The following is a 94,749-nucleotide window of genomic DNA, read 5'->3' on the forward strand; positions in this document are numbered from 1 at the left end:
GTCCTAAAATTACATGATCTGTGAGAAATGGGCGTCGAACCCGCTCGCTTTGGTCGTAACCAATCAGACAAACCATTGAAATAGAACGATAATTTCAGATGAAATCATCCTTCGCATGGTGACTGCGGGTTCACTCTGCGGGCAAACCCGTGGGGCAGTCAAGTTATCAGTAAAATAGTGGGCAATCTGTTAATTGATTTGAATCACAGGTTCTCTGGGGTGAGGAAAATAAGCAAGAGAATTTACAATTAGAAGTGTCTACCGAAAAATTATTGACTTTTCTTAAATCATAAAAAGATAATAAATTTTATAAATTATGGTGTGGAAATGCGCTCATTCTCGTTTCTATTGAGTATTCTTATCTCTTTTTCTTTTTTTACGCCAGCTTTCGCGGTCGGTTTAGTGTGTGCTTACGGTGGAAATAGAATTGAACGATTTGCGATAAGAGAAGATGATAAAGGAAAAACACTAGTACTATTGTATCAAAAGAATAGTAATAAAATGGAAGACTTTTTTGCAGCAACTACTGAGCCTTATCGTATCGTGGTTGGTTTAAATGATAATTCTCCTGCCGACATAAAAAAACATCGCACTTTGATTGCTGTTTCAAAAGATATTGCAGACGAAAACCCATCTTCGGAAAATATTATATTTGAGGAAGATACAGGTAATTTTAGAGATATAGCTATAACAGCCACTGAAATCACAAAAGATGAAAAAGGAAAATGTGAGATAGATGAAAATATAAAATGAAAAATCAACATTTTTATTTTGATCTGTCTTTTTGGGGGTCAAGGGGGGAGATTTCTCCCCCTTGTCAGCTGTCGAATGCTACTTTGGGTAGCCATTCGACACTGCTGGCTCCCTTTAAAACGGTATCTTTTTGAAGGCTGTTTCGGAGTAGCTTATTGCCTCTATGGTTTGTTGCAGATTGGCAGTTGAAATGCCGGTCAGATAGGTAGTCGTTCCTTGGCTCTTATGGGTTGCTTCATGACCAAGTAGGCGGTCAATCCACACCTCTCGGATATCTGTATGGGCGTTTCTGAGTTGTGTCGAAACAGTATGCCGGAACGAGTGGAATGTGATTTCAGCAGGCAGACCAATACGGGTCTTGAGCAATGAGAAAGCCCGTCCCAATACTGCGCCCCTTGTACCCTGTTTCGAGGTTTCCAGACCGGAAATGAGGTAAGGGTCATTCGTGGTCTCTTTCAGCACCAGCACACCAGCTTCAATCAGTTTTGAATGGACTGGTACCACACGATTGCCAGCTTCCGTTTTGGGTGCCCAGCCGGTTTCGGTATGGGGGCGGATAAGAAAGCAGGGGATACCGTCAACGCTCTGGAGGTCTTCTTTCCTCAAGGTGCAGATTTCGCCCAGCCTCATCCCCGAATAGGCTGCAATCAATGTGACCAGCCTGAAGGTCTCTTCTGGCACCGAAGTGCTATGCCATGAGGCAGAAGCCAGCAAAGCCAGTTCTTTGGTCGTCCAGCTTCTTCTGACGGTCTTCTGTCCGTTCTCGAAATTCCAGCCTGTCCACGGATTGCGTGTGACCAATTCCCTTTGGTGTAACTGGTTCCAGAGAGCAGAGAGGCGCATCATATGATTTTTAACACTCTTGCCACTCAAGGTTGGCAGACCTTCCTCTCTGGCCCTCTATGCTTCTTCCTCAAGGGTAAGGCTGCTTTTACGTTTGCCCAGTGATGCTGGAAGGGAAAACAGGAGGTCACGGAACGCCCCAGCCTTTTCTCCACCAATAATGGACACAGGAGCATCGCCAAATGCTTGCAGAAAAAGATCTATGGCCCGCTGGGTCGCCTTTTTGGTGTCGGCGCTGGCATGGGGATTATCCAGCACGAAGCGTTTTAAGGCACCCGAAAGCATAAGGGGAGTAGCCTTGGCGGGTTTGGTTGCCTTCTTCACTGTTAGGGGTTTGGGCACCAGTGCTGAAACTGGCAAGGACCCCGTTTCCTGAGCAGATGAAGGCAGGTTCACGCTCTGCAAATCCCGCAGTGAAACCCGCACTCCCTCAAGCCTACTTAAAGCATCTGGTTCCAAGAGGGCCAGATGGGTCTGAGAGAATAATTCTGTTGTTCTGGCATGAAGCAAAGAAGCGCGTTTGCGGGCTTCATTTTGATAGCTAGTTTTTAAAGAAACCCAGATTTCCCGCCGGTTCAAGGCTGCTCGCAGGGCAGGGGGAACGATACGGCGGAAGTGGTAAGTGGTGCCTCTAACTCGGAGCATAAAATCTTCCCTCAGTGGGGAAGGACGATGGAGCAAAGACAGCCTTTGCCCCTCATTCAGCCGAAAAATCGTGCTATTTCAGGTGTATGTGGTGCGAACTGCGGGACTCGAACCCTGAGAAGAGGGTGAGTTGCGTTCGAAACCTTCATGATTTCATCAAGAAAAACGCTAAAAGGCGTCCTTCCCGGTAACGATTTATGAGAAGAACTTTGGAGAAGAAATAAGGTCTCGTCAAGAGACTTCCCAAAACGTTCAAAACGGTGAAGGGGTGGAAGAGAGCTTTCGGTTTAACTGCGGGTTCGGTGCGGGTTTTTGCCGGATTGTGGCTTCTGTTTCAGGCCTGAAAAACTCCTTTCTGGGGTCGGTTGTTTTATAGGCCTGCGCCCTGAGAATCATGAGAGCCTGTTCAAGCTGCCCGGCATGTTGAGCCCGGAAGAAGGCTTTTCGTGTGGCCTCATCAAGGTCTTTGTGCTGGCCAGGCAGTTGCTTGAGCTGGCGTAAGCGGTTTTGAGCGGCTTCGAGGGTTGGCTTATAGGCAGTTTCAGCCTTGCTTTGCTCTTCTTGCCGTCGGGTCATGGATTTCCGGTAAAGGACGCGGAGCAGGTCAAGTCTTCTCTCTTTATCGAGAAGCACCGCCACGTATGTTCTATTCTGTTTGTAATAGTTTTTTAACGAGCGTTCCCGTTCTGTCGGCACCGGCAAGGTGAGGGGCGGGGGTGGTTCTGCCCGCAGGCCGAACAGATAGAGCAGGGTCTCAATCAGATGGAAGAGGATTTCAGCAAGGACAAGCATGGCCTTTTCACAAGCCTCATCTGCTCTGTTCCGTCGTTCGGTCAGGCCCCCGAACAGGGACGCATAGGCTGCCTTGCGTTCCTGATGCGCCAGGTCGAGAGTTTCCTTGGCGCTTTTAAGCTGTAAGCGGAGTGGCCCTGTTTCTTTCAGGACGTTTTGGAAGACCTGGTCGCGTGTTGGTACTGGCCCATAAACGGACAGAGGGTTCTGGCGGATAATCTGTTCACAGCGCGCCACCTCTTTTTTCCAGTCTGCCAGGTAGTGGGCAAAGCCGGGGTTAAGGTGGTGGGTCTGGTTGAGTGAGGTCACTGTAGGACGATGCCTCTGCCTTGTACGCAATGGCATGATCATCGCTTCCGGTGGAAGGACGCGGAGCGGTCTGGCGCTAAGAGGGCTTACCCGGCGGGCACGGGCGGCAACCGGGCGCACACGGCGGGGCTCTTCTGCTGGCAGGGCTTCCTGCATCAGAAGCGCACGGAAGTCTTTCATGCGTGTTTTTGTCAGCCGGGTAAAAGAGCCAATCAGGGTGCCGTCTGCTGTCTCGATAATATGCGCCCCTGGTCTGGTGGCCTGTCTGTCGCCTTCACGCATGACCAGCCCCTGCTCCTGTAACAGACGGCGGAAGGCCGGGAGCTTCTCGTCGGAACGCTGCCAGAGCGCGATAATCTCTTTCTTCAAAGCCGGTAAATCCACTGCCTGCCGTTCTGTCATGCGGCGTGCCTGTGAGGTGTATGCTGCACGGGGGAGGGAGGCATCCCCTGGTATGAGGGCTTCCACCAGTTCGGCTTCGCTCTGTTTACCCTCTTTGCGCAAGGCATTGGCAATGGCTGCATCATGACGCCCTGCCGTTAACGGGTGTCCGAGCCGGATTTCTTCTAAGCGGGCGACCTTCTCCAGTCGCATATAGGAGAAGCGGCTACTCAGCACATGGTCATGCTGCCATTCCGGCAGAATAAGATGCCCGTGCCTCTTGCCGTCTTTCTGGTGAAGGATAAGGGTGCGAGAGGCTTTATTCGCTCCAAGTTCCTCACAAAGCCGGTCAGCAAAGCCTGACAGTTCAGGGTCTGTCATGACCTGTTCGGGATTGAAGGCGATATGACGGAGGCCATAGGTCAGGCCTTCACGTTTGGCTTCCTTCACCCAGTCTTTAAGCCAGTATTCGCTGCCTTCAAACAACAGAATGGCTTCGTTCTTCTCCCCCCGCAAGACATGGGCGGCAAGGGCTTTATGGCCGCTGCCCGTCTTGATGCGGGTTTCCTTGACAATCATGGCCACACATCTGTGAGGGCAGGGTCAATGTATCGTTTGCCGGGAGGCAGGACGGATACGGCTCAACAGCCTGTCCGTCCGGTCTTTCAGGGCGTCGATGTCGTCCAGGGTGGCGGCACAGGCGACAGCCTCATCACGGTTGGCGGCATGGGCTAACTGGTTGAGGTTGTTACCAATGCGGGCAAGGTCACCCCGTAGGCCTCTGAGTTCAGCAAGGAGCCGGTCGCCTTCCTCGCCTGCGAACTCGGCATCATGCAACAAAGCGCGTATCCACGCGGCGGTAGTATGGTGCCCGGCCCGTCTGGCGACGACTTGCCATCGGTCGAGTTCGTCAGGTCTGGCCCTGACGGAGAGGCGGGACGTTCGGATTTCAGGCATGGTTTCAGTCTCCATAGTGTGGGGGTCAACGGGGGAGGCACTCCCCCTTGCCAGCTTGTCCAAGGCACCCAACGGGTAGCCATTGGACACTGCTGGCTCCTGACCAGAACCCCATGGAGGCTAAGGTAATCTATTTTCATGCGAGGAACGAAAAAAGAACACGCTTTTAACAAGCAGAAAGATAATGCCCTGACATAGGTAGACCTGCTGTGTTTAGGGTTCATCCATAAAAAATAAGAAGGGTTTCCAGACGAAGGAGGAGATTTCCTAAACTGAACCTAAGACAAACTCGCTTTGTTGCAGATAGACATGAGGTAAAGGGTTTCTTACCGCGCTATCGTCGATTTCATCTGCACGGACAAAGTCTATGTCTTCGAGGTTGTCATTCATTGCTTATTTTCTTCGCAAGGTTAAATATCCAAAGAGTGAGTTTCAACGTTCACATCAAAGGATATGACTCCAAGTGATGTTTGAACTCATTTAGGAATAATGCGCCTAAACATCCATGATGTAATTCTGCTGGAAAGCACATACGGTGTTTGGACGATAATAAAACTTTTCCCTATCCAACTTATTATTCAATTAACCAGAATGAACCAACTTATAAAGGGATAGAGAAAGCTTATTAGGCTTTGAGCGTCGGACGTTGACCGAGTAAATCAACTGATAATGGGTCTGAACCCACTGACATACAGGCATCTCTACCTCGTGCCGTTCGCATGCGTCGTAGGACATCACAACATAAGGAGGCTGACGCTGAAGATCATCCATATAATGAAGTCCTGCGTTCCGACCGTAAAGAACATCAATGTGGTCTCTGAATAGATAAATATCAAATGGCTTGAGGTCAGACAGATAAAATACCGTCTGGTAAGCTCTAATATTTAGAACCTTTCTCTGCCCGACTTCCTTGCTAATCGCGGCATAATCGACTTGGCTATGATAGAATCTATCTTTGAAATTGTTTAAGGTGTTATGAGTTATAGAAAAAGACGCTACCATAAAGAACGGAATAAAAGCGTATCGTGTAAAAACGACATCCTGCTTCAATAGAATGGCCCACATGATGACTGCAGGAGCAAAGCATAGCTGAAAATAATGGTCAAATGGATGGCCAGACAATAATGTCGCAGGTATAGATGATAAAAACCACAATGGCAGAACAAAATTTTTTCTGCTGGTTTGTGTCCAACCTAACATAGGGAAGCGCCGATACCATGCGGCCAATACTGGCCACATTAGAAAAACATAGAAGCCCACCAAAAGCAGGCAGCGAATACGCTCACGTGTCGTCCCACTATAGTGACGTAAGAATTCGTGCTGCATAGAAAAATATGCATATAAAGACCCGTTCTCCGGCATCAAATAAGGCGAGAACAGTAGCCCTAAGCCTACCAAGCCACCGATCACAACTGAAAAGCTACGAGAAATACGAAACCATCCAGGAGATAAGAGCAAAAAAGCCACTGGCCCTAAAAGACAGACAGCCGCAAGATAATTTACATTAATTATAAACGAAGCGACAATACCAGCTAGGAAAAAAAGTGAATTTCTGTTTTTTTGTATGCCTCTAAGCATTAAGGATAGGCATAAAGCCTCTCCTGTAACCACAACAAGCTCCGAATTGCCGGACATTACGTCAAAAATGGAACCGCCGATTGTCAGCAGGATAAAGGCCGTCCATTGGGAAAAGTTACCAAAGATGCGGCATAAACCGACAAAAATCGCGCTCAGGGTAATAGCTAAAAGGGTAAATTTACCTGAATAAAAAGGTATAAGGCAGTCCCATATCCCATAGAATATGTAATTACCAAGCGGTTTATGATCAAACGCATAATGATACGGAAGGATATGGTCTCGTACCAACCCGCGTCCCACAATAGAGTAAAAGGCGGGATCCCCGTTGCTAAATGGCACAAGGGCATAGCTTAAAACATAAATAAAAATAGCTGGTGTTATTATATATTTTAAGGTAAAATCGCTATTTTTCTTATGAAAAAAAAGAAATTCCCATTTAATATAGGGGGTATGAATATTATTCTTTTCTTGTGGCACGATTTATATTCCTGGATTTTTCAAGATGCATTCTCTAATGATAATTTCAGAATGCAGTAATTCATTAATATATATTAGGCGCTAAAATGAAGCGGCCAATATACTTTCTCATCCTATTTAGAGTAGGTGAAGCACTAATGCTCCACCTACGCCGCTTTTGATGCTCCCACACTGTTAAAATTGCCATCGTTATTGGGAAGGTTTTGGATCGATGCGGCTACGAGTGCGCTGAAGTAATCTTGCTCTTTGTGGTCGTGAATATAGGATGGACTTATCAGATTAACGCGCTCTTTGGTACGAACTGATGCATACCAGTGTACAATACAAGTCTCAGGATAAATAATATCATAGGGATTGACTATTTTAGTCTTTTCAAAAATGTGTTCTGATATTTCAGGAGGAACTGGATAAAATACCGAGGGATTATAAATTTTCAGATTTTTTGCGTCTAAGGCTACTCTATGCATCAAGTGAGTTCCTAGAGCAAAACGCTTGAACTTTTTTTCATCTGGTAGATTAACCATTTCCTGAAGGCAGTCACCATGCCATTGATCATTTGGCGGTGCGCCAATGACGGCGTTATTCAGGCCCAATGGAAAGAAGACTTCAAGCGGGCGAAAGCCTTTCCATCCTTTGGGGATATGCCGGAAGATTTTCCTGATCAAAGATAGAGTTCTATGACGAGCAATTACTCTAATTGATTTGGATTCTTTTACCCCTGGCGGCCAGACAATACGCTCCGCGCCAATAAATGGAGTCCCATCAGCTAAAAGTGGACGGAGAGAGGCCGTTGTTATAGTGTCTGTATCTAGATAGATGCCACCATAGCGATAGAGAATGGCTATACGGAGGATATTGGCGCGCTGAACAGGTGTTGTTGTCGTATTGTAAATATCAAGTATTCTTCCAGACGAAATTCCTAGCAGGTTTTCTATTATCGTGAGCTCATATTCTGGGTTCAAACGAGATAAAATGATTTTCGGATTGCTCGTGAGTGCTCGTTTTTGTGGACCGTCTTCTAGTTCGTCGGTGCAATGGAAATAAATACGTTCCATTCCCCCGGTGTCAGCGGCTGACAATGCGGCATAGACATATGCCCACGGCAACTTTGAGCCGATCCAACAAAAATGGACATATGCGGGAATCATGGTAACTCATCCGTAATCTGTTCTCTCATTGTGTCTCTTTTGATACATGTTCTTCAATAGGTCTAGGCCCTATTAGTGCTTTAAATTCTTCCTGTATCGTAGAGGTGGTGGAAGGAGGCACTTTCACGAATGAGGCGTGGATGATCTGGGAAGCTTTGGTCGAGGCGGCTCGTCCTCGAAGCAAGCTGGAGGGTTCTAGAAACCCTCTTTTCCCCCTGTATAAAAATCGTAATCCGTTGATATTGCTACTATTAGAAAAATCAAAATAGGGGTTTTTAGAACCCTCCAGCTTATTGGTATTTTGCTTCGCTACGCGGCCAGACACCAACTTCCTCTTAAATAGTCATAGACTCCGTCTCAAGCTGAGTGTCGGATAGCTTATAGCTTCCACGGTCTGCTTGAGATTTTCCGTTGCAATGCCTGAGAGGTAAGTTGTGGCCCCCTGGCTCTTATGGCTGGCTTCATGACCAAGCAGGGCATCAATCCAGAGTTCTCTGAGGTCTCCTGTCTGATTACGAAGACGGGTGGATACCGTGTGCCGGAAACTATGGAACGTAATGGCAGCCGGAAGACCTATGGTCATTTTGAATTTGGAGAAGTTCCGGCCAAAGTCAGTGCCACGCGGGCCGCTTTTGGGTGTTTTCAGCTCCGGGAACAGAAATTTCTCGCCGTTTTTCCTGAAATCCAGAATACCCCAGTCCAGCAAGGCACTATGGATGGGCACGTTACGGGTGCCCGCTTCCGTCTTGGGAGCCCACTTGTCTTCGGGGTGAGGACGGATAAGGAAACAGGGGATACCGTCAACCTCCTGAACATCCTCATTGCGCAGGTTGCAGATTTCTCCCAGCCTCATACCGCTATAGGCGGCGACCAGTGTAATGCCTGCAAAGGTGGCTTGCGAGATGGTGCTGCACGTCCATGGTGAAGAGGAAAGCAGGGCCAGTTCGTCATCAGTCCATGCCCTGCGTGGATTGCGCCTGGTCAGGTCAAAGTCCCAGTTGCTCCACGGGTTCTTGTCTGCAATCTCGCGGCGGAGTAGCTGGTTCCAGAGGGCTGAGAGGCGCATGAAGTGGTTTTTCACGCTCTTGCCACTGAGTGTGGGGAGGTCAAGTTCCTGTGCCCGTTCAACTTCTGCGTTTAAATCCAGGTCCTGCTTGCTCTTGGCGTAGGAGGAGGGGAGAGAGAACAGCAGGTCCCGAAATTCCCCGACAACCCGCCCGGTAATTTCTTTAACCGGCTTATCGCCAAAAGCCTGAACAAACAGCGCCACCGTGCGGGCGGTCTCTTTCTTGGTGGCCTCACTCTTCTGACTATCCGCCAGCACGGCAAGCTGAAGGGCTTCTGTCAGGCGGGGAGAGGATGGGGCAGTCGGCGTGGGGGTGGGTGAGGCTAACTGGTGGGACGGCGGCACAGCGCCGGGGGCCTGAGACAAAGCCGGGCCAGTCTGGAACAGTTTGACCAGGGTCGCATGAAGCCGGTCTATTTCTTCGGTCTTGCGGGCAAGGCTGGCTTTGTCCTGCGCTGTGCCCGTTATCATGTCCTGTCGCAGCCTGGTCATGTTCTGATTGAGCTGTTCCAGGGCCTCTGAGGAATAGGTGATGAAGGCTCTTGTCTTGAGAAGGTCTTCATAGCGGGTCATGCTGGCCCGGTAGCGCTCAAGTTTGAGCTGTTCTGCGGCATGCCGCTCGTTGGTCTCTATGACCTCTTTCTGCTTTTTGATGATGTCTTGATACAGCGCCAGAAGGTCGTCTTTGGTGATGGGTTTCTTCTGGGTTGGGTCAGTCATAAGGCGGGCCGTCCTGAAAAGCGCGCTGGTCTGGGCATGAAGAGCCATGGCCGAGAGGCGGGCTTCTGGTTTGCTTCCCGTTTTGAGGGAAATCCAGAATTCAGTTTTGCCGAAGAGGGGGCGCAAGGCAACGGGGACGACGCGGCGGAAATGGTAGTGGGTGCCCACGAGAGCCAGCATTGAGAACTTCTCCAGTTTGGAGAAGGACTGTGGAGAAGCGGGTTTACACTTCACCGCTTTCAGGTTTTCTCAATGAAATCAATGCCTTAATGTATGCGAACTGCGGGACTCGAACCCGCACGCCCTTACGGGCTGGAGATTTTAAGTCTCCTGCGTCTACCATTCCGCCAAGTTCGCTTAGAGGGCTGGGGCCGTTGGAAGTGTGTCGGGCCCGCCCGGCATGAGGCGTTGTTGAGTTGGGTTTTTAGCATGATGCGGCGCGGCGGCAAGGGGTGGTTTTCAGCGGGCGCTCAACAACTGGTTGCCGTGTTGTTTCAGCCACGCTTCGGCCTGTCGTCGGTGGGGGGTTAATGTGTCCACCAAAGTCCAGAAAGCAGGACTGTGATTCATGTGTTTCAGGTGTGCGAGTTCATGCGCAATAAGGTAGTGCTGCACTGGATGCGCCGCCATGACCAGCCGCCAGGAGAGCATGATGCGTCCTGAACTGCTGCAACTGCCCCATCGGCTGGAAGTGTCTCTTATATCCAGTCGGGACGGATGAAGTTCAGATCTTTGTGCAAGAGTGCGCAGTTCCTGCCCTAAAATAGTGTGTGCATGTTTTTTCAGAAAATCCGCCACGCGTCGGCCGATAAAATCTTCCTCCCCGGTCACAACAAGCGTTGTGTTCTCCAACCACGCCCCTCCTCGTGCGTGAGGATGGTGGACGATGGTATGAGGGATACCGCAAATGGGAATGATGCTGTTCGGCGCAAACAGAGGGGCTTGGGTCAGAAGTGTCAGCCGGGAGGTGATCCAGTGAGATTGGTTCTGTAAGAACAGAAGAGCGCGCTGTTTGGGAAAAGCAGGAGGATAGCTGACAATCACTGCCTGCCGTTTGGGATCAATACGGACAGAGAGGCGGCGTGCGCGTGAGGAAGGCCGCCAGAGGATGGGGACAGCAGTGTTTCCGAGCAGAACAGTTTCGGTGTGTGTAGAAGTTGTACGGGGAGCTGCCATATTAGAGCGACGCTCCGTCCCGATGAGAGCAGAGAAAACTAGCTTTTTCTGGTGGAGACACGGCGCACGGCTGGGCGCTGGTGTCCTGTAACCGGTTGAGCAGGTTCTCCCGGCCACGTAACCACGTAGTCTTCCAGATTTCCAGCCTTGCGTTCACTGACACATCGCCCCGCTGCTGATGCTCCTGCTTCTATCACAGTTTCGGCCCTACCGGTCAGTAATGGATGCCACGCAGGCAGAGAGCGTCCTTCAGACAGGCGGCGGTAAGCGCAATCAGGAGGAAGCCAGTCCAGCCCTGCAACCATCTCCGGCGTGAGGGTGATGCAGTCCTGCACTTTGCGGTGACGGTGTGCGTAGTCTGTGCACCGACACGTGGAAACATCAAGCAGGCGGCAGGCAACAGAGGTACAATGAATTTCGTCCGTGTCTTCATCACGGAGTTTATGCAGGCAGCATCGTCCACAGCCATCACAGAGGGATTCCCACTGTGATGTGGTCATGTCTTGCAGAGCGGTGGTTTCCCAGAATGGCGCGGGAGCCGGAGAACGTGTCATTTCCCTAGAATAAACTGCCTTGGCTGCTCAGGGAAGAGAAGCCTTCAAGAGACAGACCGCGCCCGTCAGCCCGAGAACAAAAGCAAGAAGCAAACTGAGCAGGAGAGGCTTCCTGAGTAGTGGCAGCCATAGAAAGCGAAGGCGCATCTGGCCATTTGCGCCAAGCTCTTGCGCGGTAAGCGTCCATGTTGAGGGAATGTTTATCAACCGGACAAGTGGCGTCACTGCAAGAAGCGGACTGAGGAGGGTTCCCTGCACAGCAGAGCCCCAGAAGGAAGGGAGCTGTCTGGGCACCAGAAACGGCAGAAACACGGCAGCTGCCGTGGCGGGGAGGACAATCAGCAGCAGGAGCACATATGTTCTTTGCTCTTGCTTGATGATCAGCGCCACGCCGGACAGGAGCGCTGCCAGACACAGGCCAACCGAGGCCGTGCAAAGGGTATGGGCAAACAGAGAAGGAAAAGACAGCAAACGGAAAAACTTTATGGTTAGGGTTCTTGGGCCCAATGCTCAAAGCGAGCGGAGATGGTGGCCAGATGGGCGCTCCAGAATGCATCGTCAACCGGGATGGCCGTTGGGAGGTGCTGCAACTCCGGTGAGCCCGAATTGATTTCCGTAAGAGAGGGGAGTGAGGGCCAGGCGTTGGCAAAAGCCTGTTTCTGGGTTGGGTGCTCAAGCCAGGATGTAAACGCCAGAGCCGTGTTGTCCTGAGCGGAGCTTTTGGGAACGCCCCATGCGTAATTGACTTGCAGGCGCTGTGACCAGAAAACGCCAAACCGTAAGCGTTCAGCGGGGGCTGCGCTGAGAATTTCGCCTGTGGGCACACAGCCCATAAGAGCACCACCGCTTTTCAGAATATGCGCGGCTTCCGCAGGGGTGGACCACCAAACAATATAAGGGCGGATCTGCTCCAACTTGTGAAAGGCGCGGTCCAGCCCTTCATTACTGTTCAGCACACGGTAAAGGGCTTCGGGCTGCACACCATCCGCCAGGAGTGCAATTTCCAGAGTGGTGCGGGGGTCTCGTCGGAGGCTGCGGCGTCCGGGGTGGCGGGCAACATCCCAGAAATCGGCCCATGTGGGGGTGGTCTCAAAGCGGGAGCGGTCCCACGTCATGGCAAAATCAATGGCGGCGGAAGGTTGTCCACAGCTATTGTTAGAGCTGTCCGTGGGGTCTCGCGCCAGCAGGCCGAGAGAGCAGCTGATTTGTAGGCTGCTGTCTTCCATCATCACTGCGGCCCAGCGATGGGGGGCAACGGTTTCCTGTTTGCGCAGGGCGTCAATTTCGCCGTCCCACGAGGTTGTGGTTATGGGGCGTTTGAGAAGCTGAGCATAAGGTTTGAACAGAATTTTCTGCTGCGTTGCTGAAATTGTTCCGCCAAATGTCAGAACGCGCAGAGGAGGCGTTACCGACCGGGTGGTGCGACGGGAGAAATGCGTGCTGGCCTGTGCTCCACTGTGTAATAACGCCAACCCCATGACAAACGCCCCCAAACTGCGCCGCAGAAGCGGGGCAGGTGCAACCTGGCGGGGGCGGTCCAGAACGGAAGACCGACGATGTCTGGGGCGACGGAAAGAAAAAAACAGGGTGACCTCACGCGGTTACGGCTGGGCTCTAATTTACTTTAGCCTGATTTCTGGTCCATCGGGAAGGCGGTTGCGTTTGCTGTTTGCCACGCCAGCAATGCCACGCGGCCCGGTTCAAGGTCCTTGAGCGTATGAACGGGTGGGCGATGGGCAATAAGCTCTCCCCCGTCCTGCATGCGGAAGCGAATATGGATAATTGTGCCCAGATGGCGTGCCGAGACCAGTGTGCCGATGACCATGCCCTCGGTGTCTTCTTTTGAAAGAGTGGCAGTGCGGGGGAACATCACAGACAGCCGATCTGGTGGGACGCAGATGGCGGCCAGACCATGCTCTTCCAGTTCAGGGGAGGCCATGGCTTCTACAGTCTCGCCGGAGGGCAGGCGGAGTTCGGCGCAGTCATCATCCGCATAAAGCACTTTCCCTGTCAGTACATTGGCCTCTCCAAAAGCGACGGCAACGCTTTCACAGGCTGGCCGCTGTAGCAGTGTAGGGGCATTGCCAAGCTGGAGAAGGTGACCGTTTTCCACCACGCCAATGAGGTCACCGAGTAAAAGGGCTTCCGTGCGATTGTGGGTGAGCAGAAGCAGGCTGAGACCAATGGCCCGCTGGAGTTTTTCAAGCAGCGTAATCAGGCGAAGGATACCGGCATGATCCAGCCCGGTGAACGGATGGTCCAGCACAATAGCTTCAGGGCGGAGAATAAGGGCGCGGGCCAGTTGGGTGCGAAAAACCTGCTCTGCGGTCAGTTTTTCGGGCAATAGGGTGCGCACTGCGTCCAGCCCCGTCAGGGCAAGCGTTTCCGCTACCCGATGCTGCATGGCGCTGGCGGATAGCTGATTGCTGGCCTTGAGTGGGAAAAGGCAGTTCTCCGCCACCGAAAGGTGGGGGAAGAGGGGCGTATGTTGGCCAAGGGTGGCCAGCTTGCGGTGGCCCGCTGGTTTGGAGGTGACATCTTCCCCGCTCACGTGCAGCGTTCCGGTCCGTGCGGGGGTATGCCCCGCAAGGGCGAGAGAAAGAGACGCAAGATCCTGAGATCTTTCGCCGATTCCCAAAAGAGCGACGCACCGTCCCGCCTGGACAGAAAAAGTCAGCCCCGGCGCGGTTGGATGATACGTAAAGTTGAAAAGCGCCATTGGCGGTGGCGAGCCATGCGTTGTATGCATGCAACGATGTCCTTACCGATCCGTTAAAAGGATATCTTCAATAGTTCTAGAGCGAATAGGGTTTTCCATGTCTTCTGATAAACTCAAGGATGTAAAGGCTGCAGGTGAAAATGCAGCAGAAACGGCCCGCGACGAAATTGAAGCGGTAAAGGCGCATGTTGAACGTCTGATCACCAAACATATTGTGCCTGCGCTGACGAACGCTGGTGGCAAAGCCGAGAATTTGACTGAGCAGGCGGTTGCCAATGCGCGTGAACTGGCCAATCATGCGCGCAATGATATTTCCAAGCAGACGCGTGGTCCGTCCTCTCTGGTCTCTATCGCCATTTCTGGTGTTGTGGGCTTTATCCTCGGTCGGTTGTCACGCTGAAGCGTAACGTGATCTGAACGAAGGTAGTCTCGGAGTCCATGCGTATCTTTGAACTTGGCAGGTCAGCCCTGCATGCCCAATCAAGCCTCATGCAGCAGATGGCCATCCGGCTAGGTCGTCAGGCTGCGTTCCTGGTGGTTGCCGCTGTATTTGGCTTTTTTGCGCTGGTCTCGGGGCATGGACTCCTGTGGGCCCTTTTCCTCTTTACCTTCCACTGGGGTCCGGTAAGCGCCGCTTTTGCGGTGTTTGCACTTGATCTGCTGGTTGCCCTGATCTGTGTGCTGTTTGGCCGTCGTTCCTATCTGACAACGGCGGAAGTGGATGCACGCATTGCCCGTAACCGCTGCATGACCCAGATGAAGGAATCTGTGACCATGGCGGCTGTTACCGCCACAGTGGCCAGTTCTCTGGGCCGCCACGGCACCCGCAAGGTGTGGGATGTGGTGCGCCGCAAGAAAAACTAAGCGTTTTTCTTTTTCTCTCCGCCTTTGCCCATAGGTTCCATTCCAATTTTGCATTGGCGGGGAAGTATCTTTTCTGGGAATGATGAGCCCTACATTTTGTAAGTGTGCAAACAGTTTGTATGCTTGCTAGTATGGGCACCTTATGGAACCTGACCACGATTCCGCTAACAGTCATGAGATCCGCCGGTCCTTCGGGTATCGGTTGGCTCGTCTTGCGTCCGTCTGGCGGCGCGAGATTGACGCTGATTTGCGGGAATTCGGGCTGACGGACGCAACGTGGCGGCCCATTTATTATCTCAATTTTTCATCGGCACCGGTCAGGCAGACTGATCTGGCCCGCTCCCTCTCTCTGGAAGCGCCTTCGCTTGTGAGGCTTCTGGACGTGCTGGAGAAACGCGGCTTTATTGTGCGTGAAATTGATGAGGATGACCGCCGTTCCAAACTTGTCAGTATTACGGAAGAAGGGCGGGATGTTGCCGCTCTGGTCAGCCGCGCGGCTGACGAGGTGACAAACCGTCTGACAGCGGATGTCTCTTCCGCCGAACTGGAGCAATGCTGCCATATTTTTGACCGTGTGGAACAGGCCGCCGTTGGACAGAAAGAGCCACCGGCAAGTGAGAGAGAACACGCACGGTGATGGTTGGAATGAGAATGGCGTCATGCTGACGGAATTCAATCTCTTCGGCGTTTTTATGGCGCCGGTTGTTGTCTATGCGCTGGCGGCGTTGCCGCTCACGATGTTCGTACGCTTTGCGCTGTGGTGGAGCGGCCTGCTGGGCTGGTTCTGGCATATCGCTCTGTTCGAAGTCTCTCTTTACGTGTGTATTTTCTGCTTGCTGATCCTGTACGTCTGATCCCCCCGATAAAGGCTTTTGAGTCCCCGCAATGCCCCTTCTGCGCACCCTGATACGAGTTATTCTGACCTTAGCGGTCGTCTCACTGGCTATTGTTCTGGGGATAACCCTCTGGAACGTGTACATGATTGCACCTTGGACCCGTGACGGGCGTGTGCGTGTGTACGTGGTTAACGTTGCGCCTGAAGTGGCAGGAACGGTGGTTCAGATCCCTGTGGTGGACAACCAGTTTGTCCATAAGGGTGACCCTTTGTTCGTGCTGGACCCCGTGCGTTTCCGTCTGGCGATTCGGGAAGCGCAGGCCCGGCTGGATGGGGCATTGGAAGACCTGAAGCTCAAGCGTAATGACGCACGCCGCCGTATGGGGCTAGGTGGCATTGTGTCAGCGGAAGAGCAGGAAGTCTTCAACTCCAACGTGGCAACCCAGATTGCCGCAGTGGATGCCGCCCGCGCGGCTCTGGATCTGGCAAAGCTGAACCTCCAGCGTTCCGTGTTGTATTCACCCGTTAATGGTTACGTGACCAACCTGAACGTGCGGGTAGGGGATTACGCTTCTGCCGGGCAGGCCCGTATGGCCGTGATCGATTCGGACTCCTACTGGGTTTACGGGTATTTTGAAGAAACCAAGATGTGGGGCGTGCATGTGGGTGATGAAGCCCGCGTGAAGCTGATGGGGTATAAACCTATCCTGACAGGCCATGTTGTCAGTATTGCCCGTGGTATCAGTGACACCAACGGCACCCCCGACAAACTCGGTCTTCAGGATGTGAACCCCATCTTTACATGGGTGCGTCTGGCCCAGCGTATTCCGGTACGTATCCATCTGGATCATGTTCCGGATAGTGTCACGCTGGCAGCAGGGATGACGGCCACCGTCAGTGTTGGGCCGGAGCCACGTGGACGGCGCGGTAAGCTGACGTCCTGGCTACAAGATCATCTCTGAGCGCGACGGGAAACGGGAAATGAAGCTTCGTCGTCGCCTCGGCCTGTTCATGGCGTCTTCCATGCTGCTTTCGGCCTGCACAGTTGGGCCCAACTATCAGCCTGACCGCATGAAAGTGCCAGCGCAGTTCAAGGAAGCGGCGGAGGAACACGCCGCCACTCCGGAAGAAATTGCGCATACCAACCAGGAAATGACCGAGTGGTGGTCTTCCTTCAATGACCCCATGCTGACCAGTCTGGTGCAGCAGGCGATTGAAGGGAACTTTGATCTCCAGATTGCGGGCCAGCGGATTCTGGCGGAACGGGCTATTCGTGATCGGTCAGCTTCTCAATGGTATCCGCAGATGGATGCCAACATGGGTGGTGGCGATGTTCGGTACTCTCTGAACATTGATAACTGGCCCATTCGGCCAGGTAACCCGCAGAACCGGCCTGAAGCCTCCATGTTGACATATGGCGCTATGGCCACATGGGAGATGGACGTATTCGGCCGTATCCGCCGGGATGTGGAAGCGCATGAGCGCGCAGTGGAGGCCTCCATTGAAGGCCGTCGCGCTTTGCTGATGACGCTGCTTTCCGAACTGGCATCTGATTACATGCTGCTGCGGGTAACGCAGTTGCAGATCCATATTGCCACGGACAATATCCGGGTGGCGAAGGATGCGGTGGATCTGACCAACAAGCTGTATCTGGAAGGCGTGGGCAACACCTTGCAGATTGCACAGGCGCAGGCAGAACTCGATTCCCAGATAGCTGCCCGTGAACCCTTGAAAACCCGTGTCTCTCAGATTACGCATGCCATTGCTGTGCTGCTGGGGAAAATGCCGGGCGAACTGGAAGATCAGCTTAAGGTCGTTCGGCCCTTGCCTGCGGTGCCAGCGTTCCCCGCTACCATGCCGTCTATCGTGATGGCGAACCGTCCGGATATTCGGATGGCGGAACGCAAATATGCGCTGGCAACGGCGCAGATTGGGGTGGCTGTGGCCAACCTGTATCCGCACTTTGTTATTCCGTTGACCTTCAATCCGAACGCATCGGCCATGTACCAGCTCTTTCAGGTGAACGCCATGAGCTGGCAGTTCCTGATGATGGCCAGCTTGCCGCTGATGCACGGTGGTAAAATGACGGCGGAAGTTCGCGCCGCTCAGGCATCGGCTGAAGCGGCACGGCTGGAGTATCGGCAGGCGGTGTTGACCGGCTTCAAGGAAGTTGAAGACGCCATGGCTGCCTGGCATGATGACATTGAATATGCCGAGCAACTGCATAAGGCTGCGGAAGATAGCGCAACGGCCAGTGAGCGGGCACGCAAGCTCTACGGTGCAGGGTTGGTGGGCTTTCTGGAAGTGCTGACTACGGAACGCACCACCTTGAACGCCCAGAATCAGGAAGCGCTCGCCAAGTTGGAACGTCTGCGTGATGCCGTGAACCTTTACACGGCTCTGGGCGCTGGGTGGAAAGGCGTGCCGCTCACCAACACCACTCTTCCTGTTTCTCTTGAAACCCAGAATGTGTTAGCGCGGGCCTTCAAACAGTAATTGCAGGAGGCCGCGATGCGTAGCCAGTCCTCATCTTATGTGCGTCGGCTTCTGCTGATTTCCTTCTGTTTTCTGGGAGGGTTTACGCTTCTGTGTATCAGCGGCTGGGTCATGGTGGTCAGGAGCAGCCCGCAGGATACGACACTGGTTACGGTGTTTCGCTGGGTGCCTGTCATTTTGGGAGCGTTGACCGTTCTGTTCGGGTTCTATCTGCTTAATCTGCCCGTGCCAGAAGATCCGGAAGATTTTTTTCTGGGTGACGATGCAGATGGAACGGTTGAACGGATGGATGGAAAGTAACCGGCTGTTTGAGACGCTTTCCCGGCCAGTTTGGCAGGATTTTTGACTCAGATTGCCTTGGCTGCTTCCGTTGCGTCGGTATTACGAAAGCAAGAGAATAAAAAACCATCCCCCGCTTTTTATGAGCGGGGGATTTTTTCTTGAAAGACCTCGAACCTTAAAGTTTGAGGTCTTTTTCAAGCGACTGCCTTATTTTTTGGGCGCGCGTACAGCCGTCACTTCAATTTCGATCAGCCAGCCGGGGTTGGCGAGTTGTGCCACGGCGAAAGCAGAGCGAACCGGCAGATTGGGCTGTTTCGCTGTGCCGAAATACTGGGTGTAGGCTTTCATCATGCCCGCAAAATCAAGCTGTTTTGTGCGTGGGTCGGCCACCATGTAGATATGCATCTGCACAACGTCCCCCATGGTCAGGTTCAGCTTTTTCAGCTCAGCTTCAATGCGCTGAAGAGAGGCAAGCGTCTGGGTCTGCGTGTCACCATAGGCTTCAAGGCTTTTGGGCGGAGCAGTTTTATCCTGCACCGGGGCCCCCATGCCGCTCAGGTAGATTGTGCTCGCTCCAGCCGGAACCTCAATGGAGGTCGAGATCGGAAAATCGCCTTCGGCATGACGCACAATGCCCGTTTCAGCCTTGGCCACCAGCGGCATGGCCGTTGTGGCGGCAACCAGCGCCAGCGTACCAGCGGAAAGAAGAGTTTTGGAAAGGCGCACGTTATTCATCCTCTACAGTCAGGTGAGGCCGCATGGCGGCGACGTCTTCAGGCTTGAGCGTGTCAGTATAATGGTTGCCAAAGTGCGTGCGAACGTAATTCACAACATTGGCCACCTGCTGGTCATTCAGCGCCACACCAAACCATGGCATGCCACCAAATCCGTTCAGCACCACATAGGCCGGGTATTCGGCACTTTGTAGCTTGGGGTTTCCTGCCAGCGCGGGAAAGCGGGCTCCAGCGCCTTCCGCGCCTTTGCCGTCCGGCATATGGCACCCTTGGCAGACATGTTTGTAAACCGCAGCACCATCGGGCAGCGTCTGCACTTTGCCTTCAACTGAGCTGGCGCTGTCAGCATAGGCGACAACCGGCATAAGGGCGGAGGAGAGCATAAGGGCGGAGAGAAGGAGAATGTGACGCATCAGGCGGCTCCCAGTGCGCGTTTGTGCAGACGGGTGACGGCATCCAGCGCGGAGAGGATGGCTCCTTCCTGCCAGCAACCAATGTAGGACGCGTGTTCACCAGCCAGAACAACCCGGTTATCGACACTGCACAGTGTTTTGTAGTGGGTTTTGCGGGCCTCTTCCGTCCACATGGAGCAGCAGCCGAGAGTCCAGGGCACGCGGCTCCAGGCAAAGCTGACGCCGTTTGAAAACTCCTTGCGGTATTGCGGGTGAATGGCTGTACCTTGGGCCAGGGCGCGTTCAAGCCGTTCCTTGGGGGGCATGCCTGCAAAATCATACGCGGCGGGGCCAAACATGTAGCCCCCCAGCAGAACCGCCGGTCCTTTGGAGAAAATACCGTGGCTGGGGTAGGAGATCTGGCTGATCTGCTGGTCAGTAAAGCTGATGCCGCCATAAATCTGATCATCTTCCTCCCAGAAGCGGCGTTTGAATTCCATGCCCATCTTGACCGAGGACGCATAGGGCACGGCCAGAATGGCGGCTTTCATGGCGTCACTCACCTGCACATCCAGCTGGGACAGAACGGAGAGAGGAATGGTGCAGACGCAGTAATCGGCCTGGGCCTGGCGCACCGCCCCACCGTTGGCCATATCATTATAGGTAACGGTCACGCCTTTCTGGTCCTGATGCAGCGCTATGACCTTGCAGTTGAACGTGATCAGATCCTTCACCTGCCGGGTGAAGCCCTTGCCAATCTGGTCCATGCCGCCAACTGGCTGGAACATGGTGGTCTGCATATCCAGCCGTTCATGAAAGGCCATCCAGTTCCATAGGCCGGACTTCATGACATCGTCCCGTGCGAACAGATCGGAGGGAATGGGCGCGCCATCAATGCCGCCTCCTTGCGGGCGGGCGAAGCCACGGCGAAGGGAACTGATGTTTCCTTTCTTGTAGGTGTAGTCTTTTCCCAACCCACCCCAAGATTTCATGGCCGTGCGCAGATGGTCGCGTTCGTCCTCGCTGACAAGATCGTCCAGCTTGTGCTGATCAATGGCTTTGGCAATCAGTTCGGCCGTGAAGCCAGTGAAATCCGATGCAAATTCCCGATAACGGACGGCCTTGCCGCCAAAGGCTCCCGTGGAATGCAGCCACGAGTTATGATTGAGCTCGATAAACGGTTCGAGCTGGATGCCAAATTCCCGACAATAATGAAGGAGCCCCTGATGATGATAGGGGATACGCCACGGGCCGGGGTTGATGTAATTGCCCGGCGCAAACCCCACTTTTTGCGTGGCTCCGCCCAGTTCTGTTACGGTATCGCCACCGCGCAGGCTGATGTTGCGGCCACCACTGCGGCTCTGAAATTCAAGAATCTGAACATCGTAGCCGGCTTTTCGTAATTCATAGGCGGAGAGCATGCCCGAAAGGCCAGACCCCAGCACGAGAACCTTGGTTCCTTTTTTGGCTCCGCCAAGGGCTGGCGGCCCTTTGAAATCCGTTCCCTGAGCATGGCCAAGACTGGTCATGGCCTGATAAAGGGCGGCGCTTCCTGCCAAAGTGCCAATGCGCGTCAGCAACTGCCTGCGGGTGGGAGGAGAAGAATGAGCTGATGGCATCAATTAACCCCAAGATATCCTAAAAAGCGTTACATCAGAAGCGATCACGGCGGAGGAGTGTCTGGTGGAGCGTGACGGTGCTGTCAAAATGTTCCCCATTGGGAACATTACGTTATCAATTTGAGAGTGACAACAGGTCTGATGAGAGGCAATGAGGGTTTGGGGGCGGCAGGGGCAACTGCCGCTTGAGATGCTCTGAAAAAACCGGGCTTAACGCGTCCAGCTCCAGTTCCGTATTTCCGGCATATCCTCTCCATATTCGCACACATAGCGTTGGTGCTCAGCCAGTTTGTCCAGCACGGCCTGATGGGCGTAAGCCGCTTTCGAGGCCAGTCTGGGTACGCGCCGGATGACGTTGGACACCAGATGGAAGCGATCCAGATGGTTGCGCACTGTCATGTCAAACGGGGTGGTGGTTGTGCCTTCCTCACGGAACCCGTGCACATGGAAGTTGATGGCGTTCCGGCGCTTGTAAATAAGCTGATGCACCAGAGCAGGATAGCCGTGGAATGCGAAAATAACCGGCTTGTCGGTTGTGAACAGGGTATCAAACGTGGCGTCTGGCAGGCCGTGCGGGTGCTGGTCTGGCGTTTGCAGCGTCATGAGATCAACCACGTTGACCACACGGATTTTCAGGTCCGGAATATGTTTGTTGAGAATGCTGACAGCCGCCAGTGCTTCCAGTGTCGGCACATCCCCCGCGCAACCGATAATCACGTCCGGTTCTGAGCCTTTATCGTTACTGGCCCATTCCCAGATGCCAATGCCCTGCTGGCAATGGGTGAGTGCGGCATTCATGTCCAGCCATTGAAGTTCCGGCTGTTTGCCCGCCACAATCACGTTGATACGGTTGCGGCTGCGCAGGCAATGGTCTGTTATACACAGCAGCGTGTTGGCATCCGGCGGCAGATAGATCCGCACCGTTTCGGCTTTTTTGGTCACCATGTGGTTGAGAAAGCCGGGGTCCTGATGGCTGAACCCGTTATGGTCCTGCCGCCAGACGTGAGAGGTCAGCAGATAATTCAGCGAGGCAATAGGTTGCCGCCACTCGGTTTCAGAAGCTGTTTTCAACCATTTTGCATGCTGGTTAACCATGGAATCCACAATGTGGATGAACGCTTCATAACAGGACATGAAGCCATGACGGCCCGTCAGAAGATAGCCTTCCAGCCAGCCCTGGCACGTATGTTCGCTTAGAATTTCCATCACGTGGCCATCAGGGGAGAGATGGTCATCATAGGAATAGGTTTCCGCGTTCCACGCACGGTTGGTCACATCCAGAACGGCGTTCAGGCGGTTCGAGTTGTTTTCGTCCGGGGCCACAATCCGGAAGTTCCGTTTATCCGCATTGGCGGCCATGACATCTTTCAACCACGAGCCCAGAATGCGTGTGGTTTCCGCTACGGTCTGGCCTGGGGCTGTGATCTGCACCGCATGGGTGCGGAAGTCGGGCAGACGCAGGGGCCGCAGATGGGTGCCGCCATTGGCATAGGGCGTGGCGCTCATGCGTTTGTCGCCCTTGGGCGCAAGGGCAGCAAGTTCCGGTTTTAATGCGCCTTCGGGTGTGAACAGATCATCCGGTTTGTAGGACCGCATCCATTCTTCAAGCATCGCCAGATGGCCGGGCTTGCTCATATTGTCCACCGGCACCTGATGGGAGCGCCAGTACCCTTCCGTGCGCAGACCATCAACCGTTTTGGGGCCGGTCCAGCCTTTGGGGCTGCGCAGCACGATCATGGGCCATGCGGGGCGGGTGGTGTCTCCCTGTGTGCGGGCCTTTTCCTGAATGGCGCTGATGCTGGCAAACGCCTGATCCATGGCTGTGGCCATGGCCTGATGCATGGGATCAGGTTCATGTCCTTCCACAAAAATGGGGTCATACCCGCAGCCTTTCAGGAAATCTCTCAGCTCGGGCTTGGGAATGCGGGCCAGAATGGTGGGGTTGGCAATCTTGTAGCCATTTAGGTGCAGAATGGGCAGCACTGCCCCGTCTGTCCTGGGGTCAAGAAACTTGTTGGAATGCCAGGATGTGGCCAGTGGACCCGTTTCTGCTTCTCCATCACCGATCACGCAGGCTACAACCAGATCAGGATGGTCAAAAGCCGCGCCATAAGCGTGGGAGAGGCTGTAGCCCAGTTCTCCGCCTTCATGAATGGAGCCAGGCGTGGTTGCCGCGGCATGGCTGGGGATGCCGCCCGGGAACGAGAACTGGCGGAAGAGGCGGGTCATACCCTCTTCATCCTGCGTTACGTCCGGAAAATATTCTGTGTAAGTGCCTTCCATCCATGTGGAGGCAATCAGCCCCGGAGCGCCATGACCCGGCCCCGCGATGAACAGGATGTTGCGGTCCTGCGCGCGGATAATACGGTTAAGGTGGAGCCAGATGAAGTTCAGGCCGGGCGTTGTGCCCCAATGCCCCAGCAGGCGTTTCTTGATGTCCTCCAGCTTCAGTGGCTCACGCAGTAAAGCATTTTTCAGCAGGTAGATCTGACCAACCGAGAGATAATTGGCAGCGTGCCACCACCTGTTGAACAGGGCCAGATCTGCGGCTGAAAGCGGTGCTGAGGGAGTTTGCGTGCTCATGGAGTGTCCTTTTTCAGGAAAGAGGCCGGAAGCAGGAGGCGCAAGGATCAGGCCGGAGAGGCTTTGGCCAGCAGATCCAGCGTTGAGATGACATCCTTGCAGATCATCAGTTCTTCATTTGTTGGCTCCACGCGGATGATGACGGAACTGTCGGGCGTGCTGATAATGGGGGCATGGCGCTGGTTGGCTTCCGCATCCAGGCGCACACCAACCCAGTGCAGGGCAGTGCACACCTCTGCACGGAGGGCGGCATCATTCTCGCCAATGCCTGCGGTGAAGATAAGCCCATCCAACCCTTGCAGGATGGCCGTAAGGGCACCGATTTCCTGCACCACGCGATAGGCGAACAGATTGAGGGCTTCCCGCGCATTGGCGGCTTGTGGAGTGGACGCCTTTGCCTGCTCGCGGAGGGAGCGCACATCTGCCGCAAGACCGGACACGCCCAGCAGGCCGGATTGATGGTAGAGGACATCAACAATGGTATGCCATCCCGCGCCTTCTTCCTGCATCATGTAGAGCAGGACCCCTGGGTCCAGCGCTCCGCAGCGCGTGCCCATCATCAGTCCGTCCAGCGCGGAGAACCCCATGGTGGTTTCAATGCTCTGGCCGTTTTTCAGGGCGCACAGGCTGGCCCCGCTGCCCAGATGCGCAACAATGGTTCGGCCCTGCGCAAGTTTGGGATCAATCTCGCGCAGGTGGGAGGAGATATAGGCGTAGGAAAGGCCATGAAAACCGTAGCGCCGTATGCCTGCCTGATCGTATCGGCGGGGAAGGGGTAGCAGTTTGGCCAGCGGGGGCATGGTGTGGTGGAAGCCTGTATCAAAACAGGCAATCTGCGGAAGATCAGGGCGTTCGCGCGCAATCACTTTGATCGGGGCGAGTGTAACGGTCTGATGCAGGGGGGCGAAGGGCGTCAGCTTTTCCAGTTGCGCCAGAATATCCGGCGTAATGCGAACCGGAGCGATAAAATCAGGGCCGCCATGAACCACACGGTGGCCCACAGCCACCACTTTTCCACCGTCAAGATGGCTTTCTATCCATTTGAAAAGCGGACCAAGCGAAAACGGGGCCGTTTTATCCGTATGGTCTGGCTGACTCCAGGTACAATCCGCCAGAACGGTGCCTGTGTTGTCCACAGCATGAAAGCGCGGGGAGTCGGGCGTTGTTTCAACTGCGCCATGTGCCAGCACGGCTGGAGCAGCGTGTGCCTGCAAACGGAACAACGTGAATTTCAGGCTGGATGATCCGCAATTGAAGGCCAGTATGACGTCTGACAACCCAGGGGCTCCCGTTGCTTGATAGTGGAGAAGGCGTTTGCGAGCATAACGTTAAACGGGTGATGCCCGTATTGATACGCCTCATGCCGAGCACTTTTTCAGGAATTTGTAACAGACAAAAGCCGGTCGTCGTTCCCCGAGGCACAGGGATAGCAAGCAAATCTGCCGTGTGCTGAAGAGTGTGAAAATGCTGGCTGCCGCAATAAGGGAAGGCTGCCTTGCCTGAATAGAATGATTTTTTGGCTGATATCGTGGGGTAAGGCGCGTCTTGCCAGCGCCCAAAAATGTCCGGCTTTTCCGAGGGAATAATGCAGACGGGGCGTTAATGCTGAAAAAGGGACCGTTGAGCCGTGTTCTCTCACGACGGAGCGAAAAAGGGGCAGAGCAATAAGGGGAGGTGGAAAATGGCTCAGACGGCGTGAGCTTTCCGGCTGAGCTTGTTTTTAAAGAGGCTGTTCAGGAAGCCAAACGCGCAAAGGCCGGTTGGGCGCGCTGGTGGTTCAGAAAAGTCTGCATGGCCGAGCGAGCCATTCCTGCGTCCCGGCCCAGGGCAATAAGCCCCGGAATTTGGCCGGGATGGCGCAGAAGGGACTTTGTAAGCGCCCCAACCTTCAGGCCGCCATCGGGTGACAGCACTGTGCCTGCAATGGAAGGAAGAGAACGGGTTGCGGGATCACATACCACCCGCAGTACGGCGAATGGTAGCCCAGCCTCATCAGCAGCACGGGCCAGAAAACCACTTTCCATATCCAGCGCGGCACAATGAGAAGACGCGAACAGACGCGCCTTTTCATCCGCGTTCAACACAACGTCGTCACTGTGGAGCAACGATCCGCTTAGGACACCAGACTGCCCGGCCCCCAGAATGTGGCGCAAGGTAGCGTCTGCCGTGTAAGAGCTGCCCCATGCCGAGACTTTTTCTGGCACGATAATGCTGCCCGCAGGCAAATCCGGGTCGAGGCCAGCGGCAAGCCCGAAGGAGAGAAGGCAATCTGCACCACAGGCCGCAAGGCGAGCGGCTTCCCGCAGGGCGCCCGCACGGCAGGCCCCGCTGGCGGCGATGGCCGCATGCGGAAAAACCTGCCGGATAAAGCGGGCTTCGGCCTTAAGCCCGACCAGAATACCCGGCCGGGATGGGGATGGCTGAGCAGATTGCGCCATGGAGCCTCAGAACCCGAATGCGACGCGGCGGGTGTTGCTGCTTTCCAGATTACGGTAGCGGGCTAGCGCCATCAGCGGGAAGAACTGCTTGTAACCGTGGTAGCGCAGGTAGAACACCTTCGGGAAGCCAACGGCATTGTAGGGATCTTCATGCCATTCGCCGTTTTCATCCTGCTGTTCGGCCAGCCATGCCATGCCCTTTGCTACGGCGGGATCATCCCGGCGGCCAGCGGCCATCAGGCCCAGCGTAGCCCATGCGGTCTGGGACGGCAGGCTCTCGCCATAGGTGCCGTGTGCGCCGCCTTCATAGGATTCGCAGCCTTCACCCCAGCCACCATCGGCACCTTGAACGGAGCGCAGCCATTCCACGGCTTTCACCACAGCCGGATCATCATGTGAGATACCCGCCGCGTTGAAGGCGCACAGAACAGACCATGTGCCATAAATGTAGTTGGTGCCCCAACGGCCAAACCAGGAACCGTCTTCCTCTTGATCCTTGCGCAGATATTCTATGGCACGGTCAATAACTGCCTGATCTTCCACATGACCAAGCTGGGCCAGGAAGGAGATGCAGCGTGCCGTAACGTCCGCTGTCGGCGGGTCAAGCAGCGCGCCATGGTCTGCAAACGGAATGTGGTTGAGCAGATCCTTGTTGTTATCGATATCAAAGGCGCCCCAACCCCCGTTGGTGCTCTGCATACCGATAATCCACTGGCGGGCGCGTTCCAGAGCCTCGGCATTGGCCGGGTCACCTTCACGATGCAGCAGCATGCCAACAACAGCGGTATCATCCACATCTGGATAATAATCATTGCCGTACTGGAAGGCCCAGCCGCCGGGGGCAAGGTCAGGCTTGTTGATGGCCCAGTCGCCCTTCACGTCCAGAATCTGCTTGTCGCGCAGCCATGCACTGGCTTTGCGAAGCTCCGTGAGCGTTTCTTCCGGAGCCACGCCATTGGGGCCGGAGGCGGCTTCAAGCATGGCGTGGCCAGACAGGCCGGTATCCCAAATGGGGGAGACGCAGGGTTGGCAGTAGGCTTCATCATCCTTGATGACCAGCAGCTTCTGCACCGCTTTCCATGCCGTTACCGCGCGGGGATCTTCATCTGGCACACCAAGAGCCCGGTACATCATGACCACGTTGGCCATGGCCGGATAAATGGCACCCAGTCCATCTTCTCCGTTCAGGCGGGGTTCAATGAAGTCCACTGCCGCCTTGATGGCTTTGTCATGCGTTTGGGTCGGAATAAACGGCAGAACCGGGCGCAGAACCGTATCCAGCCCCTTGAAGACCCGGCCCCAGACGGAACGGTAAGGACCACGGATCCAGTCTTTCACCACTTCCGGGGGGGTTACAAACAGTTCGCGCACGTGAATCTGGCGCGGGTTGATGGCAATCGGTTTGAGGGCCGCAAGAACCAGCAGGGGCGCCACCACCGTGCGGGACCAGTAAGACATGTTCCATACGGAGAAGAATGCCTTGCGGGGCAGCAGCATCAGTTCCACCGGCATGACCGGTGTGGCGCGCCAGGGGGCATCTCCAAACAGGGCCAACTGGCACCGGGTGAACACGTTGGTGCGCTCTGCGCCACCGTGATCCAGAATGGCTTCCCGCGCCCGGCGCATGTGCGGGGCGTTTATATCATCCCCAACGGCTTTAAGCGCGAAATAGGCTTTTACCGAAGCGGAGAGATCAAACTTGCCGTTGTGATACAGTGGCCAGCCACCGTGATCCTTGCTCTGGATACGGCGCAGGTAGTTCCCTATTTTCTGTTCAAGCGCATCATCAATACGGTCCAGATAGTGCTCAAGCAGCACATATTCCGCCGGGATGGTGGCGTCAGCTTCAAGTTCGTAAACCCAGTGGCCATCAGCCTGCTGGCGCTTGCCCAATGCGGCATGAGCGTTTGTGACTGCGCGATCCAGTGTTTCTTTGGAAACGGGGGCGTCGGAAAAAGCGCTGCCGTCAGCGGCCATGTCGATTGTTCCTTCTAGCTTTTAGCGTTGAATTGGAAAAAGCCCGACATGATGGGATCATGACGGAGAGCGAAGCCCAAGCGTATAAACAGCCCTTACACCTGAGCGCATTGCGCCTTCCAGTGTGGCGGGCAATCCGGTTGCCGTCCAGTCACCAGCCAGCGCCAGATTGACCAGCGCCGTTGCTGGGCCGGGCCGCAGGCGGTTCTGTTCTGGGGTGGCGGCAAAGGTGGCCCGTTTCTCCCACACCACCCGTTGCTGGGGCGGGGTGTCTGGCAGGGCTTCCATCAGAACCGGGTCACACGCATGGCGGACATCCTGCCAGATGGTGCGGGCCAGTTCATCCGGGTCCTGTTCCGTAAAGCGGTTTGCGGCGCTGACCGTTACGGAGAGGATGTCATCCCGCAGGAAAACCCACTCCGCAATGCTGCCCACCAACCCCATGAATCCACTTTTGGCGAATGTGCCAAGCGGGCGCGGGGGGGCTGCCAGACGGAAATGCAGGTTCAGAATGCTCTCAAACGCATCAGGTGCGGTAAAGCCCTGCACGCGGCCATCCAGCAGGCTGGCGGCAACCGGGGCAGGCACGGCAAGAATAACAAAATCTTCGTCCGTCAGCGGAATACTGCCTTCTGGGCCGTGCAGGGCAGTAATGCGGCCACGCTCAATATCCAGGCCCCCAATGCGGCTTTGGGTCCGGATTTCCGCCTGCATCACACGCAGATGCGCCAGCGCAGGGTCCACTAGTGTCTCGGACAATCCATCCCGTGCATACCATGGCACGCAGGCTTCCCCGCCCAGAGAGAGGGATTCCCGAATGACCGCGCCAAGGAGGGCAGCGCTCCCTGTCTCGCAGGGGGTGTTGAGTGCGGAAATAGCGAAGGGCTCAAGCAGACGGCGGGAAAAGGCACCCGGCAGCAGGCACTCGGCCACGGTCTGATCTTCCTTGGCGGACATCAGCTTTTGCAGGCTGCGCAGTTCCACCAGTCGCATATCCGGCACCCGGCGATGCGGCTGGAAGACCCACCACGGAACCCGCCCGCGGGAGAGATCAAGCGTCCAGCGTGCATCTTCGGTCAGATCGACAAACGGAAACAGGGGTTCCCGCGGGCCTGTTAACGTATCCAGACCGCCGGTCATGGCCAGATAGCGGAACACGGTCTTGTTGGCGGAAAGAAGCAGATGGTTCCCGTTATCAATCCGGCACCCGATCTGACGATCTTCATAGGAACGGGCACGACCGCCACAGGCGCGTCCGGCTTCGTGCAGCACAATATGCTTGCCAGCGCCAGCCGCTTCTACTGCTGCGGCCAGTCCGGCCATGCCGCCGCCAATAACGTGCAGGGTGCCTGCCATTCTGTGTGCTCTTTCCGCTCTCAGCTTACGGGAGGTAGGAGGCGGTCAGCCAGAAGGCCTTGCCCAGAGTGGAGGTGTGAGGCCGGTCCAGCAAGACGGCGCTGTTCCAGCCGCGCTTCCGCATGGCCACCAGCACAGCCTCATAGCTTGCCCCCATGATGCGCGCTGGCAGCATGGCCTTGGGGCGGCAGTGGCGCATGGTGGCAAAAGCGGCGCGGAAATGATCCTCCGCACGGGCGGCCAGAATGTTGGCCACATCCTGCAAGCCGGGAGCCGAGAGCGCCTTGATGGGATCATGCGGCACATTGAAGCGTGTCAGAAGATCGCCCGGCAGATAAAGCCGACCACGGGCGGCATCTTCTGCAATGTCACGCAGGATGTTGGTCAACTGTAAAGCGCGGCCGAGGTGATGCGCCACTTTGTCCGCTTCCTGTGTGCTGTCCCCAAAAATACGGACAGAAAGGCGACCAACGGCGGAGGCTACGCGATCACAATACAGATCAAGCGTTTTTTCATCCGGGGCAACAATGGTGTTTTCGGCATCCATGATCATGCCGTCAATCACCGCATCAAAATCTTCCTGCCGAAGGGAGAAGAAACGGATGGTAGCCATCAGAACGCGGTCAAGCGGGTCAATCGCTTTGCCATCATAGAGATCAGCAATGTGCTGATGCCATGCGTCCAGACGGGCCTTGCGCTCTTCCATGGGTTCATACCCATCGGCAATGTCATCCACCACGCGGCAGAAGGCATAGATGGCGTACATGCCGTAGCGGCGCATGGGGGGCAGAATGCGCATACCGGCGGCAAAGGATGTGCCAGCCTGTTTTACAGTGCTTTCTACCCACGCCAGATCAGCAGGATCACACCCAAGCGGGGTTGGCTTGTCATGCGTCTGGATGTCTTCGGCTGTCACGCGCTTTCCACCTGTTGGTTCATGGTTGTTCGAAACACGGTCTTTTTACAGAACTTCCGGCAGAGGGAAAGCTCAAGACCATCCCCGCAGGGCCGCAAGGGCTGCATGCATGGCATCAGTCCGTTTCAGGGCAACCCGCCCAGCCAGAGGATCTTCCCGGCGCAGGCGCAGGGTCAGCCGCTTGGCCAGTTCCACAATGGCGGCACATTCCATACGGAAACGGCGGTCTCTAATGTGGGAGGGCAGCGTGGCGGCCTGACGGTTGAGATCGTCCACACCATCCAGCAGGGTATTGAAGACGCGGCGCAGGCGCGGGCTGGTGCGTCCGGCCAGAATGTCCTCTTGCGATGCTCCGGCCAGTGCCAGCATGTCTGACGGCAGGTAGCAGCGTTTCAGCCGGATCAGGTCCCCCTGACAGTCCTGTAGATGGTTCAGAATCTGGAGAGAGGTGCACAGAGCATCAGATGCCGGAAAAGCATTGAGGCTTTCACGGTGCAACTGAATAAGGAAGCGCCCGACAGGATTGGCGGAATATTTGCAGTAGCGCAGCAGGTCATCCCACGTTTTGTATTCCACCCCGCGAGAATCATCCCGGAAAGCGATGATCAGATCTGTTGCGGTTTCAAAGGGAACCCCAGTGCGGGTGAGAGAGGCCCGGAGCACGGCGGCACTCATGGAGTCCTGTCGTGTAATGGCTTCCCGCTTGCCCAGAAGAACGTCTTCCATGGCGTTCAGGCGGGCCAGCTTTTCCTCTGGTGTCAGGGTTTCACAGTCCGCAATGTCATCAATCACGCGGGCGTAGGCGTAATAGGCATGCACATGCGGGCGCAGCGCCTTGCTGATCAGCAGGGAGCCAACAGGAAAATTCTCGTCAGACGCACCCTTGCCGGAGGAAACGTCTGCCGTGCCCCATACAGATGATGTCTCGGTCATGCTCGGCTCTGCGCGGTTGGCTATCATGAAGCGGACCTTTACACCCTCTGTTCAGGCGTGCCTACTCCTTGCGCGTGCAGACAGATTTTCTGGCCGGGTACCGGGTTGAAGCAGGACCGGGTTTTCGCCTGCCCTGTGGTGTTGGGGTATTGCTCCGCCTGTTCTGCTTGGGGTGGGGTTACCGGCCGGGGCCGGCACCCCGCTGGGCGGAGCGAATCGGTTCTTCCTGCTGCGCAGGGGCAGGGCTAATGCGGCCATCATTGGGAATAGCTTCCCGATAGGCGCGATTTTTCCACACCACACCATGCCCACAGTAATGATTGACAGCAGAACCGATGGTGGCCGCTGTATAGAAAAGCGCCACAAACGGCAGGGTTAGTGCCCACAAGGGGGAGAGACGGAAACGCCGCAGGGTTGGCACGAAGGAGCCGATGGAGACCAACCATGTGGCCGCCCCGACCCAGCGGGCCAGACCGTGACCAAACAGCGCAATAACACCCGGTGCCACCCACACCACGCACATGGCGAGAACCGTGAGCACCAGCAACACGGGCGAAAAACGAAGCTGTACATAAGCGGTGCGGGCAATCATGCGCCAGACATCAGCCACATACGGATAAGGGCGGATGGATTTGGCGAGGCATGAATGACCCAGATACAGCCGTCCTCCGGCCTGTTTGACGCACGTGGCCAATGTACAGTCATCAATCAACGCACCTTTCAGTGCGGCAATTCCGCCGATTTCGGCCAATGTGTCGCGCCGGATCAGAATGGTGCCCCCAGCAGCGCCAGCGGTGCGGCTTTCAGGGTCATTGACCTTGGCGAAGGGGTAGAGCAGCGCGAAAAAGAAGACAAAGGCCGGAACCAGAGCGCGTTCTGGCAGGCTTTCACACTGTAGCTCCACCATTTCAGAAACCATGTGCAAGGCATCTGTCTGGGCTTTGGCGACCAGAGTGGAAACATGGGCCGGTGCGTGGACGATATCCGCGTCTGTCAGCAGGATATAGCCGGTGTCCTGTTCCTGTTGTCGGCGGGCTTCCGCCACACCTTGCGCCACGGCCCAGAGCTTGCCGCTCCAACCGGGAGACGGATCTGCACCATCAAGAACTGTAAGGCGCCCCATGGGGTCCGGAAGGTTGCGGGCAAGAGCCCCCGTATCGTCCTCGCTGCGATCATTGACCAGAATGAGGGAGAGCTTGCCGGGATAATCCTGCTGCAACAGGGAACCCAGCGCAGCTTCAATGCCTTCGGCCTCGTCACGCGCTGGAATGACCACTGTGACACTGGGGGCAATATCCGCAGGGGTATGAGAAGGGTTGGCAGGGCGGAGAATGGGGCCGCCCTGCCAGAATTTACCGTGGAAAAAGATGAGCCCGAACCAGATGAGCGCGGAGAGAACAGCCAGGCCGAAAACCATCCCTCAGCCTCCTTATTTCAGCATTCCATTATTACGGAACCAGGTAATGGCGTCTTCCACTGCCTTGCGGGCAGGGCGGGGGGAATAGCCCAGTTCCTTGATGGCTTTTTCTGATGAAAAGAACATTTTCTTGCGGGACATGGCCAGCATCTCACGCGTAACGCGCGGAGAGAACCCAAAAGAACGGGAAAGCCATTCTGAAACAATGGCAACAGGCCAGATCACTTCCTGCGGCAGACGGATGCGCGGCGGTGGCACATGGGCAATTTCAGACACCATGGCGAACAGATCCCGCAGCAGGTAGTTTTCTCCGCCCAGAATGTATTTCTCGCCAATGGTGCCGCGTTCGAGGGCCAGAGCATGGCCTTCTGCCACATCATCCACGTGCACAATATTCACGCCCGTATCCACGTAGGCGGGCATGCGGCCCGCTGCGCAGTCCAGAATCATCTGGCCTGTCGGCGTCGGCCGGATATCGCGCGGGCCAACGGGTGTGGACGGGTTCACAATAACGGCGGGCAGGCCGTTTTCCTGCACCAGGCGCAGAACTTCCTGTTCCGCACGATATTTTGAACGCTTGTAGATGCCAATGACGCCATGCTCCTGCACAGGAGTCTCTTCATCCGATTCCGTACCGTCGCCAATCAGGCCCAGTGCCGCAACGGAGGAACAATAGACAATGCGTTCAACGCCAGCTTTCTGCGCAGCCAGCATCAGCAGGCGCGTGCCTTCTACATTGGCCGTCATCATGGGGGCGGGATCAGGCACCCACAGGCGGTAATCAGCAGCAACATGAAACACATAGCGGCAGCCTTCCACCGCGCGGGCGAAGGTTTCCGGGCGGGACAGATCACCATCCACCAGTTCGGCCGGAATATCGGCAATGTTGCGGCGATCGCTGCCTTCACGCACCATCAGTCTCAGGGTGTGGCCGCGTTCCAGCAACGTACGGGCTACGGCAGACCCGACAAAACCTGTCGCGCCGGTTACGAGCGTATGGGCGGTCATGAAAGTGCGCTCCCACAAGGGTATAAAAAGGACGGGTGTGAAACCCGAACGGCTGGATTGTCTCTTTATCCTGCCCTCCAAGGTGGCGCCAGACCCCGTGCTGGTGTAAGTGATCCTCCACTCACGAACAAAGCCCTCCTGGATGGACTGACTGCCGCCAGGCGCTGGGAGGCCCAGGGGGGCTTCTCGGGCAGATAGAGCTTAGGCCTTGAAAAAGCTTACGATTTTTCTTACTTTGCTGGGCCTTTTGGCCATTACGGCAGCCATGGCATGGAGCGGTTTTGGCTCTGTGGTTCATGCTGTTATGCGTATTGGTCTGGGCGGCTTTCTTCTGATGGTATGCTGCCAGTTGGCGGTGGACGGAGTGCTGGGCCTAGCCTGGCACGCTGCGTTTCCCGAGATTGGTTATCTGCGCCTGCTTGGTGCGCGGATGGTGCGTGATGCTGCGGCAACCTGTCTGCCGTTCTCCCAGCTTGGGGGGATTGTCATCGGGATTCGGGCCACCTGTTCCGGGCACGGCCTGCATGGGCGTGAGGCCAGACAGGTCGATCTGCCAGAAGCCGCGTGCGCCAATCTGGTGGATATCACCACGGAAGTGATGGGGCAGGTGGCCTTTGTGCTTCTGGGGGTGGCGTTTCTGGTGGCCCACCAGCGCAACAGCCCGTTTGTGATGCCTGTCATTATAGGGGCAGTGTTTTTGATTGTCGGCACGGCAGGCTTTATCTGGACCCAGCGGCATGGTGGCAGCATTTTCCGCCGTTTTGGGGGGATGTTCACCCGCAGTCTGGCGTCTCAGTGGCATGACAGCGTGCTCAATGGCGCGGATGACCTGCAGGAACGGATGGAAGCAGTATGGGGTCGGCCTGGCCGTATCTGCGCCTCTGCGGCCTACCATCTGGTGGGGTGGCTGGGGAGTGCCGCCATGCTGTGGATGACAGCGGGTTTCCTTGGCGCGTCTCTCTCCTTTCCCAACGCGGTGGCTGTTGAGGGTGTGACGTGCGCCATCATGTCACTCGGCTTTCTGGTGCCGGGCAGTCTGGGTGTGCAGGAAGGAGCCTATATGGCCCTTGGTCATGCCTTTGGAATCGATTCTTCCGTCTCTCTCGGGCTTTCTCTCCTGCGGCGTGGGCGTGAACTGGCCATTGGTATTCCGGTATTGCTGCTGTGGCAGTTCATGGAAGTGCGTGGATTGCGGACGACAAGCGCCAAGCCCATGCCTAAAACAGAGGTTGGCTATGTTCCGGCTTCTTCCGTGGTGAAGGAGTGACGGGCGTGGCCGATGCGGGGCTTTCCATGCCTGACAACCAGAGTCGTCCCGGTGCGTCAGCGGTGCCTCTTCCTCCTGTGTTCGAGACGCTGGTGGTGGTCGGGCCGGGGCTGATCGGATCTTCTGTCCTTCGGCGTGCGCGGGAGTTCGGAGGGCTGGCTCGGCGTGTCATTGCGGTTGATGTGTCGCCAGAGGTCAGGGCGCGGGTATCCGAGTTGGGCATAGCAGACGAAGTCATGGCCGATGCTGCTGAGGCCGCGGCGCAGGCCGATTGTGTCATGCTGTGCGTGCCTGTGGGGGCAATGGGGCCTGTTGCTGCGCAGGTGTTGCCCGCCATGCGTCCGGGTGCGATTCTGACAGAAGTGGGATCAACCAAGGTTTCGGTCATAGAAGCCATTACCCCTTATTTGCGGCCCGATGTCCCTTATGTGCCCGCGCACCCAATGGCGGGCACCGAGTTTTCCGGGCCGGATGCAGGTTTTGCTACGCTATTTGAAAAACGCTGGTGCTTGTTGACCCCGCTGGACAACACGCCTGTTGAAGCTGTGGACGCCATTCGCACTTTATGGGAGCGGTGTGGGGCACGCTTGAGGGAAATGACCCCGGCGCATCATGACCGTGTTTGCGCCATTGTGAGTCACCTACCGCACTTGCTGGCCTTTACCATTTGTGGCACGGCGGATGATCTGGCAGATGAAACGCGCTCGGAAGTGCTGGATTTTGCTGCATCCGGCTTTCGGGATTTTACCCGTATCGCAGCTTCTGACCCCATTATGTGGCGCGATATCTTTCTGTTAAACCGGGATGCGCTTCTGGAAATGCTGGCGCGCTTCATGGAAGACGCACAAGCCATGGCACGTGCCATCCGATGGGGAGATGAAGCGTATATTGTGGACCGCATCGAACGGGGGCGGAAAATCCGCAAAAGCCTGATTGAAAACGAGCAGGCCTAAGACGTGCCGCCGTTAGACGCCGTGTGAAAAATCAGCCCGCACAGGAGTTGAAAGGCTCATTTGAAGGCGCGATGGGGTAGGCCATCGGGACGAGTATCCAGCATCTTCGGTCCCAAACAGATTTGTGGGGCCGATCTGCCAGACGCTTCAAACCGCTCTCGTATAGAACGGACGTATCTCAGGTAGGCTGGCCGAAGGCTTTGATACGGAGCGCATCCAGGCGCTTGTGATTTTTGTCCGCCATGGGATTGAGATCCAGCATTTTCTGCCAGGCTTTCAGCGCGGCCTGACCATCATTGCGGTGCTCTTCAACAGTTGTCAGCAGGTTCCAGCTCTGGGCATCTTTCGGGTCCCGCTGGAGGGCTGCGCCCAGATCCTGCACGGCTCCTGCCAGATCTCCGGCGACCAGACGCATCTGGGCGCGTGAGCGCCAGAGAATGGCCTGGTCTGGCTGGAGAGCTATGGCGTCTCCCATATCGTCCACAGCGTTATCTGGTTTTTCCGCAGACACATCTTTCTGTGCACGACGCAGTAGAAGCTGGGTTGTGGGGGAAAGCCCGGCAGAACGAAGGGTTTCCAGCATGTCTTCCAGCGTATGGGCTTCTTCTGGCGTCTTGGCGTGGGCAAGCTGGTCTGCCAACAGGCCGATCCGGTCCTGACGGGTCAGTTTCTTGGCAGAAGGGGTAGAAGGCTTGTTATCGTCGCTGCTCTGCTGAGGTGATGTAGCTGCGGGCGGAGGCGCCTTGGACGGGGCGGAGGAAGGGGCTGAGCCAGCGGAAGCAGGTGGATGTGTCGTGGAAGCGGGGGCTGCCACTATCTGCCCGGCAGAGGCAAGCAGGCAGGAACCAGCCATGAGGAGTATCAGAAAACGGGAGCGCAAATGCAAAAACCCGTTTCTCCGGCGTGCGGAAAAACGGGTTGCGCGCATGTCATGCGTCAAACGCCAGCCGGAAGAGGCCGGAGATGGCATGGATCAGCCCTGACGAGCCTTCATGCGGGGGTTCTTCTTGTTGATGACATAAACCCGGCCGCGACGCCGCACGACACGGCAATCTTTATCGCGCACCTTGGCTGACTTCAGGCTGTTTCTGATTTTCATGGCCCGTTTTACTCCGCCGATGCTTAAGGAACTGGAAACAAGTTGAGTGGGCACATACCGGCCCCGCCTGTACGAGTCAATGTTTCTCAAGGGTTCCAGACGGAATTTCTTCTTCTGGGTCTGGTTTCTTGCCGTTTTATTTGGATCTGGCTGTGTCTTTTTTCCCGATTGCGGAAAGGTCCGGCCTTGGTGTTTCCCGGTTGGCGGGCGCAAGGGTGGCAAAAGCTGAAGCCAGAGTATGGAAATCCGCTGCGCGCGGGGAGCGTGGGCGCCATGCCAGCCCGATGGTGCGCCACACCGGACCGCCGGAAAGCGGACGGGCGACAACACGATGATTCTGAAGAAGACCGTTCTCAATAGCCAATGCGGGCACTACCCCAATGCCCAGAGAGAGTTCCACCATTTCCACCATGGTCTGGAGTGATGTGGCTGTAAATGTGGAGTCGCCTTCTCCGTCCGAACTGTCCCATCCTCGGCCCTGGCGGCAGACAGCGAGCGTTTGCTCGCGCAGGCAGTGGCCATCTTCCATCATGATCATGCGCTGGTTTTCCAGGCGCTCCACCGGCACATGCGTGAGGTGGCTCAGGTCGTGGCCTTCCGGCATGACAACATGAAACGGGTCCTGCCACAGGGGGAGCGTTTCCGTGCCATCACACAGGCAGGGCATGGCCAGTACCAGCATATCCAGCCGCCCGAGGGACAGTTTCTCCAATAGATGTTCGGTTGTGTCTTCTGTCAGGGAGAGCACAATCTGAGGGAAGCGTAGCCGGATGATTTTGACCAGCGGAGTCAGGAGAAAAGGGCCAATTGTCGGAATAATGCCCAACCGTAGCGCACCTGTCAGTGGTGTGCGGGCGGCAGCGGCCAGTTGCGGCACGGCTTCCAGCGCTTCCAGCGCCTGCCGGCCCTTATTGGCAATGTCATGCCCCAGCGGTGTGAAGACCACTTTCTTTCCCACAGTGCGGTCCAGAAGCTGGGCATCAAGCTGGCGTTCAAGGGCCATGATTCCCGCAGAAAGCGTCGATTGCGTCACGGCGCAGGCTGCTGCCGCCCTGCCAAAATGGCGGAGTTCCGAAAGGGCAATCAGGTAGCGGAGTTGTTGAGCGGATGGGAGGGGGAGCATGGCAGACCTTACGCGTTTACGGCTGGCAGCAGATGCGCGGACATGATTCTCTTCTGACGAACAAGAGGGGGATTGTTAATCGATCATTCCGATTGTTTTAATATAAAATATTCATTGGCATGAATGGACGCATCGCGCCATAGATACTTCCGCGGCAGCGGTGCCCATGTGCCGTTGTAACATATGCCCAACATATAAGGAGCAATCTGATGCTGACCGTTGGTGATAAATTTCCGAGCTTTGATCTGACTGCTGTTCCGGGTGGTCCGGAAGGGCTGAAGGGCGAATTCGTTCAGATTTCTGATAAGTCTGACGCTGGCAAATGGAAGGTTGTCTTCTTCTGGCCGAAAGACTTCACGTTCGTTTGCCCCACGGAAATCGTGGCATTTGGCAAGCTGTCCAAAGATTTCGCTGATCGTGATGCCGTTGTTTACGGTGTGTCCATCGATAGCGAGTTCGTGCACCTTAACTGGCGCCTGCACAACGAAGACCTGAAGGATCTCTCGATCCCGATGCTGGCTGACATCAAGCGTGAGCTGACAGAAGGCACGGGCGTGATGGCGAAGGATGCCGGTGTGGCCCTGCGCGCAACCTTTGTTGTGGACCCGCACGGCGTCATTCGCCACGTGTCCGTGAACGATCTGTCCGTGGGTCGTAACCCGCAGGAAATCGTGCGTATTCTGGATGGCCTGCAGAGCGACGAACTGTGCCCCTGCAACTGGAAGAAGGGTGACGACTTCATCAAAGTCTGATCCTTCTGCTGTGTTAAAGCCAGATCATGCCAGTGATGGCTTTGGTCTGGCCGTGGCCTTCGCAGCGGTTTCGTGCCGCTGTGGGGGCTCTGTCTCAGGGTGTTCTGCTCCGGTTTGATGGGAGTAGAAGCCTGAGCCTTCCCGCCCATGCGGGTTATTCCTATGGTTTACGCCGGGCCTTCGCTGTTGACGGAGGGTTTGTGTCAGGTGCGCTGCACCGGCGTCCATATGCCTTGCTTTTTCTGTTTCCCTTTCATTTTCTGCGGATTGACCAATGTCCCTTGATGCCCTGAAGGATCGTATTCCCGATTACGCGAAGGATCTGAGGTTAAATCTCAGCTCTCTTGCCAATGATATTACGCTGACACCGCAGCAGCTTGCCGGTGCGTTTGTTGCGTCTGCCATCGCGTCTCGCAATGATGAGGTGACCAAGGCCATTGTTGCAGAATTTGGCGGCAAGCTCTCTGCCGAAGCATTGAATGCCGCCAAGGCTGCCGCTGCCATTATGGGTATGAATAACATTTACTATCGCTTTGTGCATATGGCTGGTGGTGATTACGCCAAGATGCCTGCCCAACTGCGTATGAGCGTTATTGCGCGGCCCGGAGTGGAAAAAGCGGATTTTGAACTGTGGTCCTTGGCTGTGTCCGTCATCAACGGATGTGACCTGTGCGTGACCAGCCACGAGAAAATTGTGCGCGACGCATTGGGTGCAGAAGCTGTTCAGACCGCCGCCCGTATTGCTGCGACGGTGCATGCCGTTGCTGTGGCTGTAGAAGGCGCTGCTGCTCTGCGTGATTGACGCTCAGTCCGCTATCGGGCGGCGTCTTTTCAGCCTCAAAAACCTCGGCACATCCTGCCTGCTAACCGCGTGAGTGAGGGGCCTTCCTTTAGTAAGGCCTCAGAGCTTTCGTGTGTAGGGGAGGGGTGCCGAGGTTTTTTATTTGAGACAGAATAGCTCAAAAGGATAGGGAGGTTTGCTTGGATAAAAAGGGAAAGTGATTGTTTCGTCCCGAGCAAAGCTTCCCTTAGCAGGTATCAGGAAATAGGTTGTTAATGTTCTAGGGGTCTCTCTTGGAGTATCACTGTGAGAGAGTTCGGGCACATAAGGCGGTGGCAGAAATAGCCTCAGCTCTGGTGTCCATATTATCAATAAGCAAGGAAACAGCGAAGCTGGAAAATCCAGCAGCTATCAAAGTCACGTAGAAACGCGCCCTTGCTCATTTTGATAAAGTTTTAAATGAGAAAGTGGCGCGAGTGACGGGGCTCGAACCCGCGACCTCCGGCGTGACAGGCCGGCGCTCTAACCAACTGAGCTACACCCGCAGTCCAGACGCTTACCAGTAGTGTGCGTCGGTATGAGGGGCTTTATAACGGGGATTTTTCGTTTGGCAACAGGGTTTGGGTAAAAAAATGCAAGATTATGTATTTTTCTCTTTAATCCAGAGACTTAAGAGGAAAACCAAGCCCGTGGACAGAGGCGGAAAGGAGAGGGGAAACCTTGATATTTTTGCGTGTAAGCGCCTCAGAATGAAGAGGCCGGAAAACCCCATCCGCTGGAACACGGATGGGGAGACAGATTAATTCTGTTTTTCAAATGCGCCAGCCAGAGTGAGGGTGACATCATCCCCCACCATTGGCACGTACGTTTTCACGCCAAATTCGCTGCGTTTGATAACCCCGGTGGCCTGAAAGCCGACCGTATAGGCTTTGTCCATCGGGTTTACACCAGAGCCTACATAGTGGGCTTGGAGTGTCAGGGGCCGGGTCACGCCATGCAGAGTAAAGTTACCGGTAATGGAAGCACCCCCTTTACCATCCGGTGTGACCTGGGTGGAGACAAAGGTGGCGGTGGGATATTTGCCAGCGTCCAGCCAGTCAGCGCCTTTCAGTTCTTCTGTCAGCCTGTCACTGGTGGTCTGAACACTGCTGACCGGTACGGAAATGGTTAGTTTGGAGGCCGCCGGATGCGCGCTGTCCAAAGTGAGGGAACCGCTGGCTCCGGAGAATAGGCCAGAATAATTGGTAAAGCCGAAATGCAGCAGGGAAAACACAACCTGCGTATGGCCCGGCTCAACCTTGTAGGTGCCGCTTTGAACGTGCTGGGGCGCACTGTCAGCCAGAGCCATGCCGAGAGAGGTAGCCATCCCGATGACGGCAAGAGAGCATGCAAAGATACGTTTAGACATGAAGGAATGTCCTTGGTTGATGGTGAGGAAAAAGAGGCAGAGGGGCAGACGGTTCGTGTTGCGTAACGCAAGACCGTCCGGTTCGTGCTCTGCCGGGGAAAAAAGATCAGCCTCCGAAGGTAAAGCCGGAGAGAGATTTACCCATGACCGTGTCACTATAGGTCCGCACGCCTCCATCGGTGCCCGCAGCCCCTGCGACGACCATGAGAGGAAGGAGATGTTCTTCTCTGGGGTGGCAGATGCGCGCGGATGGGGCATCTTCCCATTGAATGAGGGCCTGATTGCGTAAGGTTGCCGGTTGGGTCACAGCATCGGCCAGCCACGTATCGAACTGATGGGATGCATCATCGGACTGTGGGTTCGCCGCCATGAAGTGGCGCAGATTGTGGTAGGTCATGCCTGTGCCCACAATCAGGATATTTTGGTCACGGAGCGGGGCGAGCGCCTGCCCGATGCGCAGATGCAGGGCCGGGTCCATATCCTGTTGGAGCGAGAGTTCAACAACGGGAATATCGGCTTTTTCAAACGCCAGCATAAACGGAATGAAGACTCCGTGGTCCAAACCACGTTCAGCGTCTGCTTCCGCCGGTATGCCAGCGTCTTTCAGTAAATGTTGCACCGTTTCCGCCAATTCGGGCGAGCCCGGTACATCATACTTCAGATGATAGGTATGGGGAGGAAACCCATAATAATCATAAATCAGCGGAAGCTGTGTGCCAGACGTAACTGTTGGAACACGGGTCTCCCAATGGCCAGAGATCACCAGAATGGCATCCGGTTTCTGGGGCAGAGTGTGAGGGATGTCCCGCAGATAAGCCGCCATGGTGTCCCATGTGTCCGGCCAGTCCATAAAGAAGCACGGACCGCCACCATGCGGCAGAAAAAGGACTGGCTGGCGCTTGGGGTGCTGTGAAACAGGAGAGAGGTCAGGCATGGGACAAATCAACCTTGGCAGGTGCAATGGTGTGAGTGTTGCCTTCTCTTCCTCGTTTGATAATCCTGTGTTTCAGTAAGATATCTCACACCCGAAGTGTGAGATTGGATTTGATGTGAGCGTAAGCCATAAAAAAACCGGAGGGGGCATAAGGCCACCGGCTCCGGTTTTCTCAGGTCATCCTGCGGCCTTGCCAGGCCATAGGGAAAGGCGAAAACGCTTTATTTGGCCTTTTTGGCTTCTTCCACGCCAGTGCGGATGAAGTCACCAGCTTCTTCACGGGTGCCCCAGCCGGTCACTTTCACCCATTTGCCGGGTTCCAGATCCTTGTAGCGGGTGAAGAAGTGCTCAATCGCCTTGACGGTGATTTCCGGCAGATCCTGCACGCTTTCCACTTTGCTGAACTGCGGGTGAACCTTGTCATGCGGGACGCAGATGATTTTTTCGTCCTGGCCGGATTCGTCTTCCATCTTCAGCACACCGATGGGACGGGCGCGAATCACGGAGCCGGGCACAACGTTGCTGGGGGTCAGCACCAGGGCGTCTGTCGGGTCTCCATCAGCGGCCAGCGTGCCGGGAATGAAGCCATATGCCGTGGGGTAGGCCATGGGCGTGAACAGGAAGCGGTCCACAAACAGGGCGCCGCTTTCCTTGTCGATTTCGTATTTGACGGAAGATCCCTGCGGGATTTCGATCACCACATTGATGTCAAACGGCACATCTTTACCAGGAGAGAGTTTCGACACGTCCATAAGGCTGCTCCAGCATGGGTAAAATACGGATGCCAGACCCTATCCGCCATGGTGCAACTTGCCAAGTCGGAACAGAAGGGAGTGAATTTTGGCTGTTTTTCACACTCAGAACTCTTGCCAAATGTGTCAGGTTGCGTAATCAGAGAGCCACCTGCGCGCCCGTAGCTCAATTGGTTAGAGCGGGCCGCTCATAACGGCTAGGTTGCGGGTTCAAGTCCTGCCGGGCGCAGGTTTTTGCCTTTCACGTCCTTATCGGCGCCTTTTTACCAGTCCATTCGCGGGAGTTCATCTCATGGCACCATATCAATACGTCTATGTGATGAAGGATCTGACCAAGTCCTATCCGGGTGGTCGGGAAGTGTTCAAAGGCATTACGCTGTCCTTCCTGCCGGGCGTGAAAATTGGTGTTCTGGGCGTTAACGGTGCCGGTAAATCCACCCTGCTCAAGATCATGGCGGGGATTGATAAGGAATATGGCGGGGAAGCCTGGGCGGCTGAGGGCGTAAAGGTCGGGTATCTGGAGCAGGAGCCCCAGCTTGACCCCAAACTGACCGTTGGCGAGAACGTGGCCCAAGGCTTTGGCGACCTGAAAAAGGCCGTTGACCGCTTCAACGAGATTTCCATGCGCTTTGCCGAGCCCATGGAAGATGATGAAATGAATGCCCTGCTGGCTGAACAGGCCGATCTGCAGGAAAAGATTGATGCTGGCGATGGCTGGGAGCTGGACCGCAAGCTGGAGATCGCGCTGGATGCACTGCGCTGCCCGCCTGCTGACAGCCCGGTAGACAAGCTTTCCGGTGGCGAACGCCGCCGTGTGGCTTTGTGCCGCCTGCTTCTTGAAAAGCCTGATATCCTGCTGCTGGACGAACCAACCAACCATCTGGACGCAGAAAGCGTGGCATGGCTGGAAAAGACGCTGCACGATTATCAGGGTACCGTGATGGTCATCACCCATGACCGTTACTTCCTGGACAACGTGACCAACTGGATTCTTGAAATCGAACGCGGTCGCGGTATCCCGTTTGAAGGCAATTATTCCTCCTGGCTGGAACAGAAGCGCAAGCGTCTGGCACAGGAAGAAAAGGAAGAAAGTGCCCGCCAGCGTGCCCTTGCTGCCGAACAGGAATGGATTGGGTCCAGTCCCAAGGCGCGTCAGGCCAAGAGCAAATCCCGTATTGCGCGATATGAAGAAATGCTGGCCCAGAGTGCTGAAAAGCAGACGGGTGTGGCAGATATCGTCATTGCGCCTGGCCCGCGTCTGGGTGGCACGGTGATTGAAGCCGATCACCTCAGCAAAGGGTTTGGTGATCGTCTGCTGATTGACGATCTCAGCTTCAAACTGCCGCCGGGTGGTATTGTCGGGGTGATCGGGCCGAACGGTGCTGGTAAGTCCACGTTGTTCAAGATGATCGTGGGTCAGGAAAAGCCGGATTCGGGTGAACTGAAAATCGGTGAGACTGTAAAGCTGGGATATGTTGACCAGTCCCGTGACGATCTGGACCCCAACAAGACCGTGTGGGAAGAAATTTCCGGCGGGACGGATGTCATTTATCTGGGCAAGCGCGCCGTTCCTTCCCGTGCTTATGTCGGGGCGTTCAACTTCAAGGGCTCAGACCAGCAGAAGAAGGTTGGCATTCTTTCCGGTGGTGAGCGCAACCGCGTGCATCTGGCCAAGATGCTCCGCAAGGAAAGCAACGTGCTGCTGCTGGACGAACCAACCAACGATCTGGACGTGGATACCCTGCGCGCGCTGGAAGAAGCCTTGGCAGAATTTCCGGGGTGTGCCGTGGTCATTACCCATGACCGCTGGTTCCTGGACCGTCTGGCAACGCATATTCTGGCGTTTGAAGGGGATTCCCACGTCGAGTGGTTTGAAGGAAACTTCCAGGCTTATGAGGAAGACAAACGCCGGCGTCTGGGTGCTGATGCTACGGAACCGGGCCGCATCCGTTATCGGCCTATCGCCCGCTGATCAGGTCTGGATGGGTGTCTGATGCGGCATCCGTCCTGTCTGCCCTCAGGTAAATCTATCTTTTCTTGTCTGACGCCCCATGCCGGGGCGTTTGCGCGTACCCCTGCCTTTGTGCGGAGGGCGTGCCATGTCTGATGCCCGGACAGTCCGCACTGGCCGTTTGGTGCTCCAGCCAGTTACCTGGCGTGACATGGAAGATATGGTTCGCCTCAAGGCCGATGGCGGTGCTTTTGGCCAGATGCTGGGCGGGGTTTGTACCCGTCAACAAGCTGAACGCGATATGGCGGATGATATTGCGTTCTGGGCCTGTCATCGTGTGGGTATTTTCACCATCCATGAGCACGGCAAATTTGTGGGTATGACCGGCATTCATGACAGGCCGGACGGGCGCGGATTTGGGCTGAGGTTCGCCCTGTACCCATGGGCAAGCGGCAGAGGTATTGCGCGGGAAGCCGCCAACGCCGCTTTAAGCTTTACGCATAATGCGGGCATTCGGCGTGTTATCGCCGTGGCCAAAGAGACCAATCTCCCTTCCCGTAGCATTCTGAAGGGAATCGGGATGCGTGAGTGTGAAACATTTCAGCGCGATGGCCAGACCATGGTGGTCTATGAGAGTATCCGGCCTTCCTGAAGAGATGACTTTAGGGCTGCGTTGAAAAGTCTCTCATGGTGTCTTTCTGGAAGGGTGTTTGCATCATCTTCCGCCAATATTTCGTCCTGTTAGTCTGAAATTGGAACCTCACATTTCCTTTTAGACTCAGGCAGTCACATTGTTTTTCTGCAAAATCAGTGAAGCGTTTTGAAGGTAAAGGGCAGCAGCGGCCACTTATCGGGCGAAATCCGCATTGAGTTTGCGGGTCTGATCAATAATTGTTTGAGTTAGATGGCTCTGGTTCGAGGCAAGGCGCACATGAATCGTCATCAAATCCTGCGCGGAGGTGAGATGGATCACGTCTTTGATCGGGGTGTTGTTGGCTGTCAGCCGACTTTCCGTGCCGAATCCGACCGTCTGGGCTGGCGTTACAAAAGCGATATCCCTATCCCCTTCGCGGGTTATCTGGTCATCAGGGTATGGGCCGGTTGGAAAGCGGCTGGTGGGTTCTATGCCCTCCTGAATGACGGATTGCACAAAGGGTTGGTGTGTAGGGAAGGCGCGGGCAATGGTGCGGGCCACGTCAAAACGGCCGCTGGTTGTGCCGGACGTTGAGGAAACCTGAATGCCGGGGCCGCTGATTCTGACTTCCAATGTCGAGTCTGTTTGGGGAAAAGCATCAGGTTTGAGCATCAGAAACGCGCCTGAAGACCCATATAATTCCAGACAATGCCAGCCTGCGGGCGCCACAGCCGCAAGGTCTTGCGAGGCATAAAGCGCCAGCCCTTTTGGAAGAGGCGCAGGCAAGGTGAAGTGCGAGAGTGTGGGCGCGGGAACAGGCCCTGTCTGCCCATTTGCCGGACACCCCTGAAAACGAGAGGCTGGTGAAGAGCCTGCTTCAGAGGGCAGAGGACACAGGAGCAAGATACCTGTCAGGGCCGCATAGGGCTGGAAGAATGCCCGCCTGTGTCCAAGGAATATGCGCAGAAAAATCATGATTGTGCCTTTTCCCGTCCAGTCCTGTCTCGCTCAGTTCTTTGTCATCGTGTGTCTTAAAAGAACGAAAGAGGAGAAGAGGTTCCTTCCGATGTGGAACGTTCAAAAAAGGGGAAGAGATGGCGCATAAAAAAAGCGCCACTCCAGAAGAGTGGCGCTTGGTCATTCAACCGTAAAAGGTTGAAAAAGAGGCTTACTGCTGCGTGGCGGCGGTTGTGTGGTGTGCAATCTGGCGCTTCAGAGCGCCGATCAACGCATCTACGCTCCCCCCATTGCGGGCAATGTAGGAAGAGTAATCCTGCCGCTGCGTCAGGCGCAGGCTGGCACCTTCCCCAATTACGTCCACCACTTTGGAGGAGTTGTTCACAATCCACTGCATGGTTGCGGGGGGCTGCTGCGGGCGGAGAAGGGTGGCCTCAACGGCATCATCTTCACCAGATTTGGTCACGTTGCCAATGGTGAAGCTTACACCGCGGTAATCACCCAGTTTATCTGTAATGGCGTTCACCAGAACCTGGTGGAACAGGCCCAGATATTCTTTCTGCTGGGCAGGGGTGGCCGCTTTCCAGTAACGGCCAAGGCAATAGCGGCCAATGCCATCAATATCCACGTTCTGCTGGATAAGCGGCATGACCCTTTCCTTTTTTTCAGAAAGAGAAACCGGGCTGTTCACAATTGCGACCAGCTTGTTGCCGAAATCCTGAATAAACAGGCGGGTATTCTGAGCTGCATGTGCGGGCAGGATAGAAAGGCTACCTGCACAGACCATGGCAAAGGCACCCAGAAGAAAGCGGCGGCCAGAGAGGAATGTCATGTCAGTGCTACCCTTGTTGTTTATTTTTGACATGGTACCACAAAGGCACAGTCGCCCGGTGGTCGTTCTTGATAGCTTCAATCTGGGCTTTGCGCTGCTGCTGATACGCGCTGCGGATGGTGGCGTAGGGGTCCAGAGCATCACGTTGCAGTGCGTCCAGCTCATCCAGATGTTCTGAACGGCCGTGCACAATGCCCATCATGTTATAGGCCCAGTTGAAGCTGATCAGCCCATATCCACGAGGTACATAGTTCCAAGGGGAAAGCCCCTGGTCAATCCCGTAACCAATTCCGTCACGGATGGAGGAAGGTCCCATTGGCAGGAACAGGTAAGGGCCAGAGGGAATACCCCAGTTGGCCAGCGTCATCCCGCCATCATTATCATGATGAGGATATCCGGCCATTTTGGCGACATCAATCAGCCCGCCAAGGCCGACTGACATATTGATGCACCAGCGTACAAACGCATCCCCCGCACGGCGTGGCTTACCTGCGCCAACATCGTTAAAGAAGACAGAGGGTTCGTTCATGGTGGTGATCATGTTGCCCAGTGAATTCCGCACAGGGCGGGGCACGGCCCATACATAGGCCTTGGCTACCGGCCGCAGCGCCCATTTATCGAACGTCATGGTCAGGTTGTAGACCTTGCGGTTCAGGGGCTCGTAGGGGTCATTCGCCTGTTTGTATTCGGCTAAAGCGTCGGGGTCTTTGGGGGGAGGCGTGCGGATGCTGCTGCACCCGGCCAGCGCCAGCAGGGAAACGGCAAGAAGAGAAGAGCGGGTGGAGAAACGGCGATAAGCCGAAAAGCCTGCCCGGGTCTGACCATTCTGTGCCTGACCGCGAGGGCGGAGCCGCATACCGTTCCGTCCTGAATTCATTGCCGCCTTCACCTTCACCCTGTGACGCATCCTTAATCTGACCTGACCGTATGGCAGGCCTATCCTGCCGCCTTGTCTACCACGAGAACGGCGCTACGCAATGCAGGGCTTCTCTGCGCGTGAGGCAGGGTAGAGGAAAAAAAGCGCCTCTCTGGCCCTTCGGTTCATCGCAAGGTGTGATTTTTTTGTTCTCTGTTGCCTGAATGCCGCAATTATGGGGTTTCTCGCTCCATTATTAAGCGCGAGTGAGGGGATTCTATTGGGTGGCAGACGGCCAGTTTACAGGCCGCGTTCCCGTTTGATCAGATCCCATGCCGCGTTAATGCGTGAAATACGGGCAGAAGCCTCCGCAATTTCGGCAGGTGTCGCATTGCGGGCAGACATCACATCCGGGTGATATTGGCGAACCAGCGTTTTCCAATGCGCGCGAATCTTGTCATTGGAGAGAGAGGCCTCTACCCCCATGATCACGTAAGCATCTTCTTCCGCCATGGCAGGGCGTGCGCGGCCCTGCTCCGCACGGTCCCATGCCCCCTTGCTTAACCCGAACAGGGCGTGAACCCGTTGCAGAAAGCGTGTTTCTTCTTTGGTTAAAGGTTCATCAGCGGCAAGGTCAGCGCGGGCAATGGTGAACAGAATCGCCAGCAGGTCTTCCAGCGGCTGTTTGTCATCAGCGTAAGCCTGCCCCAGTTCGCGGGCAAAGGCTTCATAATCATCCGTGCGTTGACGGGCCATATCAAACAGCCGTCCCAACTCACGCATGTTTTCTGGCGGAACCCGAAAGCGTGCCTTGAAGGCGTTAATTTCACGCCGGTTCACGGGGGCGTCGCATTTGGCCAGCTTGGCGCACAGAATCACGCTGCTCAGGCCATAAAGCTGTTCTTTCTTACCCATGGCGGCGGCCAGTTTGGCCGCCATAAAGGTTGCCGCACCGTTGGGGTCCGGATGAGCACGGGCCGCCCAGCGGTCACTCCACCCTCCTGTGGGGGGCTGGAGCAAGGTGCCTTTATCCGCGGCATGCCCCAGAGCTGTGCCCAGAGCTGCTCCCACGGGGCCTCCCATAGCAAACCCGGCAACGCCACCAAAAATTTTACCCCAAATAGCCATTCTGCTCGCTTCAACCATGTCTGCTGTGAGTACCATATGGTACCCGGTTTCAGCCTTGCAAACACCATAGCAAGCAGATGGCCTGCAAGAGAAGGCAATCTAGCGGCAACGCTGCCATGGCGATCTTTACGCAATAAGACGAGGAACAGGGCGAATGCCGCGAAAAAAGGGATCAGGCTTTTCTGGTCTGTATCAGCACAGAACTTTGGACATAGAAGAAAACACGAGAGGCTTTCTTCTGTGCAGGCCATTTATGCTTTGGGGTCCGTCATGGAAATCAGGCGGCTTATGGCGTCCAGATACGCAATGTAGGCTTTGCGCCCTTTCTCTGTCAGGCTGAGCTGGGTGAGGGGGCGTCGTCCTGCAAAGCTTTTATTTTGCAGGATGTAGTCGGCTTCTTCCAGTTTTCTGAGATGCGTGGACAGATTGCCATCTGAAACCTGAAGATGCGCCTTGAGAGTTGTGAAATCTGCCGTGCCTGTTGATGCCAGAAAGGTCATGATACCCAGCCGCACCCGCCCATGAATGGTTTCATCCAGGTCACGAATATCAAAGGAAAACATGGGTTCTTAAGCAGTCGCGTTATGTTTGCGCATCAGAACACCGCCGGGCACCGCCAAAAGAAGCACGAGCAAACCGCCATAAAGCAGGAAAAGATATGGGCTGTTGATGAAAATTGCAGACAGAAGAGCCCCAATGAAAGAGGAAGCGGCAACAATTTGCAGCCACTTCTGGCCGGAAATCAAGGCTGCAACTAACCAGCCTGTGCCGTAAAGCCCCAGAATGAGCGAGGGAAACAGCGCCCAGACCAGCGTTGTCTGGCATCGCCACATGATAAGCAGCCCGGCAAGGAAAACCGTAAGAATGCACCAGCCAATGGATTGCCAGACCTGTGCCATGGCCTGATTCATGAAGGAGGCTGCACCTGTAAAGGATGTTGTCCGTGCAAGAATGAAAATACAAGCGCAGTGAACCGCCATTGCCACACCATAAATCCATATGATGGCATCTGGTCCAAAACCTAAAAGGTGCAGGGAGGCTGCCCAAGCGACAGCGGAAGCAACACCAAAAATCAGGCCTCCTGCAAGAAGGAAAGGGCCAAAGGTAAGGGGCGTATGCTGTCCGGCTTCAGCAAGTGCACGCAGAAAACTGATGTCCTGTTGCAGAGAGTGATTGTCTTGGATCATGGCGCATCTCACAAGGGAGCGGAAGGGAATGGCTGTCAGTAACCATGGACAGAGCATAGGAAATTAACTTTGAAATTAAAAGTAAAATTTTATGCAAAGTTTGAGAGATGAGTCGTTGGTTTAATCGGGGCACTCAGAAAGTGGGCGCCCAACGTAGGAAGATGATAAGGAGGAGGGAATGCAGGGAAGAAATACCGTGCTCGTGGGGATGCCGGACGGTAGTTTCTCACCTAGTCAGAGGTCATTTCAAAAATTATCCGACGAAAATTGATGTTTTTTTATTGCAGAATGTGTTGTCTTTAATATCATCGTAGTGTGGGCGCAAAATGATACTTTAAACTCTAAAGCGTTTTGATAATTCTCACCCCAGACTTTTGAAACTGCAATCTCAGTGTATGGCGGTCTTTGAATAATCCGTTATAGTGGAATGGAAAATTGATAAAAAACCATCAGGGATCGTAATTTTTTTGAATGGTATGAGGAGGAGTGTCATCTTGCCTCTCCATGACTTTTTTGCGTAACCAGTTGAGAGCATGAACCCTTAAGGCAGAAGCCAGAGAGTGCGGAGGAAGGCGTTCTGAATCCACCTGTGCAACCAGAGCCGGAAGAGGCCGTTGGGTTGCCTGTGCCATTTCCTCCAGAACCTGCCAGAACTCCTGTTCCAGTGCCACGCTTGTATCGTGTCCGGAAAGGATAAGGCTACGTTTGCGTAAATGCAAACTCATGGCTGGTGTTCTTTCAGGCGGAGGGTGGCCCATTGGGCGGCGTCCGTAACGACCGGATCAGGGTCTGTCAGCAAATTTTCGGCGTGGGGTAACAGGGAAGGGGTGTGGCTGTTGCCAATAGCAATCAGCACGTTGCGCACAAAGCGGTTACGGCCAATACGTTTGATGGGAGAACCGGAAAACATCTGACGGAACGCCGTATCATCCAGTTGGCTCAAGGTGGTCAGCTCTGGTGCAATCAGGTCTGCCCGGGGATGCAGTTTGATCTGGCGGGAGGTCTGGGCAAAGCGGTTCCAGGGGCAGACGGCCAGACAATCATCACACCCATAAATATGTGTGCCAATGGCAGGGCGCAAAGCATGCGGTATTGGGCCGGAATGCTCAATGGTCAGGTAGGAAATGCAGCGCCGTGCATCCATTTTGTATGGTTCTGGAAAGGCCTGTGTGGGGCAGGCGGTCAGGCAGCGGGTGCAACTCCCGCAGCTTCCGCCCGAAGGTGCGGAGGGCGGAAGCTCTAGGGTAGTATAAATCTCACCCAGGAAAAGCCAGCTTCCATGCGCGCGGGAAACAAGGTTGGTGTGTTTGCCTTGCCACCCTAATCCTGCCTTTTCTGCTAAAGGTTTTTCGGAAACAGGCGCGGTATCGACAAAGACCTTCACCTGGGGCGTTTCCAAGGCTGGATGTGCCTGTGTGGGGACTTCCAGCGCAGTCCGTCCTTCCTTGACCACAAACTGGGCTAGGTGTTTCAGCATGCCTTTTATCAGGTCATGGTAATCGCGGTGGCGGGCATAGACGGAAATGTTGCCGCGATCTGGCTGGCGCAGGGTTGCCAGAGCATCGTCCTCTGGGGCGTAGGACACGCCGAGAGCAATCACACTGCGAGCTTCTGGCCATAAATCCTGCGGATGCGTACGCTGCTCCGTGCGCTTCGCAAGCCAGTCCATTTCCCCTTGATAGCCATTGGCCAGAAAATCGGTCAGCCGGTCGCGTACCTCCGGTCCCAGATGTGCAGGGCAAAAGCCAATGGCATCAAACCCTAGCGTCAGCGCTTTGTCCCGAATACGGGTGGCGAGTTTCTCCATGTGGGCGGAGGGCTGGGAAGAAGAGGTGTGTGGGTCAGGCAAGAGAGGTGCCACTGTATGCCAAACCTGTTTGGGCTTGCACTGAGAAAAAGGGAGGTGCGGATGCTAAGGCAAGATGAGCCGCAGGGAGTGCGGCCCATAAGAGAGAGCATTTCCGTATCCTGTAAACGAAGGGAAAAGTCTCAAGAAACGGATGGGATGACCGGTTGTGGCATTTCATCTTCTGTCCAGTCTTCTGCGGCCCATTCAGCCCGAAGCTGTGTAGCCAGCGTTTCCAGTCGGCCTTCCAGAATGGCTTGGCGTATCTGGCGCATCAGCCGCTGATAATAGGCGATATTATGCCATGTCAGCAGCATGGGGCCCAGAATTTCATTCGCACGGAATAGATGATGCAGATAGGCGCGGCTGTGGCGTGAACAGGCCAGACAGTCACAATGTGGAGAAATGGGCCGTGCATCGCCAGCGTGGCGGGCGTTGCGTAAATTCAGGGTGCCACGTTCTGTATAAGCGCGGGCTGTACGGCCGGCACGGGTGGGCATGACGCAGTCAAACATGTCCACGCCGCGCATCACGCTGCCCAGCAGATCATCAGGCGTGCCAACGCCCATCAGGTAGTGGGGCGCATTTTGCGGCATAAGCGGAACGGTGGTGTCCAGTGTGGCGAACATCAATTCCTGCCCTTCGCCAACGGCAAGGCCGCCAATGGCGTAGCCTTCAAACCCGATGTCGGTCAGGGCTTTCACGCTTTCAGCCCGCAGGTTTGTTTCTGTGCCGCCCTGCACAATGCCAAACTGACCGTAGCCCTCGCGGTGCACAAAAGCCTCGCGGGAGCGTGCTGCCCAGCGCATGGACAGGCGCATGGATTTGGCAATGATTTCTGGCGGCGCAGGCAGGGCCGGGCATTCATCAAAACACATGGTGATGGTGGCATCCAGCGCGTGCTGGATGTCGGTCGAGCTTTCCGGAGTCAGACGATGCGTTGAACCGTCAATATGGGATTTGAAGGTGACGCCATCCTGATCCAGTTTGCGCAACGCCCCCAGAGACATGACCTGAAAGCCGCCAGAATCCGTGAGAATCGGGCCGGACCAGTCCATGAATTTGTGCAGGCCACCCAGTTGCCGCACCCGCTCCGCGCCCGGGCGCAGCATCAGATGGTAGGTGTTGCCCAGCACAATGCCCGCGCCGGTGGATCGCACAGCATCCATGGTCATGGCTTTTACGGTGCCCACAGTGCCCACGGGCATGAAGGTGGGGGTGGCAACGGGGCCGTGAGCAGTGTGCAGGGTACCAGCGCGGGCGTTGCCGTCCGTGCTCTCGCAGGTCCAGTTGAAACGGGTCATGAAAGGGCTCCGGCCGCACCTGTGGGGTGGGCAGTGGTCTGATGAGAAATGCGGTGGGTATCAATGGGGTTGGCGCACCGCAGCAGGCAGGCATCTCCGTAGGAATAGAAGCGGTAGCCAGAGTGTACAGCGTGGGCATAGGCCGCACGCATGCGCTCTGTTCCGGCAAAGGCGCTGACCAGCATGAACAGGGTGGAGCGCGGCAGATGAAAATTGGTCATCAGCATGTCCACCGCCCGGAATTTGTAGCCGGGCCGAATGAAAATGGAGGTTTCAGCGTCAAACGGATGCACACGGCCTGTTTCATCCGCAGCGCTTTCCAGAAGGCGCAGGCTTGTGGTGCCGACAGCAACAATACGGCCACCCGCCTGCCGTACGGCGTTGATACGCTCTGCTGTTTCTTGCGTGATGATCCCGCGTTCAGCATGCATGTGGTGTTTGGAGATATCGTTCTCCCGCACGGGCAGGAAGGTGCCGGCACCCACATGCAAAGTAAGCGTGCAGCGTTCAGCTCCGGTCGCGTCCACTGCTTCCAGCAGGGAGGGCGTAAAGTGCAGTCCCGCCGTGGGGGCGGCCACAGCCCCTTTATGCTCGGCAAAAATGGTGGCGTAGTCTTTGTCGTCCTGCGCCGTCGGGCCATGTGGGCGGTGAATGTAGGGTGGAAGCGCCAAAGCCCCGACATCTTTCAGGAACGCATCAAAGGCGCTGCCTTCTGCTGAGAACCGGAGCACGGCTCCGCCACCCTCTTCCCGCGCCAGAACCTCGGCAGTGTGGGGGCTGCCGGTAAATGTCAGGGTATCGCCCACCCGCAGGCGGCGCGCATTGCGGACCAGCACATGCCATGTGCCATCGGCCAGAATACGGTCCAGCGTGATGCCGATACGGGCTTCCCCACGCAGGGCGTGCAACTGGGCGCGGATAACGGCTGTATCGTTTGCGACCAGCAGATCATCCGCGCGCAGCAGGGAGGGGAGATCAGACACATGCCGGTCATGGAACGGGCCGTCTTGCGGCACATCCAGCAGGCGGGCGCTCTCCCGTGGTCTGGCAGGTTCCTGCGCGATCAGGGTTTCGGGCAGGTGGAAATCAAAATCTTCGGTACGGTCGCTCATGGCCCGATGGGTTTACGCAATAGGCAGCGCCTGCGCCAGAGGGCAGATGGATGGAAAACTGAACCTTGTGAGCACTGATGCGTCTGGCCCACAGGGAAGAGGGCAGAAGGCGGCAGCAGGGTTTTGCAAAAGATGGCATGGGTGGTACGCCTCATCCTGTCTTGAAGTGCGAGCAGGCGAGGTTCAAAGTCCACTCCTGTTTGTATGAGAAAATTTGGAGAAGAGAATGTCTTACGCATTGCTTGATGCAGACCGGGTTGCCAAAGCAGCCAAAACCTCCCTGGGTGTTTTGCAGGCCAGCAACGAATCTTCTGAAGCGCATCAGCGCAAGATCATCATGATTGAACGGATTGAAGCTCTGGCCCGTGCTGCGGCTGAATCTGACGCTGGCAAGGCCGTTACCCTGACTTCTGAAGAATTCTGGCTGATCAGCCGCAACTGGTAACAAAGGAAAAGCACATCATGGCGTTTGTTCTCTCAAGCCCGGCTTTTACTGAGGGCGCAACCCTGCCGCAGGCCCAGGTTTACAACGGCATGGGGCAATCCGGGCAGAATCTTTCCCCCGCGCTGGAGTGGAAAGGCGCGCCGGAGGGCACCAAAAGCTTCGTGATCACAGTGTATGATCCGGATGCTCCAACAGGGTCCGGCTGGTGGCATTGGGTGGTTGCCAATATTCCTGCAAGCGTGACCAGCCTGCCCGAAGGTGCAGGGTCAGGCAAAGGCGGGCTCCCCGCAGGGGCCCTGCAGGTGCGGACTGACTTCGGCGTGCCGGGATATGGTGGGGCAGCTCCTCCGCCCGGACCGGTGCATCATTATGTTTTTACGGTGCATGCGCTGGATGTGCTTCAACTGGACGTAACCGCAGAGTCGAGCCCGGCTCTGGTTGGTTTCATGGTGCATCATCATAGTCTTGGTGCGGCCAGCCTTACGGCTGTTTATGGCGGCAAAGCATCGTAACCCTCCGACTCTAAAGAAGCCGGGAGGTCACAGGATTTTCTGTGAAGTAAAAAAAGGGAGGCGCTCCTACGTGCCTCCCTTTTTGTTTTTCAGGATGAAAGCGAGACAGAAGAGGCAGAAGCTGGAGTGTGGCGGGCCAGTTCCACCACCACATCCACCATGGATACGCTGCCATCATGGCTCAGCAGGGCCTCTTTCCCTCCCACATGATGCGGCATGACCATTAGGGGAGCCCCTTCATCCATGAATTTGATACGCAGATCATTCCAGCGGGGGGCTACAAAACGCCGGAAGGCAGCGGCCAGCGCACACTGGTCCACACACCAGTTGGTGGGGTTTTGGGGGCTATAGGCGGTATTCAGGTAGTCACTGAGAAAATGCGCAATGGGGGGCAGAAGGTCGGGCTCTCCAAAATAGGAAATGCCAGCCCCAAATCCCCATGGTTCGCCCATAACCTGTTTGCCTTCATGGTTATAGGCGTACAGACGGAACCCGTAATCGGATGAGTTCGCCATCTGCCGCCACAAGGCCACGAAGTCTGCCGGGAAATAGCCGTCACAATCTGCCGTGATAAGCGGGCACCGGAAGCGGGCCACAATTTCAGGCAGCATCAGATACCGTATGGCTGTGTAAGTTGCGCCATCTCGATATGTTAGCGTGCCGTGAGCAAAGCTCAGCTTGACCTTTGGGTCATGCGTGGCCAGCCATTCTGAAACCGTTGTCAGGAACGTCAACTGCTCCATGGTGGGTTGTTCCACCCCGATAAAGAGGTGAATGGCACTCCCTGATGGATCGGCGCGACAGGCCCGGACAAGGGAGAGGATCAGCTTGGGAATGAAGCGGAAATATTTGGAATCACACCCAAAGACGAGACCCAGGGCCGGAGGGATGGCGGCGGCGTTTTCTTCCGGGCTGAAATGCCATTTCCAATCAGATACGCCAAGGCGGTCTGGCACGGCGCGGGAGGAGAGTGAATTGCATTCACCCTCACTCAACCAGGAGAAGACTCCACAATTATAATGAATGGGATTAATCTTCGTCTCAATCGCCAAGGCTTTTGCATTTGCATAATGGGTATCGGCTTCTCTGCACAGGCCCGCCAGCCAGCTTGCATGCGCCATGTTCACTTCCTCCCAATAGCTGATGCCATTGAGATGGGCTTCTGCGGCCAGAAGCTTGAGGCGATGCGGAATATTTTGGCCTGTGCAGGTTTCTTCAAACCGTTCGCTGTAGGCCTGGCGTAGGTCGTGGCCATTCTGGCGTGCCAACGGCATGGGAACAAGAAGCTGGTTAAAAAGTCCGTCAAACATGGATAGGCCCATGCGGCGCAATTGTCTGGGTAAATCCAGCAGAGCGTCTTCCCCTCCCTTCAGCCGAGTGAGCAAAGGTTGAATTCGTTCCAGAGTGATATCGGGGAAACGGGTCGTCAGGGCCTCGTGCAGAAGTTGCGCGGCCGTTTCATACTCTTTGGTGCGCAGGGCCAGAATGGCGGCGTAATAGATCAGATCCGGGTTGGTATCCTGCGTGCGTGCGCAGGAGAGGAGGCCCGCTGCCAGATCCCAGAGTTCAAAAAAGCCACACGCGCGCGCTAGATGAAGCAGATACCCGGTATCCCCCGGATTCACACAAACCTTGAGGATATGCTCACGTAATTCTTCAGATACGGCCCATGGGGTGCGCTGACTGGGGCGGATTTCCCCCATCTGTAGCCGCTCTGTCAGTGTTTCCAACAACGCGGAAAGGGTGCGGGAGGGACATTGTGTCAACGTTACCCGTTGATCAGAGTCTTCGCTCCATAGGGTGAGTGTATCCCCCTTCCGTTCGGCCTGAAGGGCTTCAGCAGGCCACTTGTGGTCTCCCAGATGAATATGGTGTTCGTGGCATACGGCCCGTCCAACCCAGCGACCGTTTTCGTGCCAGTCCCTGGTCGTCAGATCTTTCAGAAGGGGAAGAAGCGTGGTGGGGATGGCCAGAAAATGTTCCCAGGCAGCGCAAATGGGTGCGGCGTCAAGTTTGTCGAGCCCGCGGCTGGAGAGGTAATGCGCGTTTGCCTTTAGCGCGATAAGCGGTCTGTTTGGAATTGAGTCGACCGGAACGACTTTTGTAAAGCGTCACACGGCTCTACTGCGCCATCATCATGTAAAACGACAGGGGAGACCGCACGGAACAGAACATCCGTGAAGGAAGCGGGATGCATGTGCAGGCCTGTGTAACCCACCAGCGCGCCATGCCATGAGAGAAGAAAAAACGCCATTTCAAAACTTTATCCTGAAACGGCGTTCCTGAAAGAGGAATTTTATCAGGTCAGACTGTTTTTGTGGGCAGTCAGAAAGAACAGACCTGCCTTTATGCCAGTGCCTCTAACAGCGGTGGCAGATACTGATCCAGTTTTACGCGAAGCGGCATCAGATAAGCCCGCCCTTTTTCCTGCGAGAGGTGCCGTAATACGGTCTGGGCAAAATGGATATTGGCCTCCAGCGTGGGTTCAAAATCCTTTGGGAACACCACATGGTTGGTGGTTTCCCAATAAGAGCGTGAGCGTGGGCCGATAACGGGAGACAAGCCCCAGAACACGGTTTCATCCCGCAGCCATTCGCGGCAGAGGTCAAACAGTTTCAGGTCAAACACGGGTTGGGTGAAGAATCCTTCCGCCCCGGCCTCTTTCTTGCGGGCAACGTCCTCCAGTTCCTGCCATGGCGCACGGCGGTAAGGATCAAATGCCGCATAAATGCGCAGGTGAGGCGCTTCCTTTTTGTAGCGGCGGATAATGCTTTCCGTGCTGTTGGGGTAGGTGCGGTGGGACAGATCTGCCGGCGGATCTCCGTGCACGACCAACACTTCTTCAAGCCCCGGCTGATCTGCGCCGGGCAGAGGGGCATCTGGAGCGATATCAATCGCCCGGATGTGGGGGACAACCCGCGCAAAGTGGGGGCGGATCAAGGCAGCAGCATCCCAACTGCGCAGCGGAAAGCGCATCAGATCCGGCACGTTCAGCGTATCGGCTGCGGGAAACAGAGCCTTTACGCTGGCAACATCTTCCAGCAAGGCTTCCGTGCTGCGGGGGATCAGTTCAACGGAGAGGCGTGAAAGGCTCATTCCGGTTTTCCCGTTACTAGAAGGCGCGCAGCCGTGAGAGTATTTTTCAGTAGGCAGGCAATGGTCATGGGGCCGACGCCACCCGGTACTGGCGTGATACGGCCAGCCACTTTGACGGCTTCGTTAAACACAACATCGCCGACCAACCGGGTTTTGCCGTTTTCCAGCGTGACGCGGGTGATGCCCACATCAATGACCGTGGCCCCCGGTTTGATCCAGTCACCCCGCACCAGTTCACGTACCCCGGTGGCTACCACCAGAATGTCGGCCTGCCGGGCCAATGCAGCGGTATCCCGCGTATGGATATGCGCGATAGAGACCGTGCAGCCTTCGGCCAACAACAGCAGGGCCAGCGGCTTGCCGACCAGATTGGATGCGCCAATCACCACGGCGTGTTGGCCGTGCATGTCTCCCAACTGGTCTTTCAGCAGGAGCAGGCAGCCCAGCGGGGTGCAGGGCACAAGACCGGGGAGCCCGATTGCCAGACGCCCTGCGTTGGTTTCTCCCAGTCCATCCACATCTTTTTCGGGGCGGATGGCATTGGTCACACGCCGCGCGTCCAGCCCTTTGGGCAGCGGAAGCTGAACCAGAATGCCATGAATTTCCGGATCGTTGTTCAGGCGTTCAATCAGCGCCAGAAGTTCGGTTTCAGAGGTTGTTTCCGGCAGCATGTGCATGAAGGAGCGCATGCCTGCATGATGAGTCTGGATCGCCTTGTTGCGCACATAGACTTCGCTGGCCGGATCATTCCCTACCAGAATGACAGCCAGCCCCGGCGTGACGCCGTACTGATCATGGAAAGTACGCACATCATCGCGGATCTGAGCGCGAAGGGAGGCGGCAAAGCCTTTGCCATCAATCAGGGAGGCCTGATGGTCGGAAGAAAGGGGAGAGGATGCGCTCATCGTTCCTGCTGCCAGTCTAATCGGGAAGGGGCGGTCTGAAGTGTTGGAGGCATACGCAAAAAAACACCTTGGGACAATGCCGCAGCCCGGTACAGCCGCAGTTTTCTGCGCGCATGTCAGGGCAGCAGGGATAAACCGGCAGCCGCCACATGTGGCGGGCTCCCTTACTCTGCGGCGTTATCCTGCCGATAGGGGGAAAGCTGGCCCAGCGCCTGGGCTTCTTCCGTCATTGCTGAGCGTTCGTGTTCCAGAAAGTTCGCTACACTGGCCCGAAAGGAAGGGTTTTCAATCCAGTGGGCGGAATGGGTGAGGCTGGGCACATAACCGCGTTGGATCTTGTGTTCCCCCTGTGCGCCGGCTTCTACACGTTTCAGTCCATGTGCGATGGCAAAGTCTATGGCGCGATAATAGCAGAGTTCAAAATGCAGGAACGGCCAGTTACCCGTGCAGCCCCAGTTGCGTCCGTACAGAGTATCTTTGCCCAGCAGGTTCAGGGCGGCGGCTACTGTTTCTTCACCGTTGCGCGCTACCATCAGTACAACCCGTTCCCCCAGCCGTTCTGAAAGCAGAGGAAAGAAAGCAGGGGTGAGGTAGGCGCTGCCCCATTTGCGGTCCACCGTGTTCTGGTAAAATCTGTAGAACGCATCCCACTCGGGTTTGGTAATGTCGTTCCCGCGCAGGGTATGAAAGGTGAGGCCCGCCGCATTGGCGTCTCGCCGCTCGCGCCGCAGGACCTTGCGTTTGCGGGATGAGAGCGCCTCAAGAAAATCCTCAAAGCCCTGATAACCCCGGTTATGCCAGTGATATTGCAGCCCTAGCCGATGCAGCCAGCCACGTTTGGCCATCAGGGCACTTTCCTGCTCCTGACAGAAAGTGACATGGGCGGAAGAAAGGCCGGTATCGCCACATATCTGGCGCAGGGCATCTGCCAGCACGGCTGCAGCTTCTGGGGGAGCATCAGGGTGCACAAGCAGGCGCGGGCCGGGTGCCGGGGTAAAAGGAACGGCAATTTGCAGTTTGGGATAATACTGGCCGCCTGCGGCTTCAAAAGCGCGGGCCCAGCCTTGGTCAAACACGTATTCGCCCCAGGAATGCCCTTTCAGATAAGCGGGGCAGACGGCCGCCAAGGTGCCATCCGGGGCGTGCAGGCTGACATGCCGGGGCATCCAGCCCGTGCGGCGGGAGACAGAACCACTGTCTTCCAGCGCAGAGAGAAAGGCGTGGCTGACAAACGGGTTATCTGACCCCGCGCAGGCATCCCACGCCTCTGCCGTGAGGGAATGGATGCCTTCGTGGAGTGAAACAGACCAGTCCGGCATGGCGCATCCTCTCAATCAGTCGATTTCGAACAACCCTTCCACTTCAACCGGGGCATCCAGCGGCAGGGATGGCACACCCACGGTGGAGCGGGCATGGCGGCCAGCATCACCAAATACATCCACGGCCAGATCAGAGGCACCATTCATGACGGATGCATGAGCCGTAAAATCTGGCGTGCAGGCAATAAATCCGCCCAGACGCACCACGCGTTTCACACGGCTGAGGTCACCCACGGCGGCCTTAACCTGTGCGATCACGTTGATCATGCTGTAGCGGGCAGCTTCAACAGCGGTTTCAACAGATACCGCGCCACCCAGCTTGCCTGTGGCGAACAGCTTGCCGTCAACCATGGGTAACTGGCCGGATAGAACCAGCAGGTTGCCAGTCTGCACGGTCGCTACATAGTTGGCAACAGGAGCAGCGGGTGTGGGCAGGGTGATACCTAGTGCGGCCAGACGTGCTTCAGGGGTGGTGCTCATACAATCATCTCCGTTCAGGGTGCCGCGTGCGCCATCAAAGGCGCATGCGGCGGGAAAAGAGGCTGCCCCGGCAGGCTAAAAGCCGGCCCCGAAAGGGAGGGCCGGCGATAGAAAACCGCTCCGTTTGGCTCCGGCGTATCCCCCGCAACAGAGTGCAGGGCAGCGCCGGGGCTAGAGGACCAGAGTTCCGTTAGCTGACAACCAGCCGCAGGCTGCCTCGTTTGCGGGGGGCAGGGTCGCTCTCATCCGCCGGGAAATCAAGCGGCAACAACGGATCAGGCTCGCCCTGCATGTCCTGATGGGGGCCGTCGGGCAGCTTTTTACCCAGATAGGCTTCAGACAAAGCGCGAAAGGCATAATCCAGCATGGAGGTGGCGTAGGTGGCCACGGGGTCGCCTTCCACCGTGCCGGAGGGGCCGAAGCAGGAATAGGCAAAGCTGTTCACATATTCTTCCAGCGGCGCACCATATTGCAGGCCAATGCTCACGGCTTCCCCAAAGCTTTCCATCAGCCCTTTCACCATGGCGCTCTCCCGCGTGGGGGTGAGGGACAGTTCGCCTAGCGTTCCGTCTTCATACTCTCCAGTGCGCAGGAACAGGCGGTGGCCGCCAATGGCTGTTTTCTGGGTAAAGCCGCCGTGGCGGTGGGGCAGCGCACGGCGCATTCCGCGTTCCAGCTTGCGGCGTAGCGGCTGGGCGGCCGGGTCTGGCCGTGCTGGCATGCGGTCAATAAAGCCGGTCAGCGCCCGATACATGGCCATGTGCGCGGTGGGCCCAGGCAAGGGTAGTACGGTTTCCCCAGCCAGCGCGGCTGCCAGCGCGGTTTCTGTAGTGAAGCCTCGGGCCTCCAACCGGTTGACGGTGCTTTGAGCCAGCCGTCCATCCGGGCGCAGCAGGGAGAAAACGGGAGCAAGGCCGCACGCTTCCACGCCCAGCACACCATCGACTGGCCCGGAGGTGGAGAAGCCGGTTTCAATGGCTTCAAGCGGATTTTCAGTTTCTACCGCAGCTTCATTCCACACGGCCCGGAGTGTTTCGCTCAGGCCCGGCAAAACGGTCCGCACAGGCGGAAGGGGCAGGGACTCGGGGCCACAGCCGGAATGGGCTGTCAGCGTTGCCAGTGTGGCAATGGCGCATGCGGCGGCACGGCCATCTTCACTATCATAGTCCAGCCCTACTCCAGCCAGACACGCATCCAGATTGGTCAGCAGGATGTCCCCGGCACAGCGCGGGGCAGTGCCTGCGCCATCCACATCAGAGCTCTTGACGGCAGGCTGAGTGTTTTCAGACTGGGGTGCAAACAGATCAGGCAGGGGTAGCTCGCCGTTGCGCTGGTTGCCCATGGTGTGGGAGGCATCACGCAGCACGCGGGAGAGCAGACGCAGGGCCGCCACAAAGGTTTCTGCGGCAAACCCTTCCCCCGGAGAGACAAAAGCGGCCAGATTGAGCACAAAGCCCGGTGGTCGATCGAACTCACATGCCCAGACGGCTTCTGTCGGAGCCGCCTGACGCATGAGCAGAAGCCAGATGAGAGACCGCGCAGTGGCGTCATCCTGTGTCAGGGCGTCCACCCAGCGCGAGGCCGCGCGCGGGAGGTCTATTGCGTCCGTGCCGGATATGAGCTGGGCCAGCGCAGAAGCTGCGTCGGTATCCCACTCAGCGGGCAGCGTTACGGAGCGGAAAGGAGCATCCGGGTCTGCTGCGGCCTGTAGTGTGCTCATGAGCACACCGTTCCAATGGCGTCTGGCTCTTGTCATGCCCGCAGTTTACGCCCTGTGCACAGGCCGATGGAACCCGGTCAGACCCCTCTGCAGATTATACAGACCCCGGTATAATGAGGATATGGGGGATAACTTTTTTCCAATCGAGCGCAGTTGATCGAACAGGCGGCCAAAAGGCATGGACCGCGCCTTGCCAGCGGTTTTATCATCCCGTTCATGGCAAATATCGGAACACGGCTGTATACGCGCCGCAAAGGGCGGCTGGTTGGCAAGGACGCCCAAGGGCGCTGCTATTACGAATCGACCGGCCCCGCACGCCGTGGCGGCGGGCTTGACCGGCCTGAACGGTGGGTGATCTACCTGAAAGGGGAAGATCCTTCCGCCGTGCCGCCGGAATGGTGGGGGTGGCTGCACCATACGCTGGATGCGCCCATTCCTGATGAAGAGCGCAAGCCATGGCAGCTTCCGTACCAACCCAACATGACCGGCACGGCGCAGCGCTATAGCCCGCCGGGCAGTGCATACAGCAGCGGGCAGAAACCTCCTGCCACAGGAGATTATGACGCCTGGACGCCGGATGCGTGATCTCGGACGCATTCCCTGCTAAGAGGAAAATCCAGAGCAGGGAGTGCAACAGGATTCATGGCTTCAGTGACATCAGCAACCGCACGGCGGAATTCGGTTGAACTCATAACGGGTGTGGTCGTGCTGATAGCCCTCGCCCTCATGCTTGTCGCCGCTGTAGTGGGGGAAGGCCGGAAAACCGATAGTACGGGTTATCCGCTTCATGCCAGCTTTTCCCACATAGACGGGTTGGGCGTGGGTTCGGATGTGCGGCTGGCAGGTGTTACCGTTGGGCAGGTGGTCCAGGAACGGGTTGATCCCACGACCTACAAGGCCGAAGTCACCTTCACCGTGCGGCCCGATATCAAATTGCCAACGGATAGTGCTGCCATCATCACCAGTGATAGTCTTCTGGGCGGTAAATACATTGCCCTTTCTCCTGGTGGGGATGATCAAACCCTGAAACCGAACGCCATGGTCAATCAGACCCAGGGTTCGATCAGTCTTGAACAACTGCTGAGCAAATTTATTTTCTCTGTAACGGACACACTTACCCGCGCCAACAAGGATGCGGCCAAGGATCAACCCGCTGCCCCGGCTGATGCGGGGAAGGGTGATCTGCCTTGAGGCAGAACGCCTGGTGTGCGCGGCTGTGGAGAAAAATAGCGAGATGAAAACCCCTGAAATCTGGCCGCAGGACGACGGACAACCCGTTTCCTGCGTGGAAAAATTAAAGGTGCTGGAAGAAAACTGGCAGGAAGTGCAGGACGTTCTGCGTGATGCGTTTGAGGATGCGGTTTTAATGGGGGTAAGTGAACAGGTGATGCGTGACCGGCTGGCTGACCTTGTAACGGCTCTCGTCTCCCCCCGCCGGGGGAGTGGCGCATGAAAAGCATACAGATGCGCAAAATCGCCCTTGCCTGTGTCATGGCCTGCAGCGTGAGCGCAGGCGCTGTTTCCGTCGCTCATGCCGTCGGCACGCCGCTTGCCCCTCCGGCTATTTATCCCCCCAACACATGGCAGGGGAAAGCTACCGCCGTTGTGCGTGTGCTGGATCGGCTGGATGCTCATGTGGAAGTGATCTCGGTTCCGGTTGGAACGACTGCACATTACAAGAGTTTAGAGATATCAGCGGGCCGTTGTCTGGAACGGCCGCAAACATTATCTCCGGATGCCGCAGGCTGGCTGGAGTTGCATGACACGCACCCGGATGGGGCAACGTTCAAAGGCTGGATGCTGGCGGCGGAACCTGCTTTGGGTGTGTTTGAAAGTGCTGTGTACGATGTGCGGATGGTGCGGTGTGAAGGGGATAATGTTGCCCCTGCTGCGCCACCACTGCCCACACCGAGCGTACCGGTGCTGACGCAACCTTCTGGTGCCACCCCTCCTTCTACCGGGAGTGATGGCGGGGCAGGCGGGCAGGCTCCCTCTACAGGAGCAGCGCCCGCTGGCCAGAACCAGACACCAGCCATACCTGAATATGGCGGCGAATATTAAGGTTAAGGACGCATTTTCTCCATAGTGTGTCCACAGAATGCATGACCAGCCCTGCCGTGCGGGGTGGTTGTCGTCAGCCGTTGGCTCCGGCATCGTTCAGCAACAGGCTCTGACGACCCTGAAGGCGAGGGACGGAGCCTGAAAAGATAGTAAGACGAGGTGCACGTGGTCCGTACTTTTTCCGGTAATGAGTTCCGCCTTCAGGTTCCCCCCGTGAAGGAGGCGGCTTTTTTATTCGATTTTGACGGAACACTGGTTGATATTGCCCCGACACCTGATTCTGTGGTGGTGCCTCCCGGCCTGCTGGAAACATTGAGTCGTCTGCGGGCAGCGTGTGGAGATGCCCTTGCGGTTATCTCCGGTCGTCCGATTGATCAGATCGACCATTTCCTCGGAGATGTGCCTTTTGCCGTGGCGGGGGAGCATGGGGTCGCGGTTCGGCATCGTCCGGGTGGTCCGATCGAACGGGTTGCTCTGCCTACTGTTCCGCAAAGTTGGTTGGTTGCCGCCCGCAAACTGGTGGAAGCCTGGCCCGGTTCCCGGTTGGAACACAAGCAGGCCGGGTTTGTGCTGCATTATCGCGCTGTTCCTGAAGCAGGCGAGGTTTTTCGGCAGGCTGCCGAGGGCTGGATGAAGGAAGCAGATGGCGCGTTCCATTTGCAGGCCGCCAAAATGGCGTGGGAAATCCGACCCGCAGGCGTGGACAAAGGCTATGCTGTTTCCACCTTGATGGAAGCGGCCCCCTTTGCAGGCCGAAAGCCAGTTTTTGTGGGTGATGACGTAACGGACGAGGATGGCATTGCCGCAGCAAAAAGGCTGGGCGGAGCTGGCCTGCGCATCCCCACGGATTTTCCAACACCTGCGGCGTTTCGGGACTGGCTGGGGATACTGGTTGGAAAGGAGCGCTAAAGGATGGGGCGTCTTGTTGTTGTATCCAACCGCGTTCCTGCCCCGCGTGACCGGCATCAGCCCGCAGGCGGCCTTGCCGTTGCCTTGCGCGATGCACTGAGTGAAGGGCAATGCCTGTGGTTCGGGTGGTCTGGCCAGCAGATTTCCGAGCATGAGCAGGAAGACCGCGATGTCAGCATCGATCATGTGGAAAATGTGACCTACGCCACGATAGATCTGACTCACGCTGAGTTTGACGGATTCTATCAGAAATATTCCAACGCCATCCTATGGCCGCTCTGCCATTACCGTGCAGGCCTGATGGAATATAACCGGAAAGATCGAGAAGTTTATCTGAGCGTGAACGAACTGTTTGCCCAGAAGCTTCTGCCACTTTTAAAACCTGATGATCTGATCTGGATTCATGATTACCACCTGTTTCCGTTAGGGCAGGCATTGCGTGATCTGGGCGTGACATCTCCCATAGGCTTCTTCCTGCATATTCCTTTCCCGCCATGGAGCCTGATGAAGGCCCTGCCGGGCGGGGCAAGGCTTATGCAAAACATGCAGGCCTATGATGTTATCGGCCTACAGACAGAAGATGATGCGCGTAACATGAATGATGGTTTTTCCATCTGCGGTGTGAAGGCGCGGGCGCAGGTCTTCCCCATAGGCATTGATCCGGAAAGCTTTGCCGAGCAGGCCAAGGCTGGAGAAAATGTGGCGGAGGTGGAGCGTCTGCGTGAAAGCCTGGCAGGAAAACCGCTGATTATTGGTGTGGACCGGCTGGATTATTCAAAGGGATTGCCTGAGCGTCTGAAAGGATATGAAACCTTTCTTCAGCGCTACCCTGAACACCGGGGCAAGGTTGTTTACCTGCAAATTGCGCCAGTTTCCCGTGGGGATGTTGAGGAATACCGTCTGCTGAAGCAAGGGCTGGATGAAGCCGTAGGTCGTATTAACGGCAGCTATGGTGATTTTGACTGGACCCCCGTGCGCTATCTGACGCACCCGGTGCCGCGCCATCTGCTGGCAGGTTTTTACCGGCTGGCCAATGTTGCGTTGGTCACACCGCTGCGGGATGGCATGAATCTGGTAGCCAAGGAATACGTAGCGGCACAGGATCCGGAAGACCCCGGAGTGCTGGTTCTTTCACATTTTGCAGGTGCGGCGCCTGAGATGGAAGATGCCCTGCTGGTCAATCCGCATGATGCCGATGAAATAGCAGAGGCCCTGCACAAGGCGCTTATCATGCCACAGGCAGAACGAAAGGCCAGATGGGCCCTTTTGCAGCCTGATATCTGGCGTGTTACGGCAGGAAGCTGGGCGCGAGATTTCATCGGCACGTTGGCAAAGGTAAAGCGCGCGTGAAGGCTGCGTTGGTTCATCGGAAAATGGGATTATTTCTGGCGTTGGCCGGAGGGCTGGCGCTGGGCGTAGCATGGTGGGTGGAACATGTTCTGCAAATCACGCCGTGTGAGTTGTGTCTGGTAGAACGCTGGCCGTGGCGCATTCTCATTCTGATTGGCATTATCGATATTGTTCTGCCGGGTGCGGCGGGTGGTCCAGTGCTGTGGCTGGCTGTGCCTGTTCTTCTGGCATCAGTCGGGCTGGCTGCGTGCCACGCCGGGGTAGAGTGGCAATGGTGGCCTAGCCCGTTTCCGGGGTGCCACGCACCGCATATCAGTGGCCGTACAATGGCGGAACGTCTGGCGTCCATGCCGTTGCGTCCCTCCAAACCCTGCGATGCTCCTACTTATCTTGTGCCGGCCTTGCCGCTTTCCATGAGTGTTATGGGGGGGCTGTACGCAGCCGCTATTCTGGCTGTGTTTTCCGTATGGAAATACAAAGCGGCCCGTACAGCCAGACGGATTTTTTATTAAGGCAGCACCCGACAGGCAGCCTGATAAGTCTGTCGGAGAATGCTGCATTTTTCCCATCTGCTACAGAGGCATCGTGTTCCGGTGCCTCTATCTGCATCAGCTTGCAAAAATCTCTGCTTTCCCAGCCAAAAAAACTCTCAGTAGTGTTCAGAAGCTGGTTTTCAAAACGGGTTATGTCTGGTTTTCGGGAATGTGTGCTTCTTGCAAAATATGCTTAGCAAGACTGGCGGCACGCTTGCTTGCAGTTGCCCCCAATTCAGTAATGGCTTTGTAGGAAAACCAGCGGCATTCCAGCGCATCATCACCTGCGCAGGGTATCTGGCTGGCCGGTGCTGTTTCTGTGCAGCATACGGCAATGATGATGTAATGAAACGTCAGTGTGCCATCGGGGTCATAATGCAGGCTGTCAAAAACATCAGCAACGTGCGTGGCTTTGGCGCAGAGGCCGGTTTCTTCCTGCAACTCCCGTTCCGCAGCCTGAAGCAGGGGTTCACCGGGCTCAATGCGCCCACCGGGAAATCCCCATAGCCCTGCATCCGGCGGATTGGCGCGTCGGATCAACAGGAAGTCGGAACCGCGCCGCACCACGGCAAGAACACCTGCTCGGGGCATAAAAGGGGATGTTTGTGTCATTACGCTTCTATCAACCAAATAACTGAATGGGGCTTCAGGTCCAAGTATAAGGGGAAAGCCCCGCTGATCAAAAAGTCAGAAAATCGGCTTTTATGAAAATAATGACCTGACGATTCATCGGTTTTAGAACTGAACAGCAACCTGGGCACGTACCTGGTTCCCTCAGTAGGTTTTTTCTATGCGTGGTTGTGTTGACGTTGCCTGTTTGTATGCCAGCCTCCCGCATTTCCCATGCAACGGATGTGTGTGAGGGGGGTTAGATTTTGCGTCTCTCTTCCCAGATCCTGCGGATAGTGGGAGGATGACGGTATTGTTTATAGTTGTTGGGAGTTCTCAGGAATGACAGCAGAAATGCTTTCTATCCCAGGTCTGGCCAAACCGGCCTCACGCATCGCCCTTGGAACATGGGCTATTGGCGGGGCCATGTGGGGCGGACCGGATGATGAGAATGCCGCCAGAACCATTGATAAGGCGCTTGATCTTGGCATCAATGTTATTGATACCGCTCCCGTTTACGGCTTTGGTCATTCAGAAGATGTGATTGGCCGGGCGCTGGAAGGCAAACGGGATCGTGTGATTCTGGCCACTAAAGTCGGCCTGAACTGGCAGGACGGCAAGGTGTTCCGTGATAGCCGGCCAGAGCGTATCAAACAGGAAGTGGAAGACTCACTGCGGCGGCTGCGCACGGACCATATTGATCTTTATCAGGTGCATTGGCCCGACCCCAAAACGCCAATTGAAGAGACAGCGCGGGCGCTTGAGCAACTGGTCACGGATGGCAAGGTGCGGGCTCTGGGCGTGAGTAACTTCTCGCCAGCCCAGATGGATGAATTCCGCAAGGTGGCTCCACTTGCCGCGGTGCAGCCGCCTTACAACCTGTTTGAGCGCGAGATTGAAAAGGATGTGCTGCCGTACGCCATTCAGAACAAGCTTGTGGTGCTGGCATATGGTCCTCTTTGCCGGGGGCTGCTGTCTGGCCGTATGACGGCGGATCGGAAATTTGAAGGGGATGATCTGCGCAAGACCGACCCCAAATTCAAAGAGCCGCGCTTTGGCCAGTATCTGAAGGCAGTGGCAGACCTCAAAGCCATTGCAGACAAGCACGGCAAGAGCATGCTGGCGTTGGCGATCCGCTGGGTGCTGGACCGTGGGCCGACCATTGCTTTGTGGGGCGCAAGAAAGCCCGAACAGATCAGTGGTGTGGATGATGCTCTGGACTGGAAGCTGGATGAAGCAGACATGAAAGAGATTGACGCCATCCTGACCCGTGACATTACGGACCCGGTAGGACCGGAGTTCATGGCGCCGCCCGCACGCGCCTGAAGGAGTGGCAGGAAGGGGCAGCGGGCCCCTTCCATACGGGCTTGCTGTAAGACCCGCCGTGGTCGCAGGGCTGGCGTCCGGGGTTTAACGTTGACTCGGCAAGCCGCTTTTCCGCAAGCTGTCAGGAATGAAAGACCCCTCCACCCTTCCTGAAGCGCCAGAACAACCGGGAACGGTCTTCCAGTTCCCGCTTCAGCAGGTTCTGAGCAGCCAGCAGGCGGCTGGCTATCTGGGGGTTTCTGAAAAACGGTTGCGGATTCTGGCGCTGTTTGGCGGTGGCCCGGCCCGCGTCAGGCAGGGCGGTGCTACGCCTCATTATCGCAAGGATGATCTGGACGCATACAGCGCCGCGCTGTTTTCCTATGCCGGACTTTCAGATGATGAACTGGCCCGGTATCGCAGCAACCGCACAGCAAGCGGTTTTTCAGGTATTGATCGCTTTATGGACATGGCCAGTCGGGATGAACTCTCTCAGGCGTGTGCGTTTATTGGCGGTCGTATTGCCATTGTTCTTGGCATGGTGGTGATAGTGCTTTCCCACACCCCCCTTTCACGCATGCTGTTTCATATGCAGTAAGGCGGTTTTTGGCGCGGTGGAGCGGGGCAGCCCTTGCGGGAGGCCGCGCTGTGCCCCATCTTGCTTTCTATGGCCACACAGTCTGCATCCCGTTCCTCTTCCTCCGCAGCGCGGGGCAAGAAACGTCCCTCCCTGAGCGAAAAGGCAGCCGCACTGCCGCCCGTGCTGTTCAAGCCGGAAAAACAGGCGGCTCGGCCCAAGCTCAAGCGGATGGAAGTGGTTTCCGAATATGAACCCGCCGGGGATCAGCCACAGGCCATCAAGGAACTGGTGAAGGGCGTTGAGGCCAATGAGCGGGATCAGGTGCTGCTGGGGGTTACGGGCTCCGGCAAGACCTTCACCATGGCCAAGATGATTGAGGCCACCCAGAAGCCAACCCTCATTCTGGCTCCCAACAAGACATTGGCTGCACAGCTTTATGGGGAAATGAAGCAGTTTTTCCCGAATAATGCGGTCGAATATTTTGTCAGTTACTATGATTATTATCAGCCGGAAGCCTATGTGCCACGGTCTGACACCTATATTGAAAAAGATAGTCAGATCAATGAACAGATAGACCGGATGCGTCACGCCGCCACGCAGGCGCTGCTGGAGCGGAATGACGTGATCATTGTTGCGTCCGTTTCCTGCATTTACGGTATCGGGTCGGTCGAAACTTACTCCCGCATGGTGGTAAAGCTGGAATTGGGTGGCGAGATTGATCGGGACCGATTGGTGCGCGGTCTGGTGGAACTGCAATACCGCCGGAATGATGCCGCGTTTACCCGTGGTACGTTCCGCGTGCGGGGTGAGACCATTGATGTCTTTCCGGTGCAGAATGAAGACCGTGCCTGGCGTATTTCCCTGTTTGGCGATGAAATTGACGGCATTATCGAGTTTGACCCTTTAACAGGGGAAAAAACGGCGGATCTGCAGGAAGTCACCATTTACGCCAACAGTCACTATGTGACACCTCGGCCCACGCTCAATCAGGCTATCAAAGGCATCAAGCAGGAACTGCGCGAACAGCTTGATCGTTTCACGCAGCAGGGAAAACTGCTGGAAGCAGAACGGCTGGATCAACGCACTACCTTTGATCTGGAAATGCTGGAAACCACAGGTGTGTGCAAAGGGATTGAAAACTATTCCCGTTACCTGTCTGGCCGTGAACCGGGTGATCCACCGCCAACCCTGTTTGAATATCTGCCTGAAGATGCTTTGCTGATTGTGGATGAAAGCCATGTGACCGTGCCCCAGATTGGGGGCATGGAGCGCGGGGATAACGCGCGTAAATCCACCTTGGCGGAGTTCGGCTTCCGTCTGCCCTCCTGCCTTGATAACCGGCCTCTCAATTTTGCAGAGTGGGATACCTTTCGTCCGCAGACCGTGTTTGTCAGCGCCACCCCCGGCCCGTGGGAAATGGAACGTACCGGCGGTGTATTTGCCGAGCAGGTTATCCGTCCGACGGGGCTGATTGACCCTGTTACGGATATCCGTCCGGTTGAGCATCAGGTGGATGATCTTCTGGCAGAATGCCGTCTGACTATTGCCAAAGGTGGCCGTGTTCTGGTGACAACGCTTACCAAACGCATGGCGGAAGATCTGACGGATTATCTGAATGAAGCCGGTATCCGTGTGCGCTATTTGCATTCGGATGTCGATACACTTGAACGGATTGAAATTATCCGGGATCTGCGCGTAGGGGCGTTTGATGTTCTGATCGGGATCAACCTTCTGCGTGAGGGGCTGGATATCCCGGAATGTTCGCTTGTGGCCATTCTGGATGCGGATAAGGAAGGCTTCCTGCGGTCTCGCACCTCACTGATCCAGACCATTGGTCGTGCTGCCCGTAACGTGGAAGGCAGGGTGTTGCTGTACGCCGATAAAATGACGGATTCCCTCCGTTACGCGGTGGAAGAAACAGCCCGCAGGCGTGAAAAGCAGATGGCGTGGAACGAAGCGCACGGCATTACCCCGCAAAGCGTGCGCAAGAATATCAGTGATATTGTTTCTTCTGTCTTTGAGCAGGATTACGTCACCATCGCCCCGGATGAAGATACGGGTGTGACGGAATTTGTTGGGCAGGATCTTGATGCCGCTATTGCTGGCCTTGAAAAGCGCATGCGTGAGGCAGCCGCCAATCTGGAATTTGAAACAGCAGCGCGCCTGCGTGATGAAATCAAACGGCTGGAAGCACTGCAACTGGGGATAGAGCCTCCCCCGCAGCCAACATCTACGGCCGGAAAAAAGCCAGCCGGGCGGCGCAAAAAGCAGGATCAGGTTCCGCGTCCCCTCGGGCCAGGCGGGGGAGGGTATGACCCCAAACCCAAAAAAGGCCGCACCCGAAGCCGGGGTTAGCCGAAAGGGGCGGTTTTTTTAAGAAGTGGAAACAGGCCCGCCAATAGGGCAGGTAATCCTGCTTGTCCTGTTGAGAACGATGCGTCACATTTCTTAAAAAACATCTGGCCTATTGAAATTTTTCTGAAACAAACGGTCTGTTAATGCCAGTGATTTCCTGAGCATGATCATTTTTCTCTTTAAAAAGCCGAAGAGACAGGCAGCCTAAGAGAACAACGGATAATGTATTGAGATGATATCAAAATGCTCGTCTTTTAATTGAGAGATCTCTGGTTTCTTTTCCTCAATTTTGAAAATGATATCTGAAAGCCTCCTAACAGCAGTGTCAGGAGGCTTTCAAAGTGATCACGCTGGGGTTTCTGGTGCGGCGGTTCTGGCTTCCGCCAGCCAGCTTTTGACCAACGTATAGGTTACAGAGAGAATAACGGGGCCGACAAAAATCCCCACAAGCCCAAAGGCGGACAAGCCTCCAATAACGCCCAGCATGATCAGGATAAGCGGCACGTCCGCCTGTTTGCGGATAAGGTAAGGGCGCAGCACGTTATCAATCACAATGGTCAGGACGGTGATAACCAGCAGAACAATGGCGCTCAGCATGTCCTTGAAGAAAAACATCCAGATTACAGCAGGAATAAGTGTTACGCCGGGCCCCGCCTGAAGCAGGCAGGCAATAAAGGTAATGGCGGTGAGAACACTGGCCCATGGCATGCCGGTTATTTCCATCCCTGCGCCGCCCACCGCTGTTTCAACAAGGGCTGTTACCGTCACACCTATGGCCACGCCGCGGATGGTGCGGCCTGCCAGCAGGATCATGTCCTTGCCGCGTTGTTCCGCCAGAGCGTAGCCAAACCCCAGCACCAGTTTGGTGGCCGCTTCACCCTTGGCGTGGAGCGCGGCCATGATGACCAGCGTCAGCAGAAACTGTAATGCAAGCATGCTGAACCCGCCCAGATAATTCAGAACCCAGCGGATAATCTGTCCGGTATCAGGCACCATGTTATCCAGCAGCTGGGGCAGGCGTGCGTTTTCAATTTTCTGCCACAGGGTAATGCTTTTGGGTCCTATCAGCGGCAGGTTGGCCAGCCAGTGTGGTTCGGCAGGCACACGGAACTTCATGGCGGTCTCCCCAAACTGCATCAATTCTGCGGAATGGGTCATGAGGGTGGTCATTGCGAGCCAGAAGGGCAGCACAAATACCAGCAACGCAATCAGCGTGGTGCAAGATACGGCCAGAGCCCGGCTACCCCAGAGCAGTTTCTGTATGCGAAGCAACAGGGGCCATGTGGTTATGCCAATGGTCATGGCCCAGATGGTAGCGGGAAGAAACGGGCGCACCACCCATAGCGAGAACAGGATCATCACGCCCGCCATCAGGGCGGCCAGAACCGCGCGGGATTCCCGCGGCGTAGGAAGGGAGGAACTCATGCGCGGGCCTGTTGGGAATAGATTAAGGGAGGAAAGAAAAATGTCATGCTGAACTGTCTGGCTTGCAGGTGCGTGCTGCACCGGGGTTGAATAGTTCTTCTTTACTCTACCTCCGCGTTGCCTCCCACCCTGTAGTTCTGTAACTCCCTGTGAACGGAAATGGCGCGGAGGTCATGCCAGTCAAGGCAGATTTCAAAACCGCGCAGGTTTGAAAAGAGAGATCATGCCAGAACAGCTAGAACTGCCACCGTCCCAACAGAAACGAAACCTGCGGTTCTGGCTCCTGTGTGCAGGCGGCGGGCTATGTGTCGTAACCGTAGCTTCCGCTGTGGCAGGGTGGATGGCAGTCTCGCATGTCAATCTGGGGCCGTTTGTCGGACGTCGCGCCACAGCCATGCTAGGTCGTCCTGTTTCTGTGGAAGCCCTTTCCGTTACGCCTGGACGGTGGGTGAAGGTGGCTCTTTCAGGCGTGAAGGTTGCCAACATCCCCGGTGGCAGTCAGCCGGATATGGTGCAGGCAGGTAAGCTGGAGGCAGAAGTGAAACTGTCCTCCCTTCTTCACGGTCCCATGGTGGTGCGGCATGTGGCGGGGGAAGGGATTCACGTTCTGGTGGAACGTACGCCTGATAAGCAGCCCAACTGGCGTTTCCAGATGCACGGTCTGCCGGGGGCACATGAGGCGGCCCCGCCAGCGCACCCGCCGACATCCGGCATTACCTCACCGTCTCAGGTGGTTCCAGATGATCGGAGCGCCTATCCCACAGCACTTGATGTGGTTTTTCGGAACAGTGATGTTACGTACCGCACGGCCCATGGGTCCTCATTCCGGACCACGTTGAACAGCGTCAACCTTCAGACAGAAAATGCCACAACGCCTGTCAAATTCGCGGTGGATGGGGCCTATAACGGGCAGCCGGTGCAGCTTACGGTCAACATGCAGTCCTTTGATTCTTTGCGCCACACACACACACCTTATGGCATGGTTGTGCAGGGACAGTCGGGTGATCTGAAATTCACCTTTGATGGCACGGCAACAGATCCTGTGAATGCAGATGGCCTTTCCGGCAAGATCACTGCGGATACGCCAACCTCACGCCCGCTCATGACAATTGCAGGCATGGCCCTGCCACAGGATATTCCCCTGCATATGGAAGGCCAGTTTACCCATGCGGGAAATTTCTGGTCTCTCACACAAGGCAAGGGAATGGTGAAGAACAACGCCCAGAGCATTACGCTGGCCGAACTGGATGAAGGGACACGCGGCCAGCCTGACCGTGTGAAGGCGGATATTGCATTCGATCACCTCAATCTGAACGATTTTCTGGGCAAAGAAGGGGCCTCCAATCCGGCCTCGACCGATATGGTGCTTGATGTGAGCCAGAACCCGGACCCGCTGATAGACGCACATCTTTCGGCCAAAGGCATCACCTACAATATTTACCATTTTTCCGATGCCAGCCTGACAGCCGCCGTAACCCCCGGCGTAATGGCCGTGAAAAATCTTTCTCTGGCATATCTGGGTGCAACCATGACCGCTTCCGGCCAGATTGCGGCGGCCGATCAGGGAAAAGCCCACGTGCAGGGATCAGTTGCCTTAACAAAGGTGGATATTGACAGATTCCGCCGGGCGTTGGGCTTTCAGGCTGTGCCGCTACAAGGGCAGGTGGATGTGCAGATGACCGCCAGCGCCACACAGCACACAGTGAATGCTGTTGTTCAGCAGGCAGATATTGCCGCCGCTGTGGCCATGACCAATGGCGCGCTTGATCGCAAGATTATCCGGGCGGCATCGGCTGATCTGCGCATGTTGTTTCATACTCCGCAGGGCACAACCCCTGTTTCCTGCCTACTGGGTGTTGTCAGTTCTCATGGTGGGGTGGGGCAGGCCGTGCCGCTGCGCATTAAAACGGCGGAGGGAACACTCTCCGCCAATGCGCGGTTCGATCTCAACCGGCGGTGGTTTGATCTGACGTTTGGAAGCCAGGGCAAAACAACGGGCCGTTTTGCGCTGGATATTCCGGTGCAGGTGAGCGGCAGTTTCAGCAATCCACATATCGGGTTGGCACGGTGGTCGGCTGATGGACGGGCCATGCTGGCCCAGAGCGAACGGCTGAACGCCCTGCCAGCCGGGGTAAAGCAGTTTGCGCAGCGCAACGCCTGTTATCGGGCCATAGCGCAGTAACGGCGTTGACGGGGAATGAGGTGAAGGCTTGTTCCCGTCGCTTATCCCTTCTACCGTGCAGATGACAACAAGTTCATATCTGGACGGAACGCATGACAACGTCTGAGACCACACTCGAGCCAGATTACGCGGCCCTGGCCGCGGCACCTGTCTGCGCGGACCCGTTCCCGCATGTGGTGGTGCCGCATTTTATCCGCCAGCAAGATCTGTCACGGCTGTTTGCCGCTATGCCGGACATTCAGGCAGGCGGCTCCTTTCCGCCTGCGTCTCTTTCCCTGTCGCCTCTGGTGAAATCTCTGGTGGAGGCTATGGAAGGGCCAAAACTGCGGCAGATGGTGGGGGAAAAGCTGGGTCTTGCGCTTGAAAACGCTCCGTCCATGCTGACCATCCGTGGCCGCACACGGGAGAAGGATGGCCGAATTCATACGGATTCTCTGGCAAAGCGTGTCACCATACTGCTCTATCTCAACCCGGCTGATGAGACATGGCAGAAACAGGAAGGGTGCCTGCGTCTGCTGCGCGGGCCCCATGATATTGAAGATTACGCAAAGGAAGTGCCTCCGGTGGATGGCACGTTGCTGATTTTTCCCAATGGTCCCACCACGTGGCATGGCCACCGTCAGTTTGTGGGGCAGAGATATACCATCCAGTTGAATTACATGACGGAGGATGCGCGTGCGCGGTCTGAACTCCGTCGGCATCAGCTTTCCGCTGTGGCGAAGAAGCTCGCCATTCCGGGTTTTGGTGCCTGAATTTCAGCAGTTTCTCTTAAAATCATGATCCACCACTCAAGGTAATAGAATGACGGCTTATTCTCCTTCCTCTGGTTCTCAACACAAGGCAACGGTGCGCGGTATGGCAAGGCGGCGGAGAATGACCTCTCTCATGGTGGCGGCCACCATGCTGGCAGGTACAGCCTTGTCCTCTGTTACCTGGATGCCCTCTGCGCATGCACAGCAGGCAGCGCCGCAGCAAGGCACTGTGCCGGGCATGCCGTCCTCCCTAGTGCCCGCGGCGTTAAGCAGCGCGCAGGTCGTGCGGGCCACACTGCCCAATGGGCTGCGGGTGGTGATTGTTCCTAACCGGCTTGCTCCCGTTGTGACAACGGAGATCAACTATCTTGTGGGCTCGGCCGAGGCCCCGGCGGGCTTTCCCGGCACGGCCCATGCGCTGGAACACATGATGTTCCGCGGCAGCAAAGGGCTGGATAAAGACCAGCTTGCAGCCATGGGGGCCAGACTGGGTGGCAGCTACAATGCTGACACAACGGAAGATGTCACCCAGTACTTCTATACGGCGCAGGCGCGCGATCTGCCTATCCTGCTGAAAATTGAAGCCTTGCGCATGAACGGCCTGACCTTGTCCGAGGCTGACTGGAGCAAGGAACGTGGCGCGATTGAGCAGGAAGTCTCGCGTGATCTGTCCAGCCCGGCCTACCGGTATCTGGAGCAGCTTCAAGCCATTCTGTTTGCTGGCACGCCTTATGAAAAAGATGCTCTTGGCACGCGACCATCTTTTGACAAAACCAACGCAACACTTCTGCGCTCCTTTTACGAAAAATGGTATGCGCCCAACAATGCTATCCTGATTATTACGGGTGACATCAATCCGGTAACAACGCTGGATCAGGTGCGTGACATCTTCGGCGCCATTCCGCGCAAGACGCTGCCAGAACGGCATAAAGTGTCGCCTGTCCCGCCATCTGCTCATACCATCGCTCTTCCCACGGATTATCCGGTAGGGTTCGCAACGCTCGCTTTCCCCATGCCAGGCCGTACAGCGCAGGATTTTGCAACAGCGGATATCCTGTCCGATGTTCTGGGGAGCCAGCGTGGCGCGCTGTATGATCTGGTGCCGCAGGGCAAAGCGCTGTTTGCCGGTTTTGAATATGCGCCCAAAAAGGAAGCCGGTTTTGGACTGGCTCTGGCGGCCTTCCCCAAAGGAGCGGATTCCACCAAGACACTGGCTGATCTGCAGGGTGTGCTCGACAAGATCCGTAAGGAAGGCGTTCCGGCTGATCTGGTGGAAGCCGCAAAACGGCGTGAGATTGCCCAACTTCAGTTCTCTGCCAATTCCGTAAGTGGGCTGGCTGCGATCTGGTCCAACGCTCTGGCCTTCCAGAATCTGGAGTCCCCCGGTGATGTGGTTGCAGCCTATCAGGCCGTGACACCTGAAGCTGTTAACCGTCTGGCAGCCACGCTTCTTGATCCGACCCACGCTGTGACAGCCGTGCTGACACCAGAAAGTTCCGGAAAACCTGTGGCCGGAAAAGGGTTTGGTGGGGCCGAATCTTTTGCATCCACCCCAGATAAACCAGTCAAGCTGCCGGATTGGGCGGAAAAAGCCCTGACCCAGCTTGAAAAGCCGGTACCGGCACCGTTGCCTTCCGTCAGTACTCTGCCGAATGGTCTCAAGTTGATAGTCTGGCCTTCCCATGTCAGTCACACGGTTCAGTTGAGCGGCGAAATACGCCAGTCAGCAAACTTGCAGGAGCCAGTGGGCAAGGAAGGTGTGGAGGGCATTACTGAAGCCCTGTTCTCCTACGGCACCACCACGCATGATCGTCTGGCGTTTCAGAAGGCGTTGGATGATATTCCTGCGTGGGAAGATGCAGGCGGAAGTTTTTCCTTGCAGACGCTCACGCCTGATTTTGAAAAAGGCGTTGCTCTTCTTGCGGAAAATGAACTGCATCCGGCCTTTCCGGATAAGGCGTTTCAGGTTGTAAAAATGCAGACGGCTCAGGCGCAGGCAGGGCAATTGCTCTCTCCTGGCTATCTGTTTGGCCGGGCGGTTACAAAAGCCCTTGTTCCCGCCAAGGACCCGGAACTGCGGGAGGCCACGCCAGCTTCCATCATGAGTGTCTCGCGCGATGATGTTCTGCATTATTATCAGGCAGCGTGGCGGCCTGATCTGACCACTATTGTCGTGACGGGGGATATCACGCCAGAAAAGGCGCGTGCTGTGGTGGAAAAGGCTTTTGGTGATTGGAAAGCGACAGGTGCCAAGCCTGATCTTGATCTGCCCAAAATACCGCTCAGCAAGGCATCCCGTGCGAATGTGCCTGATAAAAGCAGCGTTCAGGATGAAGTGATTCTGGCGGAAACGCTGGGGTTGCAGGTTAGTGATCCGGACCGTTTCCTGCTGAATCTGGGTAATGAAGTCTTGGGTGGGGGGCTGTTCTCCTCCCGGCTGTATCGGGATCTGCGGGTTAAAACCGGGTATGTCTATTCGGTCGGGAGCAGTTTTGACTGGAGCCGGACCCGTGGCAGCTATTCCATTGAATACGGCGCAGACCCGAATAAAGTAGGGCAGGCGCGTGTGGCTGCGGTCAAAGACCTTCAGGCCATGCAATCAGCCCCCCCGACAGATGATGAACTGTCTCTCGCTAAAGCGTCTCTCCTGCGTAGTCTGCCGTTGCGGCGGTCCAGTCTGGGGGCAATTGCCCGCCAGTATCTCAGCCTGACAGACCTTGATCTGCCACTGGATAACACGGATAAGGCGGCAGAAGTCTATTACAAGGCGAGCGGCGCAGAGGTGCAGGCGGCATTCAAAAAATGGCTGCGTCCGGAAGACCTGGCTCAAATTGTAAAAGGTCCTGCCCCAAGCTGGTAAGGCAGAAAAAGGGCGTAAAAACCCACGATTGATTTGTGTAAAGAAAGGCGGACAATCCTTCTGAGGTTTGTCCGCCTTTTTTAGCTCAGGATGCTTTGCGTATTTTTACTATTATTGTTAATAGATAAAGAGCTTTTCGAATAATATCCGTTTGATCTGTTTGGTGTCTGGTTCGTGTCTCTAGGAGAAGACAGAAAAGGCTTTCACATGGAGGGATCTAATCCCCCCCCTTTTTTTTAAGACAATTACAACCCAGTGATATTTTGAAATGCAGAGAGTGTTTGATAGGAACTTTCTGTAATCTTTACACACTCCTGTATGCACCGGGCTGGGTTTTATTTTTCCTCCGCCTCTGGGGTGGGGTGTCTGAATTCCATCATCAGTTCCAGATCATAATGCGCGGCTAAAGCTTCCGTTGCCGTGCGGGAAGAGTGGTGAACACGATAACGGCACAAAATTTCGGGCAGATAGCCGGGTGTTAGGTCGTGATCAATAAATTTCAGCCAGAAATCATAATCTTCCCAGCCTTCTTCAATATGAGAAAATCCGCCCACTTTTTCCCAGGCATCTTTGCGGATAAGCGCCATGACATCCACATAATTGCTCTCCCTCATTCGCTCGGGGTCCCAGATATCGGCTTTTCCAACACCCTGCCGGTTCCCGAATTCTTCTATTTGTGTGTACACGGCAGGAAATTTGCCATTAGTAAGGGCCGCATAGGTTTTTTCCAGCGCTGTAGGATAAATCAGATTATCCGCATCCATAATGAACACGGCCTCGGCTGAAGCATGGTCAAAGGCAATATTACGAGAAAAGGAAGGTCCCTGATTACGCGGGTTTGCCAGAAGCAGGGTGCGATAGAAACGATCTGTGTTGTCTTCCATCCAGCCAGAAATGACCTCAATGGACTCATCCTTGGTGGATAGATCATCCACCACAACCAGTTCAATATTTTGGTGTGTCTGGGCAGCAAGAGAGTCCAGACATTCTTCCACCACCTTTGCGTAATTGTAGTTGGTTACGCAGACAGTAATAAGGTCTTTGGGTTTCCGGCTCTTTCTTTTGTGCAGGAATACAGTATCTGGAGCAGGGTCCCAGGGTTTCAGAACGCTCATTTCAATGTGCTCCAAACGGTGGCAATATAGTTTTTCACGTCACGGCTCTTGGATTGAAAAAGATCATCATCTTCTAGAGTATTTATAATATTTTCCTGAATTTCCGCAGCCTTTTTCTGTCCCTCTTCCGACCGGATAAGCCATTCAATCAGGTTGGGCATATGGCGCGGCGTTTCTGCAAGAAAGTGTGTGCCTTCCTTGTAAAGCGGGTGAGGGAAGCACTCCTCTGTCACGACAATGGAACCGGAAGCCATCCCCTGTTTGACAATACGGTGCCATTCGAAAAAACTATTGTCATCTCTATGGATGTTGAGAGAAATTTTTGAATTTTCGGAAACGTAGCGTGGCAGACGTGAAAGGATATCGTAAACGCCCGAAGCAGGAAGTGGGCCTTCTGCTTTTCGGTAATAGAAAAATGTCTGGTAATCTGAAAAAAAACTGGCGGAGCGGGAGAAAAATTTTTCCCTTTTGCGGGATGCGTTGCCGAAGAAACTGACATCAATACTGCGTTCATGAAATGGCCTGAACGGGGATGAGTTTTTCTGTGCGCCTTCGGGCAGCACCCGGAAGAGGGGATGTTTGCGATCTGATGAGGTAAGGAGGCAGTCTTGCATCTCAACGGGTGGGTCAAAATGAAAAACAGGGAGGCCAACATCCGAAAAAGATTTCAGATTCTGGTAGCAGAGATCCATCACGCCAGCAGACATGAAGATGTAAATGATCCCTCGCGTGAACCAGAGTGTCTGTGGCTGCTCTGTATTGAACATAATGGCATTGCGGATGATCTCATCTTTTTTCCAGGGTTCACTTCCTGAAAGAAAGAAAAACTCATGCGGTGCGCAGAAAATACAAAGGTCTGGTGCATCCTGTACGTTTGTTTTTTCCGTTAGAAGTCTGGAATTCAGTCCGCTTTCATTGAGGTAGTCATTCAGACACTCGGAAATTTCCTTAATAAAGGAATTGCCTTCTGAGTGATGAAAGACCCCGATTGTTTTAGGAGCAGGCTTCCTGAGAGATTTGGTAGATATTTCATACTGGACAGGCTTCCGGCATTCAACGCCCAAAGCATGTGCGATTGATCTTTTGGAAAAGATATCGCGGCCTTCTCCAATGCCGTAGAGCAGGGCATGGCGTAGGGGCGAGAGCGTTGTGGAAGCGACATCTCCGTTCATGTTGAGGTAATCATCGGCATTAAAAAATGGATAGTTCTTTAATCTATTAAGGGCGAGCGTAATGGAATGATAGGAATATTCTTGCAGGAGGCCTTTTTCAAAAAAATGCAGATTTTCATTATTTCTTAAATAGTGGGCAAATGGGTTTTCACCGTTTCCGAGTGTATTTTTGTATAAATTGTAGTAAATTTTTGTATTGAAATTTTCGTTTGGGTTTTTGTTTTCTTTATACCCAAATAAAACATAATGTACAATCGGATCAAGACCAGATGTTTCTACATCTGGGTTTTCTGAAGTGTAGTATTCGTAATCAAATTTTTTGGATTCTATTATCGTTTTTATATCTTTTTTATTCCAGGCAGTTAAGGTGGCCATAATGTTTCCTGCGGGTTTGGATCAAGTCTCTGTTGGAATAATGGTACAGCAAAAGCGGAGGTGTGAGAATGCGGACGAGCGCTCGAGCAGCTCCCAAACTCACGGAATGCTTTGCCCGATGAGGTTTTTGAAGGAAGGTGCAGGACGGGGGATCAAGAGTATAGAATATAGTGTTGTCATAACAATATGAACTGTGTTCATCTATAAAAATGTACAATCCCTATAAAAACTGGCGTTAAAGTATTTCAAATAATATAATCTGATTTAAAAGGCGCGCGTTTAAGGTCAATTTTTAAATGTTTTATAAACATAAACATTTAAAAATTGGGAATTGTGCTTTTTGAAACCATGCAAGAATAAAAACGTTTCGATCGTGTTTTTGTGGGTGGACAATAGCGCAGAGGATTGCTTATTTTTTACTATCATATGTGCGATTGTGAGTTGGCGGAATGACCAAGGTTGCTGTTAAGCAAAAACGAGCCGTGAAACCTCGTGTGGTTTCGGAACAGAAAGTGGTGCGGCGGACCGCTACCCGTAAAAAGGCTCCTGTTAGTGAGCCGGTGCAGGACGATGTGGTGGCGGATGCCCCACAGGTTGTAAAACCTCCGGTAGATAACGCTTTAGCAGCAAGCGCGATCGCATTTGATGGTCTGTGGTATCTTGAAACCTATCCCGATGTGAGGGCAGCCGGAATGGATCCGCTGGAGCACTTCCTTGAAAATGGTGTAAAGGAAGGGCGCAATCCTAACCCCCATTTTGATGGTCAGGCTTATTTGCAGGCTAACCCGGATATTGTGGACTTCCCGCCCGGACCTTTCATTCATTACGTATGTTATGGCTTTCAGGAAAAGCGTCCTCTGCGCTAATTCTGGCGTATGTAGCGTGCTGTTGTGGCAGCGCGCTACACTATTTTGTGCTTTGGTCTAACGTATTCCGAAGTATTTCTAGAAATTATAGTGTTTACGAATAAAAATATTATTCTAAATGCCTGGCCTTCTTCGGAAAGGCTTATTTTTCTTCCAAAGAAACATCCGCCGTATCTAAAGAACCTAGAAGCGAAAGCTGTGTTTCCGTAGTGGGGCTATCTGTCTGGTCGAGAGACGAGAGCGTAATTCCTAGTAGGCGCACCCCACGGGTAAGGGGTAAAAGCGGGTTTAAGAGTAGAACTACTATTTCTTCCAGTTGAGCAACGTCCTGAACGGGGTAGGGTAAGGATTTGCTGCGGGTGAGTTGGGTAAAATCTTCGTAGCGCAGTTTCAGGGTAACCGTTCGACCTGAAAGGTTACGCTTGGTGCAGGCCTGCCAAACGGCTTGGCCCAGATGGCCCAGGGCAGAGTGGAGATCGGTTTTGAGCCGGATATCCCGTTCAAAGGTTGTCTCCTTACCAATGGATTTGCGCGGACGGTTGACCTCCACCGGCCGATTGTCTTCGCCGCGCGCAATGCCATGGTAGAAGGATGCGGCTTTTCCAAAATGTTGCACCAATGTGGAAAGAGGCTGTGCGCGTAAATCTGCTCCCGTGTAAATGCCCAGAGCATTCATGCGTGCGGCTGTCGCTGGGCCTATACCGTGAAACGCCGAAACAGGCAGATCAGCCACAAAAGCTTCTCCTGCCCCTGGGGGAATAACAAACTGCCCATTGGGTTTACGGTAGTCTGAAGCCAATTTTGCCAGAAACTTGTTATAAGAAATACCGGCAGAAGCCGTCAGGCCTGTTTCCGCCAGAATGGCAGCACGGATTTCCTGCGCAATAATGGTGGCATAGGGGCGTGGCAATAATGGTTGGGTAACGTCCAGATACGCTTCATCTAACGAGAGAGGTTGGATGAGAGCGGTATAGCGGGCAAAAATAGCGTGAATCTGGTTAGAAACCGCGCGATACACATCAAAACGGGGTGGCACAAAAACAAGGTGTGGGCATTTGCGTTTCGCCACAACCGAGGGCATGGCTGAACGAACTCCAAATGTACGCGCTTCATAACTGGCTGCGGCCACCACGCCGCGTTCCCGGCTTCGCCCTACGGCCACAGGGAGGCCTTGGAGGCGGGGGTTATCACGCTGCTCAACAGAGGCGTAAAACGCATCCATATCAATATGAATAATACGGCGCACGGGGTGGTTCATTATCAGGAACCTAACACATCTTGCGGAAAAATATTAAGACCGGCCAAATCAGAGAAAGCCTAATGCGGCTGCGCTTTTGTTTTAGGTGCACAGGGGTAGGCTTCCATAATGTGCCCGTAGAATAAGCAGCATCGGGCGCGTGAGAGGGGCCAGAGACAACAGGGCCGGGCACCTTTTTCTTCCGGCATAAAGAAAGTGCGCCCGGTCCTGCCGTAGGGATAGGAAGAGGATCGTCTAGGGAGAAATAATCAGAGTGTTTTTTGTGATTTGTGAGGTCGTAAAGTCAGAACAAAAGAACCATTCAGAGGCAGGGGATAGGGAGGCCCCCACCCAGATGGGTTAGTGGGTCACCTGGTTTGGGGTTGAAAGGGCGGTGTCATGCCGTGCTGTGCCCAAAGGCCAGCTTACATGGGTTGTGTCCATGTTGACGTCATGCCACCGGGCGAGTGAAAGGGCAGCAGCCGTTGTGGCGCGCGGGCGCACATAGGCCGATACCATTTCATGGGATGGGCGCCGGGCCAGGGTTTTGACCGCATGGTGCGAAAGCCAGTAGCCCGCACCAGCCAGACAGGCGCCAAGTGTTGTGATGGCGGAAGTCAGTCGCGCCACCAAAGAAGGAAAAGGCAGAAGCGGATGCAGCAGGGAATGGACCTCCGCATCACGCTCGTTCTGGGCGGCTTCTGTTGCCAGCAGTAAATTATATTCTGTGGGGGTAATGGCCAGTGCGCTGCCCGAACGGATATCAAGGGATGGAATTTCAAGTGCTGCCATATGGGTCAACGCATCATGAAAGGCGTTGGCAACGGCCAGAAATTCCTGCCGGAAGCAAGGGAGGAACAACCCTATCTGTCGCCCGCACGATGCTGGGGGAGGGGATGAGACCGTACCGACAAGACGGCGAATGGTCCAGATTGTCAGCCGTTCGCTGCAGGCAAGATCTGTCAGGTAAACCGGTGAACGTGTCATGGCGCATCCTTGAGGGGAAAAGCCCTCATCCTCTATGCTGTGGTCAGTCTCTTTTAGATGAGAACAATTCTCATTTGCAAGATAAAAATCACATTGCATCCTCTCAACGGCGCAAAGGTGGTTTTTCCTCTTTTCTTGTGCGTCGTCATGAGGCAGTACAAAAGCATGTCTTCCCTTGCTTCTCTCTCCCTTCCGTTCCTCCGTAAACTGGAGCCGGAAACGGCGCATGACATGGCGCTTGATGCGCTCATGCTCGGCCTTTCCGTCCCCGTTAAACGGCCGGTTGATGATCCGGCTCTGGCAACCCGTGCGCTGGGTATGCGGTTTTCCAATCCTATAGGCATGGCTGCCGGGTTTGATAAAAATGCCCGCGTTCTGCGTCCGCTTGCCCAACTGGGATTCGGGTTTGTGGAAGCCGGAACGGTTACGCCGCGCCCTCAGCCAGGTAACCCTCGGCCACGCCTGTTCCGCCTTACGGAAGATCGGGCGATCATCAACCGGATGGGTTTCAATAACCAGGGGATAGACCGCTTTGCCGTGCGTCTGGCCCGTCTGCATCGCACTCTGCCTTCCGGGCGTGGCGGTGGGGCGGGGGCACCCGTGGGGGCCAATCTGGGCATCAATAAAACCGGCGCAGATCCAGAGCGGGATTATCCTGCCCTGGTGGGGCGGGTGAAGCCGTATGTCAATTACATTGTGCTCAATGTGTCTTCTCCCAATACGCCGGGCTTGCGGGGCCTGCAGGATGCCAGCCGTCTGAAAGGTATTCTGGATGCCATTGCCCAACGCCATTCGGAGCGCCCGCCACTGTTGGTGAAACTGGCGCCTGATCTGGAAAATGATGCTGTTGGTCCAATTGTTGAGGCCGCTATAGCGGGGGGCGCACAAGGACTTATTGTCACCAACACCACGCTGGCACGGCCGTCTTCCCTGCAAAGTCCATTCAAAGCGGAAAGTGGTGGCCTTTCAGGCAGGCCGCTGCGCCCGCGTGCCACGGAAATGTTGCGTCTGGTCGCGCAGGCGGCAGCCGGACGCATGGCGCTGGTGGCCTGCGGCGGCATAGAAAGCGGCGCGGATATTCTGGAACGTATCCGGCTGGGAGCTGATCTGGTGCAGGTCTATTCGGCTTTTGCCTATGAAGGACCCGCCCTTATCGCGCGTCTCAAGCGGGAAATGCTGGAGATCATGCGGCAGGACAATATTGAGATGCTTGATGATATTCGGGGAACGGCTCTGTAATGGCAGATAGCATGTACTCAATGCAAAGCCTGACTGGTCTGAAAGCTCTGGCTGATCAGTATGATGGCTACATTGTTGATCTGTGGGGCACGGTTCATGACGGCATTCAGCCATATCCTGGTGCCGTAGAGTGCTTGAAAGCGCTGCGTCAGGCTGGCAAGCGAGTGGTTATGCTGTCCAATGCGCCAAGACCGGCAGAAGTGGTCTGCAAGCAGCTTGAAGGCTTTGGCATAGGCCGTGACCTGCATGATGGTGTGATGACCAGCGGCGAGCAGGTCCGCCACCTACTGCGTGAGCGTCATGATCCATGGTTTGCACGCCTTGGTCGCAAAGTTCTGCATGTCGGCGGTACGCATGATCTTGGACTGTATGAGGGGCTGGACCTTGAGCGCGTAGCAGACCCGGCAGAGGCTCAGTTCATTCTCAATACGGGGCCAGATCAGGAACGGGGTGTGGAGTCGGTTGACCCTTATCTGCCGGAACTTCGTATCGGGCTTGAGCGTGGGTTGCCCATGCTCTGCGCCAATCCGGACATGGTTGTGGTCAAAGGCGGCCGCAGGATGATCTGCGCCGGGGCGCTCGCCTCGTTTTATGAGCAGGAAGGCGGCAATGTACGCTGGGTTGGAAAACCCTATGGCGAGATTTATGCACCTGTCTTCACCATGTTGAATGTGCCGCAGGGGCGTATTCTGGCACTTGGTGATGCTCTGGCGACCGATATGCGCGGTGCAGCCGTCGCTGGTATTGATGGCGCGTGGATTCTGGGAGGCATCCATCAGGAAATGCTGGGGGATGATGCTGGTCTGGCAGCGGAGGAAGCCGAAGGCGCGGGCCTGCGCCCGGTAGCAACTCTGCCGCGTCTTGTGTGGTAATCATCCCGGAGGACAGAGCCCTGCGGGAAGAAGGTCACTCCAGAAAGGCAAGAAGAGGCAATGCTGCGGTTTGAACCGTCAAACAGCTAAAGGCGAAGGTTGAGGGAAAAGGGCGCTTGCAGATTCCCGGTGGGGAATGAGGGCGAAAACCCAAAGCATTCAGGTTCACAAAGTCGCCGTCAGACTCGCCTGACAGATTTTTCAAACAGCTTCCAAGTCTTGGATCCATGGAATAAGAGGCAAAAGCCTCTCTGCTGTTAATGCAAGCTCCCCTGCGCCTCAGAGCGCTATGTTCCTTTCAAGGCTGCCTTCTTTTACATCTGTTGAGGAAACACGTTAGGGTCGCGAACGGATTGAGCACGGCCGGAGGTCAGCATTGTTCTGCCAGCCTGTGGACTCTTCGTTTCAGAGGGGGCTGTGGAGGCGTTCCTGCATGTAGCTGTTCAGAAGTCCGGTAGCGTCTGGGCCAGCAAACCGCCCTGCCGGATGGGAGCAATGCGGCGCGCGAGCCCTGTGGCATCATCCGTTTCAACCATGATGCCACACATGGTCGCTTCACCCTCTGCCGGTTGCAGGCGTTCCCCCGGCATTTTGCGCAGAAAGCGCGTCATGGCCGGTTCTTTATTCATTCCGATTACACTGTCATAGTCGCCGCACATTCCGGCATCGGTCTGGAAGGCAGTGCCAGCAGGCAGAATGCGATGATCAGCCGTGGGTGTATGGGTATGGGTGCCCACGACAAGAGAAACGCGGCCATCCAGCACATTGCCAAACGCCCACTTTTCACTGGTGGCTTCTGCATGAATGTCCACCACAATGGCCTGTGTGGTCACACCCAGCCGATGGCGGGTGAGGAGTTCATTCACGCAACGGAAGGGGTCGTCCAGAGGGTCCATGAATAGGCGGCCCATGGCGTTGACCACCAGCGCCTTACGCCCGTCTGGCAGTTCCACCTGAACGCTGCCATGGCCCGGCGTGCCGGGCGGGTAATTGATGGGCCGAATAATGCGGGGTGTGGAACTGATATGGCCGATCAGGTCTCTACGGTCCCAGCTATGGTTGCCGAGGGTGATAACATCCACACCGCCTTCAAACAGGTCTGTGCCGATGGCGGGGGAGAGGCCAAAGCCATGACTGGCATTTTCTGCGTTCACCACAACCAGATCAAGTGCAAGGCTGGTTCGCAGGCCGGGCAGGCGGCTTAACACTACGTCTCGACCGCAGCGGCCAACAATATCTCCAAGAAACAGAATTCTCACGCGCCCGTCTTTCCGTGTGTACGTTCAGTCAAAATGCAGTCTCTCCTTTTCTGTCACAATGCAGGAGAGAGGATGGTCATAAGGCCCGGTGGGAATGTGGTCCACCTCCTGCGCCGCCAGCGCGTAGCCCACTGCATCTGCGTGAGGCAGCGTGGCGAGCGTGCGGTCATAATAGCCGCCCCCATATCCCAGCCGGTTGCCGCGTCTGTCAAACCCGACCAATGGTACCATGATGGCCTGAGGCGTCAGAAGCGGGCCATTTGGCACACACGTGCCAAACCGTCCCGCCTGCATAACGCAGTCAGGTGTCCATACCCGAAATACGAGGGGATGCCCGCGGGGCGGCGTTTCGGGCAACAGGACCGTTCGGCCAGCAGCCGCCAAAGCATGGCAGACGGGTCTTACATCAAGTTCGTGCGGTAAAGGCCAGACACAGGCGATCTTTTCGGCCTCAAGCGCCAGCAGGCTTTCCGATAGTCTGCGGCACAGGAGTGGATCAAGTGCCTGATCACGGTTTTTTAGCGCCGCGAGGCAACGTGCCCGAAGCAGCTTCTTGGCTTCGGCCACCGCCGGTGGATCAGATTGTAGGGGAGAAGAGTGCGGAGCCACCATGGCCGTTGGTCTTTCAACCTCCAGGACCTGCTAGTGCAGGTGGGCGCCGGGTAATGTGACCAGGGCCACAACAGAGCCAGCTCCCTAGGAAGTGCTTATCGGCCCAGGGGATGACTCGCCTGACGTGCCGGACAGCTCCGCCTCTTCTATGTAGGCGCGCTCAAGGGTGGCTGCAATAGCTTCCGCACGTTCTGCCAGATCAATCAGGCGGGATGACGTCAAAGCCTGCTCGGCGCGCATGCGTTCCACGTCCTGTACAGCCTGATTTGTGCTTTCAGGCAGAAGCTGGTCAGAAAGATCCTGAATTTCATCAGCCATCAGCAGAGCAGCCAGAACCAGAACGTGGCTTTCCCCGGTAAAACCAAGGGCGCGTACCCGCTGGGTACGGCGTTCTACCTGCTGGGCCATGGCCTGAACGTGCCGTTCCTGGCCGTTTTCGCACCCTACGGAATAGGCATGGCCATTGATACGGATTGAAACGGTTGCCATAGGTTACTTATCTTCCGGAGTGTCAGTCTGGGCAAGGGCATCACGCACACGGCTGATCAGGGCGTCAACATTGGCGGCCAGTTCCTGCACTTCCAGCCCCTGTCGCTCCTGGCTCTGCTTTTTCTTGTCCAGCGCAAAGGAAATTCTTTGCAGGGCGCGGTCCAGACGCACAATAGGGTCTTCCTGTTCCCGCGGCCCTTCGGCCAGAACAGGCGTGCTGTCAGGTTCATTCGTTTCGGAGAAAGACTGCCCCACGGCCTGGTCCTGCATTCTTTTTTACCCTTCAATTGTTTAGGAATCACCCGCAAACGCGGCTGCGTCAAGCATGGTCATGAAAAAGGCATCACTTTTGTCCCCCTCCTTTCTCCCCCCACACCTGTTTACACTGTATGATTATGCCTCTGGTGTGGCAGTGAGGGAGGCCGCAAGTGCTGCGGGTGTGCCTTTTTCAAAAAACGGGCAACCAATGGTGGGGTTTCTCTCCGCACCCGGCGCAGCGGGGTTCATGGGAGTGCGCTGGTGGCTGGCCCTGATCGGGGAGATGGAAAAACACCTTCAACACCCCTGCTTCCATATTCTGGATTGTGGAGAAAGCCCGGCCTACGCCATGGCGGCGGCAGGCTTGCAGCAACGGATTGTTCTGCAGGGCGATTCTGCCGGAACCCGTGCCGTAAAACGTTTTTATGAGGAGGCCGGAGGTCATGTTTTCATAACACGCCCGCCATCATTTGACCTTATACCCTCATTATCTGTCACAACACATCTTGCCGCGTATTTCACACGCAGTTATTGCCAAGGTAGAGTTCCGGACCTCAACAGCCCGGAAGCCAAGCCAGAGGAAGGATTTCCCAATGACGCTTACCCCCCAGGTTAAGGCTATTCTTGATCAGTACGAGAGCGATAATCCCGGAACAAAAACAAATCTCGCCCGGTTTCTGAATGCGGGTAAACTGGCTGGCACGGGGAAGCTGGTCATTCTTCCGGTTGATCAGGGTTTTGAACACGGTCCGGCACGTTCCTTCGCCGCTAATCCGGCAGCATATGACCCCCATTACCATTTTGAACTGGCAATTGAAGCCGGGCTGAGCGGTTACGCTGCCCCGCTGGGCATGCTGGAATGTGGTGCCGCCACCTATGCTGGCGAAATTCCGCTGATTCTGAAGTGCAACAGCTCCAACAGCCTTGCCACGGAAAAAGATCAGGCTGTAACGGGCACCGTGGCAGATGCGCTGCGTCTGGGCTGTGCAGGGATCGGCTTTACCATCTATCCGGGTTCTGAATACTGCTTCGAGCAGATGGAAGAACTGCGTGAACTGGCTGCTGAAGCCAAGTCTGTTGGTCTGGCTGTTATTGTGTGGAGCTACCCGCGTGGCCCACTGCTGGACAAGCCCGCAGAAACCGCTGTGGATGTGTGTGCCTATGCTGCCCATATGGCTGCACTGTGTGGGGCTCACATCATCAAGGTGAAGCCGCCGCAGGAACTGGTGGCTCTGGCTGCCAACAAGCCGGTGTATGAGCAGAACAAGATTGATATCTCCACCATGCCGGCCCGTATCCGTCATGTGGTGCAGTCTTCTTTTGCTGGCCGTCGTATCGTGATCTTCTCCGGTGGTGACAAGACCAGCGAGGAAGGCCTGCTGAACACCATTCAGGGTATCCATGATGGCGGCGGCTTTGGTTCCATCATCGGCCGGAACGTGTTCCAGCGTCCGAAGGCAGAAGCGCTCGACCTGCTGGACAAAATCATCACCATCTTTAAAAGCTGAAACACGGAAACGTGAACGCAGGATAAGGGGCCGCGAGGGAGGGCCGTTATGACGGCAAGTGATCTGTATCTCGCAACCCCCATCCTGCAGGATGGTGAGGCATTTCTGCCTGATCTGGTGCGGGGGCTGGCTGCGCAGCCTCCGGCCGCTCTTCTGTTACGGCTGGCGGATGCGCCAGAAAGCAGACTCATATCGCAGATCCAGAAAATTCAACCTTTGGTGCAGGCGCAGGATATTGCCCTGATGCTGGAGGATCGTCCTGCCTTGGCCCTGAAGACAGGGTGTGATGGCGTTCACCTCTCCACCGGTTTTGCCGCCAGTTCCGTGCGTGACGTACGCAAAAGCATTGGGGATGCCCTGCAACTGGGAGTTGCCGTGGGCGCCAGCCGTGATGCGGCCATGCGTGCGGGCGAGGATGGTGCTGATTACGTGTGTTTCAGTGCTGAAGGCGCTGAGGGCACGGCACAGGATGAGGACGAGCCGGAAGACCTTACCGCACTTGTACGGTGGTGGTGCCTCATGATGGAACTTCCCGCCGTTGTTCTTGCGCCAGAACCAACTGATGTTGCCGGTTTTGTACAGGCCGGAGCAGATTTTATCATGCCCGCAGCAACGTTCTGGGCACACCCGCAGGATTGGCCTGGTTTGGCCTGAGCGCCGCCATAGTTCGGCCATTTGTTCCCGTCATGTCTGCTGGCAGTTCTTCAGGCTGAAGGGGATGCGTATTTTCGCTTACACTCCGTACAGTCTATGGATAAGGAAGTAAGGCTCATGATTAACAAAACCACATTTGCCGCAGTGTTGATGGCTGCCGGACTGGCTGGTGCCGCCTCTGCTCAGGCCCAGAGCTGGGGCAGCATGGGTAAGGATGCGCTCTCCAGTGCCACAAGCAGCGCAACCAGCAGTGCGAAAAGTGCGGGCATGGGCATGATGAGCAACATGCTCCCCAGCCTTTCTTCCGCCAGCACCAGCAATATTACGGGTATTCTGGGTTACTGCGTGCAGAACAATGTGCTGCAGGGTGCTCAGTCCACGGCGGCCTCTTCCGTGCTGGGTAATCTAACCCAGAAGGACAGCATCACGTCTTCCAGCGGCTATAGTGCTGGTCAGAACGGCCTGTTGCAGACGGGCAATAACCAGATGTTCTCGCTGGCTAATCTGAAGGGTGAGCTGAAGAGCAAACTGTGTAACATGGTGCTGAACAAGGCACAGTCCTTTCTCTGATCCATAGTCTCTCAAGCTTTCTGAGAAAAAAGCCTGCTGGTGAAAACCGGCAGGCTTTTTTGTTGGCAGAGATTTTTACAGACCGAGAACAGCCTTTAGTGAGAAGCCGCTTCCTGTCCTTGCAGAGAAGGCGGCATGGAAAGGCTGTCCAGCCCTGCGGAAGGAGCGCGATGGCCCGGAAGGGGCTGGCTGGCAGGTGCCACAGCAAGAGGTTGCTTGTTTACCGGAGCCGCTTTCCGAGCTGTGCCGGAGTGAACCTTGATTCCATGTGGGCGCGGCGTGGGCGGTGTTGCAGGAGGTGCCACAGGTGGCAGGATCAGGGACTGGGTGAAGTAAAGCATGCCATTTGATTGCGGAATGCCCGTAACCCATAGGCGGGAAGTCATGCCTTCTCCATTACCCAGAATAATCTGGCCTGTCGGCTGATCCACCCAGGCGGAAAGGATGTGCCCGTTCAGTGTGGGCAGTCCTACGGAGTGAGTTGGAGAGGCCGCGGCGGCAGCCCGTAATTGGGAGACGCTCCATTTCCCCTTCACAATGGAATAGCTCAGAATTTCCTTGAAAAGAGCAGTATTTTCCGGGGCCGTGAGTTTGCCGCCGGTCTGGGTATTGTATTGCTCCAGCACGGCGTTAGGAATGCCGAACACTGTAAAGGGGCCATCCTTTTGTAGAATGGGCAGCAGGCCGGTTATGGTCAGGCCATGCGTATAATCGGCAAGCTCAATAGAACTTTGAACGGTTTCTGAAAGAGGGCGGTCACAAAACGCAGGTGTTTCCGGGTCCGCGTAGGCAATGGCGCTATCTGGGGCGTTCTTGCTATCAGCGGCCGCAACTTTGCGGGGCTCGTAGGTTCTGGTGCCGGATATGGTGGGCATCATGTAGGCGCAGGTGCCAGTAGGTGTTTTGAAAACATCCTGCCGTGCCTTGCTCTGGCAGGCAGAAAGCCCAGTTAACCCCAGCAGGGCGGTGCCCAGCAGAAACGGCTTTAAGGCGGCTGGTGTAAAAAAAGCCGTTTTCAGATGTGCTGCCCATGCGCGGGGATGCCGCATAATCGTCTCCCATAAAATCATGCCAGAAAAAGAAATCTTAAAGGCTTATGGCAGACTGTGCCGGAATGGTCAGCACCCATCGCCCCGCATGGTCCAGGCGGAGACCACACCATTCACCAGTTCAAATGTGGTCTGGCACGTATAGGTATAGGCCGTGGTTGGAAAACCGCCGCCCCACTTTTCTTACCCATTGGCCCGCCAGCCAGGCCGCCCTTGCTTGCCGTGACCCCGCCAACCCGCAGGTT

91 protein-coding genes, 3 tRNA genes, 1 other RNA gene and 2 pseudogenes are annotated in these 94,749 nt (G+C 55.7%); 38 read left to right on the plus strand and 59 right to left on the minus strand.

The annotated features are described in order from the left end of the window. Nucleotides 1–327: 327 nt before the first annotated feature. Complete coding sequence (locus tag AD944_RS16850) at nucleotides 328–753, plus strand: hypothetical protein (protein WP_145912841.1); 426 nt, start codon at nucleotides 328–330, stop codon at nucleotides 751–753. A gap of 114 nt (nucleotides 754–867) precedes the next feature. On the opposite strand, the pseudogene AD944_RS17750 reads toward AD944_RS16850, so the two are convergent. From AD944_RS17750 to AD944_RS13080, 12 genes and pseudogenes are all read right to left on the minus strand, one after another. Further along, a pseudogene (locus AD944_RS17750) lies at nucleotides 868–2,241 on the minus strand (DUF6538 domain-containing protein). A 252-nt stretch (nucleotides 2,242–2,493) separates the two neighbouring features. Then, on the minus strand, nucleotides 2,494–4,302 hold the full coding sequence (locus AD944_RS17510; protein ID WP_236709230.1) for a hypothetical protein: 1,809 nt from the start codon (nucleotides 4,300–4,302) through the stop codon (nucleotides 2,494–2,496). 24 nt (nucleotides 4,303–4,326) lie between these two features. Further along, nucleotides 4,327–4,770, minus strand: a complete 444-nt coding sequence (locus tag AD944_RS13035) for a MobC family plasmid mobilization relaxosome protein (protein ID WP_061138864.1) — start codon at nucleotides 4,768–4,770, stop codon at nucleotides 4,327–4,329. Between the two features lie 492 nt (nucleotides 4,771–5,262). Continuing rightward, complete coding sequence (locus AD944_RS13040; protein ID WP_052427179.1) at nucleotides 5,263–6,735, minus strand: glycosyltransferase family 39 protein; 1,473 nt, start codon at nucleotides 6,733–6,735, stop codon at nucleotides 5,263–5,265. 146 nt (nucleotides 6,736–6,881) lie between these two features. Beyond that, a complete protein-coding gene (locus AD944_RS13045; protein WP_045542519.1) occupies nucleotides 6,882–7,883 on the minus strand; it encodes a glycosyltransferase in 1,002 nt (333 codons plus the stop codon). A gap of 343 nt (nucleotides 7,884–8,226) precedes the next feature. Continuing rightward, nucleotides 8,227–9,849 (minus strand): site-specific integrase, encoded by a 1,623-nt coding sequence (locus AD944_RS16475; protein WP_045542520.1) that lies wholly within the window; start codon nucleotides 9,847–9,849, stop codon nucleotides 8,227–8,229. Nucleotides 9,850–9,943: 94 nt separating this feature from the next. Next, nucleotides 9,944–10,026, minus strand: a tRNA-Leu gene (locus tag AD944_RS13055). Between the two features lie 102 nt (nucleotides 10,027–10,128). After that, nucleotides 10,129–10,845: a M48 family metallopeptidase gene (locus AD944_RS13060; RefSeq protein WP_045542521.1), complete on the minus strand. Its 717-nt coding sequence runs from the start codon at nucleotides 10,843–10,845 to the stop codon at nucleotides 10,129–10,131. A gap of 38 nt (nucleotides 10,846–10,883) precedes the next feature. Further along, a complete protein-coding gene (locus AD944_RS13065) occupies nucleotides 10,884–11,399 on the minus strand; it encodes a YcgN family cysteine cluster protein (RefSeq protein WP_045542522.1) in 516 nt (171 codons plus the stop codon). A 27-nt stretch (nucleotides 11,400–11,426) separates the two neighbouring features. Then, nucleotides 11,427–11,870 (minus strand): hypothetical protein, encoded by a 444-nt coding sequence (locus AD944_RS13070; RefSeq protein ID WP_052427180.1) that lies wholly within the window; start codon nucleotides 11,868–11,870, stop codon nucleotides 11,427–11,429. A 17-nt stretch (nucleotides 11,871–11,887) separates the two neighbouring features. Next, nucleotides 11,888–12,877: an extracellular solute-binding protein gene (locus tag AD944_RS13075; protein WP_052427181.1), complete on the minus strand. Its 990-nt coding sequence runs from the start codon at nucleotides 12,875–12,877 to the stop codon at nucleotides 11,888–11,890. A 146-nt stretch (nucleotides 12,878–13,023) separates the two neighbouring features. After that, entirely contained in the window at nucleotides 13,024–14,148 is a 1,125-nt protein-coding gene (locus AD944_RS13080) for an ABC transporter ATP-binding protein (protein WP_045542523.1), read from the minus strand. 67 nt (nucleotides 14,149–14,215) lie between these two features. Between AD944_RS13080 and AD944_RS13085 the strand changes: the two genes are divergently transcribed. The 7 genes from AD944_RS13085 to AD944_RS13115 all read left to right on the plus strand — a co-directional run bounded on the left by AD944_RS13085 (nucleotide 14,216) and on the right by AD944_RS13115 (nucleotide 18,613). Further along, entirely contained in the window at nucleotides 14,216–14,518 is a 303-nt protein-coding gene (locus AD944_RS13085) for a hypothetical protein (protein ID WP_006560365.1), read from the plus strand. Between the two features lie 38 nt (nucleotides 14,519–14,556). Continuing rightward, nucleotides 14,557–14,982: a phage holin family protein gene (locus AD944_RS13090; protein WP_035382474.1), complete on the plus strand. Its 426-nt coding sequence runs from the start codon at nucleotides 14,557–14,559 to the stop codon at nucleotides 14,980–14,982. 142 nt (nucleotides 14,983–15,124) lie between these two features. Continuing rightward, a complete protein-coding gene (locus AD944_RS13095; protein WP_045542524.1) occupies nucleotides 15,125–15,619 on the plus strand; it encodes a MarR family winged helix-turn-helix transcriptional regulator in 495 nt (164 codons plus the stop codon). A 22-nt stretch (nucleotides 15,620–15,641) separates the two neighbouring features. Further along, complete coding sequence (locus AD944_RS13100) at nucleotides 15,642–15,836, plus strand: DUF1656 domain-containing protein (RefSeq protein WP_006560264.1); 195 nt, start codon at nucleotides 15,642–15,644, stop codon at nucleotides 15,834–15,836. 31 nt (nucleotides 15,837–15,867) lie between these two features. Next, entirely contained in the window at nucleotides 15,868–16,779 is a 912-nt protein-coding gene (locus tag AD944_RS13105) for a biotin/lipoyl-binding protein (RefSeq protein ID WP_045542525.1), read from the plus strand. 19 nt (nucleotides 16,780–16,798) lie between these two features. Continuing rightward, entirely contained in the window at nucleotides 16,799–18,313 is a 1,515-nt protein-coding gene (locus tag AD944_RS13110) for an efflux transporter outer membrane subunit (protein ID WP_045542526.1), read from the plus strand. A 15-nt stretch (nucleotides 18,314–18,328) separates the two neighbouring features. Continuing rightward, nucleotides 18,329–18,613 carry a hypothetical protein gene (locus AD944_RS13115; RefSeq protein WP_045542527.1) on the plus strand — a complete coding sequence of 95 codons (285 nt, stop codon included), beginning with the start codon at nucleotides 18,329–18,331 and terminating at the stop codon, nucleotides 18,611–18,613. 189 nt (nucleotides 18,614–18,802) lie between these two features. Here AD944_RS13115 and AD944_RS13120 read toward each other — a convergent pair whose 3' ends face one another. The 12 genes from AD944_RS13120 to hpnA all read right to left on the minus strand — a co-directional run bounded on the left by AD944_RS13120 (nucleotide 18,803) and on the right by hpnA (nucleotide 33,968). Continuing rightward, nucleotides 18,803–19,258 carry a RidA family protein gene (locus tag AD944_RS13120; RefSeq protein WP_086898027.1) on the minus strand — a complete coding sequence of 152 codons (456 nt, stop codon included), beginning with the start codon at nucleotides 19,256–19,258 and terminating at the stop codon, nucleotides 18,803–18,805. Between the two features lie 64 nt (nucleotides 19,259–19,322). Then, nucleotides 19,323–19,742 (minus strand): c-type cytochrome, encoded by a 420-nt coding sequence (locus tag AD944_RS13125; RefSeq protein WP_045542528.1) that lies wholly within the window; start codon nucleotides 19,740–19,742, stop codon nucleotides 19,323–19,325. Then, nucleotides 19,742–21,340 (minus strand): flavin monoamine oxidase family protein, encoded by a 1,599-nt coding sequence (locus tag AD944_RS13130; RefSeq protein ID WP_045542529.1) that lies wholly within the window; start codon nucleotides 21,338–21,340, stop codon nucleotides 19,742–19,744. The genes AD944_RS13125 and AD944_RS13130 overlap by 1 nt, the downstream gene beginning before the upstream one ends. A gap of 210 nt (nucleotides 21,341–21,550) precedes the next feature. Further along, the gene (locus AD944_RS13135; protein ID WP_045542530.1) at nucleotides 21,551–23,923 is read right to left on the minus strand and encodes a phosphoketolase family protein; all 2,373 of its coding nucleotides are present in this window, start codon (nucleotides 23,921–23,923) and stop codon (nucleotides 21,551–21,553) included. A gap of 47 nt (nucleotides 23,924–23,970) precedes the next feature. Beyond that, entirely contained in the window at nucleotides 23,971–25,200 is a 1,230-nt protein-coding gene (locus AD944_RS13140) for an acetate/propionate family kinase (RefSeq protein ID WP_045542531.1), read from the minus strand. 456 nt (nucleotides 25,201–25,656) lie between these two features. Then, the gene (locus AD944_RS13145) at nucleotides 25,657–26,361 is read right to left on the minus strand and encodes a phosphorylase family protein (protein WP_045542532.1); all 705 of its coding nucleotides are present in this window, start codon (nucleotides 26,359–26,361) and stop codon (nucleotides 25,657–25,659) included. Between the two features lie 6 nt (nucleotides 26,362–26,367). Next, nucleotides 26,368–28,338 carry a squalene--hopene cyclase gene (shc, locus tag AD944_RS13150; protein WP_045542533.1) on the minus strand — a complete coding sequence of 657 codons (1,971 nt, stop codon included), beginning with the start codon at nucleotides 28,336–28,338 and terminating at the stop codon, nucleotides 26,368–26,370. 57 nt (nucleotides 28,339–28,395) lie between these two features. Then, complete coding sequence (gene hpnE / locus AD944_RS13155) at nucleotides 28,396–29,694, minus strand: hydroxysqualene dehydroxylase HpnE (protein ID WP_045542534.1); 1,299 nt, start codon at nucleotides 29,692–29,694, stop codon at nucleotides 28,396–28,398. Between the two features lie 25 nt (nucleotides 29,695–29,719). Further along, on the minus strand, nucleotides 29,720–30,610 hold the full coding sequence (hpnD, locus tag AD944_RS13160) for a presqualene diphosphate synthase HpnD (RefSeq protein WP_006558206.1): 891 nt from the start codon (nucleotides 30,608–30,610) through the stop codon (nucleotides 29,720–29,722). A gap of 72 nt (nucleotides 30,611–30,682) precedes the next feature. After that, nucleotides 30,683–31,543, minus strand: a complete 861-nt coding sequence (gene hpnC, locus AD944_RS13165; protein ID WP_045542575.1) for a squalene synthase HpnC — start codon at nucleotides 31,541–31,543, stop codon at nucleotides 30,683–30,685. Nucleotides 31,544–31,721: 178 nt separating this feature from the next. Continuing rightward, nucleotides 31,722–32,960, minus strand: coding sequence for a glycosyltransferase (locus AD944_RS13170; RefSeq protein WP_045542535.1), 1,239 nt, complete (start codon nucleotides 32,958–32,960; stop codon nucleotides 31,722–31,724). A 12-nt stretch (nucleotides 32,961–32,972) separates the two neighbouring features. Continuing rightward, complete coding sequence (gene hpnA, locus AD944_RS13175; RefSeq protein WP_006558203.1) at nucleotides 32,973–33,968, minus strand: hopanoid-associated sugar epimerase; 996 nt, start codon at nucleotides 33,966–33,968, stop codon at nucleotides 32,973–32,975. Between the two features lie 208 nt (nucleotides 33,969–34,176). On the opposite strand from hpnA, the gene AD944_RS13180 reads away from it, so the two are divergent. Next, a complete protein-coding gene (locus AD944_RS13180) occupies nucleotides 34,177–35,235 on the plus strand; it encodes a lysylphosphatidylglycerol synthase domain-containing protein (protein WP_006558202.1) in 1,059 nt (352 codons plus the stop codon). Nucleotides 35,236–35,261: 26 nt separating this feature from the next. Further along, nucleotides 35,262–36,188 (plus strand): prephenate dehydrogenase/arogenate dehydrogenase family protein, encoded by a 927-nt coding sequence (locus AD944_RS13185; protein ID WP_045542576.1) that lies wholly within the window; start codon nucleotides 35,262–35,264, stop codon nucleotides 36,186–36,188. A 178-nt stretch (nucleotides 36,189–36,366) separates the two neighbouring features. Here the strand turns inward: AD944_RS13185 and AD944_RS13190 are convergent, their stop codons facing one another. The 3 genes from AD944_RS13190 to AD944_RS13200 form a co-directional block, all read right to left on the minus strand. Further along, nucleotides 36,367–37,158, minus strand: a complete 792-nt coding sequence (locus AD944_RS13190) for a tetratricopeptide repeat protein (protein ID WP_045542536.1) — start codon at nucleotides 37,156–37,158, stop codon at nucleotides 36,367–36,369. Between the two features lie 3 nt (nucleotides 37,159–37,161). Then, on the minus strand, nucleotides 37,162–37,287 hold the full coding sequence (gene ykgO / locus AD944_RS13195; RefSeq protein ID WP_003625637.1) for a type B 50S ribosomal protein L36: 126 nt from the start codon (nucleotides 37,285–37,287) through the stop codon (nucleotides 37,162–37,164). Nucleotides 37,288–37,423: 136 nt separating this feature from the next. Beyond that, nucleotides 37,424–38,410 carry a hydrogen peroxide-inducible genes activator gene (locus tag AD944_RS13200; protein ID WP_006558199.1) on the minus strand — a complete coding sequence of 329 codons (987 nt, stop codon included), beginning with the start codon at nucleotides 38,408–38,410 and terminating at the stop codon, nucleotides 37,424–37,426. A gap of 209 nt (nucleotides 38,411–38,619) precedes the next feature. On the opposite strand from AD944_RS13200, the gene AD944_RS13205 reads away from it, so the two are divergent. Continuing rightward, nucleotides 38,620–39,162: a peroxiredoxin gene (locus AD944_RS13205; RefSeq protein WP_006558198.1), complete on the plus strand. Its 543-nt coding sequence runs from the start codon at nucleotides 38,620–38,622 to the stop codon at nucleotides 39,160–39,162. Nucleotides 39,163–39,436: 274 nt separating this feature from the next. Further along, nucleotides 39,437–39,964: a carboxymuconolactone decarboxylase family protein gene (locus AD944_RS13210; protein WP_045542537.1), complete on the plus strand. Its 528-nt coding sequence runs from the start codon at nucleotides 39,437–39,439 to the stop codon at nucleotides 39,962–39,964. 447 nt (nucleotides 39,965–40,411) lie between these two features. Here the strand turns inward: AD944_RS13210 and AD944_RS13215 are convergent. The 4 genes from AD944_RS13215 to ppa all read right to left on the minus strand — a co-directional run bounded on the left by AD944_RS13215 (nucleotide 40,412) and on the right by ppa (nucleotide 43,037). After that, nucleotides 40,412–40,488, minus strand: a tRNA-Asp gene (locus AD944_RS13215). Between the two features lie 254 nt (nucleotides 40,489–40,742). Next, complete coding sequence (locus AD944_RS13220) at nucleotides 40,743–41,351, minus strand: YceI family protein (RefSeq protein ID WP_035382461.1); 609 nt, start codon at nucleotides 41,349–41,351, stop codon at nucleotides 40,743–40,745. 106 nt (nucleotides 41,352–41,457) lie between these two features. Next, a complete protein-coding gene (locus AD944_RS13225; protein ID WP_045542538.1) occupies nucleotides 41,458–42,285 on the minus strand; it encodes a DODA-type extradiol aromatic ring-opening family dioxygenase in 828 nt (275 codons plus the stop codon). Nucleotides 42,286–42,506: 221 nt separating this feature from the next. Further along, nucleotides 42,507–43,037, minus strand: a complete 531-nt coding sequence (gene ppa, locus AD944_RS13230; RefSeq protein WP_035382459.1) for an inorganic diphosphatase — start codon at nucleotides 43,035–43,037, stop codon at nucleotides 42,507–42,509. Between the two features lie 155 nt (nucleotides 43,038–43,192). Here ppa and AD944_RS13235 point away from each other — a divergent pair. From AD944_RS13235 to AD944_RS13245, 3 genes are all read left to right on the plus strand, one after another. After that, nucleotides 43,193–43,266, plus strand: a tRNA-Ile gene (locus AD944_RS13235). A gap of 63 nt (nucleotides 43,267–43,329) precedes the next feature. Then, the gene (gene ettA, locus AD944_RS13240; protein ID WP_035382507.1) at nucleotides 43,330–45,009 is read left to right on the plus strand and encodes an energy-dependent translational throttle protein EttA; all 1,680 of its coding nucleotides are present in this window, start codon (nucleotides 43,330–43,332) and stop codon (nucleotides 45,007–45,009) included. Nucleotides 45,010–45,136: 127 nt separating this feature from the next. Next, nucleotides 45,137–45,640, plus strand: a complete 504-nt coding sequence (locus AD944_RS13245) for a GNAT family N-acetyltransferase (RefSeq protein WP_035382458.1) — start codon at nucleotides 45,137–45,139, stop codon at nucleotides 45,638–45,640. A gap of 195 nt (nucleotides 45,641–45,835) precedes the next feature. Here AD944_RS13245 and AD944_RS13250 read toward each other — a convergent pair whose 3' ends face one another. The 10 genes from AD944_RS13250 to queA all read right to left on the minus strand — a co-directional run bounded on the left by AD944_RS13250 (nucleotide 45,836) and on the right by queA (nucleotide 54,844). Continuing rightward, entirely contained in the window at nucleotides 45,836–46,597 is a 762-nt protein-coding gene (locus tag AD944_RS13250; protein ID WP_045542539.1) for a hypothetical protein, read from the minus strand. Nucleotides 46,598–46,790: 193 nt separating this feature from the next. After that, the gene (locus tag AD944_RS13255; protein WP_035382456.1) at nucleotides 46,791–47,411 is read right to left on the minus strand and encodes an MlaC/ttg2D family ABC transporter substrate-binding protein; all 621 of its coding nucleotides are present in this window, start codon (nucleotides 47,409–47,411) and stop codon (nucleotides 46,791–46,793) included. Between the two features lie 7 nt (nucleotides 47,412–47,418). Then, the gene (locus tag AD944_RS13260) at nucleotides 47,419–48,288 is read right to left on the minus strand and encodes an MlaA family lipoprotein (RefSeq protein WP_035382455.1); all 870 of its coding nucleotides are present in this window, start codon (nucleotides 48,286–48,288) and stop codon (nucleotides 47,419–47,421) included. Nucleotides 48,289–48,567: 279 nt separating this feature from the next. Further along, nucleotides 48,568–49,395, minus strand: a complete 828-nt coding sequence (locus AD944_RS13265; RefSeq protein ID WP_045542579.1) for a TerB family tellurite resistance protein — start codon at nucleotides 49,393–49,395, stop codon at nucleotides 48,568–48,570. 251 nt (nucleotides 49,396–49,646) lie between these two features. Beyond that, nucleotides 49,647–49,958, minus strand: a complete 312-nt coding sequence (locus tag AD944_RS13270) for a winged helix-turn-helix domain-containing protein (protein WP_045542540.1) — start codon at nucleotides 49,956–49,958, stop codon at nucleotides 49,647–49,649. A 6-nt stretch (nucleotides 49,959–49,964) separates the two neighbouring features. Continuing rightward, the gene (locus AD944_RS13275; RefSeq protein ID WP_145912842.1) at nucleotides 49,965–50,582 is read right to left on the minus strand and encodes a hypothetical protein; all 618 of its coding nucleotides are present in this window, start codon (nucleotides 50,580–50,582) and stop codon (nucleotides 49,965–49,967) included. Nucleotides 50,583–51,031: 449 nt separating this feature from the next. Continuing rightward, nucleotides 51,032–51,307: a ribbon-helix-helix domain-containing protein gene (locus tag AD944_RS13280; protein WP_045542542.1), complete on the minus strand. Its 276-nt coding sequence runs from the start codon at nucleotides 51,305–51,307 to the stop codon at nucleotides 51,032–51,034. Continuing rightward, nucleotides 51,304–52,389, minus strand: a complete 1,086-nt coding sequence (queG, locus tag AD944_RS13285; protein WP_045542543.1) for a tRNA epoxyqueuosine(34) reductase QueG — start codon at nucleotides 52,387–52,389, stop codon at nucleotides 51,304–51,306. The genes AD944_RS13280 and queG overlap by 4 nt, the downstream gene beginning before the upstream one ends. A 182-nt stretch (nucleotides 52,390–52,571) precedes the next feature. After that, nucleotides 52,572–53,732 (minus strand): tRNA guanosine(34) transglycosylase Tgt, encoded by a 1,161-nt coding sequence (gene tgt, locus AD944_RS13290; RefSeq protein WP_045542544.1) that lies wholly within the window; start codon nucleotides 53,730–53,732, stop codon nucleotides 52,572–52,574. After that, nucleotides 53,729–54,844, minus strand: a complete 1,116-nt coding sequence (gene queA, locus AD944_RS13295) for a tRNA preQ1(34) S-adenosylmethionine ribosyltransferase-isomerase QueA (RefSeq protein WP_045542545.1) — start codon at nucleotides 54,842–54,844, stop codon at nucleotides 53,729–53,731. The genes tgt and queA overlap by 4 nt, the downstream gene beginning before the upstream one ends. A 226-nt stretch (nucleotides 54,845–55,070) precedes the next feature. Between queA and AD944_RS13300 the strand changes: the two genes are divergently transcribed. Together AD944_RS13300 and AD944_RS13305 are read left to right on the plus strand one after the other, a co-directional pair. Then, the gene (locus AD944_RS13300) at nucleotides 55,071–55,289 is read left to right on the plus strand and encodes a hypothetical protein (RefSeq protein WP_035382449.1); all 219 of its coding nucleotides are present in this window, start codon (nucleotides 55,071–55,073) and stop codon (nucleotides 55,287–55,289) included. Nucleotides 55,290–55,306: 17 nt separating this feature from the next. After that, on the plus strand, nucleotides 55,307–55,801 hold the full coding sequence (locus tag AD944_RS13305) for a kinase inhibitor (protein ID WP_035382448.1): 495 nt from the start codon (nucleotides 55,307–55,309) through the stop codon (nucleotides 55,799–55,801). An 89-nt stretch (nucleotides 55,802–55,890) separates the two neighbouring features. Here the strand turns inward: AD944_RS13305 and AD944_RS13310 are convergent, their stop codons facing one another. From AD944_RS13310 to AD944_RS13340, 6 genes are all read right to left on the minus strand, one after another. After that, complete coding sequence (locus AD944_RS13310) at nucleotides 55,891–57,567, minus strand: tetratricopeptide repeat protein (RefSeq protein ID WP_236709231.1); 1,677 nt, start codon at nucleotides 57,565–57,567, stop codon at nucleotides 55,891–55,893. 580 nt (nucleotides 57,568–58,147) lie between these two features. Continuing rightward, entirely contained in the window at nucleotides 58,148–58,897 is a 750-nt protein-coding gene (locus AD944_RS13320) for a methylenetetrahydrofolate reductase (RefSeq protein WP_045542546.1), read from the minus strand. Beyond that, complete coding sequence (locus tag AD944_RS13325; RefSeq protein ID WP_006557117.1) at nucleotides 58,894–59,802, minus strand: bifunctional methylenetetrahydrofolate dehydrogenase/methenyltetrahydrofolate cyclohydrolase; 909 nt, start codon at nucleotides 59,800–59,802, stop codon at nucleotides 58,894–58,896. Before AD944_RS13325 ends, AD944_RS13320 begins: the two co-directional genes overlap by 4 nt. Before the next feature lie 164 nt (nucleotides 59,803–59,966). Further along, a complete protein-coding gene (locus AD944_RS13330; protein WP_045542547.1) occupies nucleotides 59,967–61,121 on the minus strand; it encodes a GNAT family N-acetyltransferase in 1,155 nt (384 codons plus the stop codon). A gap of 15 nt (nucleotides 61,122–61,136) precedes the next feature. Next, on the minus strand, nucleotides 61,137–61,601 hold the full coding sequence (locus AD944_RS13335) for a RidA family protein (protein WP_006557119.1): 465 nt from the start codon (nucleotides 61,599–61,601) through the stop codon (nucleotides 61,137–61,139). Between the two features lie 190 nt (nucleotides 61,602–61,791). Next, complete coding sequence (locus AD944_RS13340) at nucleotides 61,792–63,357, minus strand: TSCPD domain-containing protein (protein WP_045542548.1); 1,566 nt, start codon at nucleotides 63,355–63,357, stop codon at nucleotides 61,792–61,794. A 180-nt stretch (nucleotides 63,358–63,537) separates the two neighbouring features. On the opposite strand from AD944_RS13340, the gene AD944_RS13345 reads away from it, so the two are divergent. The 7 genes from AD944_RS13345 to AD944_RS13375 all read left to right on the plus strand — a co-directional run bounded on the left by AD944_RS13345 (nucleotide 63,538) and on the right by AD944_RS13375 (nucleotide 68,153). Further along, nucleotides 63,538–63,906 (plus strand): NADH:ubiquinone oxidoreductase subunit NDUFA12, encoded by a 369-nt coding sequence (locus AD944_RS13345; RefSeq protein WP_035382501.1) that lies wholly within the window; start codon nucleotides 63,538–63,540, stop codon nucleotides 63,904–63,906. A gap of 57 nt (nucleotides 63,907–63,963) precedes the next feature. Then, a complete protein-coding gene (gene mlaD, locus AD944_RS13350) occupies nucleotides 63,964–64,512 on the plus strand; it encodes an outer membrane lipid asymmetry maintenance protein MlaD (protein WP_006557122.1) in 549 nt (182 codons plus the stop codon). Between the two features lie 43 nt (nucleotides 64,513–64,555). After that, nucleotides 64,556–64,774, plus strand: coding sequence for a hypothetical protein (locus tag AD944_RS13355; protein WP_045542580.1), 219 nt, complete (start codon nucleotides 64,556–64,558; stop codon nucleotides 64,772–64,774). Next, the gene (locus tag AD944_RS13360; protein ID WP_236709232.1) at nucleotides 64,771–65,382 is read left to right on the plus strand and encodes a DUF2155 domain-containing protein; all 612 of its coding nucleotides are present in this window, start codon (nucleotides 64,771–64,773) and stop codon (nucleotides 65,380–65,382) included. Before AD944_RS13355 ends, AD944_RS13360 begins: the two co-directional genes overlap by 4 nt. 165 nt (nucleotides 65,383–65,547) lie before the next feature. Then, nucleotides 65,548–66,291 carry a trehalose-phosphatase gene (otsB, locus tag AD944_RS13365; RefSeq protein ID WP_045542582.1) on the plus strand — a complete coding sequence of 248 codons (744 nt, stop codon included), beginning with the start codon at nucleotides 65,548–65,550 and terminating at the stop codon, nucleotides 66,289–66,291. Nucleotides 66,292–66,294: 3 nt separating this feature from the next. Continuing rightward, nucleotides 66,295–67,641 (plus strand): alpha,alpha-trehalose-phosphate synthase (UDP-forming), encoded by a 1,347-nt coding sequence (locus AD944_RS13370; protein WP_045542549.1) that lies wholly within the window; start codon nucleotides 66,295–66,297, stop codon nucleotides 67,639–67,641. Next, nucleotides 67,638–68,153 carry a disulfide bond formation protein B gene (locus AD944_RS13375; protein ID WP_373317185.1) on the plus strand — a complete coding sequence of 172 codons (516 nt, stop codon included), beginning with the start codon at nucleotides 67,638–67,640 and terminating at the stop codon, nucleotides 68,151–68,153. The genes AD944_RS13370 and AD944_RS13375 overlap by 4 nt, the downstream gene beginning before the upstream one ends. Before the next feature lie 171 nt (nucleotides 68,154–68,324). Here the strand turns inward: AD944_RS13375 and AD944_RS13380 are convergent, their stop codons facing one another. Then, complete coding sequence (locus tag AD944_RS13380; RefSeq protein ID WP_045542551.1) at nucleotides 68,325–68,786, minus strand: NUDIX hydrolase; 462 nt, start codon at nucleotides 68,784–68,786, stop codon at nucleotides 68,325–68,327. 339 nt (nucleotides 68,787–69,125) lie between these two features. Here AD944_RS13380 and AD944_RS13385 point away from each other — a divergent pair, with 339 nt between their 5' ends. The 3 genes from AD944_RS13385 (at nucleotide 69,126) to uvrB (ending at nucleotide 73,023) form a co-directional block, all read left to right on the plus strand. Further along, nucleotides 69,126–70,109 carry an aldo/keto reductase gene (locus AD944_RS13385; protein ID WP_045542552.1) on the plus strand — a complete coding sequence of 328 codons (984 nt, stop codon included), beginning with the start codon at nucleotides 69,126–69,128 and terminating at the stop codon, nucleotides 70,107–70,109. 127 nt (nucleotides 70,110–70,236) lie between these two features. Continuing rightward, complete coding sequence (locus AD944_RS13390; protein WP_006557130.1) at nucleotides 70,237–70,686, plus strand: hypothetical protein; 450 nt, start codon at nucleotides 70,237–70,239, stop codon at nucleotides 70,684–70,686. A 69-nt stretch (nucleotides 70,687–70,755) separates the two neighbouring features. Beyond that, nucleotides 70,756–73,023, plus strand: coding sequence for an excinuclease ABC subunit UvrB (uvrB, locus tag AD944_RS13395; protein ID WP_006557131.1), 2,268 nt, complete (start codon nucleotides 70,756–70,758; stop codon nucleotides 73,021–73,023). A gap of 345 nt (nucleotides 73,024–73,368) precedes the next feature. Here the strand turns inward: uvrB and AD944_RS13400 are convergent, their stop codons facing one another. Continuing rightward, nucleotides 73,369–74,448 (minus strand): AI-2E family transporter, encoded by a 1,080-nt coding sequence (locus AD944_RS13400; RefSeq protein WP_045542583.1) that lies wholly within the window; start codon nucleotides 74,446–74,448, stop codon nucleotides 73,369–73,371. A 223-nt stretch (nucleotides 74,449–74,671) separates the two neighbouring features. Here AD944_RS13400 and AD944_RS13405 point away from each other — a divergent pair, with 223 nt between their 5' ends. The 3 genes from AD944_RS13405 to AD944_RS13415 all read left to right on the plus strand — a co-directional run bounded on the left by AD944_RS13405 (nucleotide 74,672) and on the right by AD944_RS13415 (nucleotide 80,242). Then, nucleotides 74,672–76,630 (plus strand): AsmA family protein, encoded by a 1,959-nt coding sequence (locus AD944_RS13405; protein ID WP_052427185.1) that lies wholly within the window; start codon nucleotides 74,672–74,674, stop codon nucleotides 76,628–76,630. Between the two features lie 92 nt (nucleotides 76,631–76,722). After that, entirely contained in the window at nucleotides 76,723–77,382 is a 660-nt protein-coding gene (locus tag AD944_RS13410) for a 2OG-Fe(II) oxygenase family protein (protein WP_045542553.1), read from the plus strand. A 121-nt stretch (nucleotides 77,383–77,503) separates the two neighbouring features. Continuing rightward, a complete protein-coding gene (locus AD944_RS13415) occupies nucleotides 77,504–80,242 on the plus strand; it encodes a M16 family metallopeptidase (protein WP_408735886.1) in 2,739 nt (912 codons plus the stop codon). Between the two features lie 335 nt (nucleotides 80,243–80,577). Here AD944_RS13415 and AD944_RS13420 read toward each other — a convergent pair whose 3' ends face one another. Both AD944_RS13420 and AD944_RS13425 read right to left on the minus strand, forming a co-directional pair. Next, on the minus strand, nucleotides 80,578–81,357 hold the full coding sequence (locus AD944_RS13420) for a glycosyltransferase family 2 protein (protein WP_045542554.1): 780 nt from the start codon (nucleotides 81,355–81,357) through the stop codon (nucleotides 80,578–80,580). Beyond that, complete coding sequence (locus AD944_RS13425) at nucleotides 81,354–82,904, minus strand: CgeB family protein (RefSeq protein WP_045542555.1); 1,551 nt, start codon at nucleotides 82,902–82,904, stop codon at nucleotides 81,354–81,356. Before AD944_RS13425 ends, AD944_RS13420 begins: the two co-directional genes overlap by 4 nt. 482 nt (nucleotides 82,905–83,386) lie before the next feature. Between AD944_RS13425 and AD944_RS13430 the strand changes: the two genes are divergently transcribed. Then, nucleotides 83,387–83,770: a hypothetical protein gene (locus AD944_RS13430; RefSeq protein ID WP_052427190.1), complete on the plus strand. Its 384-nt coding sequence runs from the start codon at nucleotides 83,387–83,389 to the stop codon at nucleotides 83,768–83,770. A 142-nt stretch (nucleotides 83,771–83,912) separates the two neighbouring features. Here AD944_RS13430 and dinB read toward each other — a convergent pair whose 3' ends face one another. Together dinB and AD944_RS13440 are read right to left on the minus strand one after the other, a co-directional pair. Then, nucleotides 83,913–85,028, minus strand: a complete 1,116-nt coding sequence (gene dinB, locus AD944_RS13435; protein ID WP_045542557.1) for a DNA polymerase IV — start codon at nucleotides 85,026–85,028, stop codon at nucleotides 83,913–83,915. Nucleotides 85,029–85,367: 339 nt separating this feature from the next. Next, on the minus strand, nucleotides 85,368–85,994 hold the full coding sequence (locus AD944_RS13440; RefSeq protein WP_231551924.1) for a hypothetical protein: 627 nt from the start codon (nucleotides 85,992–85,994) through the stop codon (nucleotides 85,368–85,370). A gap of 165 nt (nucleotides 85,995–86,159) precedes the next feature. Between AD944_RS13440 and AD944_RS13445 the strand changes: the two genes are divergently transcribed. Both AD944_RS13445 and AD944_RS13450 read left to right on the plus strand, forming a co-directional pair. Continuing rightward, nucleotides 86,160–87,233, plus strand: coding sequence for a quinone-dependent dihydroorotate dehydrogenase (locus tag AD944_RS13445; protein ID WP_006557141.1), 1,074 nt, complete (start codon nucleotides 86,160–86,162; stop codon nucleotides 87,231–87,233). Next, a complete protein-coding gene (locus AD944_RS13450; RefSeq protein WP_373317184.1) occupies nucleotides 87,233–88,105 on the plus strand; it encodes a TIGR01459 family HAD-type hydrolase in 873 nt (290 codons plus the stop codon). Before AD944_RS13445 ends, AD944_RS13450 begins: the two co-directional genes overlap by 1 nt. Before the next feature lie 443 nt (nucleotides 88,106–88,548). Here the strand turns inward: AD944_RS13450 and AD944_RS13455 are convergent, their stop codons facing one another. From AD944_RS13455 to AD944_RS13475, 5 genes and pseudogenes are all read right to left on the minus strand, one after another. Beyond that, nucleotides 88,549–89,364 (minus strand): TIGR00282 family metallophosphoesterase, encoded by an 816-nt coding sequence (locus AD944_RS13455; RefSeq protein ID WP_035382433.1) that lies wholly within the window; start codon nucleotides 89,362–89,364, stop codon nucleotides 88,549–88,551. Between the two features lie 24 nt (nucleotides 89,365–89,388). Next, entirely contained in the window at nucleotides 89,389–89,976 is a 588-nt protein-coding gene (locus AD944_RS13460; protein ID WP_045542558.1) for a 5-formyltetrahydrofolate cyclo-ligase, read from the minus strand. After that, a non-coding RNA gene (ssrS, locus tag AD944_RS13465) (6S RNA) lies at nucleotides 89,963–90,117 on the minus strand. Before ssrS ends, AD944_RS13460 begins: the two co-directional genes overlap by 14 nt. Continuing rightward, nucleotides 90,109–90,465: pseudogene (locus tag AD944_RS17755) on the minus strand (cell division protein ZapA); the annotation flags it as partial. The gene ssrS and the pseudogene AD944_RS17755, both read right to left, overlap by 9 nt. A 3-nt stretch (nucleotides 90,466–90,468) precedes the next feature. After that, nucleotides 90,469–90,735, minus strand: a complete 267-nt coding sequence (locus AD944_RS13475; RefSeq protein WP_045542559.1) for a hypothetical protein — start codon at nucleotides 90,733–90,735, stop codon at nucleotides 90,469–90,471. Nucleotides 90,736–90,796: 61 nt separating this feature from the next. Between AD944_RS13475 and AD944_RS13480 the strand changes: the two genes are divergently transcribed. The 4 genes from AD944_RS13480 to AD944_RS13495 all read left to right on the plus strand — a co-directional run bounded on the left by AD944_RS13480 (nucleotide 90,797) and on the right by AD944_RS13495 (nucleotide 93,455). Further along, a complete protein-coding gene (locus AD944_RS13480; protein ID WP_052427186.1) occupies nucleotides 90,797–91,339 on the plus strand; it encodes a hypothetical protein in 543 nt (180 codons plus the stop codon). Further along, on the plus strand, nucleotides 91,317–92,231 hold the full coding sequence (locus AD944_RS13485; protein WP_006557148.1) for a class I fructose-bisphosphate aldolase: 915 nt from the start codon (nucleotides 91,317–91,319) through the stop codon (nucleotides 92,229–92,231). The genes AD944_RS13480 and AD944_RS13485 overlap by 23 nt, the downstream gene beginning before the upstream one ends. A 48-nt stretch (nucleotides 92,232–92,279) precedes the next feature. Continuing rightward, the gene (locus AD944_RS13490) at nucleotides 92,280–92,885 is read left to right on the plus strand and encodes a thiamine phosphate synthase (protein WP_045542561.1); all 606 of its coding nucleotides are present in this window, start codon (nucleotides 92,280–92,282) and stop codon (nucleotides 92,883–92,885) included. A 117-nt stretch (nucleotides 92,886–93,002) separates the two neighbouring features. After that, nucleotides 93,003–93,455, plus strand: coding sequence for a DUF2501 domain-containing protein (locus AD944_RS13495; RefSeq protein WP_045542562.1), 453 nt, complete (start codon nucleotides 93,003–93,005; stop codon nucleotides 93,453–93,455). Between the two features lie 95 nt (nucleotides 93,456–93,550). Here the strand turns inward: AD944_RS13495 and AD944_RS13500 are convergent, their stop codons facing one another. Further along, nucleotides 93,551–94,504, minus strand: a complete 954-nt coding sequence (locus AD944_RS13500; RefSeq protein ID WP_169794923.1) for a fasciclin domain-containing protein — start codon at nucleotides 94,502–94,504, stop codon at nucleotides 93,551–93,553. A gap of 57 nt (nucleotides 94,505–94,561) precedes the next feature. Here AD944_RS13500 and AD944_RS17285 point away from each other — a divergent pair. After that, nucleotides 94,562–94,749 (plus strand): hypothetical protein (locus AD944_RS17285; RefSeq protein ID WP_211263337.1); only part of this gene is annotated, 188 nt, incomplete at its 3' end.

The sequence above is a fragment of the Acetobacter tropicalis genome, from assembly GCF_001580915.1.
Lineage (GTDB): Bacteria > Pseudomonadota > Alphaproteobacteria > Acetobacterales > Acetobacteraceae > Acetobacter > Acetobacter tropicalis.

Bases quoted from the DNA above. Each gene is read 5' to 3' on its own strand.
- AD944_RS16475 (WP_045542520.1), bottom strand. From the start codon at position 9,849: ATGCTGGCTCTCGTGGGCACCCACTACCATTTCCGCCGCGTCGTCCCC.
- ettA (WP_035382507.1), top strand. From the start codon at position 43,330: ATGGCACCATATCAATACGTCTATGTGATGAAGGATCTGACCAAGTCC.
- AD944_RS13095 (WP_045542524.1), top strand. From the start codon at position 15,125: ATGGAACCTGACCACGATTCCGCTAACAGTCATGAGATCCGCCGGTCC.
- AD944_RS13250 (WP_045542539.1), bottom strand. From the start codon at position 46,597: ATGATTTTTCTGCGCATATTCCTTGGACACAGGCGGGCATTCTTCCAG.
- AD944_RS13275 (WP_145912842.1), bottom strand. From the start codon at position 50,582: ATGATCCAAGACAATCACTCTCTGCAACAGGACATCAGTTTTCTGCGT.
- AD944_RS13415 (WP_408735886.1), top strand. From the start codon at position 77,504: ATGACCTCTCTCATGGTGGCGGCCACCATGCTGGCAGGTACAGCCTTG.
- AD944_RS13060 (WP_045542521.1), bottom strand. From the start codon at position 10,845: ATGGCAGCTCCCCGTACAACTTCTACACACACCGAAACTGTTCTGCTC.
- mlaD (WP_006557122.1), top strand. From the start codon at position 63,964: ATGGCTTCAGTGACATCAGCAACCGCACGGCGGAATTCGGTTGAACTC.
- AD944_RS13360 (WP_236709232.1), top strand. From the start codon at position 64,771: ATGAAAAGCATACAGATGCGCAAAATCGCCCTTGCCTGTGTCATGGCC.
- AD944_RS13480 (WP_052427186.1), top strand. From the start codon at position 90,797: ATGAAAAAGGCATCACTTTTGTCCCCCTCCTTTCTCCCCCCACACCTG.
- AD944_RS13420 (WP_045542554.1), bottom strand. From the start codon at position 81,357: ATGAGCGTTCTGAAACCCTGGGACCCTGCTCCAGATACTGTATTCCTG.
- AD944_RS13260 (WP_035382455.1), bottom strand. From the start codon at position 48,288: ATGAATTCAGGACGGAACGGTATGCGGCTCCGCCCTCGCGGTCAGGCA.
- shc (WP_045542533.1), bottom strand. From the start codon at position 28,338: ATGGCCGCTGACGGCAGCGCTTTTTCCGACGCCCCCGTTTCCAAAGAA.
- AD944_RS13245 (WP_035382458.1), top strand. From the start codon at position 45,137: ATGTCTGATGCCCGGACAGTCCGCACTGGCCGTTTGGTGCTCCAGCCA.
- AD944_RS13400 (WP_045542583.1), bottom strand. From the start codon at position 74,448: ATGAGTTCCTCCCTTCCTACGCCGCGGGAATCCCGCGCGGTTCTGGCC.
- dinB (WP_045542557.1), bottom strand. From the start codon at position 85,028: ATGAACCACCCCGTGCGCCGTATTATTCATATTGATATGGATGCGTTT.
- AD944_RS13130 (WP_045542529.1), bottom strand. From the start codon at position 21,340: ATGCCATCAGCTCATTCTTCTCCTCCCACCCGCAGGCAGTTGCTGACG.
- AD944_RS13305 (WP_035382448.1), top strand. From the start codon at position 55,307: ATGGCGTTTGTTCTCTCAAGCCCGGCTTTTACTGAGGGCGCAACCCTG.
- AD944_RS13170 (WP_045542535.1), bottom strand. From the start codon at position 32,960: ATGGTTTTCGGCCTGGCTGTTCTCTCCGCGCTCATCTGGTTCGGGCTC.
- AD944_RS13370 (WP_045542549.1), top strand. From the start codon at position 66,295: ATGGGGCGTCTTGTTGTTGTATCCAACCGCGTTCCTGCCCCGCGTGAC.
- AD944_RS13425 (WP_045542555.1), bottom strand. From the start codon at position 82,904: ATGGCCACCTTAACTGCCTGGAATAAAAAAGATATAAAAACGATAATA.
- tgt (WP_045542544.1), bottom strand. From the start codon at position 53,732: ATGACCCGTTTCAACTGGACCTGCGAGAGCACGGACGGCAACGCCCGC.
- AD944_RS13445 (WP_006557141.1), top strand. From the start codon at position 86,160: ATGTCTTCCCTTGCTTCTCTCTCCCTTCCGTTCCTCCGTAAACTGGAG.
- AD944_RS13475 (WP_045542559.1), bottom strand. From the start codon at position 90,735: ATGCAGGACCAGGCCGTGGGGCAGTCTTTCTCCGAAACGAATGAACCT.
- hpnE (WP_045542534.1), bottom strand. From the start codon at position 29,694: ATGGCAGGCACCCTGCACGTTATTGGCGGCGGCATGGCCGGACTGGCC.
- AD944_RS13500 (WP_169794923.1), bottom strand. From the start codon at position 94,504: ATGCGGCATCCCCGCGCATGGGCAGCACATCTGAAAACGGCTTTTTTT.
- AD944_RS13280 (WP_045542542.1), bottom strand. From the start codon at position 51,307: ATGAGTTTGCATTTACGCAAACGTAGCCTTATCCTTTCCGGACACGAT.
- AD944_RS13485 (WP_006557148.1), top strand. From the start codon at position 91,317: ATGACGCTTACCCCCCAGGTTAAGGCTATTCTTGATCAGTACGAGAGC.
- AD944_RS13440 (WP_231551924.1), bottom strand. From the start codon at position 85,994: ATGACACGTTCACCGGTTTACCTGACAGATCTTGCCTGCAGCGAACGG.
- AD944_RS13115 (WP_045542527.1), top strand. From the start codon at position 18,329: ATGCGTAGCCAGTCCTCATCTTATGTGCGTCGGCTTCTGCTGATTTCC.
- AD944_RS16850 (WP_145912841.1), top strand. From the start codon at position 328: ATGCGCTCATTCTCGTTTCTATTGAGTATTCTTATCTCTTTTTCTTTT.
- AD944_RS13200 (WP_006558199.1), bottom strand. From the start codon at position 38,410: ATGCTCCCCCTCCCATCCGCTCAACAACTCCGCTACCTGATTGCCCTT.
- AD944_RS13080 (WP_045542523.1), bottom strand. From the start codon at position 14,148: ATGCATACAACGCATGGCTCGCCACCGCCAATGGCGCTTTTCAACTTT.
- AD944_RS13390 (WP_006557130.1), top strand. From the start codon at position 70,237: ATGAAAGACCCCTCCACCCTTCCTGAAGCGCCAGAACAACCGGGAACG.
- AD944_RS17510 (WP_236709230.1), bottom strand. From the start codon at position 4,302: ATGATTGTCAAGGAAACCCGCATCAAGACGGGCAGCGGCCATAAAGCC.
- AD944_RS13340 (WP_045542548.1), bottom strand. From the start codon at position 63,357: ATGACAAGAGCCAGACGCCATTGGAACGGTGTGCTCATGAGCACACTA.
- AD944_RS13100 (WP_006560264.1), top strand. From the start codon at position 15,642: ATGCTGACGGAATTCAATCTCTTCGGCGTTTTTATGGCGCCGGTTGTT.
- AD944_RS13405 (WP_052427185.1), top strand. From the start codon at position 74,672: ATGCCAGAACAGCTAGAACTGCCACCGTCCCAACAGAAACGAAACCTG.
- AD944_RS13490 (WP_045542561.1), top strand. From the start codon at position 92,280: ATGACGGCAAGTGATCTGTATCTCGCAACCCCCATCCTGCAGGATGGT.
- AD944_RS13495 (WP_045542562.1), top strand. From the start codon at position 93,003: ATGATTAACAAAACCACATTTGCCGCAGTGTTGATGGCTGCCGGACTG.
- AD944_RS13460 (WP_045542558.1), bottom strand. From the start codon at position 89,976: ATGGTGGCTCCGCACTCTTCTCCCCTACAATCTGATCCACCGGCGGTG.
- AD944_RS13300 (WP_035382449.1), top strand. From the start codon at position 55,071: ATGTCTTACGCATTGCTTGATGCAGACCGGGTTGCCAAAGCAGCCAAA.
- AD944_RS13320 (WP_045542546.1), bottom strand. From the start codon at position 58,897: ATGAGCCTTTCACGCCTCTCCGTTGAACTGATCCCCCGCAGCACGGAA.
- AD944_RS13325 (WP_006557117.1), bottom strand. From the start codon at position 59,802: ATGAGCGCATCCTCTCCCCTTTCTTCCGACCATCAGGCCTCCCTGATT.
- AD944_RS13110 (WP_045542526.1), top strand. From the start codon at position 16,799: ATGAAGCTTCGTCGTCGCCTCGGCCTGTTCATGGCGTCTTCCATGCTG.
- AD944_RS13105 (WP_045542525.1), top strand. From the start codon at position 15,868: ATGCCCCTTCTGCGCACCCTGATACGAGTTATTCTGACCTTAGCGGTC.
- AD944_RS13120 (WP_086898027.1), bottom strand. From the start codon at position 19,258: ATGCCGCTGGTGGCCAAGGCTGAAACGGGCATTGTGCGTCATGCCGAA.
- queA (WP_045542545.1), bottom strand. From the start codon at position 54,844: ATGAGCGACCGTACCGAAGATTTTGATTTCCACCTGCCCGAAACCCTG.
- ykgO (WP_003625637.1), bottom strand. From the start codon at position 37,287: ATGAAAATCAGAAACAGCCTGAAGTCAGCCAAGGTGCGCGATAAAGAT.
- AD944_RS13225 (WP_045542538.1), bottom strand. From the start codon at position 42,285: ATGCCTGACCTCTCTCCTGTTTCACAGCACCCCAAGCGCCAGCCAGTC.
- AD944_RS13385 (WP_045542552.1), top strand. From the start codon at position 69,126: ATGACAGCAGAAATGCTTTCTATCCCAGGTCTGGCCAAACCGGCCTCA.
- AD944_RS13190 (WP_045542536.1), bottom strand. From the start codon at position 37,158: ATGCCATCTCCGGCCTCTTCCGGCTGGCGTTTGACGCATGACATGCGC.
- AD944_RS13345 (WP_035382501.1), top strand. From the start codon at position 63,538: ATGGCAAATATCGGAACACGGCTGTATACGCGCCGCAAAGGGCGGCTG.
- AD944_RS13380 (WP_045542551.1), bottom strand. From the start codon at position 68,786: ATGACACAAACATCCCCTTTTATGCCCCGAGCAGGTGTTCTTGCCGTG.
- AD944_RS13210 (WP_045542537.1), top strand. From the start codon at position 39,437: ATGTCCCTTGATGCCCTGAAGGATCGTATTCCCGATTACGCGAAGGAT.
- ppa (WP_035382459.1), bottom strand. From the start codon at position 43,037: ATGGACGTGTCGAAACTCTCTCCTGGTAAAGATGTGCCGTTTGACATC.
- queG (WP_045542543.1), bottom strand. From the start codon at position 52,389: ATGGAGAAACTCGCCACCCGTATTCGGGACAAAGCGCTGACGCTAGGG.
- AD944_RS13145 (WP_045542532.1), bottom strand. From the start codon at position 26,361: ATGGCGCAATCTGCTCAGCCATCCCCATCCCGGCCGGGTATTCTGGTC.
- AD944_RS13125 (WP_045542528.1), bottom strand. From the start codon at position 19,742: ATGCGTCACATTCTCCTTCTCTCCGCCCTTATGCTCTCCTCCGCCCTT.
- AD944_RS13085 (WP_006560365.1), top strand. From the start codon at position 14,216: ATGTCTTCTGATAAACTCAAGGATGTAAAGGCTGCAGGTGAAAATGCA.
- AD944_RS13185 (WP_045542576.1), top strand. From the start codon at position 35,262: ATGCCTGACAACCAGAGTCGTCCCGGTGCGTCAGCGGTGCCTCTTCCT.
- AD944_RS13205 (WP_006558198.1), top strand. From the start codon at position 38,620: ATGCTGACCGTTGGTGATAAATTTCCGAGCTTTGATCTGACTGCTGTT.
- AD944_RS13065 (WP_045542522.1), bottom strand. From the start codon at position 11,399: ATGACACGTTCTCCGGCTCCCGCGCCATTCTGGGAAACCACCGCTCTG.
- AD944_RS13265 (WP_045542579.1), bottom strand. From the start codon at position 49,395: ATGGCTATTTGGGGTAAAATTTTTGGTGGCGTTGCCGGGTTTGCTATG.
- uvrB (WP_006557131.1), top strand. From the start codon at position 70,756: ATGGCCACACAGTCTGCATCCCGTTCCTCTTCCTCCGCAGCGCGGGGC.
- hpnA (WP_006558203.1), bottom strand. From the start codon at position 33,968: ATGACCGCCCATACGCTCGTAACCGGCGCGACAGGTTTTGTCGGGTCT.
- AD944_RS13335 (WP_006557119.1), bottom strand. From the start codon at position 61,601: ATGAGCACCACCCCTGAAGCACGTCTGGCCGCACTAGGTATCACCCTG.
- AD944_RS13075 (WP_052427181.1), bottom strand. From the start codon at position 12,877: ATGGGGTTGGCGTTATTACACAGTGGAGCACAGGCCAGCACGCATTTC.
- AD944_RS13450 (WP_373317184.1), top strand. From the start codon at position 87,233: ATGGCAGATAGCATGTACTCAATGCAAAGCCTGACTGGTCTGAAAGCT.
- AD944_RS13090 (WP_035382474.1), top strand. From the start codon at position 14,557: ATGCGTATCTTTGAACTTGGCAGGTCAGCCCTGCATGCCCAATCAAGC.
- AD944_RS13355 (WP_045542580.1), top strand. From the start codon at position 64,556: ATGAAAACCCCTGAAATCTGGCCGCAGGACGACGGACAACCCGTTTCC.
- AD944_RS13410 (WP_045542553.1), top strand. From the start codon at position 76,723: ATGACAACGTCTGAGACCACACTCGAGCCAGATTACGCGGCCCTGGCC.
- hpnC (WP_045542575.1), bottom strand. From the start codon at position 31,543: ATGACCGAGACATCATCTGTATGGGGCACGGCAGACGTTTCCTCCGGC.
- AD944_RS13255 (WP_035382456.1), bottom strand. From the start codon at position 47,411: ATGACATTCCTCTCTGGCCGCCGCTTTCTTCTGGGTGCCTTTGCCATG.
- AD944_RS13135 (WP_045542530.1), bottom strand. From the start codon at position 23,923: ATGAGCACGCAAACTCCCTCAGCACCGCTTTCAGCCGCAGATCTGGCC.
- AD944_RS13220 (WP_035382461.1), bottom strand. From the start codon at position 41,351: ATGTCTAAACGTATCTTTGCATGCTCTCTTGCCGTCATCGGGATGGCT.
- AD944_RS13270 (WP_045542540.1), bottom strand. From the start codon at position 49,958: ATGTTTTCCTTTGATATTCGTGACCTGGATGAAACCATTCATGGGCGG.
- AD944_RS13330 (WP_045542547.1), bottom strand. From the start codon at position 61,121: ATGCCGGACTGGTCTGTTTCACTCCACGAAGGCATCCATTCCCTCACG.
- AD944_RS13045 (WP_045542519.1), bottom strand. From the start codon at position 7,883: ATGATTCCCGCATATGTCCATTTTTGTTGGATCGGCTCAAAGTTGCCG.